At 39.5% G+C, this 115,343-nt stretch carries 97 protein-coding genes (2 of these 97 cut by a window edge); 21 read left to right on the plus strand and 76 right to left on the minus strand.

The features are described from left to right. Positions 1 to 872: the 5' portion of an MFS transporter gene (locus BR73_RS0100310; RefSeq protein WP_033163930.1), read on the minus strand. The gene continues 343 nt to the left of window position 1, outside the view; the window shows 872 of its 1,215 coding nt (coding positions 1-872); the start codon lies at positions 870 to 872; its stop codon lies beyond the left edge, outside the window. A 497-nt stretch (positions 873 to 1,369) separates the two neighbouring features. Here BR73_RS0100310 and BR73_RS0100315 point away from each other — a divergent pair, with 497 nt between their 5' ends. Both BR73_RS0100315 and BR73_RS0100320 read left to right on the plus strand, forming a co-directional pair. After that, on the plus strand, positions 1,370 to 1,945 hold the full coding sequence (locus BR73_RS0100315) for a TetR/AcrR family transcriptional regulator (protein WP_033166923.1): 576 nt from the start codon (positions 1,370 to 1,372) through the stop codon (positions 1,943 to 1,945). A gap of 203 nt (positions 1,946 to 2,148) precedes the next feature. Beyond that, complete coding sequence (locus BR73_RS0100320) at positions 2,149 to 2,844, plus strand: YoaK family protein (protein WP_242860593.1); 696 nt, start codon at positions 2,149 to 2,151, stop codon at positions 2,842 to 2,844. A 651-nt stretch (positions 2,845 to 3,495) separates the two neighbouring features. On the opposite strand, the gene BR73_RS0100325 is transcribed toward BR73_RS0100320, so the two are convergent. The 9 genes from BR73_RS0100325 to BR73_RS0100365 all read right to left on the minus strand — a co-directional run bounded on the left by BR73_RS0100325 (position 3,496) and on the right by BR73_RS0100365 (position 17,334). Continuing rightward, positions 3,496 to 4,647, minus strand: a complete 1,152-nt coding sequence (locus BR73_RS0100325) for a glycoside hydrolase family 88 protein (protein ID WP_033163931.1) — start codon at positions 4,645 to 4,647, stop codon at positions 3,496 to 3,498. 452 nt (positions 4,648 to 5,099) lie between these two features. Then, positions 5,100 to 6,533: a glycosyl hydrolase family 28 protein gene (locus tag BR73_RS0100330; protein WP_033163932.1), complete on the minus strand. Its 1,434-nt coding sequence runs from the start codon at positions 6,531 to 6,533 to the stop codon at positions 5,100 to 5,102. Between the two features lie 247 nt (positions 6,534 to 6,780). Then, the gene (locus BR73_RS0100335) at positions 6,781 to 8,346 is read right to left on the minus strand and encodes a DUF3502 domain-containing protein (RefSeq protein WP_051684861.1); all 1,566 of its coding nucleotides are present in this window, start codon (positions 8,344 to 8,346) and stop codon (positions 6,781 to 6,783) included. A 75-nt stretch (positions 8,347 to 8,421) separates the two neighbouring features. Then, a complete protein-coding gene (locus tag BR73_RS0100340; RefSeq protein WP_081848480.1) occupies positions 8,422 to 9,342 on the minus strand; it encodes a carbohydrate ABC transporter permease in 921 nt (306 codons plus the stop codon). Positions 9,343 to 9,468: 126 nt separating this feature from the next. Then, positions 9,469 to 10,431: an ABC transporter permease subunit gene (locus BR73_RS0100345; protein ID WP_242860594.1), complete on the minus strand. Its 963-nt coding sequence runs from the start codon at positions 10,429 to 10,431 to the stop codon at positions 9,469 to 9,471. 227 nt (positions 10,432 to 10,658) lie between these two features. Next, complete coding sequence (locus tag BR73_RS0100350) at positions 10,659 to 11,624, minus strand: Na/Pi symporter (RefSeq protein ID WP_033163933.1); 966 nt, start codon at positions 11,622 to 11,624, stop codon at positions 10,659 to 10,661. 107 nt (positions 11,625 to 11,731) lie between these two features. Beyond that, positions 11,732 to 13,486 (minus strand): sensor histidine kinase, encoded by a 1,755-nt coding sequence (locus tag BR73_RS0100355; protein WP_033163934.1) that lies wholly within the window; start codon positions 13,484 to 13,486, stop codon positions 11,732 to 11,734. Next, positions 13,483 to 14,997: a response regulator gene (locus BR73_RS0100360; protein WP_033163935.1), complete on the minus strand. Its 1,515-nt coding sequence runs from the start codon at positions 14,995 to 14,997 to the stop codon at positions 13,483 to 13,485. The genes BR73_RS0100355 and BR73_RS0100360 overlap by 4 nt, the downstream gene beginning before the upstream one ends. 327 nt (positions 14,998 to 15,324) lie before the next feature. Beyond that, positions 15,325 to 17,334: a beta-galactosidase gene (locus BR73_RS0100365; RefSeq protein WP_033163936.1), complete on the minus strand. Its 2,010-nt coding sequence runs from the start codon at positions 17,332 to 17,334 to the stop codon at positions 15,325 to 15,327. A 371-nt stretch (positions 17,335 to 17,705) separates the two neighbouring features. On the opposite strand from BR73_RS0100365, the gene BR73_RS0100370 reads away from it, so the two are divergent. Both BR73_RS0100370 and BR73_RS0100375 read left to right on the plus strand, forming a co-directional pair. Continuing rightward, entirely contained in the window at positions 17,706 to 18,626 is a 921-nt protein-coding gene (locus BR73_RS0100370) for an AraC family transcriptional regulator (RefSeq protein WP_033163937.1), read from the plus strand. Positions 18,627 to 18,778: 152 nt separating this feature from the next. After that, entirely contained in the window at positions 18,779 to 18,970 is a 192-nt protein-coding gene (locus tag BR73_RS0100375) for an H-type small acid-soluble spore protein (RefSeq protein ID WP_033163938.1), read from the plus strand. 87 nt (positions 18,971 to 19,057) lie between these two features. On the opposite strand, the gene BR73_RS0100380 is transcribed toward BR73_RS0100375, so the two are convergent. After that, the gene (locus BR73_RS0100380) at positions 19,058 to 19,273 is read right to left on the minus strand and encodes a hypothetical protein (RefSeq protein WP_156034556.1); all 216 of its coding nucleotides are present in this window, start codon (positions 19,271 to 19,273) and stop codon (positions 19,058 to 19,060) included. A gap of 249 nt (positions 19,274 to 19,522) precedes the next feature. Between BR73_RS0100380 and BR73_RS0100385 the strand changes: the two genes are divergently transcribed. Beyond that, complete coding sequence (locus BR73_RS0100385) at positions 19,523 to 21,325, plus strand: ABC transporter ATP-binding protein (RefSeq protein ID WP_051684862.1); 1,803 nt, start codon at positions 19,523 to 19,525, stop codon at positions 21,323 to 21,325. A gap of 54 nt (positions 21,326 to 21,379) precedes the next feature. Here BR73_RS0100385 and BR73_RS0100390 read toward each other — a convergent pair whose 3' ends face one another. The 21 genes from BR73_RS0100390 to ytvI all read right to left on the minus strand — a co-directional run bounded on the left by BR73_RS0100390 (position 21,380) and on the right by ytvI (position 43,621). Further along, positions 21,380 to 22,537 carry an ABC transporter permease gene (locus tag BR73_RS0100390; protein WP_033163940.1) on the minus strand — a complete coding sequence of 386 codons (1,158 nt, stop codon included), beginning with the start codon at positions 22,535 to 22,537 and terminating at the stop codon, positions 21,380 to 21,382. Then, entirely contained in the window at positions 22,524 to 23,693 is a 1,170-nt protein-coding gene (locus tag BR73_RS0100395; RefSeq protein ID WP_033163941.1) for an ABC transporter permease, read from the minus strand. Before BR73_RS0100395 ends, BR73_RS0100390 begins: the two co-directional genes overlap by 14 nt. Before the next feature lie 76 nt (positions 23,694 to 23,769). Beyond that, entirely contained in the window at positions 23,770 to 24,711 is a 942-nt protein-coding gene (locus BR73_RS0100400; protein ID WP_033163942.1) for an ABC transporter ATP-binding protein, read from the minus strand. 200 nt (positions 24,712 to 24,911) lie between these two features. After that, a complete protein-coding gene (locus BR73_RS0100405) occupies positions 24,912 to 26,339 on the minus strand; it encodes a S41 family peptidase (RefSeq protein WP_033163943.1) in 1,428 nt (475 codons plus the stop codon). Positions 26,340 to 26,542: 203 nt separating this feature from the next. Next, a complete protein-coding gene (locus BR73_RS0100410; protein ID WP_051684863.1) occupies positions 26,543 to 27,721 on the minus strand; it encodes an ABC transporter permease in 1,179 nt (392 codons plus the stop codon). Continuing rightward, the gene (locus tag BR73_RS0100415) at positions 27,699 to 28,448 is read right to left on the minus strand and encodes an ABC transporter ATP-binding protein (protein ID WP_033163944.1); all 750 of its coding nucleotides are present in this window, start codon (positions 28,446 to 28,448) and stop codon (positions 27,699 to 27,701) included. The genes BR73_RS0100410 and BR73_RS0100415 overlap by 23 nt, the downstream gene beginning before the upstream one ends. A gap of 8 nt (positions 28,449 to 28,456) precedes the next feature. Next, positions 28,457 to 30,127: an HlyD family efflux transporter periplasmic adaptor subunit gene (locus BR73_RS0100420; RefSeq protein WP_051684864.1), complete on the minus strand. Its 1,671-nt coding sequence runs from the start codon at positions 30,125 to 30,127 to the stop codon at positions 28,457 to 28,459. 30 nt (positions 30,128 to 30,157) lie between these two features. Beyond that, positions 30,158 to 32,503 (minus strand): S-layer homology domain-containing protein, encoded by a 2,346-nt coding sequence (locus BR73_RS0100425; RefSeq protein ID WP_033163945.1) that lies wholly within the window; start codon positions 32,501 to 32,503, stop codon positions 30,158 to 30,160. A gap of 197 nt (positions 32,504 to 32,700) precedes the next feature. Further along, positions 32,701 to 32,976, minus strand: coding sequence for a YciI family protein (locus BR73_RS0100430; RefSeq protein ID WP_033163946.1), 276 nt, complete (start codon positions 32,974 to 32,976; stop codon positions 32,701 to 32,703). A 116-nt stretch (positions 32,977 to 33,092) separates the two neighbouring features. Next, on the minus strand, positions 33,093 to 33,836 hold the full coding sequence (locus BR73_RS0100435) for a hypothetical protein (protein ID WP_033163947.1): 744 nt from the start codon (positions 33,834 to 33,836) through the stop codon (positions 33,093 to 33,095). A 35-nt stretch (positions 33,837 to 33,871) separates the two neighbouring features. Continuing rightward, positions 33,872 to 34,753 carry an ABC transporter ATP-binding protein gene (locus BR73_RS0100440; protein WP_033163948.1) on the minus strand — a complete coding sequence of 294 codons (882 nt, stop codon included), beginning with the start codon at positions 34,751 to 34,753 and terminating at the stop codon, positions 33,872 to 33,874. Further along, a complete protein-coding gene (locus tag BR73_RS0100445) occupies positions 34,750 to 35,124 on the minus strand; it encodes a GntR family transcriptional regulator (RefSeq protein ID WP_033163949.1) in 375 nt (124 codons plus the stop codon). Before BR73_RS0100445 ends, BR73_RS0100440 begins: the two co-directional genes overlap by 4 nt. A 180-nt stretch (positions 35,125 to 35,304) precedes the next feature. Beyond that, positions 35,305 to 35,832 (minus strand): dihydrofolate reductase family protein, encoded by a 528-nt coding sequence (locus BR73_RS0100450; protein ID WP_033163950.1) that lies wholly within the window; start codon positions 35,830 to 35,832, stop codon positions 35,305 to 35,307. Positions 35,833 to 36,082: 250 nt separating this feature from the next. Further along, on the minus strand, positions 36,083 to 37,114 hold the full coding sequence (locus BR73_RS26960) for a helix-turn-helix transcriptional regulator (protein WP_051684865.1): 1,032 nt from the start codon (positions 37,112 to 37,114) through the stop codon (positions 36,083 to 36,085). Positions 37,115 to 37,204: 90 nt separating this feature from the next. Beyond that, the gene (locus tag BR73_RS0100460; protein ID WP_033163951.1) at positions 37,205 to 37,741 is read right to left on the minus strand and encodes a GNAT family N-acetyltransferase; all 537 of its coding nucleotides are present in this window, start codon (positions 37,739 to 37,741) and stop codon (positions 37,205 to 37,207) included. A gap of 143 nt (positions 37,742 to 37,884) precedes the next feature. After that, a complete protein-coding gene (locus tag BR73_RS0100465) occupies positions 37,885 to 38,688 on the minus strand; it encodes an ABC-2 family transporter protein (RefSeq protein WP_033163952.1) in 804 nt (267 codons plus the stop codon). A 166-nt stretch (positions 38,689 to 38,854) separates the two neighbouring features. Then, positions 38,855 to 39,646, minus strand: a complete 792-nt coding sequence (locus BR73_RS0100470; RefSeq protein ID WP_033163953.1) for an ABC-2 family transporter protein — start codon at positions 39,644 to 39,646, stop codon at positions 38,855 to 38,857. Between the two features lie 93 nt (positions 39,647 to 39,739). Beyond that, the gene (locus tag BR73_RS0100475; RefSeq protein ID WP_051684866.1) at positions 39,740 to 40,729 is read right to left on the minus strand and encodes an ATP-binding cassette domain-containing protein; all 990 of its coding nucleotides are present in this window, start codon (positions 40,727 to 40,729) and stop codon (positions 39,740 to 39,742) included. Between the two features lie 76 nt (positions 40,730 to 40,805). Next, on the minus strand, positions 40,806 to 41,555 hold the full coding sequence (locus BR73_RS0100480) for a MerR family transcriptional regulator (protein WP_033163954.1): 750 nt from the start codon (positions 41,553 to 41,555) through the stop codon (positions 40,806 to 40,808). Positions 41,556 to 41,700: 145 nt separating this feature from the next. After that, the gene (locus BR73_RS0100485) at positions 41,701 to 42,276 is read right to left on the minus strand and encodes a histidine phosphatase family protein (RefSeq protein WP_033163955.1); all 576 of its coding nucleotides are present in this window, start codon (positions 42,274 to 42,276) and stop codon (positions 41,701 to 41,703) included. Positions 42,277 to 42,556: 280 nt separating this feature from the next. Continuing rightward, positions 42,557 to 43,621, minus strand: a complete 1,065-nt coding sequence (gene ytvI / locus BR73_RS0100490) for a sporulation integral membrane protein YtvI (RefSeq protein ID WP_033163956.1) — start codon at positions 43,619 to 43,621, stop codon at positions 42,557 to 42,559. 340 nt (positions 43,622 to 43,961) lie between these two features. Here ytvI and BR73_RS0100495 point away from each other — a divergent pair, with 340 nt between their 5' ends. Together BR73_RS0100495 and BR73_RS0100500 are read left to right on the plus strand one after the other, a co-directional pair. After that, positions 43,962 to 44,468 (plus strand): hypothetical protein, encoded by a 507-nt coding sequence (locus BR73_RS0100495; protein ID WP_033163957.1) that lies wholly within the window; start codon positions 43,962 to 43,964, stop codon positions 44,466 to 44,468. After that, positions 44,410 to 44,784, plus strand: coding sequence for a hypothetical protein (locus tag BR73_RS0100500; protein ID WP_156034557.1), 375 nt, complete (start codon positions 44,410 to 44,412; stop codon positions 44,782 to 44,784). The genes BR73_RS0100495 and BR73_RS0100500 overlap by 59 nt, the downstream gene beginning before the upstream one ends. 138 nt (positions 44,785 to 44,922) lie before the next feature. Here BR73_RS0100500 and BR73_RS0100505 read toward each other — a convergent pair whose 3' ends face one another. Beyond that, positions 44,923 to 47,934 carry a glycoside hydrolase family 2 gene (locus BR73_RS0100505; protein ID WP_033163959.1) on the minus strand — a complete coding sequence of 1,004 codons (3,012 nt, stop codon included), beginning with the start codon at positions 47,932 to 47,934 and terminating at the stop codon, positions 44,923 to 44,925. A gap of 482 nt (positions 47,935 to 48,416) precedes the next feature. Here BR73_RS0100505 and BR73_RS0100510 point away from each other — a divergent pair, with 482 nt between their 5' ends. After that, the gene (locus BR73_RS0100510; protein ID WP_033163960.1) at positions 48,417 to 49,268 is read left to right on the plus strand and encodes a helix-turn-helix domain-containing protein; all 852 of its coding nucleotides are present in this window, start codon (positions 48,417 to 48,419) and stop codon (positions 49,266 to 49,268) included. Between the two features lie 2 nt (positions 49,269 to 49,270). Here BR73_RS0100510 and BR73_RS0100515 read toward each other — a convergent pair whose 3' ends face one another. Continuing rightward, the gene (locus BR73_RS0100515) at positions 49,271 to 50,200 is read right to left on the minus strand and encodes an AraC family transcriptional regulator (protein ID WP_033163961.1); all 930 of its coding nucleotides are present in this window, start codon (positions 50,198 to 50,200) and stop codon (positions 49,271 to 49,273) included. An 897-nt stretch (positions 50,201 to 51,097) separates the two neighbouring features. Here BR73_RS0100515 and BR73_RS0100520 point away from each other — a divergent pair. Further along, entirely contained in the window at positions 51,098 to 52,597 is a 1,500-nt protein-coding gene (locus BR73_RS0100520) for an alpha-glucosidase/alpha-galactosidase (RefSeq protein ID WP_033163962.1), read from the plus strand. Positions 52,598 to 52,948: 351 nt separating this feature from the next. On the opposite strand, the gene BR73_RS0100525 is transcribed toward BR73_RS0100520, so the two are convergent. Next, positions 52,949 to 53,500, minus strand: a complete 552-nt coding sequence (locus tag BR73_RS0100525) for a GNAT family protein (RefSeq protein WP_242860595.1) — start codon at positions 53,498 to 53,500, stop codon at positions 52,949 to 52,951. A 171-nt stretch (positions 53,501 to 53,671) separates the two neighbouring features. Here BR73_RS0100525 and BR73_RS0100530 point away from each other — a divergent pair, with 171 nt between their 5' ends. Beyond that, positions 53,672 to 54,334, plus strand: coding sequence for a DNA-3-methyladenine glycosylase (locus BR73_RS0100530; RefSeq protein WP_033163963.1), 663 nt, complete (start codon positions 53,672 to 53,674; stop codon positions 54,332 to 54,334). An 84-nt stretch (positions 54,335 to 54,418) separates the two neighbouring features. On the opposite strand, the gene BR73_RS0100535 is transcribed toward BR73_RS0100530, so the two are convergent. The 3 genes from BR73_RS0100535 to BR73_RS0100545 form a co-directional block, all read right to left on the minus strand. Continuing rightward, complete coding sequence (locus BR73_RS0100535) at positions 54,419 to 54,607, minus strand: ferredoxin (protein WP_033163964.1); 189 nt, start codon at positions 54,605 to 54,607, stop codon at positions 54,419 to 54,421. A 45-nt stretch (positions 54,608 to 54,652) separates the two neighbouring features. Further along, positions 54,653 to 55,180, minus strand: coding sequence for a flavin reductase family protein (locus BR73_RS0100540; RefSeq protein ID WP_033163965.1), 528 nt, complete (start codon positions 55,178 to 55,180; stop codon positions 54,653 to 54,655). Between the two features lie 194 nt (positions 55,181 to 55,374). Continuing rightward, on the minus strand, positions 55,375 to 56,082 hold the full coding sequence (locus BR73_RS0100545; RefSeq protein WP_081848726.1) for a Crp/Fnr family transcriptional regulator: 708 nt from the start codon (positions 56,080 to 56,082) through the stop codon (positions 55,375 to 55,377). A 367-nt stretch (positions 56,083 to 56,449) separates the two neighbouring features. On the opposite strand from BR73_RS0100545, the gene BR73_RS0100550 reads away from it, so the two are divergent. From BR73_RS0100550 to BR73_RS0100560, 3 genes are all read left to right on the plus strand, one after another. After that, on the plus strand, positions 56,450 to 56,989 hold the full coding sequence (locus tag BR73_RS0100550; protein WP_033163966.1) for a PadR family transcriptional regulator: 540 nt from the start codon (positions 56,450 to 56,452) through the stop codon (positions 56,987 to 56,989). A gap of 86 nt (positions 56,990 to 57,075) precedes the next feature. Next, positions 57,076 to 57,789, plus strand: coding sequence for an ABC transporter ATP-binding protein (locus BR73_RS0100555; protein ID WP_033163967.1), 714 nt, complete (start codon positions 57,076 to 57,078; stop codon positions 57,787 to 57,789). 2 nt (positions 57,790 to 57,791) lie between these two features. After that, a complete protein-coding gene (locus BR73_RS0100560) occupies positions 57,792 to 58,511 on the plus strand; it encodes an ABC transporter permease (RefSeq protein ID WP_033163968.1) in 720 nt (239 codons plus the stop codon). A 117-nt stretch (positions 58,512 to 58,628) separates the two neighbouring features. Here BR73_RS0100560 and BR73_RS0100565 read toward each other — a convergent pair whose 3' ends face one another. The 3 genes from BR73_RS0100565 to BR73_RS0100575 all read right to left on the minus strand — a co-directional run bounded on the left by BR73_RS0100565 (position 58,629) and on the right by BR73_RS0100575 (position 62,124). Then, a complete protein-coding gene (locus BR73_RS0100565; RefSeq protein ID WP_033163969.1) occupies positions 58,629 to 59,471 on the minus strand; it encodes a carbohydrate ABC transporter permease in 843 nt (280 codons plus the stop codon). A gap of 23 nt (positions 59,472 to 59,494) precedes the next feature. Next, complete coding sequence (locus tag BR73_RS0100570) at positions 59,495 to 60,544, minus strand: sugar ABC transporter permease (protein WP_242860596.1); 1,050 nt, start codon at positions 60,542 to 60,544, stop codon at positions 59,495 to 59,497. A gap of 224 nt (positions 60,545 to 60,768) precedes the next feature. Beyond that, entirely contained in the window at positions 60,769 to 62,124 is a 1,356-nt protein-coding gene (locus tag BR73_RS0100575; RefSeq protein WP_033163970.1) for a sugar ABC transporter substrate-binding protein, read from the minus strand. A gap of 341 nt (positions 62,125 to 62,465) precedes the next feature. On the opposite strand from BR73_RS0100575, the gene BR73_RS26965 reads away from it, so the two are divergent. From BR73_RS26965 to BR73_RS0100590, 3 genes are all read left to right on the plus strand, one after another. Further along, positions 62,466 to 64,301, plus strand: a complete 1,836-nt coding sequence (locus BR73_RS26965) for a sensor histidine kinase (RefSeq protein ID WP_051684867.1) — start codon at positions 62,466 to 62,468, stop codon at positions 64,299 to 64,301. Positions 64,302 to 64,349: 48 nt separating this feature from the next. Further along, on the plus strand, positions 64,350 to 65,960 hold the full coding sequence (locus tag BR73_RS0100585) for a response regulator (RefSeq protein ID WP_033163971.1): 1,611 nt from the start codon (positions 64,350 to 64,352) through the stop codon (positions 65,958 to 65,960). A gap of 141 nt (positions 65,961 to 66,101) precedes the next feature. After that, positions 66,102 to 67,247: a PPC domain-containing protein gene (locus tag BR73_RS0100590; RefSeq protein WP_033163972.1), complete on the plus strand. Its 1,146-nt coding sequence runs from the start codon at positions 66,102 to 66,104 to the stop codon at positions 67,245 to 67,247. Positions 67,248 to 67,724: 477 nt separating this feature from the next. Here the strand turns inward: BR73_RS0100590 and ltrA are convergent, their stop codons facing one another. Both ltrA and BR73_RS0100600 read right to left on the minus strand, forming a co-directional pair. Further along, positions 67,725 to 69,005 carry a group II intron reverse transcriptase/maturase gene (gene ltrA, locus BR73_RS0100595; protein WP_035297454.1) on the minus strand — a complete coding sequence of 427 codons (1,281 nt, stop codon included), beginning with the start codon at positions 69,003 to 69,005 and terminating at the stop codon, positions 67,725 to 67,727. Positions 69,006 to 69,521: 516 nt separating this feature from the next. Beyond that, positions 69,522 to 69,770: a hypothetical protein gene (locus BR73_RS0100600; RefSeq protein WP_033163973.1), complete on the minus strand. Its 249-nt coding sequence runs from the start codon at positions 69,768 to 69,770 to the stop codon at positions 69,522 to 69,524. A 481-nt stretch (positions 69,771 to 70,251) separates the two neighbouring features. On the opposite strand from BR73_RS0100600, the gene BR73_RS0100605 reads away from it, so the two are divergent. Continuing rightward, positions 70,252 to 71,139 (plus strand): SDR family oxidoreductase, encoded by an 888-nt coding sequence (locus BR73_RS0100605; protein WP_242860712.1) that lies wholly within the window; start codon positions 70,252 to 70,254, stop codon positions 71,137 to 71,139. 217 nt (positions 71,140 to 71,356) lie between these two features. On the opposite strand, the gene BR73_RS0100610 is transcribed toward BR73_RS0100605, so the two are convergent. From BR73_RS0100610 to BR73_RS0100730, 24 genes are all read right to left on the minus strand, one after another. Continuing rightward, entirely contained in the window at positions 71,357 to 71,932 is a 576-nt protein-coding gene (locus BR73_RS0100610) for a hypothetical protein (RefSeq protein WP_033163974.1), read from the minus strand. A 67-nt stretch (positions 71,933 to 71,999) separates the two neighbouring features. Next, the gene (locus tag BR73_RS0100615) at positions 72,000 to 72,464 is read right to left on the minus strand and encodes a hypothetical protein (protein ID WP_033166939.1); all 465 of its coding nucleotides are present in this window, start codon (positions 72,462 to 72,464) and stop codon (positions 72,000 to 72,002) included. Between the two features lie 596 nt (positions 72,465 to 73,060). Beyond that, positions 73,061 to 74,275, minus strand: a complete 1,215-nt coding sequence (locus BR73_RS0100625) for a hypothetical protein (RefSeq protein WP_033163976.1) — start codon at positions 74,273 to 74,275, stop codon at positions 73,061 to 73,063. Then, positions 74,265 to 74,762, minus strand: a complete 498-nt coding sequence (locus tag BR73_RS0100630) for an RNA polymerase sigma factor (protein ID WP_242860597.1) — start codon at positions 74,760 to 74,762, stop codon at positions 74,265 to 74,267. The genes BR73_RS0100625 and BR73_RS0100630 overlap by 11 nt, the downstream gene beginning before the upstream one ends. A 201-nt stretch (positions 74,763 to 74,963) precedes the next feature. Next, positions 74,964 to 75,539 (minus strand): GNAT family acetyltransferase, encoded by a 576-nt coding sequence (locus BR73_RS0100635; protein ID WP_033163977.1) that lies wholly within the window; start codon positions 75,537 to 75,539, stop codon positions 74,964 to 74,966. Positions 75,540 to 75,672: 133 nt separating this feature from the next. Then, positions 75,673 to 77,046 carry a transposase gene (locus BR73_RS0100640; RefSeq protein WP_033163978.1) on the minus strand — a complete coding sequence of 458 codons (1,374 nt, stop codon included), beginning with the start codon at positions 77,044 to 77,046 and terminating at the stop codon, positions 75,673 to 75,675. A 134-nt stretch (positions 77,047 to 77,180) separates the two neighbouring features. Continuing rightward, on the minus strand, positions 77,181 to 77,399 hold the full coding sequence (locus BR73_RS0100645) for a YdbC family protein (protein ID WP_033163979.1): 219 nt from the start codon (positions 77,397 to 77,399) through the stop codon (positions 77,181 to 77,183). 16 nt (positions 77,400 to 77,415) lie between these two features. Next, the gene (locus BR73_RS0100650) at positions 77,416 to 78,582 is read right to left on the minus strand and encodes a hypothetical protein (RefSeq protein ID WP_033163980.1); all 1,167 of its coding nucleotides are present in this window, start codon (positions 78,580 to 78,582) and stop codon (positions 77,416 to 77,418) included. Positions 78,583 to 78,622: 40 nt separating this feature from the next. Beyond that, a complete protein-coding gene (locus BR73_RS0100655) occupies positions 78,623 to 80,095 on the minus strand; it encodes a restriction endonuclease subunit S (RefSeq protein WP_033163981.1) in 1,473 nt (490 codons plus the stop codon). A gap of 1 nt (position 80,096) precedes the next feature. Continuing rightward, positions 80,097 to 81,566 carry a class I SAM-dependent DNA methyltransferase gene (locus BR73_RS0100660; protein ID WP_033163982.1) on the minus strand — a complete coding sequence of 490 codons (1,470 nt, stop codon included), beginning with the start codon at positions 81,564 to 81,566 and terminating at the stop codon, positions 80,097 to 80,099. Between the two features lie 39 nt (positions 81,567 to 81,605). After that, on the minus strand, positions 81,606 to 83,957 hold the full coding sequence (locus tag BR73_RS0100665; RefSeq protein ID WP_033163983.1) for a DEAD/DEAH box helicase family protein: 2,352 nt from the start codon (positions 83,955 to 83,957) through the stop codon (positions 81,606 to 81,608). A 93-nt stretch (positions 83,958 to 84,050) separates the two neighbouring features. Next, positions 84,051 to 84,290 carry a helix-turn-helix transcriptional regulator gene (locus BR73_RS0100670; protein WP_081848483.1) on the minus strand — a complete coding sequence of 80 codons (240 nt, stop codon included), beginning with the start codon at positions 84,288 to 84,290 and terminating at the stop codon, positions 84,051 to 84,053. Positions 84,291 to 84,663: 373 nt separating this feature from the next. After that, positions 84,664 to 86,478: a relaxase/mobilization nuclease domain-containing protein gene (locus tag BR73_RS26970; protein WP_051684868.1), complete on the minus strand. Its 1,815-nt coding sequence runs from the start codon at positions 86,476 to 86,478 to the stop codon at positions 84,664 to 84,666. Beyond that, complete coding sequence (mobC, locus tag BR73_RS0100680; protein ID WP_051684869.1) at positions 86,469 to 86,804, minus strand: plasmid mobilization relaxosome protein MobC; 336 nt, start codon at positions 86,802 to 86,804, stop codon at positions 86,469 to 86,471. Before mobC ends, BR73_RS26970 begins: the two co-directional genes overlap by 10 nt. A 394-nt stretch (positions 86,805 to 87,198) precedes the next feature. Further along, positions 87,199 to 87,681: a hypothetical protein gene (locus BR73_RS29025; protein WP_197032607.1), complete on the minus strand. Its 483-nt coding sequence runs from the start codon at positions 87,679 to 87,681 to the stop codon at positions 87,199 to 87,201. A 57-nt stretch (positions 87,682 to 87,738) separates the two neighbouring features. Continuing rightward, a complete protein-coding gene (locus BR73_RS0100690; RefSeq protein WP_242860598.1) occupies positions 87,739 to 88,773 on the minus strand; it encodes a ParM/StbA family protein in 1,035 nt (344 codons plus the stop codon). Between the two features lie 14 nt (positions 88,774 to 88,787). Further along, positions 88,788 to 89,168, minus strand: coding sequence for a TnpV protein (locus BR73_RS0100695; RefSeq protein ID WP_033163984.1), 381 nt, complete (start codon positions 89,166 to 89,168; stop codon positions 88,788 to 88,790). Positions 89,169 to 89,173: 5 nt separating this feature from the next. Then, a complete protein-coding gene (locus BR73_RS0100700; RefSeq protein WP_051684870.1) occupies positions 89,174 to 90,196 on the minus strand; it encodes a ParB/RepB/Spo0J family partition protein in 1,023 nt (340 codons plus the stop codon). A 297-nt stretch (positions 90,197 to 90,493) separates the two neighbouring features. Beyond that, positions 90,494 to 91,921 carry a 23S rRNA (uracil(1939)-C(5))-methyltransferase RlmD gene (gene rlmD / locus BR73_RS0100705; RefSeq protein WP_033163985.1) on the minus strand — a complete coding sequence of 476 codons (1,428 nt, stop codon included), beginning with the start codon at positions 91,919 to 91,921 and terminating at the stop codon, positions 90,494 to 90,496. 22 nt (positions 91,922 to 91,943) lie between these two features. Next, a complete protein-coding gene (locus BR73_RS0100710) occupies positions 91,944 to 92,885 on the minus strand; it encodes an HD domain-containing protein (RefSeq protein ID WP_033163986.1) in 942 nt (313 codons plus the stop codon). A gap of 588 nt (positions 92,886 to 93,473) precedes the next feature. Continuing rightward, positions 93,474 to 95,234, minus strand: coding sequence for a glycoside hydrolase family 13 protein (locus BR73_RS0100715; protein ID WP_033163987.1), 1,761 nt, complete (start codon positions 95,232 to 95,234; stop codon positions 93,474 to 93,476). A gap of 230 nt (positions 95,235 to 95,464) precedes the next feature. Beyond that, positions 95,465 to 96,310, minus strand: a complete 846-nt coding sequence (locus BR73_RS0100720) for an ABC transporter permease subunit (RefSeq protein WP_033163988.1) — start codon at positions 96,308 to 96,310, stop codon at positions 95,465 to 95,467. Beyond that, positions 96,307 to 97,227: a sugar ABC transporter permease gene (locus BR73_RS0100725; protein ID WP_051684871.1), complete on the minus strand. Its 921-nt coding sequence runs from the start codon at positions 97,225 to 97,227 to the stop codon at positions 96,307 to 96,309. The genes BR73_RS0100720 and BR73_RS0100725 overlap by 4 nt, the downstream gene beginning before the upstream one ends. A 48-nt stretch (positions 97,228 to 97,275) precedes the next feature. Continuing rightward, positions 97,276 to 98,562 (minus strand): extracellular solute-binding protein, encoded by a 1,287-nt coding sequence (locus BR73_RS0100730; RefSeq protein WP_242860599.1) that lies wholly within the window; start codon positions 98,560 to 98,562, stop codon positions 97,276 to 97,278. A 396-nt stretch (positions 98,563 to 98,958) separates the two neighbouring features. On the opposite strand from BR73_RS0100730, the gene BR73_RS0100735 reads away from it, so the two are divergent. Then, positions 98,959 to 99,954, plus strand: coding sequence for a LacI family DNA-binding transcriptional regulator (locus BR73_RS0100735; protein ID WP_033163990.1), 996 nt, complete (start codon positions 98,959 to 98,961; stop codon positions 99,952 to 99,954). 241 nt (positions 99,955 to 100,195) lie between these two features. On the opposite strand, the gene BR73_RS0100740 is transcribed toward BR73_RS0100735, so the two are convergent. Continuing rightward, positions 100,196 to 101,536 carry a PDZ domain-containing protein gene (locus BR73_RS0100740; protein ID WP_033163991.1) on the minus strand — a complete coding sequence of 447 codons (1,341 nt, stop codon included), beginning with the start codon at positions 101,534 to 101,536 and terminating at the stop codon, positions 100,196 to 100,198. A gap of 457 nt (positions 101,537 to 101,993) precedes the next feature. Here BR73_RS0100740 and BR73_RS0100745 point away from each other — a divergent pair, with 457 nt between their 5' ends. Together BR73_RS0100745 and BR73_RS0100750 are read left to right on the plus strand one after the other, a co-directional pair. Further along, positions 101,994 to 104,390, plus strand: coding sequence for an endonuclease MutS2 (locus BR73_RS0100745; RefSeq protein ID WP_033163992.1), 2,397 nt, complete (start codon positions 101,994 to 101,996; stop codon positions 104,388 to 104,390). A gap of 15 nt (positions 104,391 to 104,405) precedes the next feature. Beyond that, the gene (locus BR73_RS0100750; RefSeq protein WP_033163993.1) at positions 104,406 to 105,122 is read left to right on the plus strand and encodes a response regulator transcription factor; all 717 of its coding nucleotides are present in this window, start codon (positions 104,406 to 104,408) and stop codon (positions 105,120 to 105,122) included. A gap of 75 nt (positions 105,123 to 105,197) precedes the next feature. On the opposite strand, the gene BR73_RS29560 is transcribed toward BR73_RS0100750, so the two are convergent. Beyond that, a complete protein-coding gene (locus BR73_RS29560; protein ID WP_278248517.1) occupies positions 105,198 to 105,323 on the minus strand; it encodes a hypothetical protein in 126 nt (41 codons plus the stop codon). A gap of 171 nt (positions 105,324 to 105,494) precedes the next feature. On the opposite strand from BR73_RS29560, the gene BR73_RS0100760 reads away from it, so the two are divergent. Beyond that, entirely contained in the window at positions 105,495 to 106,913 is a 1,419-nt protein-coding gene (locus BR73_RS0100760) for a HAMP domain-containing sensor histidine kinase (RefSeq protein WP_033163995.1), read from the plus strand. A gap of 294 nt (positions 106,914 to 107,207) precedes the next feature. Here BR73_RS0100760 and BR73_RS0100765 read toward each other — a convergent pair whose 3' ends face one another. From BR73_RS0100765 to BR73_RS0100795, 7 genes are all read right to left on the minus strand, one after another. Then, the gene (locus BR73_RS0100765; RefSeq protein ID WP_051684872.1) at positions 107,208 to 108,893 is read right to left on the minus strand and encodes an ABC transporter ATP-binding protein; all 1,686 of its coding nucleotides are present in this window, start codon (positions 108,891 to 108,893) and stop codon (positions 107,208 to 107,210) included. After that, positions 108,883 to 110,673 (minus strand): ABC transporter ATP-binding protein, encoded by a 1,791-nt coding sequence (locus BR73_RS0100770; protein WP_051684873.1) that lies wholly within the window; start codon positions 110,671 to 110,673, stop codon positions 108,883 to 108,885. The genes BR73_RS0100765 and BR73_RS0100770 overlap by 11 nt, the downstream gene beginning before the upstream one ends. Before the next feature lie 537 nt (positions 110,674 to 111,210). Then, positions 111,211 to 111,708 carry a tRNA (cytidine(34)-2'-O)-methyltransferase gene (locus tag BR73_RS0100775; RefSeq protein WP_033163996.1) on the minus strand — a complete coding sequence of 166 codons (498 nt, stop codon included), beginning with the start codon at positions 111,706 to 111,708 and terminating at the stop codon, positions 111,211 to 111,213. Between the two features lie 18 nt (positions 111,709 to 111,726). Next, the gene (locus tag BR73_RS0100780) at positions 111,727 to 112,890 is read right to left on the minus strand and encodes an aminotransferase class I/II-fold pyridoxal phosphate-dependent enzyme (protein ID WP_033163997.1); all 1,164 of its coding nucleotides are present in this window, start codon (positions 112,888 to 112,890) and stop codon (positions 111,727 to 111,729) included. Further along, positions 112,887 to 113,372, minus strand: coding sequence for an Lrp/AsnC family transcriptional regulator (locus BR73_RS0100785; protein ID WP_242860600.1), 486 nt, complete (start codon positions 113,370 to 113,372; stop codon positions 112,887 to 112,889). The genes BR73_RS0100780 and BR73_RS0100785 overlap by 4 nt, the downstream gene beginning before the upstream one ends. Positions 113,373 to 113,633: 261 nt before the next feature. Continuing rightward, positions 113,634 to 114,626 (minus strand): AIR synthase family protein, encoded by a 993-nt coding sequence (locus BR73_RS0100790; RefSeq protein WP_051684874.1) that lies wholly within the window; start codon positions 114,624 to 114,626, stop codon positions 113,634 to 113,636. A gap of 383 nt (positions 114,627 to 115,009) precedes the next feature. Further along, positions 115,010 to 115,343, minus strand: partial view of a VanW family protein gene (locus tag BR73_RS0100795; RefSeq protein WP_051684875.1) — the 3' end only. The gene runs 1,247 nt beyond the window's last position; only the last 334 of its 1,581 coding nucleotides appear in the window; its start codon lies off the right edge, out of view — the gene reads right to left on this strand; its stop codon occupies positions 115,010 to 115,012.

Consider the following 115,343-nt stretch of genomic DNA (forward strand, 5'->3'; position numbering starts at 1 on the left):
AAAGCTGCAATTAGAAAAGCTGCACCCGTAAGTTTCCGGCTTAATCCCCTGTCTGCCAGTCTTCCGGCTATTGGTGCCGCGATAGCTCCCGCTACTCCTACAAAACCAAATACGGCGATTTCTCTTTGCGATAATCCATAATTTTTGGAAAGCCATAAGGGTACTACTGTCCAGAATAAGCTGAAGCTGCCAAAAAGTGCTGCCTGGTAAAAGGCTCTTCTCCGAAGTACAGGTTTGCTCTTGAACAATACAAAGAGGGATTTCAGTATTTCTGTGTATTTTTCATTTGCTACCGGTACTCTTTTCGGGAGAAATAACCGAAGCAGCAAAACAAGAAGTGTTATGATAACAGCGGATATTATAAATACTGCTCTCCAGTTTATTAGATCTGTTATCAGGCTGGAAGCGGGTCTTGCAAGCATAATGCCAAGCAAAAGTCCGCTCATGACATTTCCCACGATACTTCCTCTTTGCTCCGGGGGTGCCATATGAGCAGCCAAAGGCACCAATATCTGCGCTGCAGCAGAGCCAAGACCAATCAATACGGCTGCTGCAAAAAATATCGCAGAATTTGCAGCAGTTCCCGCTCCCAGCAAGCCAAGGAGAGCTACTGCAAGTATGGTGACAACCAGCTTCCGGTTCTCCAGCAGATCGCTTAAAGGTACCAGCAGTAACAAACCGGCTGCATAGCCTAATTGTGTCATAGTGACAATAAAACCTGCCATATCAGAGGATATCCCTGTTGAACTGCTGATTGGCCCTACCAGGGGTTGTGCGTAATAAAGATTTGCTACGATCAGTCCGCATGCTGCTGCAAGAAACAAAACAAGCCAGCCAGGGATTCTTTTTTCCATATTATTTTCTGTTTTCATAGTAATCTGCCTTTCTTAACGAATCTTTTTGATTCACCTTTTATATTATTTCAGTTTAATGCTAAAAACATTTACTAAACGTTCCGTTTACAAATTATATATTAAACGCATCGTTTAGTTTTGTCAATACTTTTTTTTAAAGAAATTTTATAGTATAATAAACGTATCGTTTTTTAATAGAAAGACCTGACTAAATAGCACTCTTCTCTGTAACCAATCTTGGAATGTTTATTCCATACTAGATAGATTTACAGGTGAACCCATTAAAAAGGTAACTTGCAGATAAGTGTAAGACCTGACAGCTTCACGCAGAAGCTAAAACGATTACAGAGGTTGCTCAATATGAACTCCTTCAAGAATTGATGGAGCTGCTAACAAGCGGAATTATGCAGGGTGTAGTGAATGAAAATATATAAGAAAGGCTGCCACAGCAAGCTTCCTTCATCGCTTATCACGTGGCACCCAGGTGCGCCTGGGATATGAAAATTGGTATTGATATGGATAAGAAATTAGGTCGTCCCCGTAGTGAAGAAACAAAAAAAGCTATTCTGACAGCGGCTTATGAACTGTTGTCGGAAAATGGCTTTGATGCCGTTACCATTGAAGGCATCGCTGAAAGAGCAGGTGTAAGCAAAGCTACCATATACAAGTGGTGGCCTGGCAAAGCCGCTGTAGTACTGGATGGTTATTTTGCTGCTACCGAGTTACTTCTGCCGGTGCCTGATACTGGTTCTGTTAAGGAAGATTTATTCCAGCAGTTTAACAATCTCTCTTCCTTTATTACCAGTCCAAAAGGAAAAATGATTACAGAGCTTATTGCAGCCGGGCAATTCAACCCTGGAATTGCAGAAGAATACCGGGTACGCTTCTTTAACCCTCGCAGGCACATCTCAAGGGGAATTTTAGAACGTGGAATAGCAAGAGGAGAATTAAGAAAAGATCTGGACCTGGAACGCAGCATTGATCTTATCTTTGCACCATTGTTTTATCGTCTGCTGATAACAGGTGATTCTTTGGATTCTGCTTTCATCAGAGAACTCATAAACGATATTATTAAAGGTCTTGGACAATAAATTTAATATATTATTGCTCCTAATGTATCAGTACAACAAACAATTAATACCGGTTAGCCGGTATTAATATTCAGATGTACCAGCGCATGTTTGAAATGGGAGGCCACAAACATTTTCAAACACACTCTGGTAACTATACCTCTTGGAATGGAGTGAATAACACAAATATTATGTTGACATATATACAAAGAAACGCTAAATTTATGCAGTCAATGTTCTTCGGAATGATACTTACCATGGCCGGCGGTTTTATGGATGTCTACTCCTATATGGTTCATGGAGGCGTATTTGCCACCGGGCAGACCGGTAACTTTGTACTTGTGGGAGTTTATCTTATCCAAAAAGACTACAAGCAGATGATTCATGCCCTGATTCCAATCCTATCCTTCTGGTTAGGTGTATTCATAGCTCTCCATATGTATTATTTTCTAAAGGAGAAAGTTCCCTTATGGAATAAGGGAATACTGGTACTGGAAGTTCTAGTGCTCTTTACAGCAGGTCTGCTCCCCGCCTCTTTTCCTGATATGGCGGCTAACATACTGGTTTCCTTTGCTGCTTCCTTGCAATTCTGCACTTTTCGTACCTTTGGAAAAGGCGATAACTATTCCAGCGTATTTTGTACCGGAAATATGCGCTCCTGTGCAGAAAACTACTATAAATGGCTGGTAAGAAAAGAGTCCAAATTCAAAAGAAGTGCTATCGGCTATTCCTTTATCCTGATATCCTTCTTCACAGGAGTTGCCATGGGGGGTCTAAGCTCAAAATTCTTACAGGAAAAAGCCATCTGGATAATAGCCCTGCTGCTTCTTGGTGTTTTGATTCCTCCCTTTGTTTCAGAAAGAATTGCAGCAAAGAATGCCTCTGCTCTAGCAAAAAAGGGTGAAAATCAAATTCCTTAATAATGAGAAGCTACTTTCTTCTAGTGAATAAAGAAGCTGCAGACCCCTTCTCTCAAAGCTGTCTAAATATCGACAGATATTTGATGAAGAAAGTCCTGCAGCTTCTTTTTATTTATCAAAATATTATTCATTCATAAATTTCTAGCCTAAACTATAACATTGATTTTGATGTTAATATAACACCAGTTTTATAATGCAGTTATATAATGCTGTTATATAATGAAGTTTTATAATGCAGTTTAATAATGCAGTTTAATAATGCAGTTTTATATTTTTAATAATGAAGGCTATATTTCAGTTTTTAATTACTAGAGAGTCAAAAGTTCCAGTTGATTAAACATGCTAAAGTTAATTTCTCTTTTTCTCTTATACGATTTCAGGAAAAATGCACAAAACAGAAAGAGCGAATGCGCCTATGGAAAGGGATTAGAAGTCCTTTTCTCTGAATGTTTTGTGCTATATTTTAAAACAGATTGTTTGAGCGTAGCGAGTTATCTGTTTTAGAATATGCCCAGCACAAAATATTCAGAGAATTAGGACTTCTTAACCCTTGGAATGAAGCGTGAGTCTTTCTGTTTTGTGCATTTTTCCGTCCGTATGACAACATAAAAGAACCGACTCAACTCAATATAAATATCTTCTAATTATTAACTACCACAAAAAGATATCCTCACCCTTAAGCTTAAATATAGCCTCCATAAAATAATAATCAGCATAGATAATATTCATATGCTTGTTGGTGTGGTAAGCTTCTGAACAGTTCTCAACGATACCATCACTGTCCTCTGTCCAATTACATCTCTTTTCTTCCAGAGCCTTTAACATCTTTAGGGCTGCTCCCAGATACAGATCTTTCTCATGTTCTCCCACTGCCCTGGAGATCTCAATTAATCCGCAGGCTGCTATTGCTGCTGCGCAGGAATCCTCCCAGATATCTTCCTTCGGTTGTCTGAAATCAATGGGGATAAGTCCACTCTCAGGGATATTTGCTATAAAATAATGAGCAACCCTTTTCGCAGTATCCAGATAGGCAGGATTTTTGGTATGCATATAACTTAAAATAAAACCATAAAGTGCCCAGGACTGGCCTCTGGTCCAGGAGGAACCTTTTTCATATCCCTGCCCTCCATGGGTGTCGATCTTTCCGCCCACTTCGGCATCAAACTCTACGATATGTTCACTGGAACCATCAGGTCTTATGAAATTCTCCATCGCCGTATTCGCATGCATTACAGCGATGTGGCGGAATCTGGGATCTCCGGTTTCTTCAGAAGCCCAGTGCAACAAAGGAATATTCATCATACAATCAATGATTGCCCAGCCTTTATTATTATCACTACCCCACTCATTCCAGGCACGTATATACTTTCCTACCGGATTAAAACGCCCTGCCAACAGGTTTGCTACATGCAGCCCTCTTTTTTTAGATTCCTTGTTTCCTGTGAGCCTGTAATTAGCCACTGCTGTCAGCAGCCACATAAAACCAACATCATGATGAAGCCCGTAATAATCCTCTATACACTGATCCAGCTTCTCCTCGTTGAATCTTGCGATATCAGCATACTTTTCTTCTTTCGTTTCATGATACATAAGCCACATCATTCCGCCCCAGAAACCATTGGTCCACCAGTTTAAGCCTTCTGATATACGATAGGGTTTATCACTGGAATCATAACTGTCATATGTGCCGTTAACTGTTGTATAAGGAATTTTCTCCTTTGATTTTTCACTGACCCAGGCCATTTTATGATTGATTTTTTCTGCTGTGGCTTCAACCCACTTTTTATCCTTCTCCGTTAACATAACGAACCTCCATAAACTTGCTATAAGTATCCGGTTACTGTCATAATATACTACCTTTACCACTCTGAGAAATATCGCTGTCTGAAAAATATAAAAAAATAATTTATTAGGATATACAGAATTCCCTGCAAGGATAAGTTCTTCTATTGTTGTAAGATAGGCAATTATCTGCAGGCATCATAGCAGTAACGATAAAAATGACCGGACATACCATATTTATTGTTATCATATATAGACTACCCTTTTTCCGGTATCCGGACAATGCCTTATCATGCTATACACTGATTAATCCTGCTTTTTTATCTGTTAAAGTTTCCTGTTCCATTTTGTACGTCTAATAATCAGTCTGATAAACCATTCAATTTAGTATACTTGCTTTATGTCGTCCAGCATCCATTGGCCGCTTTTCTTTCAGAAAATCTGAAGTACTTGCTCACCATCTTTTCAGACAGCTATAGCAACCTGATATCATAAGCATAATTACCGGTCTCAATATTTGCTTCTTCAAGGGCACTAACTCTCTGACCATTTATGACTAGATTATCAAATGCTACATCCTTTACATGGAACTCCTCGCTGTAGCCCTTAATCTGGGAGGTAACTTCCCCCTTCCCGTTATAATAAATATCCTGAAAAGAAATATGTTCTATCCTCCTGCCCGGTGCAGGATTATAATCCGGATTGTATTTCACCTGAACGTCCAGTAGTTTCCCATGCTTAAAAGGCTCTATCCTTATGTTTTTATAACAGATATTCCTTACAGTATTTTTATCTCCCGGATTAATTGTCATACAGCCAAGGTAGCCGGCCTGGTATTCATTGTGCTCCAGAATATCGATATCTTCAAAGCTGATACCTTCAATCACATCTCCCTCATCTTCATGATTTCCATGAGTACCGATATTTAGAGGATGCGCTACATCTGCCCAGACTGTGAGCCCTTTCACTGATATATTTTTGGAATCTCCCCTATACTCCCAACGGCTTCCATAGATTGCAACACAATCATCGGAATTTCTAAGAAAACCACCCTGTATCCTGATGTTCTCACTGCTCATAATATCAATGCCGTCACTCCAGCCTTCACAGCTGAAGGCTTTAATATTATTTATCTCAACCTCTTTACAGCCGCCAATGTAGACCGTATAATGAGGTGGATTGATAAATATGATATCCTCAAGACATATATTTTTAGCAAAGCTTAACCGCAGCCCGTTGATGCCGCTATAACGGTGAAAATCCCTCTGGCAGATAACGCCTCTTCCATAAATATGAATATTCTCTGTATGTGAGCAAATAAAGGCTCCGGCGATAACAGCTCCTCCGGCCAGATATATATTAGTATCAGAAGGCAGTCTGAGGGCAGTTTCTCTGAGGTAGTAGTGTCCTGGCTCAATATAGAGAGTTCTTCCCTTTGGCATTTCCGCCAGCCTTTTCATGACTTCGCTTCCAAACCCGTTAAGCCGGTTTAAGCTGCCGGAGATCACCAGTGTATTTTCGCTCTTTTTATCCGGTATCTTTGTTTCTATCGCTCCGGCAAACAGGTGTAAATTATGTCTTCTGTCCTCATTAAATTCAATGGAAAGATTGACCGGCTTATCAATTGTAAAACGGAGAATCTTCGTATCACAACTGTAAGGAATACGAAGAGAAAGGGGGCGGATATCAACCTGATAAATATACCAGGGGCCTGAGATCTCCACTTCTGCCTCTCCCTCAAAATCAAAATAAGCCATAGAGGCATTCTGCACGTCATGCATATCTACTTTAACCTGATAAGTCGAAAGTTCAACGAAGTCCTCCTCTCCCATCGCTCTCACTCTGACCTTATAAGCTTTCTCCAATATGACATCATCCGGTACCGGATGGGTTATTATCCTATTCATTTGCCATTTCTCCTTTCTGGTCCTCTGTTTAAACACTTAGTTTATAAATCAGCTCTGGGCTTCTAATTTCATGCTTCTAATCCTGATTCAAGTCAAAAGCCCTGTTTCCATATATTTCAGGCGAATTGCACCAAAAGGAAGGAACGAATATGCTTGATTCTCTGTTCCCAAATTGGAATTTTTAAAGGCAACAAGTAAGGGTTGCTGCAACCAATTAGAAATTGCATCAACCCTTTATTCCTACAATTTATTTAGCTGCATTAAATGCATCCCATTGTTTCTTTAATTCTGTGAAATAAGTCTGGAATCCTGCTTTTTCATACTGCGCTTTTACGTTGGCAATATCTCCGTCAATATCCTTTGTGATACCGTTTACCAAAGGCAGCATATACTGTGCCTTCACAGTCTCCATTGCAGCAATTTCAGTGGAAAGCTCAGAGACATTAAAGGTAAACCCTGCTTTGGGACTGGGTATGTAGCCGTTTGCTTCCAGGAGTTTATTACCTTTTTCTATATATTTATCAGTAAGTGCCTGCCAGTCAGGATTAACACTCTTAATCTGGTAATCCATGTAACCGTCTACTAATCCAGTCCAGCTGGGTTTAATATTTTCCTGGGCGATATCTGCTACACTGGGAATACCGTCCACCATCTTATAATTTTCACCCTCTACACCGTAGCGAAGCAGGTCATAATAGGTTCTGTCCGTATGAGCTTTTTCAATAAATTTAACAGCTATTTCCGGATACTTGCACTGAGCAGCCACTGATATTGCGGTTGCACTGGAGTAATCAGGAATATAAGCCACATGAGTCTCCGGGTTATCCAGTCCATAATCAAAAAATCCAAGCTTCCAGTCCGGATGTTCGCTGTAAAGACCGGGAATCCAGTTACCACTGGCACTCCAGAAAGGAGTATTGGTCTCTGCCGGTTTCTTATCTGCCTTGAAGAGCTCATACCCTTTTGTTCCTTCATTTCCGGAGGCTGCCAGAATATCATGATCAATAATGCCGTCATTGTACCATTTCTGTGCGTACTCTATAATCTGCTTAAATTCCGGTGTATCGAAAATGCTCACTATATTAGAAGGATTATTATATTCAAACCATACATACTGACTGTCATCCAGTTGTCCGTATTTTGCGCCTGCAAGCATAAGCCAGAGGCTGGTCCAGATTCGGTTATCGGTTATCAGAGAGGTATCCTTATATCTTTCATCTGCTTTTGCGGCATAAAGGTACTGCTCCATGGTCTCAAGGCTGTTGATTTCAGGAAGTCCCCACTCAACCCTCAAATCATCACGGTAGATAAAACCCTCACCGGCACCGCCTTCTGCTTTACCGAATTGTGGTATTCCATATAAATGACCGTCAATCTCGCACATTTTCAGAGCATTGTCAGATGCTTGTTTATAATGTGCCACCAGGTCTGGTACCAGTTCAAGATAGGGATTTAAATCCAGGAAAGCATTCTTTGCTGCCGTAGCTTTATAGTCCGAGAAATTACCGCCTACATAGAGGTCATATTCACCGGAGGCAATATTTAAATTGATCTTGTTTTTCTCATCACCCCAGGGTATAAAATCAAATCTTACCTTGCAGCCTAAATCTTTTACCGTAAGGGCGTCCAGCTCTTTATAGAACTTATCCATGCCTCCTGCCGGTTCATTTCCCATGGTAAAGCCTTTTAAAGTAACAATCTTCTCCTCATCTTTTGTTGCTGTTTCCTTGTCTTCGGACTTGCAGGCACCTAAGGATATCATCATTACAGCTGCCAGCCCGAATGCCACTAACTTTTTGCCGAATTTCTTCATAAAAACCTCCTATACATTTTTATAGATTTATTTTTACAGCAGCCTATCGGTAGATAGGCTGCTGTGAAAAGCTTACTAACCTTTGACACCACCAACAATCAGACCGCCGGTAAAATATTTCTGTACAAAAGGATAGAAAATCAATACCGGACCGGTTGCAAGCATTGCCGTTGCTAACTTCATGGTTTCACTGGGCATCTGCAGCCCCGGTGTTGCCAGTCCCTGCTCGCTGAACATCTTCTCCACGTTCTGCAGCATATTGTAAAGCAGGTATTGCAGGGTATACATATCCGCATCCTTGATATAAAGATTACAGCGATACCATTCATTCCAATAACCCAAGGCCAGAAAGAGTCCAATGGTTGCGATTGCTGGTTTTGCCAGGGGCATCATAACCCTGTGGTAGATGGTGAAATCTCCTGCACCGTCTATTCTTGCCGATTCCATTAAGGCATCGGGAACACTTTTTAAGAAATTTCGGAATAAAAAAATGTTAAAAGGATTCATAATAGAGGGCAGAATCAGTACCAAAATATTATTGTTCAAATGCAGTATATTAACATTTACTAAATAAGCAGGTATCATACCGGCACTGAACAGGGTGGTAAAGTAGATAAAAAACGCTGCTACATTACGGTATTTAAAGTCCTGTCTGGATAACACAAAGCCGCTCATGGAGGTGGTCAGCAGACCAAGGCTTGTACCAACCAAAGTGATAAAAATGGTCACAAGATAGGCTTTTGGTATCTTATTGCCTAACCGAAGTACGGTCTTATAGGCATTCAGGGTGAAATCCTGGGGCAGAATCGAATAGCCGTTAACAGCAATTGCAGACTCGGAACTAAAGGAGCCTGAGAGAATCAATAGAAAAGGAACCACACAGGCAATGGTTATCAGTGTAATAAGTGTCATGGCCACTATTTGAAACAGCTTATCCGTAAAGCTGTGTTTGATGTGTACTGTATGATTTGTTGTAAAACTGTTTTTATGTTTCATAATTTATACCCATTGCATACCGCAGGCTGTCCTGCAATGCTGCCACAAATAATAAGGAGTGAACGAATCTCAATGTGACATCCTTTCAATTTATAATTTTCTTTCACTCTTACCTCTCATTTTCTGCTAGAACAATGCATTATCAGGACTTAACTTCTTGACCACCGTATTCACCACCAGAATCAGCACAAAACCAAAGATAGACTGATACATACCGGCGGCACTTCCAAGTCCCATATTAAAATTTACCGCCAGGGAACGGTAAACATAGGTATCAATAATGTCAGTTGCATTTAACAGAAGCCCGTTATTTCCGATAATCTGATAAAACAGATCAAAGGAACCTTTTAAGATACCGCCAAGAGATAATAAGACTAACATAATTACAGTCGGTTTCAAAAGTGGCAGGGTAATGTATTTGATACGTTTCCAGTTAGAGGCTCCGTCAACGTAAGCCGCCTCATAAATGCTCTCATCAATACCAAGAATAGCCGCCAGGTACACCACGACACCATACCCAAGTCCCTTCCAAACATTTATAATGACAATAATAACCGGCCACACACCCGGATTCTGATAAAAATCATATTTCTCAAGTCCCATGGAGACAAGGAAATTGTTAACAGTACCATAGTTGTAATTAAAGAGATTATATGTAATAACACCAACAATAACCATGGATACGAAATAAGGCATTAACATCAGGGTCTGAGAAACCTTCACAAAATATTTACGCTGGATCTCCTTTAACAATACTGCCACGGCTATCTGACACAGATTGCCCAGAGCAATAAAAGCCACGTTGTAGAGAATGGTATTTCTGGTGAGCCGCCAGATAATAGAATCCGCTCCTCCCCGAAACAGGAATTCAAAGTTCTTAAACCCAACAAAAGGACTTCGTAAGCCCTGCATAAAATCGTAATTCACAAAGGCATAATACAAGCCCGGCATAGGAAGATAGGCAAATAAGAGAAAGAACACCACCATGGGAATGAGCATAAAATAATAGGTTTTATGCCTGCGAAAGTCCAAGAACCACTTTTTCTTAATAGGCCTCTGGCTGCTGTATGTAATAGTCTTTCCTTTCATTTCAATATCCTTTCTTTTTAGTCTGAAACTATCATACCACCTGAAAGGATACCATTATAGGATACTTTTTCAAGAATAAGGGTAATTTTCAAAGAACCAAGGGTGTATTTGAAAACTGCCTGTACCCCTTTTAAAGGCATTCTGCTTTGCAGAAAACAAGGTGCTATTTTAAATACAAGGTGTCACGAAGTTGCAAGGCGATGCATAAGAAAAGGTACAAGGAGTTTTTAATTACACCCTCTATGAGACTTATCTGGTAAGAGAAAATAAAGAAAACGTACATAATATTTTGATATTGGCAGAAATAACAGAGCACTGACCAGGTTAAAAATTGTATGCGTATTTGCTATAAGCCTGGTGTTGTCCTGTCCTAAAGCCTTCGTACTCGCCAGTACCAAATCACAGAACTGGGGCAGGATAAGAAATACCAGCACGACGCCAAAGACATTGTACAGGGTATGCGCCAGGGCTACCCGCTTACCGGCTGTTCCGGACTTTAAGCTGGCAACCTGAGCCGTAATGCAGCTTCCGATATTATCCCCCAGTGTTAGCGCCACCGCGGAAGCAAAGGGCAGCAAGCCATTGTTAAACAGCAGAATGGTCATTCCAACAGTAGCACTGCTGCTTTGGGCCAGCATGGTAAAGAATACACCTGCAAGAAGGCATAATATAACATTCTCCGAGTGTTCCATAAGCCACTGGGAAAGCAGCGGATTTCCTTTCAGGATCATGACACTTTTACCCATAAGGCTCAGTCCCGAGAAAAGGAGCCCTACACCTACCAGTACATGCCCTGCAGTTTTTAGTTTATGTAGTGTGCCAAAGCTTAAGATACAACCGGCTATCAGAATATGCCAGGCATAGCGGTTAATCTGAAAACTCATGAATTGCGCAGTAAAGGTTGTGCCGATATTGGCTCCATAAATAATTGCAACCGCACTTTCCAGTCTCATAATGCCGGAATCCACAAAGCTGACCGTTAATATGGTAACTGCTGTACTGCTTTGCACCAGTGCCGTAAGGGAAATACCGGTAAGAAAAGAGGTCCATTTGTTTCTGGAAAACAGACTCATGGTCTTATGCAGTAGCTTTGAGTTCGCTTGTTCCAGTGTTCTCCCCATAGTACCGACACCGGTTATGATTAACAGAGAACCGGTAATAAGGTTCATTATAATAGTTGCAATTTCCAGCATGCTGATCTCCTATAAACTTATATACTCTAACATATTATCAGCTTGCCGGTATTAATATTACTTTCTGCAACAGCTTTAGAATTATCTGGAGGTTAGCTGCCTTTCATTCAACCCGGGTATCCTGAATCTTCACCGCTTACCAATGGAATATGGATCGACACACAGGTACCGATTCCAAGTGAACTTTCCACTTCCACAGATATTTCCTGCCCATAAAAGAGGGACAGCCGCTTCTCTATATTCTCCAGCCCATACTGGCTGCCTTTGGAATTGCCCTTATCCTCCTGGCTCATCCCCTTCCCATCGTCGGTGACGCTAAGATGGATATAATCATCCTCCATCCACCCCGTTAACATTACAACACCTCTGCCATCCTCTTTCTCACAGATTCCGTGTACAATGGCATTTTCAATAAAAGGCTGCAACGTTATCTTCGGAATCAGATAGCCGTATATATCCTCCTGAACTTCCTCTTCAAATCGTATCCTCCCTTTAAAACGTCTCTTCTGAATATCCATATAAGCTTCGCACATCCTGATTTCCTCTCGGATGGTAATAATATCCTTCCCTTTGCTTAAGGACAAACGGTAAAATTTAGACATTGCCTGTATGACCTCACTGATATTTTCTGTTTCATTCTTTTGTGCCATCCAGTTGATCATATCAAGGGTATTATATAAGAAATGGGGATTGATCTGAGACTGAAGTGCCTTTAACTCCGCACCTGTCTTTTCCTGACCCAGTACGAACTGACGGGCCATAAGCTCCTCCATCCTTTTAACCATATAATTATAGCTGGTTATCAACCGGCCGATTTCATCGGTATGAGGCTCAATAACCAGTTCTTTCATTTCACCGGTCTTAATCTGCCCAATCTGATGATGCAGTAATTTTATACGGTAGGTGATGGATTTCGTCAGAGGATAAATCAGTATGATAAGTAAAAAGGATACCAGTGCATACATCATACCCATTTGATAGGTCATATTGTTAAGAGCTTTGGAGATGGCATCGGCAGGTATTAAGGAGATGAGCCTGACATCAGAGCTTCCCACCTGACTGCTCCTTAAGTAGTAATCTTCCTCAAGGAGTTTGACTTTTCTAAAGCTTTTACTGCTTTCTACCTGAATTGAAGGAATCTGGTTTTCTGACTCCTCCTTCAGATTGGATACCAGAAAAGTACCGTCTTCTTTTTCAAGATAAAAATACTGATTTTTCTCAGAGTTTATGAGCATTTTCTTTATTTCTTTCTTATCAATCAGGACTGCAATGATTCCAACAGCCTTGCTGTAATCATTTTCATCCCACAGGGTTCTGGTCACTGCAATATACTTTTCCTTCTCCCCTTTGGCAGCACCGGAAAAAGACACCCAGGTAGGCCTGCCATTATTCTCAGCTAACTGGCGGTACCAGTCAGTTTTCTGGATAGCGCTGATGGGGCGGTAACGCCCCGTCTGATTCCTGGCAATGACAAAATCATCATCAATATAATAAATGATATCGTCCAGGTCAAAGGTTAGTTCAAGGGCATAAGAATAAGAGGATATATTCTCAAAATAAGCCAGCTGTCCGATAAGATCCATATCCTTTTCCGTCAGTTTAAAGGTCTTCTTAATGGTATCGTTCACTGCAAGAAGAGTAGAGAGGTTATGTACTCTGTTCATACGGTCCTCCAGGGACTGATACACCTGCTCATACCCCTGGTTGACCGCATACATCTGCCGTTCCAGGGAATTGCTTCTAAGTTCCTTCAGCGATAACCAGAAAGTAACCGCCAATGGTATAATTCCTGCTGCAAAAATCAATATCAGCAGCTTTCTTGTCAAAGTAATATTCTGAAACCAGTTAGATAATCTCTTCATTCTGTTCTCTGCTTTCTGTATTCCAGAGGAGTTAGATCCGTTACCTCTTTAAATACCTTGGCAAAATAATTACCGTTGGCATATCCGCATAACTCTGAGATTTCTGAAATCTTGTAATACTCATTTGCCAGCAGGGTCTTCGCCTTCTCTATCCGGTAATCGCTTAAATACTGTTTTAGGGTTACCTGGGTCTCCTGCTTAAATAATACATTCAGATAAGTGGGAGAAAAGTGGAAATACTCTGCTATCCGGGTTATACTAAGGTCCGATTCCTTATAATGGTTAGCTATATAGTCCATGACTCCTCTTATGATTCGGCTGTATTTAGACTGATTTTGCTGTATACTTTCTATCTTCTCGATCAAAGCCTTCATAAACTCTTCTATTTCTGTCAGGGTCAGGAAACGGTTCATCCGCTGTTCCATGTCTTCTTTGGAATGAACACCGCTTATATAGTCCATCAGATCAGGATACTGACCTGCCATGGAAGCTGCAAAGGAAACCAGGAGGGTCTGTATCTTTTCTTTCCTGTAATACTTTTGCTTCCTTAAATCAGTAAAGAAAGCAGCGCACCAGTTTTTCAGCTGAAAAGGCTCCTCTGTCAAGACCTTCATGAATTCACCGTAAATCCCTGGTTCTACCCCTTGTTTTCGAAGGATTTCCTCATCAATCATAAATACTCGTTCTTCTTCCTCATAAAAAGCACAGTTAATAGCCAGCTGAGCGGTCTGATAACTGTTGTAGATATTCATGATATCGGCAGCATCAAAACCGATTCCCAGTGTTATATCCGGAATGCTTTCCGTCATTTTCCGGTAGAGGGCCTGGAGCTTAGAACTTTCTTTTCTTCCAAAAGCTATAATTACCAGGTACTTTCCTTCTCCCAGATAATTGCATAAGACCTGTAGCTTGAACTTTCTCCAGAAGTTCAGTATATGACTTTGAAATTCTTCCGAATTGATACCACTTTTTTTATTCCAGATAATCAGACAGATGTAGTGCTTATCTGTTGGAAAGGCTACTTCATTACAAAGTTTGTACAGCATTTCCTTGTCGTTATCCTTACACACCAGGGTGTTGGCAAGTTTTTGCTGCTGCAGTTCCTTTCTGTCTGCTTTTAACATGCTTGTCTGCTGTTTTGCTTTGATATCCTTAGCAGCTTTCTCGATTGCACTCCTTAGAACTGCCAGGTCAATAGGCTTTTCAAGGTAATCAACAGCTGCTAATTGAATGGCACTTTTGAGATAATCGATTTCCATATATCCGCTCATAAATATGATTTTACTCTGAGGATTCAGCTGTACAAGTTCTGCGGCAAACTGAATACCGTTAAGCTTCGGCATCCTGATATCCGTCAGTACGATATCAGGCTTGAACCATTTTGCTACTGCAAGTGCCTCCATACCATTTCTGGCCTGCATCACTTCTCGTATCCCCATACTGTTCCAATTGATGCTGTCGATTAACCCTTCTCTTGTATAATCTTCATCATCAGCAATCAGAATCTTCATAAAAACCTCCTATCTGCGCGTATCAGCACACTTTTAAAACCAAATGCCGCCTCTCTAAACCCCCCGTCAATAATTCTGTCAAATGAGCTGCAGAACTAAAATGTATATCGTTGTACACCAAATAAGCTTTTATACAGACAAAGGATAAAAGCTTTTAGTTTATATTATAGCTCATTAATGGCAACAGATACTATGGTAAAAAATCCAGAATTCCAGCAAAAAAAGAAACTGACCTTTTGACAATCAAATTCCATTACCTGAAAAATCCTCCGGCTGTATAGGTTCCGGAGGATTTTGAATAAATACTATGATATTAAAAGAAAACCTTTAATACCCTATCATAGGTATGGCTACAGGGCTTCTGTCATAGGCCTCTGCCTCATTATTCCTTACCTTATAAAGTACCTTCGCAGTTTCATACGCTGCCTCCATTAACTCCTTATGGGGCTGCATACAGATATCTACCATTCCGATCTGATAGTTCTCACCATCGTATCTGCCAAGACAGAACTGGTCATTGAACTGGAACCAATGAGCGCCTACACCGTAAGGATGGGCAGCCACTTTTTCTACGAAATGTCTCAGCATAATACCTCTTTCCTCCTGATTCTTAACCCCCTTCAGCCCGGTTGCGGTAAGTCCTCTGTCCAGTGCTCCGCAGTGGAATTCGCCAAGCAGGATGGGCAGATCAACCCCTGCATTTTTCACAAAATCCATATCCCTTGTAGGGTCAAAGTCATAGCAGTTGATGGAAAATACATCGAAATACTCCCAGCCGGCCATCATATCAATATTATAAGCTTTGGACCAGCGAAGCCCCAGGTTTAGGTGATTCTTATCTATAGCACGGCAGGCAAGGGCGGGTACTCTTATATATTCCCTGATAAGGTGTACGGAGAAGCTTCTGATATCCTCCGCTGATTTCGGATAGACCTCAGAGCACTTCTTAATGGGACTTTCGAAAGCCTTAAAATCAGCAAAGCTGGTTTCCCAGGCTTGGTTCAGGGCTTCTATGGTTTTGTAGGTATCCTGCAGGTACTTTATCAATCCTTTCTTGCAATAGGTAGATGCCGGATTGTAGAGCACCTCATCGGCTATTGCCAGCCCTTCTACAAAGTTGAATTCAGGTTCATTCCTAAGAAAATACCCAATAAGCCAGGGATCCTCTTTCCATTCCAAGAGCTTCTTTGCATAAATCTCTGATTTCTCCTGATATTCTGGTGAAAGTACGTCCGGAAAATCTCTGAAGATCAGTGTATCTGTACCAGGAAAACCTGGCAGCTCCCTGACATAGGGAAGCTTGCTTCTTCCATTGTTGACACATAATCCCGGGAAATTCCCCTGAGAATTCAATCCATTTTTCATAAGGATATGATGAGCGATTTCCTCCCACTTTTCCTTCCAGTTCTCTCCGTATGCTCTTTTCAGATTAAGAGCAGTAAAACTGGTCATCTTATAACTGTCTAAGGGCATATAGGCAGTTCTTCTCCTGGCTCCCTTTCTATAAAAAGCCTTGTATTCTGCATCTTCTTCCTCCGGCAGCCAGTCACAAACCTGTTCGAAATTATCAATACGGCACTGGTCTCCGGCACCGGTCAGGCAGGGTCCGAAAGAGAAATAATCACAACCTTCCGGATCTGTAAGGTGCCACCTTCCGTCAGCGGTCTTATGGGTACTAAAATAACCGGTACCCTCCTTTAATTTGCGGCTGCGGTCACCGCCCCAGCTGTTCCACTCTGTGAAAGGATACTCTGCCTTTCCTTCATTTTCCTTTAAACGGGACTTTAATTCTTCCAGTGAATGAATTTTCCCAGGCCATTCTTTTTCTTTCCATTGACCGAATTCATCTACGACTTTCTTATCCGGTATCGGAAACTCCTCCGGCTTTTCATCGGTTAAAATGAAATTTTCCAATCGAACCTTCACATTGTGATAGGTTTTTTCAACACCCAGCTCGATTCTTTCCACTTCTCTTAACTCTGTGCGCTGTCCGTGAATAACAAGCTTTAATAATCCCGGTGTCCTGTTCGTATAGATTGTACTGTTATCCAGCCAGTTAAGATCCAGGCATACTCTTGTCTTAAAACCAGGCAGCAATCCAAACCGCATCAGAATCTGTTCCTTCTCAGAACCGGGTACAAAGAAACGCAGCATCATGGCCGCAGAATGCTCTTCTAAGACTTCTATATCACCTACAATGTATCTTTTTCCTGCTTCCTTTACCTCAGATAGCGTTATGCCACCCCCTGCTGCCGCATATTCAACTGTACATGAGTTCTGTTCCTGCGTAAGAAAGACAGCATCTCTGCCCGATGACTTCATAAAATTAATTTTCATTTCCTTCTCTCCTATTCCTTTTGTTTTTATCTGTCAATTCTCTTATTTTTGTGCATTTCATTTAAATTAGTTTTTCCCTTTCAGGAATAACAATGCTTGCTGCTTCACACTATTATGCCAACACTCTTTCCCGCCTTGGCACGCTCCACTCATAAGTAGAAATTGCTTTCTGATTTCCACACTATATACTTTAATAATAAACCGAATGCCCAGGAAGACAATGTAAAATTCCAGTATCTTTTTGTAAACAGGCGACTTATGATTACCATAAGACCGTTAACTTCCTTGAAAAATTAAAAATTATCGACTATACTATCCTTAAGGACCAGATTTAAATATTTTGCAGACTATTAGAAAGGCATGGTTAAAACATGGATAATATGCTCTATTACCGAATGGACAGCGGTTATCTGCCACGAGTAAGATATATCGATCAGGTAACAGTAAAACCTCCCCATGTCCATATGCGAAGAAAAACAGAAGAATTTATTCTGTATTATATAATTTCCGGAGAAATGTATATTAATGAAGGGAACAGAAGTTATATTTTACGAACGGATGATATGCTGATACTTGACCCTGCCCTGGAACATTACGGCACGAAAACCGCTGAATGCACCTACTTCTATATTCATTTTTATCACGATGAGATGAAAGAGCACCAGGAGGAGAAGGAAGTTATTAAAAAATTACTGAAGGATCACAGGCTTACCTCTTTAAAAACCCATGAATGCGAGATAAACGAGCGCAGGATTCATGATATTATCCTGCCAAAATATTATCATATCAATCAGCCTGCTGCCTCCTCAGCACTTATTGAGCTGCTCTATCAATTAAGAGAATCACATCACAATCACCTGGAGTATTTTCAATTAAAGACCAGCAGCCTTTTTCTGGAGTTTATGATAGCCTTGTCAAGGGAGCTGACCTCTGGTTTTCTATACAGTGATAACAGCCTTTCAGCCACCAGATCCACCCGAATGATCTATGATTTGCTTGCTTTTTTCCAGGATAATTATGCTTCTGAAATATCCAGTAAAAGCATTGAGGAGAAGTTAGGCTGTAATTTCGATCACATCAACCGGATGTTTAAGAAAGCCACGGGAACAACTATTTTTGCTTACCTGAACGAGCTGCGAATCTCCAAATCTAAGCATTTGCTCTCAGACGGTTCCGGTAAGATTTCCGAAGTAGCGGAAAAGACCGGTTTCCGTGATGTTTATTATTTTTCAAAGGTTTTTAAAAAATATACCGGAATTACTCCCGGCGCTTACTCAAGAAAAATCAACTGACATAATATTTCACAGTCAGGTAATTTATTCTCCTTTTCACACAGAATATTTCAATTGCGTTAAACAAACAATACTACCGGAGAATGAAATAACAACATAGGTTTCATTCTTCTGAGTTTTTAACCTATTACCATTATCAAAGGAGACTGACTATGGATAAGAAGCGTGCTTCGGAAATTGCCCATTTACCAGAAATGGTTCATGTAACCTGTAACGGAGAGGCTGTTTATATTGAAAATGTAAATCCCAATAAAGATATGTGCAGCATCCATACCTTAAGCAACCCAGGAAACAGCCGGGAAGTCCATGTTACCCAGTTAGTTGAATCAGAAAGCTCCAGATAATAACAAGGACTTGTACCGGCAGCCAATATGTCATAGCCTGCTGATGCAAGTCCTTTTTCGCAAATCTTTTTTACTGTTTGAAGCTCTTTAATGTGCGATATCAACTACTTTATAGCCGTTATTTTGTAAATGGTTGTTAATTTCCTGGGCAGAGGTCTGTTCATCATAGTTAACCTCCAGATAATCCTGACCTTCGCTTAAGAACACATTCCGGACACCAACGATGCCTTCCAGCTGACTTTTGACTCTATCCTGTGTTTCATTGAACTGAAGTCCTTCAATGGTAAGCCTTACATTTTCCATCTGACGTTCCTTTCCTGCTCTATACATGTGCTGGCTTGATAAATACTATTGGCTGCTTATCTTTTATTGTATTGTGCAGTACTAGTATCTGCGTCAGACGGTCTTTTATTCTCTGGTGATTTTTGTATAACGGTTGATGTATTTTTTTATAATATCCTTTTTTACTAAATGAAAGATAATACATTTTCATCCCCTGTCAACAGTGCTATGATAACCAATATATTACTAAACGGAAGGATGAAATTACATATGTCAGAGGGAGCAGAGTGTCCTAATTCAGACAATACCAAGAAACCAGGGCCTTTTATAAGATTTCTGCATTACGTTAAGCCTTACACCTGGCTGATTGTCATCGGTGCTATCGGAGGTATTATTAAATTTACCGTCCCGCTTATATTCCCACGAATAATGCAGCATTTTATTGATGATGTATTCAGTTCTGCCAGTGTGCTGACCTCTGCAGAGAAGATGCACCAATTAAACTACTGGACCTTAATCATTATCGGAATCTATACTTTTATCTGGATTCCCGGAACTTATGTCAGACACTTCTTTACTTCTAAAGCAGGCAATCAGGTTACCTTTGCCTTACGGTATGATCTGTATAAACATATGCAGAGAATGTCCGCTTCTTATTACAGCAAACACCATTCAGGCGGAATCGTATCCGTATTAATGAATGATATTGCCTTGGTATCAAATCTTGTGGGAAATGCCCTGACCAATATCTGGATGGATGGTATACTGGTTATTGCCTTATTATTCATAATGCTTCGCATGGACTGGGTGCTTACCCTGGCCTCACTCTCTATCTTTCCCTTTTATCTCTTTATCAGTAAGAAAATTGGCCGAAGGGTTAAGCGTAACAGCCATATGGTTCAGGATGAGACCGAAGAAATGTCAGCTCATGTACAGGAAAAAGTAGGCGGTTATTCCGTCGTGCAGGCCTTTACCCAGGAAGCCTACGAAAGAAAGCGTTTCCGCAAAGAAGCCACCAAGTTGCTGAACTTTCAGTTACAGAGCGGAATGTTAGCTTCGTTAAATACAACCATTACCGGTTATCTGACAGCTCTTGCTCCTATTGTGGTAATATGGGTAGGCTGCCAGAGAGTTAACAGCGGTGTCCTTACAATCGGTGAGTTAATTACCTTTTATGCCTATCTGGGTAATTTCTACCTGCCTATTAACCGCTTTGCCGAATTAAACGTAGTATTTTCTACCTCAATGGCAGCTCTTGAACGTGTACTTCATGTTATGGATCAGACTCCGGATATTGTTGACAGCCCGGACGCAGTAGAATGCGCGGATATAAACGGTGAAATTGAACTTAAGAACATTTGCTTTTGCTATGAAGAAAACGAGCAGATTATCAAGAATATGAGCCTTATCATTCACGCCGGTGAACGTATTGCCTTAGTGGGTGCCAGCGGCTCCGGTAAGTCTACTTTGGTTTCTTTGATTCCCAGATTTTACGATGTACACTGTGGAAGTGTATGCTTAGACGGAAAAAATTTAAAAGACTATAAAACGAACTCCCTAAGGCAACAGGTGGGTATTGTACCCCAGGAAACCATTCTGTTCAGTGGCTCTATCAGAGAAAATATTCTCTACGGTAATCCCAAGGCTTCCGATGAAGATATTATTGCTGCTGCCAAAGCTGCCAATGCCTATGATTTTATACAGGCAATGCCGGAAGGCTTTAACACCGTTCTCGGTGAGAGAGGTGCCAAGCTATCCGGCGGGCAGAAACAGCGTATTGCAATTGCCAGGGTATTTATTAAGAATCCCAAGATTCTCATACTGGATGAAGCCACCTCTGCTCTGGATTCCCAGTCGGAGAAATTAATACAGGAGGCTCTCGACCGTCTTATGGTCGGCCGCACCACCATCCTTATTGCTCACCGTTTATCCACTGTAGTAAATGCAGATGAAATTGTTGTCATGAATAAGGGAAAAATCATAGAGAAAGGCAGCCATATTCAGCTCCTTGCTCAAAACGGAGCTTATGCAAGACTCTACCACACCCAGTTTGATGAGGCTATTGGTGAATAACCGTAAAATCGGTGAATAACCGCAAGATGGTGAATAACTGTAAAGTATAAGGAGCTACTGTGCAAGCTTTCTGGAATGGGATACCCCAATGGCTGCTGCGAATATAACAACAGCAATAACAGCCTGAATACCGAAATTTCGAAATATCAGGTTGTACTGTTCCCCTGAACTGTTAAAAGAATCAATGGTCTGATTTGTCACTACATACCAGTAAGTAGGCAGTAGCTTTGAGAACCTTAATACACTCTTACTCATATATTCTAACGGAACAAATATTCCGCCGAGGAAGCTGAGTCCCAAACCGATAATATTGGAGGCCATATTAAGGGCACTGGAGGTTTTAACAAAAAAGCTGACAAGGTAGGTCAGACTCATTGCCACCATTAAAAATACCAGACTGTTTGCTAAATATAATACTCCTCTTATGCCAGTCAGCTCCTCTCTATAGATAAACAGGGACAGGAGTACAAAAGCAGCCCAGCAGGCAAAACCAAAAAGCAGACCGGCAGATATCAAAGCGGCATTCCTGCTTCTCTCTGACAAGGCGGAACACTTGATTCTCCAATCCAGGTCTTTCTTTCGGAAATTCATAAGGATTCCGCCAAGTCCATTTATCAGCATGCAGATAAGTACATAGGGAATATAGGTATAAAAATAATAGGCCTTGCTCTTTTCTGCCTCTTTTCCTTCCACCTTTAGGAGGGTTACCTCTGCAGAAATAGAAACAGTATCCAGTGCTTTTGCCGCCGCCTCTTCTATACTGAAGCCTCCGGCGGTATAGGCACTTAGTACGGACAGATATTGATTAATCTTGTCATCCAGTAACTTTCCGCTTACACTGTCCGGAACTTTTACATTCTCCACAACACCTTCAAAGCTGCCGGATTTTATCTTCTCCTCAAAACCTTCTTTTATAATCAGAACATATTCTATATTCCGGTAAAAAAGCTCATCTGTTATGGAATCTTTATCGTTTTTAATTGTTCTCAGCTCTTGGGTCTTATCAAGATATTCATACAGGCTTTTGCTCAATACGGTATTATCTTCATCAAATACTGCCATCTTTACCTTTGAATCATTATACACTACCTCCGTTTGTTTCTTGCCATTACCGGAGAGTAACAGCGATAATGCCAGGAAGATAATGAAATATATTATGATGCTTGGCATCTCTTTTCTCAAGTTTATAAAAAAGGCCTTAAATACTTGCATATCGGTTCCTCCTTAATTGCATATAACTTCCAAAGATAAAGAACACGGCAATAACTCCCATTAAAACAAGGTTCGTGTAAAATCTTTCAAAGTTATCGTACATATTGAGAGAATACAGGCAATCGGTAATCAACGCCGCAGGGTTTATCCGGTTTACAAAAGGAACTGTATGTTCCACAATATCCTTCATATTATTTATCATAAGTCCGCTTAGGAAAGACAGTACAAGACTGATGACTGAAACCAAAGCATCCTTTATTGTTACAGAAATGCCTCCGATGGAACCAATGAACGTCCCCATAGCCACGCCAATTACAGAACCGGCAAAAGCAGTCACAATAATCTGTGGTACTCTGTCTCCAAAATCAATTTTTAGTACCATGGTGAGATAACCAATCAGCAGCAGAACGGAAGAGAAATCTACCAGGACGGAGCCACAGAAGTCAGCAACGATTACCGTAAGCTTATGGGCAGGTGATACCTCTCTTCTTGCACCAAGTGCCGACAGGTTTCCCTGGATATCCTCTACGCACCGTCTGCCGATAACAGATCCGTACATGCAGGTCATGGCTATCAATGCAAAGAAATACTGAGAAAGATTATCCATTTTAGCATTGGAATAGGATATTTCCTTGTTAAAGTCCATACTTTCTGAGAGTATGTTTATGGCAGCTTCCATTTTATCCGGATGAGTGCTTCCAATCTGTTCAATAACACTTTTATGTTTTAAGTACGTTTCCAGGAAAGATTTTATGATTGTCTGATTCAGGCCTTTGCCGCTTACGACTACCGAAATATTCTGTGAAGCTGCACCTTGTAAGGCTTTATCCTGTACTGACACAATAATTCCATCGACCTCTCCCCCTTTAAGCAGTGCTTCCCCCTTGGTCATATCTGTTTTTGTTATTTGAAACAGCTGGTCATCTGACTCTGTCCCCAGCTCCTCCAGTATTCCATCAAAGGTCTTATCTGCTCCGCTCTCCGTTACATATGCAATAGGTACAGGAGAAAAATCATAATCGTCAGACTGCATGATCGTACCAAAAGACAGATAAAAGAAGGTCCCCAGCACAATTGGGAAAGCAAAGATCCACCCCAGCAGATCCTTTTCACGGAACAGGGCTTTCAGTTTATATTTTAGCAAGTGAAAAAACATACATTTATTCCTTTCTAAGCTCAGAATTCTCCCTATACATCATTCTTAAGCAATTAAATTCCTTCAGCTGTTAATATTAATCCCTAAGCTCTTTACCGGTAATCTCAAGAAATACGTCATTTAAGGTGGGCAGTTCTGAATGTACCCTGCCAAAGGTGATCCCCTTTTCCTGGAGGTAATTCATAATATGAATCAGATTATGTTTACCGCCGTTGCATTTTACTGTGAGCTGTTCCTTCGCATACTCTGCAGAGTATACATGATTTATCTGTCTGATATTTTCAAGATCTTCATAAGGCAATGCCCTCATATCGATATAAATAGTTTCATTATTCTGAATCATCAGCTTCAGTTCGTTTGCTGTTCCATTTGCAATATTTTTTCCTTTATCCATTATAACAATTCTGGTACAGATTGCTTCCACCTCTTCCATATAGTGAGAGGTATAGATAATGGTAGTTCCCTGGCGGTTCAATTCAACAATTCCCTCCAGAATCTTATTACGGCTCTGGGGGTCTACGGCAACTGTTGGCTCATCCAGAATAATCAGTTTGGGTTTATGAGCTATTCCGCAGGCAATATTTAAGCGCCGGAGCAATCCGCCAGAAAGCTTCTTTGGATAAAACTTCTGAAATTCCGTAAGCTCTACGAACTGTATAGCTTCTTCTACATATTTTTTTCTTGTGGCTTTCTCCTTCACATAAAGCCCGCAGAAAAAGTCAATATTCTCATAAACCGTGAGGGTATCAAAAACAGCGACATTCTGTAGTATAACTCCAATATCACGTTTCAAAGAATAACTGTCCGGATTCATCTTCTGTCCAAATACTTCAATATTTCCTTCTTCAAATTTCAGCAGTGACAGAAGGCAGCTTATGGTTGTTGTCTTTCCCGAACCGTTAGGTCCTAAAAGACCAAGAATCTCACCTTCCTTTATTTCAAGGTTAAAATGATCAACCGCTGTCAGCTCTTTATATCGCTTGACCAGGTTATCAATTTTTACAACTGTCTGACTCATCCAATAATCCTCCTTAGGTTTATTCACAATGATATATTACTAATATTTAGTAATAATGGATAGTGTAGATTGTAAAAAGATAATGTGACAATTGTCATGAAAAATAGGACTGTTCAGGTAAGTATCAATATTAATTAACTGCCTGAATGACAAAAATAGCTGCAGAACCTATACAGTTCCGCAGCTACTTGCCTTTAAGTTCAGTTATTATTATTCTTAATCAGCCTTAGACAGGTATCCAGCGCTGTTTCATCTTTCCGGCGGTAATAATCCGGCTCTGTGCCGTATTCTTCGCTATTCCTGCCATCACCGGTTATTCCATATATGGGACTGTATTGAACTACCAGTCCAGTGTTAGGCAGGATAATATAAGCAGGATCAACACCGATTCCGTCACCTCCTGTTTGTTCCCCTACCAGAGCCGCAAACCCGGATTCTTTTGAAAACATGGCGGCGTATTCTGCGGAGGAATAATTCTGTGCGCTTACTAACAGCCATATCTTCCCTTTAAAAGCTGACTTGTGATTTGGTTTGATCAGATAAGTCTCTTTCATAAAATAATCCAGCTGGGATATATCCTCTTTATTTATACCCTCAAGGTCCGGAAGTTCTGACAGAGGCAGCCATAGTCCTTCTGCAAGACCTTCTTTCAGATTGAGAAAATACTGATTGTTCAATCCTGCCTTCGCCAGTAAGTAGGTTGATACTGAATATGTTTTATCAGCCAGAGGCGCTACTACCAATTGATTATAATAATCCATCCCGCCGCCGGTATTCTTAGTAATATCGATGATAAGGTGGTCATAGCTTTGAACTTTCTCATAAAAGGGCAGCAATATCTGCTTATCTTCCTCATAAGTGCTCATATCAAAGGCTTCAATATCTACATAGGCAATTTTACCCTTCTCCAGTACCTTTGTTGTTACATTTGGTATGAATTCCGTCTCTTCCCAGCCGGTCCCACTGTCCTCTGAAAAACCCATTTCTTTGTTTCGTTCAATGACCTCTGCCTCCAACTCTTCATAGAAATCCCTCATAAGCTGATAGTTCTTCTCAGAAACAGGATTTTCCAGCTTGTCAATGTATCTTTGTAAGGTCTCCTTATATTGCGGAAAGGCTTCCACTGTGTCCTTCAGACTTTTCAGTTCATTGGCATATCGGTAGCCCCAGGCCTGAATATGACCCGTATATTGTAGTTCATTAATGAAGGCTCTGAGTAAAGTCCAGAAATCATCATCATTTCTGCAATCTTTTATCTGTTTTCGGTACTGTTCATAGCTTTCTTCCATATCCACGTTATGCTTGCGGTTCACCACCCCAAAATAGGGGTAGTTAGCCTGAAGCTCTTTATAAAGGGTATCAAAGTCATTCAGATATTTTTTGGGAGACAGACCCATCCAGCATTTTTCCCGGTCTGTCATCTCTGCTAACAAATCTTCCATAGTAACCGGTTGCCCTGTTACCGGCACCTGCTTACCGTTCTCCTCAACCACGGCCTCAGAAGGTACTGCCTCTTGTGTTACAGTGGTTTGATCGGCTGACTCTCGCCCCTTCTCTTCCTGTTCTTTTAGTTCAGCCGAGCTCTCCTCTACTGTGTCTAACTTCGTATTTTCGAAACTATTTTTCAATTTAGGGGAACAACCTTCCAGGGCAAATACCAATATAATTAATAGGATTATTCTTTTTTTGATTTATTCCACCTCCCTTCCTATACATAGTTATTGAGTCTGTTTATCTATATATCTTCTGCGTAAGCTTTGCTTCCATGGGATTTAGCTTTTCGGATATATTCACTTCTTAATGCTTCTATGAAACTTTAACTTTTCCACCTTTATTCACTTCTTAAGGCTTCTATGGGATTTAGTTTTGCTGCCTTATTTGCCGGCAGATATCCGAATATGATTCCTATACCTGCTGAGATACCAAAGGAAATCAACACTACTGACAAGGTAGGCGTCGCATTAAAGCCTATGGCCTTACCGATTTCAATACTTGCAAATGCACCTAAAAGGATACCTATTGTTCCGCCTATTCCGCTTGTAGTCCCGGCTTCCATTACAAACTGGCGCATAATATCTCTTTTTTTGGCCCCCAGAGATTTTCTGATACCAATCTCTCTGGTTCTTTCGGTTACGGATACCAACATGATGTTCATGATACCGATACCCGCTACCAGCAGGGAAATTCCTGCAATACCTGCAAGAAGTGCCGTCATCATACCAAGCTGAAGGTTTATCTCGTTTAACATATTTATCAGGTTGGTGGCAGAATAAAACTTCTTATCATGATAAATATTATACAGATAATCATTAATGTCTGAGGTTACTTTCTCCACCACATTGGTATCCTTTGCCACCAGGGAATAGCTGCTGATGCTTCCTATCCCCGCCTGTCTTGCACCGGTGGTGTAAGGTATGTAAATACAATTGTCATCGGACCACTCCACGTTATTTGCAGTTTCTTTTAAGATTCCTTTAATGGTATAGGCTTCTCCGCCAATTTTAATGGTATCTCCAACTTTTGCTTTCTGACCAAAAACCTTTAAATCCACATAGCTGCCGATTACACAGGTTTTTTCCATGTTGGTTATATCCATGTAATTAATAAAACTGCCCTTTTCTACCGTCTTATCATTGAGGCTCGCATACTTTTCATCAACTCCCGTAATCTGAGCTCCTTCCATCTTGTCTGTTGCACCTTTTACAGTAGTCTGAAAGGCAACGTTAGGTATCACTGCCTTAACCGTGTCCTTATGCTCCTTAGCATATTGGTACATGTCTTCTTCGGTCAGTATTACATCTCCATTCCTTCCGATGAGGGAGACCGTAACGTTATTCACTCCCATTGATCCAAAGGAGTCTTTCATTTCCCTTGTCATTCCCTCCATCAGGCTGACCATGATAATGACCGAGGCAACACCGATAATCATACCAAGCATGGTGAGGAAGGACCGCATTTTATTGCTTACGATGCTGCTCCAAGATAACTTAAATACCTGTATCAGACCCATGCTCTTCCTCACTTTCCTTTAGAACATTTTTATATTTCTCAACCTTACCATCAAAGGATACCTTACCGTCTATAATCCTGATGACCCTTTGGGCCTCTGCTGCTATGGAATTATCATGGGTTATCAGAACAATGGTATTTCCTTCACGGTTCAAGTCTTTTAACAAATCAAGAACTTCTCTGCTGGTGCGTGAATCCAGGGCACCGGTGGGTTCATCTGCAAGAATCAGGGACGGATTGCCTGCCAGGGCTCTGGCTATGGATACCCTTTGCTGCTGTCCGCCGGATAATTGATTGGGCAGGTTTCTCCATTTATCGCCGATTCCCACCTTCTCAAGTACCTCCAATGCTCTTTTCTTTCGTTTTCCTTCACTTAAACCGGCATATAAAAGGGGAAGTGAAACGTTCTCCAGCAGGTTCTGCTTCGGCAGCAGATTATACTGCTGAAATACAAACCCAATCATTTTATTTCGTATTTCTGCCAGATAGTCCCCTTTCATTTTGCTAACATCCTGCCCTTTAAGAATATACTTTCCACTGGTGGGGGTATCCAGGGCACCAATGATATTCATCAAAGTGGATTTACCGCTTCCGGACTTTCCGACAATTGCAACGAACTCTCCCTGATATATCTTAATACTGATGCCATCATTGGCCCTGACCTGGGTATCGCCCATGTTATATACTTTCTGTATATCTATCATTTCAATTAAAGGCTCAGCGCTCATGTCTCCTCCTATTCCGTCACAGTAACTTCTTCGTAATAGCCCATATCGCCGCCACCGATTCCACTGGTATCCACAAAGGGAATATATACTTCGTCTCCCTCCTTCAGACCGGATTTTATTTCTACATAGGTACCATCGCTGATTCCAACCTCTACCTTAACCTCCTTAAAACCGTCAGGTACACCCTCCGAATCCACAGACCCGTTGTCCTTATGACCTTTACCCTCTGCTTTGGTATCCTTATCTGCTGTTTTTACATATACAATATTGTCACGCATTACTGCACCTGTGGGTACCATGAGCACATTATCTGACTTGGCAGTTATGATTTTTCCGGTTACATTCATTCCAGGAAGTAAATTCCCGGTTTTATCAATGCGGATGGTGACCGGGTAAGTGGTAACACCGTTATTGGTGGTACTGTTCAGTCCGATTTTCTCTACTCTGCCTTCTATCTCTTCTCCGGGCAGGGCATCTGCGGTTATTCTGACTAACTGACCTACTGAGATATTTCTGATCTGCAACTCATCAATATTCATACGAAAGGTCATGGCAGACAGATCATAGACAATTGCCAGCGCCCCTTTGCTGCTGTCGGTTCCCGGATCTATGGTATCTCCCTTCTTCTTATTTTTAAGGATTACCTGACCGGATATAGGGGATTGAATGCTGTAATTCTCTAACTGATTTTTCTGGTTCTTAAGGGCCAGCTCCGCTTCCTTTAACGAAAGTTTACTGTCCTCAATTGCGTTGTTCATATCCTTTGAGGCCAGGGTATAGATTGTGCTTCCGCTTTCCATATACCTGCCTTCCGCAAGCTTTAGCGTACTTATCTTTCCGGAACCCTCTGCCGTTATGGTCTGCTCAACACCTGCTCTGAAGGTACCGTTTGCAGCGCACTGCTCTGTGCCAATGCTTGCAAGGGCCAGTGCTCCGGCTGCAATTCCTCCCGGATTCTTTACTTTTATGGTTACTTTCCTGGTAGCTATATTACCGGCTATGGTCTCTTCCATGTCACTGACTGCGGTTACTTTTCCCTTTAGCTGTTCCAGTGTTGTGTCCATGGTTATGACCGCCTGCTTTCCAATCAGGCTGTCTTTTACCAGTGCCGAGAGAAAAGGTACCTCAAGATACATATAGTCACTGTTATAGATATCCGCAATATTGGCTCCGGCCTGAATATTGTCACCGGCTTTCACATAGAGCTTCTTAACATAACCTGAGATTTTGGCAGTCTGCTCCAGATCACCTAACTTTATCATGGAGTCATCATAGTTCCTTTTTGCTTTCTCAACGGATAAGTTTGCGGATTCTATACTGTTTTCCACATCTTTTGTGCTTATCTGGTATAAGAGATCTCCTTTTGACACCCTGTCGCCTTCCTCAAAAGGTGCCTCCAGCACTTCTCCTTTTACAAGAGCATTGACCTCGTATTTATCCAGGGGTTCAATGGTTCCTTTCCCGCTTAGCATGCTCTCTACATTACCTTTGGTAACTGTTGCTGTCTGTACTGACATTTGAGCCTGATTGCCGGCAGGCTTTAATAACTCCATGACCTTTCCCGCAATTACTGCAATTATAAGCAGGATAACTGTATATTTAATAACCTTTTTCCACTTTATATTCTTAAGATTTATTTTGCGCTTCGGCTTCACACTGCTTACTTCCTGTTGTGTCATTTAGTCTCCTATCTGCCTGTTCCGGCAATGTTATTTCTTTGTTGCAACAATAACCCTGATAACACCGTCTTCCTGGTTAATCTTATCTGTATAGGCCTCAACATTGTATTTCTTCAGATTTGAGATGTCGGAAAGTTTGGCAGGGTAATAATTATTATCGCTGTAAACATATACTGCTGCTTTGTCAGAGATAGGATATACAGACTCGCCTCCCCTTACCTGATTTCTTTCGATAGAAGTAACCCCAACCTTATAAAGGGTCTTCAGGAACTTGATCTCACCATTATTAATCAGAAATCCTTTAGGTCCTGCTGTTTCGTTAAAGCTTATTTCCTGGGCTTCTGTGGTATATTTATTTCCACTAAGATCATAGGTATAGGTGCCGGATAACTGTAAATTTCCATTACCTGCGTTCATCTGATCGATTATTGTAAAAGAAAGCAATATTCCATACTGAAAGAGGTCTCCCGTGGCATTTAACAGTATCATATCCGTGATCTCACCGGATTTATTTACTCCGTAATATAACACATTCTGGCTGGTTAACTGGGTTCCGCTGAGTTTGTTAGGGCTTACCTTTGTATAACTTCCCTTTGCTACATCAAGAATATTGGCATTGGCCGTAATTACCCTGCCGGAAACACTGGTACCGTTACTGCTTACGGTACCTTCCAGTCTGCCGGATACAGCCTTCGATACTACTGGTTCACCGTTTACATAGTTTATCTCTACAATATCTCCCACCACGAAATTTGCCAGTTTTGTATCATATTCCTGTTCCGTTCCGCTGGTATCTACAATTCGGATATAATTGATTAGATCAGCGTTTCCTTTACTGTCCTTCGACATATGTATACCGGTCTTAATAACATAACCCGCTATTACAGACTGAATATCTGTTGCAGGGGTAATTCCCGCTACGGTTCCGTCATCTCCAAGAAGCAGTACTACCCTCATTCCCTCTCTGATACTTCCCTGGGCAGATAGCTCATAACCTAAAGCCTGACTGCCAATCTTATAGGTAACTCCGCCAACTACTATTTCAGCAGGGGCTACCTGATTGGGTTTTGCTTCCTCATAGGTTCCGTAGACCTTATTATTATAGGCCCAGATGGTTTTTAATTCTTCAGAATAATAAACTACATCATATGCCTCCAGCCTGCCTTTTTCACTTAACTTACCATTTTTATAAATTCTTGCATTCTGAACACTCTGAGGTAGGTTGGACAGTGAACTGTCTTTTAGGATATAGGGTCCCTTTTTATATTGATTCAGTATGCTTAGATAATCTACCTCTCCCTTTTCGTCATAGGCCCAGATTATCTTTGCTTCTTTGGAATAATACAATATATCATAATTGGTTATATCTGATATAGCTGCCTTTTTATCATTTTTATAAATACTGGCTGAGCTTGCACTGAAGGGAATTTTCTCTTTCCAGCTGCTGCCATATAGGTAGGGTCCCTTTCTGGTGCTATCAAGAAGAGCCTTATATCCGATGTTACTATCCGCGTCAAATGCCCATACTGTCTTTAAGGTGATAGAATAATATATCAGGTCACCTGCCTTAATGCCAGATTTTCCACTTTTATTGTTATTCTTATATAGTCGCTTTGCGCTTACCTGAAAAGGAATGGATTTCTCCCATTTCGCATTTACAAAAAAGGGGCCTTTTAAAGATTCATTCACTTTTTTATCGTAATCAATTTCTCCCCTGACATCCAAAGAATAACCAAAGAGTTCCCCGTAAAGGCTGCCCTCTTTATTTTTTGCCTTTAACAGATTATAGAATAAGTTTATACAGTCCTTCCGCTTCATGGAGCTGCTTCGTTTGAGGCTTATATTGCTGTTTAAATCCTTATCCAGGTAAAGTCCGTATTTGGCATCGGAAATGTTCCCTTCAAAGTCCTCATTACTGTAACCCAGCAGCATAACTGCTCCATTTATAGCTTCCTCAAGGGTCACCAGTTTCCCAGGCTTAAACTTACCCCCAAGATAACCGCTCATCCAGCCCTTGCTGACAGCTAATTTGATATAACCGGAATATTGGTTCTTTGGTGATACATCTACAAATATTCTTGCATTGGTATTACTGCTTACCTTTCCGGCATAGCTTGAAAGGCTTACCAGCATTTTCGCATATTCTCCACGGGTCACTCCTTTTGTCGCTCCCCAGCTTCCCGATGTATTTACATTTATCACTCCCAGCATTTCCATTACTTTAACAGAAATATCAGTATCCCCTGACTCATATTGAAAACCTGCTGTATCCTCTTTTTTGCCTGCCTCTGCTGCATAGGCCTCCCCTATCGGCACGGTTGATACTGTCATAATCACTAAAATTATAGCCATGATACCGGAAAGTACTTTCTTCATCACTTTAATATCTCCTTTCGATACAGCTAATAACTGTATCCCTAATGTCAAAAACATGAATATTTTACCATATAAAATCCATATAGTTCTTTCAATTACCTTACGTATTTATAATAATTATCTAAAGAAACTCAAAAGATTATAAAAATAGAGCTGTTGCTATATTTTTATTGCAACAGCTCACATAAATTCCGCTTCTACAGCAGATAGTTATTAGTCTCATCCGCTATTTCCATTGTTCTCAGCTCATAGGTCTTACAGCCGGAGGAAATAAAGGGATCTGACTGCGCTATACGGTCAGCCTCTTCCTTATCCTGTGCGGAAAATACTACCATTCCTCCGGGATAATCTCCAAATGGCCCACAAAGTATGAGTCTATCCTCTTTTTTTAGTTGCTTCAGATGTTCCACATGCTGTTCCACCAGTTCTTTATTAAGCTGGTTCTGGTTCTTCATCAGGTATACAAATGTCATAGTGCTTCCTCCTAAATTCTATTTTCATAAATTTCATCCTGTAAAAGCTGTGTTTCAAATTATTAAGCTATCAGCTACCTCTTTTTTTAAAAATATCTTATCTTTACTTAATATCCTTAAATCTTTATAGGCACCTTCCTGGTAAGCGTTCGGATTAAGCCTAATAAAACCGCTATTACGCCTACCGTTCCGATAACTGAAAAATAAATGGAGTTGTCTGCAAATATATCTTTAAAATCATCACTAAATATAGAAAACCATCCGTTTATCCACACCATTCCGTGAAGAGCTAATGCTGCTAAAGCAACAACTATAAACCCTATTCCAATCAATGCATGATAGCGGTAAAAACCAATATTAATCAGCCAGCCCATTAAGAAGTAGGCAAATATATTTAAGGCATATAAAAAGAACAACAGCAGCCAATTGTTGCTCAAACCGGGTATCAGAACCTCCTCCTTAAATGAATATCCAAACTGCCCAAAAATCAGCTTTCCTAACTCCGAACCTGCACTGAAAATAAAAGCCAGGGTGAAGGCGAGGGCTAAGGACGCAAGCACATTACCACGAAAGTAAGCCTTTCTTGTCACTCCATGTGTCACGTAAAAAGGCAATTGTATAAATCCTGTTACAATTCCTATAACTATCATAAAAATTCCAGAAGCACTATAAGAAGTAATATACAAATTTTCTCTTTCCATTCCGTCCCTTAACGCATTTGCTGCAGATGCATCTCTAAAGGATAGTACAGACATTCCCAAATGCATTATTATAATAGCAATAATAAACCATATGGTGTATTTAAAATATGATTCATAAATATCCTTGAATACACTCAGGGTTTTTGATTTTGATTTCATAAAACACCTATACCTTTCAATTTTAGTTTATATTATTATACCTTCTCAGCCTCATCCTCAGTTAAGTAGATAAATAAATCCTGAAGAGAAATCGGTCCGACATCTAATCCCTTTTCATGTGCCTTTGCCACTAACTGCTCCAGCTCTTCTTCATAAAGCCTTACAGCCTTAGTGCCTCCCAACTGCTCTGAGCCCAATATCCGTCTTCCCTGAATAAATTCATCCACCTCTTTAATTCCACCGGTAATGGTAACTCCCTTCGAGATTAAAGTTTCATATTCTTCCTGAAGAAGCAAGGAACCATTCTTAAGTATCAGTACTTCATCAAAGAGATAATCCATTTCTGATACCAGATGAGTGGATAAGATTATAATCCTTGGGCTTCTGGCCTGCTCCTCCAGTAATTCTTTATAGAAGGTTACTCTCGTAGGTGCATCCATACCAAGATAGGCTTCATCAAAGATGGTTATGGGTGCACGGCTTGCCAATCCGATAATTACATCCAGTACGGACTGCATACCTTTGGATAGCTTATTAGCAGCTCTATTCTTAGGCAGTTTAAAGCGCTTGATTAAAGTCTCCGCGTATTCTCTGTCAAAGTTCGGGCTGAATCTTGCGGACGCCTTGATTAACTGTCCAGTCTTGCTATACTCATCCTTGTAATCTTTCTGGTATATCAGCCGAATCTGCTCTACAACCTTCGCATTTTCAAAAAGAGGTTCTCCCGAAACGGTTACTACTCCTTCTGTGGCTTCTCTTAAAGCTGAAAGAATTGACAGGAGGGAAGTCTTACCAGCACCGTTTCTACCGATAAGTCCATATATTTTCTGATCCTCAAGTTTAAAGGAAATATTCTTTAAGGCTTCGAATTTCTTATATTTTAAGGATACATTTTTCACTTCTACTTGATATGTCATTTGACCATCCTCCCTATCCTATTAATCATCTCTGTTATTTCGGCCTCGGATATTCCAAGCTTTACAGCTTCTTGCACCAAAGGCACTATATAGTCATCTACGAATACTTCTTTTCTCTTGTTCATGAGTTTTTCTTTCGCTCCAGCTGCAACAAACATGCCAATCCCCCTTTTTTTATAGAGTATCCCTTCCTCTACCAGTTGATTTACTCCTTTTGCTACCGTGGCATGGTTAATTTTATAAAAGCTCACTAACTGATTGGTGGAGGGAGCCTGTTCTTCCTCCTTTAATTGGTCATTTACGATCTGATCTTCAATTTTTTCACGAATTTGTATAAATATTGGTTTATTGTTATCAAAGGTCGTATTCAAGCAAAAACCTCCTTTCTTGTTATACAGTAATACGGTTATATACTTATGTGTATAACCATACTACCACTGAGATATATTGTCAATACTTATTAAAAAAACCGGCTATTCTTTTTTGAATAACCGGTTTTAATAGTATACAGGCTTAAAGTAACAGAAGCTCTTCCAAAAGAGCTACTACTATTAATGCACTGTTTCATAATGAAGTTCAGTAAACTGATTAAAGGTTCTGGCACCTTTTAAGCGAAGCCTTGTTTCAAAATCATGTTTCTTGAATAACGGGATACCATCTCCAAGAATAGTGGGAGTAACTGTGATAATCCACTCATCCACAAGTCTTTTCTCAATAAATTCATGGAGCATACTGCCGCCGCCTACTATCCAGATATCCTTGCCTTCTTCCTGCTTCAATTTCTGCATGAATTCTGTGATATCACCATTTACATATTCAACATTTTCATCTATTCCCTGTCTGGAGCCTGACAGTACATAACATTGCTTTCCTTCATAGGGAAAGTTATCGCCTTCATGACTTACAATCCAGTCATAGGTTCTTCTGCCCATAATAATTGTATCAATGGTATCATAGAATTCTGAATAACCATTATCCCCTTCACCTTCCGTGTTAATCAGCCATTCAAGATCATCCTCTTTGGTGGCTATATATCCGTCCAGGCTTTCTGCTATGAATAGAACAACTTTTCTTGGCATCTCATCTACCTCCGTTTAATCTTTTTAAATATATCCATCTTATCTAAGCTGTTTTTATCATCCTCTTTGCAAGTGCATATATTATAAATTAAATTCATAAGTTTTCATAGTAATATAATGTATATTCCAAAATTAGAACTTTTCAATATTGGTAAGAAAAAAGGGCTGCTGTATGATGTGACCTCACATAAATTAGATTCTTTTGTCTAACTTATAGATGTCAGTTCAATGGACAGCTGCCCCTTTTATTCTATATTTCGACTAATTCCTTTAATCTTGCAATTTCTCTTTTGGGTCTGTCAACAGATTCACCTTCAACGCAATTCCATTCTGTATGAAGTACCCTTATATATTCTTCCCAGGCTCTTACAGCCTCCGGGTAATTACCAAGAATTTCGTAGATATGAGCCATGCATTCCGCTGCATCTACATATTTAGGCGACGGCTGCAGTTCAAAAGCCTTTTTATTATACTCAATCGCTTCTTCATAACGAGCGATTCCTGCATAGCGGTCTGCCAGGTAAGCATATACCAACCAGTTCCCGGCATCCTTATCTGCCATGCCCTGCCAGACCCCAAAAGCTTCCTCCTGCTTTCCTTCCGCCCAAAGAAGTTCACCTTCATACATAGCAACTCTGGAATCATCCCTGACCTTCTGCATATCTTTTAAGACTGTTTTAGCTTCCTTAAGCCTTCCGTCGGCTATCAGTTCATCCAGCAGATACATATACCCTCTGGGATAACCCGGGTTTGTTTTAACAAACTGCTGGTAATAGGTAATTCTATTATGATGATTGATATAGTTCCAATCTTTTGCCGTTCCCTGCTGGGCTTTCATTAATGAGACGTGATTATCCTTTGAGTCAGGATTTTCTTCCAGTGCCGCTTTGGCATAATACTCTGCCTGGCTTCTGTATACATCTGCCTCGTGGTTATACAATTCTGCCAGCAGCTGAAGACACTTAGCTTTATGCTTATTATCCTCCAGGGTATCTTTTAAGTAACGTTCGGCATAATCGTAATCCACCTTAGTAAGGACTCTTTCCGCCATTATCATATTCTCAATTCGCTCCAGGTGGGTTTCTGCCTCTACCTCAAAGAGTTCATCGATAGTGACGCCAAAAAAGGCTGATACGGCAGGAAGTATCTGGATATCCGGAGTAGTTACATCATTCTCCCATTTGCTGATAGCCTGGGCGGAAATATGCAGATGCTCTGCTAATTCCTCCTGGGTGACAGATTTACGTAGTCTTAAGTTTTTAATCTTTTTTCCTAAATTCATTTTCTTTTCTCCTTGACCGGTCAGATTTATTATAGCTCCCGGTCAAAGAAGCTTCAATAACCGGTCAGGCGGATTCTTTTCAACCACTGGTTAAGTTAACCCTTTGTCCTCTCCTTTGTCACGAAGGATTTTCTCCATCAGGTAAAACTTACCCTTTCTCCAGTTAGCCTCGCCAACTACTGAATAGCCCAGGGAATTATACATTCTTAACGCATAGGGATTCAGTGTGTAGGCATCCAGACGGATGGACTTTATTCCTTCTGACTTCAGGATTTCTTCAATATGCAGCAAAGTCTTCTTACCAAAACCGCGGTTCTGGAATTTAGGATGAACACATAAACGGTGGATAACCATAAAATTCTCTGTTTCAAGGACCCATTTCCCATTTTTGTACTGTTCATCAAAGTCTTGATTCAGTACAAACACAACTCCAATGTCTCCTTCAGATTTACCGACATACAGTTCTTCGTTCTCAAGGTCATTCTCAAGATCCCCGACACTTGGATATACCTCATCCCATTGATAGATACCATTTGCAATCATTTCCTTAATACCTTCAGAAAAGACTTCGAATATTTCCGGAATATCGTCCTTACTGCCTTTTTGAAATACCAATTCTCCTTCCATCTGCTAACCTCCCATGCTGACAATAACTTTATTTCTATGTAGTAAATTATGCTTTTCAATTACAATATACTCTCAGGCTGCCTCTGTCAAGTTATTCTGTCAATATAAGTCAGTTTTCAGACTATTGGGTTTTCAGAAACTCTCTAACTGGATGCACTGGAATATCTTTTCAGGCTTGCCTTAAAAAACATCACAGCAACAGCATATAAAATAAGTCCAAGCACCACTCCTCCTGCAATTTCAATTGCCGATGCCCTTCCAAGCAGTATTTCCACAGGCAGGGTTATAATGACTCCCACCGGTATGATCCAGGTTAACAGATTCCGAAACAGTACAGGATATATTTTTACCGGGTATCGTCCTAATGCCATAAGACTGTTTAATATCCAAAGTAAGGGTGTTCCCAGATACCAGAAAGCTGCAGACGCCAGAAGGAGCATAAGTGAGTATAGTATCAGCAGGGCTACCAAAAGATAAGCCAGAAAAGCTGCTGTGCTTCCTATTGTTTTAGGCGATTCACTTTCAAACAGGGAAATAAGAAGGAGGATTATGCTGATTATAATGTCAAATACAGCCATAGGAGACCAGTGTCTGATGCTGATATAAAATCTGGTAGAGACAGGTTTTAATAAGGTATAATCGAAACCTCCGGTCCAAAGCTCCCCATCCATGCCGGATATAGAGGAAAGACTTGGGGAGATAAAAAGCTCTTTCAAGCTCTGAATCAGCATAAAGGTGCCTGTTACAGCCAGCATATCATAGAAACCCCACCCGTTAAAACTCTTATGTACCGAAAACATTATAAGAATACCGCCGATACTGCCTGAAAGCATAATCACCGTATTGAAAAGCTTTGCTGCAAAGTCAGCCCGGAAAGCGATATCACCTTGCAAAGACGTCATAAAGAATACTTTTATCAGTTTCCTATAAAATTTTACTGTTTTCATATGGCTCCTATCTGCGTACTTCAGCACGCGTATAAAATTTGAGGTAGTGAAATTACCTTATTTCACCCTTACTGGATATTGCAATCGTCGAAAGCCAGCGAACTGGAGTGAAGTTACCTCATTTCACTCTACCTCCGGGTATTTCCCAAATCAGCTAACGGTATTTTTATCCGCCTACAGAAGAGTAGTGCTTAATTCCTCTCTTCCATATTACCCTGTTAAGCCCGATAATTATAAACAGCCATATAAGCTGAAATACAATCCCCCCTATGGTTTGGCCCATGCTCAGCTTGCCCAGTAATACCTCAACAGGAAATCCAAGCATATACCGATAAGGCAAAATACCAGAGATTGTTCCGACTATACCGGGCATCAACAGAGTAGGTATAACCTGCCCGGAAAACAGGAACAAAAGTGTATCATTGATACCAAGTAAAGAATTCACTTTACTGGTAAAAAGGGCAACCAGAGATATGCTGTAAGCAACCATAAACCGAAGCAATTGTGCCAGCAGCAGACATATAACAAATAATACGATATTTACAGCCTCAGCACTAAAAGACACTCCAAGCACCATAACTATCCCTAAGATAAACACTATCGTAAACGGCATACATACTACCTTTGCTGCAATATCTGCAGCTATTGCCTCATAAATCGGAGGCAGGGGCCGCAGGAGCCAGTAAGAAAAAGTTCCGTTAAAAATATTATCCCCCACCGTCCAGTGGGATACCGGATAAGTAAGCTGATTCACTAAGATCAAAACCATATAGTATACAACAAAATCATTTCCCGTGAACCCCATAACCGGGCCATCTCCCGCTGCAATCACCCATACAAACATATTAATCAAGGGCATCATCAGCCAGCCAAAGGCCAGGGTCCAGAAAAAACCTCTGGAAGCTGTGTAACTTAGGAAGGTCTTTCTAATTAATGCAATGCCACCTCTTAAATTCATAGGAACCTCCTTTCTGCACTGCCGTTTGCTTTATGTCATTTGAATACACAGGAATTATATCTTTAACCAGAAGTAAACGCCTTTCTTTCATTTCTATACGCCCTCCTGATACGCCTTGTCTATTACTGCTTCAATGGAGGGGTTTTCTATGGTAAGATCAATAATAAGGTTGCTGCGAAGAAGTACACCTGCAGTTTCTGAAATCTCCTCCTTATTCACACGAAAGATATAGGTCAGACCATTTTTCTCCGTAAGGGTGCTGTCTTTCGGTAAAAGTGCAGAAACCTCCTGTAGCTCTTCTTTAAAGGTGGCCTTAATCAGTTTGTAAGGAGACAATTTCCTGCTGAGTTCTTCAAGGGATCCATCATACATTAGTTTTCCTTTATTAATAAATATTGTCCTGCTGCATAAGGAGGTAATGTCCTCCATGTAATGGCTGGTAAGTATTATTGTGGTGCCGTACTTCTTATTATAATCTTTAATAAATTTTCGTAACCTTATTTGTATTGATACGTCCATCCCAAGGGTTGGTTCATCCAGAAACAAAATATCCGGCCGGTACAAAAGTGCTGCAGCAAATTCACATTTCGCTCTCTCGCCAAGTGATAGGTTTCTCGGCAGCTTGTTAAGCAAATCTTCTATCTCCAGCAAATCAGACAGTTCTTCAAGCCTTGGTTTAAAGTCTTCAGAAGATATCTGATATATTTCTTTTGTGATATAGAAGGAATCCATTACTGTAATGCTTGGAATAAGCTGTGATTTATTCCCCATGACCATACTTATGGTTTTTAAATAATCACGTTGTCTTTCATAAGGTATATACCCTGCCACACGGGTATTCCCTTCCGTAGGATATAATAACCCGGAGAGCATTTTAAGCGTTGTTGTTTTACCTGCCCCATTCGGTCCAATAAACCCTACAATTTCGCCACGGTTAATCTGAAAATTTATATTATCCACCGCTGTCACATTGTTGTAAACCGGATGAATCAAGGCTTTCACTGATGGCAGCAAACCCTTCTCCCTGACCGGCACCCGGTAAACCTTTCTAAGTCTTTCTACTGCAATAATTGGTTCCTGCATAAAAAAACACCATCCTTCCGCTGAATATATCCATATGATATCATCAGTGGTCAGGGTGGTGTACAAGTGGAAGGTTCTAATTTATAATTTTTCGAAGTTTAGTTATATATTCCGGAATCTGACTGGCGTCACGCTCCAGTGAGGTCAAGGCCTCCAGCCAGTTATCTCCTACGGATAACAACTCCAGTTCCGGCTTATTTAGTGAGGTTACTATCCGGTCCTTGAATCCGGCATCGTACATGGAAAGGCTGCTATGTATGGCAGTCATACTGTAGCCAGCCTGCCTTAACATATAGATAACGCGGAGTCTTTTGATATCCTTTTCATCAAACAGCCTCTCCTTTAATTCACCGGTCTTTTCTGAATAAATCAAACCGTTACGTTCCCAGTTACGAACTGCTTCTATAGTGGTTCCAAGGACATGAGCTGCCTCCTTTCGGCTGTATAACCCACTGCTTTCTTCCCCACCAATATCCTCTGCTTCAGCCCAGTCCTTTAGCAGCTGCACTGTTAACTCCGCATTTTCAATCTCCTTATGTATAACAGCTATATACTGTCCGGCATAAATGCTGCAAGCCTTAAGGTCTTTGTTTGCTGCAGCTTTGATTATCAGATTACCCGCAGCTCTGATCTTGCGATTGGTAAAAGGCTGGTTAAAAATACATCTGCATATCTTAAGCTGGTACAGCTGAACCTTCGTAAAGCTTCTATAACCATTTGCTTCCCGTTCCGCTTTCGAAAGAAAACCTATTTTTTCATACATCCTTATGGTATTGGGATGCAGTCCAAACATTTCGGCCAGTTCAGAAGGTTTGTATTTTGTCATCTTAACCCCTTTCATGAATATAAAACTTTGACTTTCCATTCGTGAATCTATATTTAAAAAGCAGTTGGTTTTCAACCTTCCTCCTTACAATTGCTATAAGTTGCATGTGTAACTCTAAAAGAATGTGAGGGTTATTTTAACCTCCTTAATTTTCCGCCTGCAATATGTTTATCTTCGTGATTTCCAGGCATCTGGTGCCATGAAACTGCATTCTTACAACCCAGGGCATCAGGGTTCTCATACTGTTAAAATCCTCATATCCATAAGTGTTGTCGTAATAATTTATTATGGTGCTTAAGGCTGTTCCATGAGTTCCGATTGCTATATTTTTTCCATCATATTCAAGTAAGACACCTTCAAGTGCCCTAATGTTTCTCTCCTGCACTTCCCGCAGACTTTCCCCATTGGTTAATTTATAATCAAAATCAGACCACTGCTTCTTTGTAAAGGCTGTAAAGTCCTCAATCCATTGACTGTCCACTTTTCGTTCCCTAAAATCATATACCGTTTTAACAGACAGGCCAATTCCCGCTGCAAAGTCTTTCACCGTATCAACAGCTCTAATAAAGGGACTGGATAACACTTCCTGAATATCCTTATCCTTTAAGTACTCCGTTACCAGAACAGTAGCTGCCCTTCCCTTATCCGTCAGCGGTCTGCCGGCATCGTCCTGTACCGTAAAATCAGGCTGAGCATGCCGTACAAAATAAATAGTTGTCATCCAGTACTTCTCCCTTCACATCGCTCCAACTGTAATGAATGCATTATAGATAATGTTTTAAATTCCTTCCAGATTACTGATTATTATGTGGTTATAAATTAAAAAAGGCAATAGTAATTTCATCACTTATATATAAATTCTGGCAATGCTAACGCATTGCCAGAATTATTAAAACCAATTATTAACTTAGTTCAACTTAGAGTTCATTTTAGAAGTAGTTATAATCACTTTCAAAATCATTACTTATGGCAAGGAAACTTGCCTGTCCTTTTAAAAACATTTATATCTTAAACAGATGAATACTGCCTTCCTTATTCAGTTTGATAAGAATAGTGGCCATTATTGGAAGAATCAGGAGTCCTAACACTCCCATCAACTGGGCACCGACATACATAAGAATCAGGGTTACTATGGGATATAATCCTATCTGCTGACCTACTATCTTTGGCTCAAGTATTTGCCTTACTACTGTAATTACAACATATAATATCAGCATTCCCATACCAATCTTAGTATTACCGATTATAAAGGCAATAACTGACCAGGGCAGGAGCACCGCACCAGTACCAAGGATAGGCATGATGTCTATGATTGCTACCAGCAAACCAAAAAGAAAAGGACTAGGTATACCAAGAATCCAGAAACCAATCGATAACTCGGCAAAAGTAATGGAGATGATGGCTGTATAAGCTTTAATAAAATTGCCAAGAGAGCCGATAACATTATCCTTTAAGTTCAGTATCACCTTCTGATGCTCAGGCTTGAACTGGCGAACAATAAAACGGGTTATCTTATAATAGTCTATTGTAAAAAAGAAAGAGGATACTATTGTGAATATAAATTTTATCAAAAGGGTGGGTAACATTCCGGCAAACCCGGTTGCCATTGATACAACCTTCGTGGATATCTGGGAGAGATACGTAAATACCGATTGATCGATATTACTCATAAAATTATCCAGATAGGTTCTTGTACTCGGATACTTCTCTATCATATTGTCTGTTACCGTATTTAAAGCCGGAAGCAGTGTTTCTTTGTAGAGTGTGGGCAGATTATAAAACAGAGAGCTTACAAAATTGACCATCTTTACACCAATAAGGCTAATAATAAAGCCCAGCAGGCTGTAAAAAACCAGCAGTGTCAGAATAGAAATAAATACCCGCTTAATATGAGTCTTTTTCTCAATCAGGTCAATCAGGTTCCGAAATGACATGGCTATTACAATACCAATAACAAAAGGCATCAACAGCGGAAAAACATATTTAATTCCAACATACAGCAGTAGTGTTAGAATTAAGAAAAAAATAAAATGTATTATAAATGCTCTTTGCTTATTCAAGTTCATGAACTTTTATACCCTTCCTGGTTTTGGCATTCTATATAATTGAATTATATTATTATATTCTTTTCTCAAATTTGAAACAAATCAATAGCCTTACATATAAGCAGTAAAAATCTGGTTTTATTGGTGTCGTAACCATTCCTTCTATATTCTTTGACTATTTATTATTTTATATGACTCATATTGCGCTGTCAAGTGTTGAACAGGTTGGAAAAACGTATATAACTTTAATATTTTAATAATGATAGATTATAGTATGCTTTTCCAGTGACAAAATTTATTAAAATTTGACATTTATCTTCCAATGTTTTATACTAATGGAAAATTTTATAAGGAGTCTTCAATGGATACTATCAACATGAATAATGAAAATAAGAAATCCCAAGCTGTAAACAAACCAGCAGAGATTCTTAAAGTCACCCTTATACTTGCTCTTTGTGCAATTGCCCTTCTGGGATTGTATTTTATAAGCACCAGCCCCCTGATAGCCGGTAAACCCTATGAGTTGGAAATAAGCGGTTACACTGTTCAACCAGGCAAAACAACCGTAGCTGAACTTTCAGAAGCAGGTTTTAGCTTTTCCGACTTTAGTTCAAACTACAAGGAAATCTATGATGTAAATACGATGGTTGCATCCAAAACCAAGTACCAATTAGTTTCCTTGCTAAAAGAAGGAAAATTATTGGCGGATATTACAATTATCAACGAAAGTTCGTCCTCAAAACCATTGCTCAACTGTCTTATCAGTGAGGTTACATTTAATCTTGAAAAACCATATGATAAAAAAAGAAATGCATTCTCAACTTACAACACCGGGGGAAGAAGCTGCTTTCGCTGCTCAGATGGTTGATTCCTCCGTTATAAAAATAAAACATATAAGAGACAAGAGATATGAAGAATGGGTCTATATTACCAAGGATTATCTTTTTAAAAACTATTCCTTTGAAAATACCTGTTTGGTCAGATTAAAAGATGTTGACCATATTGAACTCAGTAACGAGCATTACCAATTACAGTTTAGATCGAAGGGTGTTAAAACTATATTTGACCTTTCACCAGTATATTTTTACTATCGCGGTTCGGAAAAGAAAAAGCCAGATCAGGCACTGGTATTCTCTTCACCAGAAGACAGAGATGACGTAATGAAAATCATAGCACAATCCTGATCTTATAAAAGAAGCGGAAACCTCCTGTAACTTTCGGAGGTTTCCGCTTCTTTGCAGTTCTGCCAGAAGGTATCTGAAACTGCTTATGTCGGTCTGGATGTTCTACTTTATGGGAGGAAAAGCTGATTTTATAAAAGCTTACTCAAAATACAATGTGGCTTTAAAGGAGATTTCCTCTTCATTCAGCTGATATTTCTCTGCAAGTGCCGGCCCGCAGGAATTAGAACCTACACCACTCATCTTATAATCCAAGCAGAGTATGGTACTGTCTGCTGCTTCAAGCTCGTAATTATGTGCTTTTTCTGCTAATTCTTCCTGTGTATAACGTCCTGCCTGGAAGGAAAAAGGAGTTTGCGCAGTAATATGAAGGCTTTTTCCATAAGAAGATACTACCGTTAACTCTTCACAGCCATAATGACTTCCATTCTCCTGGGGTTTGATATAATCTATATGCATATCAGCGATTTCCTGATCAAATCTGCCAAACCAGGAGGAGCGGCGTTTATCAATATAACTTTCACCAGGTCCATAACCCAAATAATTTACTTTATCATATTCCTTCGGCAGGAAGAAACGCAGGCCAAAGCGTGGAAGGAAAGGAAGCTCCTTGTTCCTCTTACCGTCTATCTCTACGGTTACTGTACCCTCTGCTCCAATGTACCAGGTTACCTGAAGATCCAGTATATGCTGAATCTGAATTGCTGTAATTGCCAGCTTGCAGTAAATCGCAGTTACTCCGTTTTCCTGGGATACGCGGGTTTCATATACACGGGGGAAGGCTTTATCATAGCGGGCTCTCTCCCAGGAATTACGAATATTGCGGTCATTATCGGCAGGTGCACGCCAAATGTTATATTCCAGAGGTTTCTCCAATACTGAGTGGTTATTTACAACCATGGAATCGAAGCTTCCATACAGCTTATTAAAACGATAGCTGAAGTTTTCTCCGTTTACTACTATTTTCGTACCATTCTCTTCTACCTGAACTGTATTTCCTTTACTTTCACTCTTGCCAGTAGTCTTGCTCAGAGGAAGTATGCTTTCCTGTAAGAATAGCTGGTCAAAGCCCAGCTTATGGCCTATTGCAGTCAGGGGAAGTTCTATTGTCTGAAGGTAGTTGAGCTTGACTGTAACACTCTCATTTCCAAAAAGGTTTTTATCTACAGGAAGCTTAAGGGTAATCTTTCCATGAGGAGGCACATCCAATGCTCCAAGCTGGTATACCTCTTTTGTCACCCCATTTACCAGAAGTTCTGCTTCTACCTTTAAATAATCCTTCAGATTGGTAAAATCCAACTTGTTTTCAAGTTCAATTGTAGCGTCTTCTTTGTTTAACAGCACTCCGCGTACCGGACGGATTACATTTTTGTATTCTGCCAGCGCCGGGTGGGGGATACGATCAGGAGATACCATACCGTCCACACAGAAATTACCGTCATGAGGGTATTCACCGGAATCTCCGCCATAATGGAATACCTTGCGTCCGTCTTTTGTAATACCACGATAGATTGCATGGTCACACCATTCCCATACGAATCCGCCCACAAAACGGTCATGTGCGTAAATGCATTCAAAATAGTCTTCCATATCTCCGGGGCCGTTACCCATTGCATGAACAAATTCACAGAGCATATACGGCTTGGGATTGGATTTAAGGTATTCCTCAATGCCAGGCACGGAAGCATACATGGTACTGTATACATCCAGCATGGAGGTATCATTTATATGTCCGCCGGTCTGGTGAATGCTGCCTTCATAATGTACAAGTCTGGTAGGATCGTACTCTCTTATCCAACGACCGGTGTCTTCAAAGGCCTTGCTGTAGCCAGCTTCATTTCCCATGGACCATATAACCACACTGGCATTGTTCTTATCGCGGATAACATTTCTCTGGTTACGGTCTAAGATTCCTGCTGCAAATATCTCACGCTGTACCAGATCGCCATAGGTATCTGACCAGCTGGCGCCATAGTAGCTGGTAGCGCCGTGGGCCTCCAAATCGCTTTCTCCCACTACATAGAAACCATATACGCTGCATAATTCGTTAAACCAGGGTGCATTGGGATAATGACTGGTACGGATAGCGTTGATATTGGCTTCCTTCATTAATCTCAAGTCTTTTATGGCCTGTTCTTTGCTGATGGTATAGCCTGTTACAGGATCACTGTCATGACGGTTAACGCCTTTGAATTTAACCTTAACACCGTTAATAAGGATTATATCTTCCACAACCTCTACTGAGCGGATGCCTACTTTCTGATAGATCACCTCCTCCGGTGTGCTGATGGTCAAGGTGTATAGGTAAGGGGATTCCGCACTCCAAAGAGACGGAGCTGCCATTTCAATTACAAGTTTTGAGTCTTTTACCGTTTCAGTTGCAATTACCTTGCCGGAAGCATCGGTTAAGGTGCCTGTTACCGGTACTGCCTCACCACTGAACTCAAAGTCCACATTAATCTCTGCTTTTGTGTAATTATCCGTTAACAGCGTCTTTACAAAATAATCACGAATGTGGTTAACTGGACGGCTGATAAGATAAACGTCACGGAAGATTCCTGTCATACGGAATTTATCCTGATCCTCCAGATAACTTCCGTCACACCACTTTAATACCACAACGGTTATATCATTCTCACCTATTTTTAGATAGGAGGTTATATTAAATTCACTGGTAGAATGAGATACCTGACTGTATCCTGCCAGATTGCCGTTGATATATACATAAAAGCAGGAGTCAACACCCTCAAAGTTCAGATAATACTTATTCTCACCAGGCGTCTGCTCTATGTCAAAGCAGCGATGGTATACGCAGGTGGGATTTTCCAGGGGAACAAAGGGGGGATCATAGGGAAAGGGGAAATTAACATTGGTATACTGGTGACGGTCATAACCATGCATCTGTATACAGCTTGGGACAGGAATGGAGGCATAATTCTTATATTCATAACCAGCCTGTGTAAAATCCTCCAGTTCGAAGGGATTATCATAATAACGGAAATCCCAATCACCGTTTAAGGAGTTTATTCGTGAGCTTTTAATAGCTTCACCTGGAGCAAAGGGAAGATAATAACTGCGGTTGTCCTCACAGCCAACGTGAAGAACAGAAGGGTCTTCATAATACTTTGGTAATTTTAATTCTGACTGTAACATAAGTAATCCTTTCATCAGCATAAAATTTATTTTTTATAAGTTGAATATACCAAAATAATTGTTATTATTCCATACATAAAGTTGATATCTATATGCACAAAGTTTTCAAATTGAATTTGACAGTTTCGGATAAATATTATAAAATCATTTCAATAGCCAGACAATATTATGGCATAAAATTAACAGAGGGTGTTTGTAAAATACATGGGGTGCATCCACTTTGGAAAAACATTTTTGTGAGACATGGGCTGCATCCGCTTTGGAGAGACATTTTTTTGTAAGACATGGGCTGCATCCACTTTGGAGAGACATTTTTTTGTAAGACATGGGCTGCATCCACTTTGAGGAGACATTTTTGTGAGACATAGGCTGCTCCACTTTGGAGAGGCATTTATGTGAGACAGCAAGGTGTGATTTATGATGATACAGTGATCAAGCATTTCTAAATAGCACTAGTGCACTACTCCAGGAAAGAGGTTAAGATGCTTACAGTAGTAGGATATTATGATTGGCAGTCAGATGAAAAATCCGTATCCGAGGAGGATTTCTTCGTACATTGCAGCGGCAGATACCGGCTGGTCAAGAAAGACCGGTTCTACACTGAACGCCCACAAGGAGCTGCAAATTATCAGCTTATCTATATCGCTGACGGGAAAGCACGTTTTCGAATCAATGGGAAAGTACAGACGTTGGAAAAAGGCAGTTGTGTGCTCTTTCATCCAGGTGAACCCCAGTATTATTACTATTACCTGGAGGAACATCCGGACATTTACTGGGTACATTTCTCCTGCAAGGACAGTAACCCCTTCCTGAACCAGATGGGCTGGGGAGAAGAGACAATCTATCAGGTAGGTGTACACAACAGCTATATCCATCTCTTTGACGGCATCATACAGGAGCTGCAGCTGAAACAGCCTTTTTTTGAAACACAGCTGAAGTTTCTGATGCAGCAGCTTTTGCTCAAAATGGGAAGAAACCGGATAAGGGAAAGAAAAATATTTGAGAACTATAATAAGGAAGTGGAAGAAGTTCTTAGAATCTTTCATTTATCCCCTGAAAAGGATTTTACCATAAAGCAATTTACGAAAGAACGGGGATTAAATTATTACCGCTTTATCGATACTTTTACAAAGCATGTCGGTATCTCACCAAGGCAATATATAATAAATATTCGTATGACTACCGCAAAAGAGCTGCTGACCAATTCACTTTTTCATATTTCAGAGGTGGCACAGCTGGTTGGCTATGATAACCCTCTTTATTTCAGCCGATTGTTCAAGAAAATGTGGGGCATCTCTCCTACGGAATTCCGCAAACAGAACGAAGGCGGATAAGCTTATTTAAAAGCCCAGACCTGATAATCTCCCTTATGCTTGCTATAGACAGAAGGAGAACAGCCTGTGAGTTTCCTGAAGGTATAGGTAAAATGCTGCCGGTTATTAAAACCCACACTGATTGCAATGTCGGTTACCGGAAGACTGCTGGTTTCAAGAAGAACCTTTGCTTTCTCTATACGAAGTTCATTTATTTTGTCTACGAGAGTCTTACCCGTCTGCTCCTTAAACAATCTCTGGAGATAGGCTGCTGAGACTCCGATTTTAGCTGCAATATCCTCTACTTTAATATCCTTATCATAGTTGCTGTTTAGATATGAAAGGGTTCTGCTGACATATTTGCTGCCGCCATCGCTGCGGTATTTCTTAGACCTTTGTCTGCCTAACTCCACCAAAAGCTGTGCCAGGCAAAGATTCTGCATAACTCTGTGTTCTCCTGTATCCGTGGGATTTTGCAGCTGTTTATGAATCTCTGTTATAATCGTATGCAAGGTACCTTCTCCGTCATAGCATTTATATATAGAGGCAGGTAACTTAAAAAAGTCTCTTAAGGATTTAGACTGCTCACAAAATTGCTCTATTGTATTTCCTCCATTTCCCCCGGACTGAGGCAATAGGGCTATCTCCAGATTCAATATACGGCAGCGCACTCCCTTTACAACTTCCAGCTTATGCCTGGTGCCACCATCAATAATTACGTACTCACCCTCTTTCATCTTCCAAACTTCTTCTGTGCCCTCAGCAGTCCAGCTATAGATAGAGCAGCTGCCGCTGGCAATATACATAATCTCAAATTCTCCATGACTATGGGGTTCCATATCAAAGAAGTCAAAATTCATGGCATAATAACGTTTAACCAGAAACCAGCAGTACCTGTTTTCCCTGGCATAAAGGCTATCAGAGTTTTTATCCTGGTTCTTCTCCACATTCATGGTTGTCCTCCCTTATTCAAGCTTTCGTAAAATGTACTTATGTTATGTTCTCAATTATTTTGAATTTTGTTCTTGAAATATATATGATTCATTTTTTGAATTAATTTCTGTTTATTTCTTGTATTATTTCCTTTATTAATTTTGTATATTTGTTGTATTATTTCCCGTATTAATTTTCTCGTATAAATACTTATATTTCTCCCGTATTAATTCTTAAATTTTTCCCGTATAATTCTTGTATTAAACCCTGTTGATTCCTATATTATTTCTTGTATTTTTCTTGTACTAGTCTATTGTTTCTTGTATTGTCTCTTGTACTTTTTCCTGTTTATTTCCTTTATAATTTCTTATATGTTTCAATACTGTTTTAATACTTTTTCTGTACTGTTTCTTATACTATTTCTTGCAGTCATTATCATCTTATGACTTTTAGAATCTAATACTATTAAATAAAAAACATCAAAGCCCTTATAACCAAATGATTTCAGGCCAAATGCATAAAATAGAAGTATGCATGCGCCTATGAAAAGATATTAGAAGTTCTTTTCTCTGGATAATTTATGCTATGTTATAAAACAGATTGTCTGAGCGTCAGCGAGTTATCTGTTTTATAACATGCCCAGCATAAAATATTCAGAGAATTAGGACTTCTTATATCTTGGAATCGAAGCATGCGTACTTCTATTTTATGCATTTGGCCGTCCCCTTGTCAGTAACCCGCTCCTTGTCAGTAACCCCCCACTTTAGCCACTCAAACATTATTATATCATAATATCTTACATTCCGTAACAGAGTACAGAATTCTTTCCACCTAATTTTTCATTATTGAATATAATACTCCTATCAACACATCCACAAACTATCTCTCAAAAACAATTATCAGGAGGTTTATTATTTATGTCATTTAAAATTGCCTTTATAGGTGCCGGAAGTGTAGGTTTCACCAGAACTTTGTTTTCTGATCTCATGACAGTTCCTGAATTCCACAACATTGAAGTTGCTTTTACCGACATCAACCAGCACAATCTTGATATGGTAACTGCTTTATGCCAGAGAGATCTGGAGGAAAATGGCCTTTCCATTAAGATCCATGCAACTACAGACCGCAGAGAAGCCTTTAAAGATGCCCGTTACATTATCAACTGTGTAAGAATCGGTATGCTGGAAGGCTTTGAGACCGACGTGGAGATTCCTTTGAAATACGGAATTGACCAATGTGTAGGCGATACCTTATGTGCAGGAGGAATCATGTATGGACAGCGCGGTATTGCAGCCATACTGGACTTCTGTAAGGATATCAGGGAAGTAGCTGCTCCCGGTGCCATTATGCTTAATTACTCCAATCCAAATGCTATGCTTACCTGGGCAGCTAATAAATACGGAAAGGTGAAAACCCTGGGCCTTTGCCATGGTGTGCAAGGCGGACACGATCAAATCGCCAAAGCACTTGGTCTTAAAAAAGAAGAAGTTGACATCATTTGTGCCGGTATTAATCACCAGACCTGGTATATCTCTGTTAAACATAAAGGTGAGGACATGCTCCCTAAAATTCTTCCTGCTTATTTGGAGAATGAGGAATTATCTAAAACGGAGAAGGTAAGAATTGACGTTTTAAAGAACTTTGGGTATTATTCCACGGAATCCAACGGTCACTTATCCGAGTACGTGTCCTGGTACCGCAAGCGTCCTGAGGAGCTTGAAAATTGGATTGATTTAGGCGTGTGGATCAATGGTGAGACCGGGGGATATCTCAGAGTATGCCGTGAAGGCCGTAACTGGTTTGAAGACGATTTTCCAAACTGGATGAAGGAACCTGCCAAAAAATATATTGCCGAGAACCGCAGTCATGAACATGGCTCCTATATTATCGAGGGACTTGAAACCGGCAGAGTCTACCGCGGTCATTTCAACGTAATGAATGAAGGCTGTATAACCAACCTCCCTGAGGAAAGCGTCGTAGAAGTTCCCGGATATATTGATGCCAATGGTATCAACATTCCTAAAGTAGGTGATCTGCCACTTGGCTGCGCAGCAGTTTGCTCACAGAGCATCTGGGTTCAACGTCTCGCAGTGGAAGCTGCTGTAGCAGGAGATATCACTCTGCTCCGTCAGGCCATGTTAATGGATCCTCTTACAGGAGCAGTCTGCACTCCTGCAGAAATCTACCAGATGGTGGATGAGATGCTGATAGCGGGCGAAACCTGGCTGCCCCAGTATAAAGAAGAAATCAAACTGGCAAAGATAAGACAGGCACAAGATAAGCTGATTCCTGCCAGAGAATACAAGGGAATACGAGTACCCGAAAAATCTATAGAAGAAATGAGAAGGAACAAGGAAGAGGCCAGAAAGAATGCCGCAGAGACAGATAAGGCGAAAGACAGACCTTCTGCCAAATAATCTTTAGATAAATTCATAATAAGTAACGAAAATATATTTTTTACGCAAGTACAATCGAATAGTAAGAAGAAGCAGCAGAGCATACTATAAAATACCAAATATAAATAATAATATTAGTTTGTTTGAACGTTATTTTTTCCTCTTGCAGATATAAAAGGACTTGAATATATGGTGCATTTTATATCCGGAGAACTAAAACTAAAGTTTAAACTTATTAATATTGGTTATTGGCTTAGTATTCTCAGCTGCTTCATTTTTAATCGTATTTCCTCAACAACCTTGTTTACAGTCGTCAACACTATCTCTCACTACCTCAGGAGCATCAGGCACAAAACCAAGCATTCTGTAATTTTAGGAGAAGAACTCATCCTCTAAAATAGAGTACTCATAGGCATCATGCCATATTGGCTTCCCTTCCGGAGTGCTTTTAAAAAATGCGATTTTTCTAAAATATCCTTCTCTTCTCATGGATAACCTTTCCATCAGCCTCCAGGAAGCCGAATTCTCTGGATTACATCTTGCCATAATCCGGTGAGCCCCTTCTTCCTCAAAGGCATATTTCATAATCACTCTGCAAGCCTCAGTTGCGTACCCTTTTCCATAATATAAAGGGTTAAAAACATATCCAATTTCCCAGGTCATAAAAGCTTTCGGCTCCCGCCTGTTAAAATAAAGATTTCCGATTAATTTATTATTTTCTTTCAGACACACAGCCCAAAAGGCTTCGTTCTCTGAACGATTTACAGCTTCTTTCATGCATGCTTCTTCTGTGAATACTCCATAGGGTTCATACTTCACAACAGCTTCTACCGAAAGATACTCATAAAGATCCTTCCAATCCTCCTTGCAAAAACGTCTGATAATCAATCTTTCACTCTCAAAAATAAACATATTTATTTCCATACCTTTCTTATTTCCTGCTAACTTGAACAACTTTATATACAACTGTATTAAAATAATATTCCACTGTCAAACTACAGTTTATTTTAACCCATTCTTTCCAAATTACCTGTTCATTTTTCAGATGAAATTACAAACCGTCTATGCTATAGTTAATATATTGGAGGTGATTTTGTGTATTTTGAATACGGTGAAAAGGAAATTGAGTATCTAAAATCCCGTGATAAACTGCTTGGTGCAGCCATTGATCGTATTGGCCCCATTACGCGGTCTACAGACAGTGATCTGTTCTCCTCCGTAATCCATCACATAATAGGACAACAGATATCAACCAGCGCCCAGGCTACCATCTGGCAGCGATTATGTGACAGACTGACTACTATAAATGCAGAAACTGTCTGCGCATTAGAGCTCAACGAACTGCAGAAGCTGGGAATGTCTTTTCGAAAAGCTGAATATATAAAAGATTTCTCTGAGAAAGTCAAAACAAAAGAGTTTGATATAGAGGCGCTTAACCATCTGTCCGATGCAGAGGTTATTAAAGCACTATCCGCCTTAAAAGGTATTGGTGTTTGGACAGCTGAAATGATTATGATATTTTGTATGCAGCGCCCGGATATTGTAAGCTTTGGAGACCTTGCAATTCTAAGAGGTATGCGTATGCTGTACCGGCACAGAGAAATCGATCCGGTTAAATTCAAGAAGTATGCCAAACGCTATTCACCCTATGGAACTGTTGCAAGTATGTACTTATGGTCAATTGCAGGCGGTGCTGTTCCTGAACTGGCAGACCCGGCACCCAAAAAGAAAAAAGGAAAAAAACTTTCTGGAAAATAAATAAGACCGATTATTCTCATCTGTTCTGAAAATAATCGGTCATATTGCAATTTTAAATATAAGCCTTGGCATCCCAATAATCAATTATCCAGCACTGATTACTGAAACAGGACATCCATCCACTGCCTCTGAAACCTCGCCTTCTAATTCTGACGGTACTGTCTCCACATATACTTCTGCAGGGCCATCTTCCCCCATACGAAATACGTCCGGACAGACTGATACACATAAACCACAGGAAATACATCCCTCTCTGTCAATTGAAGCTTTCATACAAATACCTCCTTCCCAATTAAATCATATATAATAAAAGGGGCATTATTTAAATCCCCTGTTTACTCCGTCGTTAAAATAAGATATATTCTTAAACTCTTCGATTTTAATATTTCCGTTTTCATCCAGATGAGTTTCAGAAACAAATCTGCCTTTTATGGTTGCAAGAATATTAGTTATTCCCTTGTAATGAGGGCTATCAATTACATCGGTTAAAGTGCATTCTATAGAAACCGGGCATTCTGCAATATGAGGAGCATTAATGCTTTCAGAGGGTACCGGGGTTAGATTTACTCTGTCAAATTTCTTACAGTCTGCTCCTGTATTTTTGCCGCAGAATTCAATTTCTTCTATTAGCTTACTGTCTACTATGTTAATTATAAAATCTGACATCTCTTTAATCTGACTGATTGCATATCCTTTGCTGCTAAAACCCAACATAACCATATCTTTTAAAGTATAAGTAGAAGATAAAGTCGTTACATTTGCTATACCTTCTTTATCGTAATAGCTTATAAGCACTACCGGGAATCCGTAATACATTTTCTCATAATTTACTTTCACTTTTTTCATCTTTACCTCTCATTCTGCTGCTTAAGTTACTATAAAATATACAAAACTATTCTGTTAAAAGAAGTATTTTGCTATTTACTTTGGTTGATAGTTTTTGTATTGCTTCTTCATTTTATAATAACATTTTCCATTTTGTTTTTATGTTGCAATTGCAACATATTTGAAATTTTATAAGCATTTCACCTCAGAATAATTTAAAAGCTGCCACAACCCTTGCAACAGCTTAGATGATTTGATAAGTCATTCATAAAATGACTCCAATAGGGTAAAGGTGTTTTTTTCATATTGTTTAGTTCTCTGGTCAAGGCACTTCTGTCCGTACATAAATAATCTGCCAGCTCAAGCCTGCCCATAGTTATGGTAAAGCTTGTACTCTTATTCTTCTGTGCTTGAATCGTCAGGTAGGCAGAGATTTTTTCCCTTATGGTCCTTTTGGAGGTGATATCCAGCTTTTCCACCAGAAGAGCATTTTTCCTTGCGATCAGAGACACCATATTTTCAATTAATCTATGATGAAATATACAGGATCTGGAGCAGGCATGCATAACCTTATCAAAATGTACGAACAGTACTTTAACAGGCGTTGTTGCTACAAAAGCTACTGTTGAAGTCAAGTCAGCACCACACGCAAAAGTCTCCCCAAATAATTCCCGCTCTCCGATAGGTGCCAATATGGATTTATTTCCTCTAAGATCTTCTTTAATCATATGAACGGTACCTTCCAGTAATACTCCTACACATTCTACGGAATCATTATACAAAACAATATACTCATCTTTTTCATATGTTTTGATAAAAGCTCTGAGGCATTCAAAAAGTGAGAGCAGATCATCTCCTTTAATTCCCGCAAATAAAGGAATATCCTCACAGGTCTTTCTATAATCTTTTAGTAAGTCTTTCATATTTATACCCTTGCAAAATATTACAGGTTGCCTGAAATCTGCTATAAATGGAAATGTGGCAGATTGTCCGGTGGCAACCTTTAATAATAAATTCACATTCTCTCTTAATTAATTCTTCCACTTATGCCACCCGCTGTTGCAGCATACTTTATATATGCATTATCTTAAAATTAAAACTTTGTGTTACTACAGCTTCACTATTCAGTTCATCTCTATGATAATATACTAAAACAATTTAAGCAATTCCACTATATTAATATATTTTCTACTCTCTGAAGTAGAAACTCATTTAATTTATCTCCTAAGTCTTGACAATAAATATACTCAATGCTATAATACTCAACGTTGAGTAAGTGAGGTGAAATGATTGACAAGATTACTTGTACTTGGAATGTTAGATGTTCAGCCAATGTCCGGTTATGATATTCAGCAAGGGTTACAGTTGACTGATGCAGAACGTTGGGGCGGTGTGTTAATAGGTTCTATCTATCACGCTCTTAAAAAAATGGAGCAAGAGGGCTATGTAGCAGTTATAAGTATAGAACAAACAGGCCATCGGCAAAAGGCAGTTTACTCTATAACAGAAGCCGGAAGGATTTATCTTAAGGCACTTATTCAAGATGCGTTAAGGGCTTCGTCTGTATCCTACCCCTCAACACTATACTCCGGATTATCCTTTTACCAGAAACTATCTCCGGAGGAGTGCCGTAAAGCCCTTGAACAACAGCGAAGTGTCCTGGCAGAGGAATATACTGCTGTAAAACTTGGTCTGGAAGCAAAAGATGCAGCTATGCAGCATATGATTCCGCCTATGGTTCTTCTGATAATGGAAAACATGTTTTCTATTATCAAACAGCAACAGGATTTTGTTGATAAGGCTTTGTTGCTCTTAGAGACTGAACAATAAATTCTCTCCCTCGTAGTAGAGGGAGAAAAAAATTCAATAACACTCAACATTGAATAATCAACATTTAGTATATGGAGGTATAAAAGATGATTTTAATGGAAGCAAAAGACATACGTAAGCAATACCATAACCGAGAAGTAGTAAAAGGAATTGATCTAGAAATTAATCAAGGTGAAATTCTGGCTCTGATTGGAACAAATGGAGCGGGAAAATCAACTACACTGGCAATGCTCTTAGGAATATTACAGCCGGATGGCGGAACCATCACACGCTGGCGAGACGATTTCAGAGCGCATATGGGGGTTCAATTACAAGCTACCCCATTTTTTGAAGGATATACTGCTGAAGAAAATCTGCGGCTGTTTGCAGCTCTGTATAAGATAAAGCTTACCAAGGAGCAGCTTCAGGAAAAACTGATAGAATGCAATTTATTGGAGGCAAGAAAAACCCTGGCCTCACGCCTGTCCGGCGGACAGCAAAAAAGACTTGCAATTGCTGTTACTACCCTGCACAATCCGGATTTTATAGTTCTTGACGAACCGGCAGCCGGGCTTGACCCCAAGGCTCGCCAGGAAATTAGAAAGATGATTCAAAGATTGGCTGATAAAAAAGTAACTATTCTTTTTTCTTCCCATGATATGGAGGAAGTGTCCCGTTTAGCTGACCGTATTCTTCTCATGCATGAGGGGCAAATCATTGCACAAGGTCAAGAGGCGAGTCTCCTTCAGCAATATCACTCTGAAAACCTGGAAAGTTTATATTTAGAATTAACCGACAACACACAAACAGGGAGGGAATAAAAATGAAAACAATCTTCAGTCTTACATTCAAAACAGCAAGCCGCGACCCCTTTTTACTGCTATGGTCTATTATACTGCCAATCGGAGGCGCAATTGGGTTAGGGATATTTATACAATCTCCGGAATACCCCCAACATATATTAACCGGTATGATGGCTGTCAGTATCTTGTTTTACGCCTTTACCACCACCTCCTTTGCTATACTGACACAACGCCGGAGAGGTGTATATAATCTGCTTCGAGTAACGCCTCTGCCTCTCTGGAAATACATATGCAGTATTTCCGGTGCCTGGACGTTAACTTCCTTTCTATGTGCAATGCTGGTATTGCTGTCAGGAATATTAGTACTTGATCTAAAAGTTTCCCCACTAACGTTTCTCACATTGATTCCTACTCTTATACTTGCAACACTTAGCTATGTCTTCTTTAGTTTTTTTATAGCAAGTATGAGCCGGACAGAGAACAATGTAAGTATATTGACAAATATTATTACTCTGCCTCTTTTGCTCAGCAGCAGTGCTTTTTACTCCTTGAACAGCACCCCTAAATTGATTAGAATCATTAACTGGTTCAATCCTTTTCAATGGTTTGTAAATAGTTTACGCAGTGCCTTTGACTTTACCTGGAACAGTTACCTATTCTATATGGGGTTACTACTTTTAACTGTACTTATTACACTGCTGCTGGCACTGAAAACCTTCCGCTATACGGATGTTTCATAATTTATACCCATTGCATATCGCAGGCTCGCCTGAGATACTGCCACAAATAATAAGGAGTGAAAGAATCCTGGCGTGACATCCTTTCAATTTATAATTTTCTTTCACTCTTAACCTCACTTAGCCTTTTAAGCCGGTAGAGGCAACACCTTCCACAAAATATTTCTGCAGGCATAAGAATACGAGAATAACCGGTATCAGGGATACCACAGAACCCGCCATAATAAGACCGTATTCAGCAGAATACTGCCCGATGAACATCCTAAGGCCCAGCTGAATTGTTTTCTTGGTCTCTGTTTTTAGATAAATCAAAGGCCCCAGGTAATCATTCCAGGTATTTACAAAGGTGAAAATAATCAGGGTTGATAAGGCAGGTTTAGACAGGGGCAGCATTATCCTGGCGTATATCCTGTACTCATTCATTCCATCAATCCTTGCTGCTTCACAAAGATCATCGGGTATTCCTGCATAAAACTGTTTCATCATAAATACACCGAAGGCGGAGAAGGCCTGCAGGCAGATCATTGCCAACAGCTTGTCATTTAACCCCATGGAACGCATCATAATAAACTGGGGTACCATGTATACCTGCCAAGGCATCGCAATGGTGGCAATATAGGCAAAGAACAGTACATTTTTATTCTTAAATTCCAATTTTGCAAAGGAATAGGCTGCGAAACTGGAAGTAAATAGTTGCAAAAAGGTAACAACAATGGTTAACAGAACCGTATTCTGTACAAATTTAAGCAGTGGTATTTTGGTCCAGATTCTTATGTAATTATCCCACTTGGGGATTTCAGGTATCCATACAAAGGGATCCATTACAAAGACTTCCCGGTTGGTCTTTATGGAGGCAGACAACATCCATAAAAACGGTACGATCATGATTGCGGTAATAATGAATAAAATGATATAGACCATGGTTTTCTTGAATATATCATGTTTTCTTTTTGACTTATACATAGCAGCTCCTCCTTCTCCTGTCTTTACGCATTCAACTTCTTCTCATATCTGAACTGAATGACTGTAATAAGCAGTACCAATGCAAATAATACCATTGCTACAGCACTTGAATATCCCAGTTTCCAATAGTTGAAAGCATTTTGATAAATGTAGTAGACAAGAACCGTTGCTGATGTACTTAACTTACCATCTCCGCCGCCGGCCAGCATAACTGCTATGTCGTATACCTTAAAGCAGTTAATCGTAAGCATAACTACAACGAAAAAGGTAGTAGCCCGAAGCTGGGGCCAGGTAATAAAACGGAACTTCTGCCAGGTGTTGGCACCGTCCAGACCGCCTGCCTCATATAACTCCGCAGAAATTCCCTGAAGTCCTGCCAGATAGATGACCATATAATAACCCATGTACTTCCATACACTAAATAATATCAGGGTAAACAGTACCAGGCTTCCGCTGAACCATTTAGGAAGCTCCTGCTGTGCTACTCCAAAAACAGTTAAGAGCAGATAGTTAACCGGCCCTTTTGAGGGGTGAAAAATCATTCCCCATACGGCAGTGATTGCAACCAGAGAGGCTACATAGGGAAAGAAAGCCACCGTCCTGAACAGACCTCTTGCCCGGATCTTCTGATTCAATACCACTGCAAGTGCCAGAGAAGCCACCATGGTTAAAGGAACGGTTCCGATAACATAAATCAGAGTATTCTTAAGGGCTGCCAGAAAAAAGGTATCCGTAGCCAATGCCTTGAAATTATCCAAACCTGCAAAGCTGATGGGATTACTGCCGTCCCAGTTGGTAAAAGCTAATATAAATGCCATTACAACGGGTATCAGAGTAAAGACCGCAAACCCGATAAAGTTCGGAGCAATAAAGGAGTAGGCAATCAGCTGTCTCTTGGTTTCCCTGCTTATTAACCGGTTGTTTTTAATTGTCGTAGCCTTTCTCTGAACACTGTCTCTTCTGGCAATCAGCTTCTGCTTCTGTCTGATATCCGTTTCTCCTTGAAGCTTCTGCATCAATTCTGCCGCTTCCGTTTCCAGCTTCTTTACCCTAGCCGCTTTTTTCTCATTCATCGTTCTGTTTAAAAGCCTAAGAAGGCTTAACTCCTTTCCCTGAGAGTGTGTTTGAAAAATGCTTGTGCCATTTCATTTCCTGCTCTGAATGCCATTAGAAAAAAAGCCTGAACTTCGGTACAATTATTTTTCAAACACGCTCTAACTTAAATAACTGCTTTATCCTATGGATAGTTCAGGGCTGGTAGATGCCAGCCCTGACTAGGTTTTCTATTAGAGAATGCTTATTTTCCCAAAACCTTACCAACTTCTTCATTCATTTTCGCAATACCTTCGTCTACAGTGATTTCGCGATTCATAATAGATTTATGGTAAGTATCAAGTATGTCATTGATCTGAGAAACATTTTCTGCATAAGGTGCTTCCAGATACAGGTTGGATACACTAAGGGCTTCCTTGCTGGCTTCATCTGCCGGGAATCCTTCAAGGCCAGCAATGATATCTGAAATCTCACTATTCATAAGTGCAGGGAAGTTACCGGTCTCAGCCATAACCTTAGCACCTTCCTCACCGGATACCCATTTTACAAAGTCAAAAGCTGCCCGTTTCTGATCGGATACGCTGGTTACTGCAAGGCCTGTGATAGTTCCAAGAGTAGAACCGGGTTCTACACCTTCTGCATGAGGGTATTTAACGAGACCCCAGTTGCCGCAGAGAGATGCATCATACTCACCGCTCTTGATATTCGCTATTAAGGTGGATATGAACCAGGAACCCATATTCATCATGGCAACATCACCACCGGAAAAAGCTGCGGAATAATGAAGACCCTCCGCACTAAGATCAGCATAGTTTCTGGTTATCTGGTCATCCTCTTCTTTTAAGATCATTTCATAATAAGGTTTAAAGAAATCGTAATTACCGTCTAAGATAGAGTGTTTCCCGTCAAGTACGCCAAATAACTGAACCGCACTTCTCCAGGTATGGTAATGAGTTCCGTATATCTGTGAACCAAAGGTAGGATCAGCTACCTGTCTGGCAAGAGCATCATATTCTTCGAAGGTCATATCGTTGGTGGGATAGGAAATACCTGCTGCATCAAAGATATCTTTGTTATAATAAATTAACCAGAAATCATTTCTGAATGGAAGTTCATAAAGGCTGTCATTTACTCTTACCTGGCTGTCAACACCGCCGTACTGGCTCAGATCAATACCTGCCTCGGAGATATAGCTGTCAAGAGGTTCCAGGGTATTCTTAGATACCAGAGTTGCATAGCCGGGCACATCTTTGATGGTAACTATATCGAAATCAGAGCCGCTTCCGGATAACTCGGTAGCCAGAACCGTCATATAGTCGGTAGAGCCTAAGTCTGTCAGCTCAATGGTTACATTACTGTTGGCTGCTTCATAGGCATCCTTTAAAGCAGTCCAATAAGGTGTGATATCCTTATCCCAGATTGCCCATTTTAAGGTTATCGCTTCCCCTTCTGTTGTCGGTTCAGCAGTCGGAGTCTCTTCTGCGGGGGTGGTTGCAGCGGGACTGTTTGCCTCGGTCCCTGCATTTTTGGAGCTGCAGCCGGTAAAAAGTGCTGCAAGCATTGCCGTTGCCAGCAAAACAGATAATAGCTTTTTCTTCATAAAATCATATCCTCCCTATACATTATAAATTTTCTATGTACTGTTCAAATAATCCCGGTACTGCCTTTGGTTGATTTTCCTTTATGTCCACAGTACTTTCGGATTACCATATTTTTAGTATAAAGATATTTGTGATGGTTTTACATAGACAATTTCTATATTTCATTCATTATCCCTTTCTATCCTATAAATTGATTCTTCAAAAGATATACTTTCTTTGACTGTCATATATTATTTTCTTCACTTTTGCTTTTGCAGGGTTTCCTGAACTTTTTTAGCTTTTAAAGAAACTTTCCTTGTGCTAAAATACTTTCATAGTTACGGTTTTTGAGGGGGTTTTTATGAAAAATACACTAACCAGGTCTTTTCATACCATTCGTGCTCGTATATTATTAAGTACGATTTCACTGATTGTTATAATAAGTACTGTTATAACCTCCATCAGTTATTTTGTGGTATCCTCAAACCTTCAGCAGAACCTGGTCCAGACCTCTGAAACCAAATTATCCTTTCTCTGCTCTTCCATCGATTCTAATATAAACGGTATTAAGGGATTTATAAGATCCTGTCAGATCAGCAGTAAAATCAAGAATTTTGCGCTGGAAGCTCAGACTGAAAATAACAGCAGGAAGCGGGAAGCCCGTGACTTCGTAATGGAAACTTATACCTCAAACGCCTCTCTTCCTTCCCAGTTAATCCGTTTAGTTGTAATCGGCAAGTCCAGAAGTGATATTATTCAGGTAGTGGAATCACCTTATTCCACCATAACCGTGTCCGCAGACGCAATACTATCCCTGCCCTATTTTGAAACACTTCATGACAACCAGGGGGAAGTGTCAACAGGAATTATAATGGATCCCTTCTTTACCACCAAGCAGGTACCTATGATTCCATTTGTAAGCTCCATCGGTCATCCATACAAAGCAGGTGAAATCGGTTATATTTTTACGGAAATGTCTCCTTCCGTTATTACGGCTCCCATTAAAAATTATCTGTCTGAAACAGACAGTTATTTCTATTTTCGCATCGGCGACTACCGTTACCAGTACATAGATAATACTCTTGTTCCTTATGAGCACACCTTTGAAATTATAGAAGACCTGTCCTCCCTTGCGTTAAGCGGAGACACCAGCATTCAGAAGGTCCGGAATACAGACGGAACAGGTACTTCCATTCTTATCACCCGCCCACTGGACACAAAGGGCTGGTATGTAACAGAATGCCTGGATGAGACCCTGTTATCAAAGACCATCTTTCAGACCTTTTTTCTGATTGCCCTTATTGTAATTGCCGCTTCCAGCTTTATTGGCATCATGCTTTCTTTATTTCTCTCCAAAACCGTTAATGTACCGGTTAAGAAGCTGAAAGCACGTATGAAGCAAATCGTAAACGGTAACTTTGAGAGAGATTCCTCCACAGAATGGGATCATGAGCTTGGAGATATCGGTAAAAATATCAATGACTTATCCGAGAATGTCCTGTCCTTAATGAATCAGAGAATTGAAGATGAAAGACAGAAAAAGGACTATGAATATAAAATGCTGCAAAGCCAGATTAACCCGCACTTCATATATAACACCCTTAATTCAATCAAATGGATGGCAACAATACAGAATGCTCCGGGTATTGCAGAAATGACCACTTCCTTATCCCGTTTATTAAAAGATATCTCCAAAGGAACTACCAACCTGGTAGACTTAAAGCATGAGCTCTCCCTGCTAGATGACTATTTTACCATACAGCAGTATCGGTACGGCGGTACCATAACCCTTCATTACACCATAGAGGAGGAAGAGCTGACCTCCTGCCGGATATTAAACTTTACACTTCAGCCAATTGTTGAGAATGCAATTTTTCACGGTATAGGACCAAAGGGAAGTGCCGGAACCATTGAAATACATATTTACAAGGATGAAGATAGGGATATCCATATTGATGTAACCGATGACGGAGTGGGTATGGACCCTGAAGTGGCAGCCAGGCTCTTAGAAAATGAAATGCCTACAGAGTCTTCTTTCTTCAAGGAGATTGGTATCAGTAATGTCCATAAAAGGCTGCAGTATCAGTTTGGTAATAAATATGGCTTGTCCGTATCCAGCAAACCCGGTGAATTTACTACGGTGTCCATACTGCTGCCCTTTCAGAAGAATGTTTCAGAAGCTGATGGGAGTTTATGATTTATGACTATCCATTCCTTGAATGGATAGTCAGGAAAAGAGGTTACCATGTTTAATTTATTAATAGCAGATGATGAACCTTTAGTGCAGGCAGGCATCAAATCCATGCTTAACTGGGGGAATTATGACATTAATATTATAGGGACTGCCATGAACGGCGGAGTGGCCTATGAGATGATTAAGGAGTATTCTCCGGAAATCGTTATTACTGATATCAAGATGCCGGTTATGAGCGGACTGGAACTTGCCAAAAAATGCTGTGACGAGGGGTTGCAACTGCCGGTTTTTATAATACTTACTACTTATGAAGATTTTCATTATGTAAAAGAAGCCATTACTTACCAGGTAATAGATTATCTGGTTAAGTTGGAGCTTACAGCTGAGGTACTGGGAGAGTCTGTTAAAAGGGCAATCTCCAAAGTATCCGGCCTGAAAAATACAGCCCCCAGTACCGATACCTCCTTAAGCAGCCTTTATTTACTAAAGGAACAGTTCTTTACAAGGCTTATCCTAAACCTGTTTGAATCAGAACATCATGTAAAAACACAGGCTCAAAACCTTAACATTAACTTTGGTTACGAAGCTTTTACTGCCTGTTATGTTGAAATCTACAGCGATAAGTTAAATGAGATGTCTGCAGAAATGTGCCTTAACCTGTACACCAGCAGTCTGCAGATAGCACGTGAACTCATTGCCAAATATATTCCCTGCCATGTCCTTTCACTGGATACCAAGCACTTCTCCATCCTTTTCTTCCTGGATAAAGAGAGGTTACAGGATTACAAGGCAGTTATCCGTAATGCAATAGAGCAGGTATCTGCTATGCTATATAATTACTATAGCGTGACAATATATACAAGCGTGGGTGCAGCTGTTAATACACCTGCGCAGATTGCCACTTCCTTTCAGGATGCCAAACAGATATTTTTTCAGGTTAATGCAGAGCGTCCCCTACTATTTGTAGAAGATACCGCTTCTGATAAACCACTGAAAAATGTCTTTAATATGTCTTTGTTCAAAGAGGATATTAGAAAAGCTTATGCAGAGTTTGACGAGAAAGCGCTTTATGACATCTTCACCTCCATTATGGAACTGTTTAAGAATCATTCAACCCATTATGTACAGGCTCTGGACGCAGCGGGAAATATCCTCTACCTGTCTCTTTCACTGCTTAATAACGGTGAAAAAATTGTATCAGAAATTTTCGAGTCAAGAAATAATGGTTATCGGTCACTTTACGAATTATCGAATGTTGATCAGATCTTAGAATGGTTATCAGTCTTTCGTGATGGGCTCTGTGAAAGCTTCAGCAAGCACAATAAAGATTATAAGAATCATGTGGTTAGGGATGTTAAGAAATACATAAACGATCATGTAGAAGAAAAACTTACCCTTAATAAAGTCGCAGAACTCTATAATATCAGCCCTAATTACCTTAGTGTGCTTTTTTCAAAATACAATGATACAGGTTTTACCGATTATATCAATCAAAGCAAGATAGAAACAGCCAAACGGTTAATGACCGACAGTGATCTAAAGATATATGAAATATCCGACACCCTTGGATTTGAAAGTGCCTTTTATTTTAGCCGGGTGTTTAAGAAAGTAACCGGTACATCACCAAGAGATTTTATGAATCAAATAAGATTCCGTTTATAGATAATAGTATCACAATAATTTTTATTAAGTTATATATTCTCTTTTATCTTTTATGATACGAAATGACTATAAATATTTAATTGTTTCCATACAAAATATGACATATAATTACTTGTGTATAAAAGAAAGAGGAGAAAAAATATGAAGAAAAAAATTAGCTTGATTTTTGGTATCCTATTAATGGCATTCCTTCTGATACCAAACACAAAAGTAATGGCAGAAGGAACCGCTCAGGATTATACTACAGGTGAAGATGTAACTAAACTATCCACTTTTGCTTTAACAACCGGAGATGATAAAGATTTAAATAACTATGTAACCTACTCAGTTAATGTAGCCAGCGATGCTGCCAGCAGTAATGCTGAGGTAGTATTTCCCATGACCTTAAGCCAGAAGGGTATTTTAAATTGTGCATTTGTTTTTTTAGATAGTAATCCAACAACCTCCTATGGTGATTTTGGTATCTATTCTGACGCAGCTTGTACGAAACCTATTGATTACAATACATACAACTATTATGCCATAATTCCCAAAAAGGGAACCTATTATTTTAAATTTTCTGTATCCGATTACAGTGACGAGAAACCGGAAGATGGTTATTATTTTGGGTTTTCCTCTAACTTCTTTAGCGGTGCAGACAGAAACCTTAAGGACAAGACCTGGTCTATTGCAGGCTCAGAAGTCCAGAAACCTATTTACTACAAAGTAACTACTACAAAAGCAGGCTCCCTGACAATTAATTTAGAATCTGAATATTCCAGTACAATCACCCTGTTAAACAGCAGCAAGAAGGCGATTTCAGAAGAAACAACCTATTATTCCACTGATACCAAAGCAGTATATGCGGTTGGTAAAGGAACTTATTATATTAAAGTAGCAAGCAATTCTGAGCTTTACCGTATAAAGTCTACCTTTAAAGCAGTAACAGACACCAGTGGAACCACCAAAGCAAAGGCCAAAAAGCTTCCTGCCGGAAAAGCCTCTAAAGGGTTGGTTCTTGCTTCTGATAAAGCTGGCAAAGTTGACTGGTACAAATTCACTGTAACCAAAGCACAGACTGTTGATATTACCTTCTTAGGCGACGTTTCTTCCGGTGAAATTTCACTTGAATTATATGGAAATGGGTTCAGCGGTTCAGTAACAGATTATATCAATACCGTGAATTCTGATAAATCATTTTCAGTTTATACACTAGGTTCAACTAAATTATCAAAAGGAACTTATTACATTAAAATAACCAAAAAGACTAAAAACACTTCCGGTTCTTATACTTTACAGTTTAATTAATTAAAACATAAATGAATAACAGCCAGCTGATTATCAAAAAAGGGTTATTTGTTTAATAACGAGAGTTATGAGTCTAAAATTAAAGTTAAAGCAGTTAGATAAAGTACTATAATGATAGCCTGGATTCATATCCAGGCTATCAGACTGTAGACAAATCGGCTCTGGGATGCGAATCTTAGGGCCTTTTCTATGTTTATTTATCACTTTTCCAAATTCTAACAAAAATACACTTAACTGATGCACGAATATTATTCCTCTGGCTATTTATATATGATTTCGGATAAAAAAATGTAAAACTATATGTATGAATGCTTTCATCTGGGCAGGGAATCCCAGTGATCAGAAACTATATATTTTACACCCTACCTCTTTGACTCTTTATTTATAAAATCGAGTAGGAGAAATTTCTCTTAACAGAGAAATTTCGACCTCTCACACCACCGTGCGTACCGTTCGGTACACGGCGGTTCAATCAACTTAACAAGTAACACACCTTTCGATGTAATAGTCCAACATTGAGATTAGTCCAAACTGGGCTAATCTCTCATTATTTATTGCTTGGCTTATATCTGAACTTCGACATACTCTTGCAAATCCCTTTGCATAAGAGGTTCGTCTTGCCGCCCATTTAGGTATTCCCAGTTTTATTAGATTCTTTGCTCTATTCTTTGGTGTTTTCCAGTGTTTCCATATGCACATGCGAAGCCTATATCTAATAGTTCCATCAAAATTCTTGCATAGTTTCTTCATACTACCGATTTTGAAGTAATTTATCCAACCTCGAATCAACTGATTTAGCTTCTCTATTTTGTGCTTATTGTTAACTCCCCAACTTCGGCAAGTAAATTTCTTCATTTTTGCCTTGAACTTTGCAACTGAACTAGCGTGTGGTTTAGCTTTATACTGTTTGGCAAATGTGTCATAGTAAAATCCAAATCCCAGATACTTTATTCCTTTTGGTTTATCCACCTTGCTCTTGCTAACATTTACCTTCAATCCAAGCTTCTCTTCTATGAACTTTGAAATGCTTTTCATTACTCTGCTAGCTGCCAGTTCGCTTCCGACCATAATAATACAGTCGTCTGCATATCTGACAAAATCCAATCCTCTTGATTCCATTTCCTTATCCAGTTCATTTAACATGATGTTTGCTAAAAGTGGTGAAATATTTCCACCTTGAGGTGTTCCTACAATAGAATCCTCGTATTCATCATCTATAATCACTCCGCTAACTAAGAACTTTCGAACTATCGAGATAACATCTCCATCTTTGATTGTTCTTCCTATTATTGTCATCAGCTTGTCATGATTTACTGTGTCAAAGAACTTTTCCAGGTCAATGTCCACTATCCAACTGTGCCCATCGTTCATCATTTCCAGCGCTGTAAGCACCGCCTGCTGGGCACAACGACTCGGTCTGAATCCGTAGCTGTGGTCATGAAACTGTTCCTCGAATATCGGAGTGAGTACCTGTGCTACTGCTTGTTGAACAAATCTGTCCGTTACTGTTGGTACTCCCAGTTTCCTGACTCCTCCTTCTGGTTTTGGTATCTCTACACGCCTTACTGGTTGCGGTTTATACTTTCGTGTCCGCAATTGTTCTTTAATTGTTTCGCCATTCTTCAAAAGGTATTCACCAAGTTCTGTGTACTCCATTCCGTCCACACCCTCTGCTCCTTTGTTTCGTATGACTTGCAGATACGCCTTATTGAGATTATCTTTGGCTAATATCTGCTCCATTAGACTATTTGTGTCCATGCGTTGTTTCCTTTCTGTCCCGTTCGTTTCCACCATCTTTGACGTCATCGACAGATGTTGTGTTTACTACAAGTCGGAACCTACTTCAACTGATTGATTGTTCGTCCCTTTGCTCCGTTTCCATTACAGAAACTTCCTCGCTACTACGGACTATGCTGACTTCTCACAGTTCGTTGTTACTCGGCAAATGATACCGCTGTGAGACCTCCCCGATTAAGGTGCGAGCTCTTTCCTCTCATCTATCCGCCACATTTACTCCTACTTCCAGCAACTTTTGGACTTCATCTTCTTTTGCAAACTTATCCGTATTTCAGAGCCTTATATGTGATTTCTGTCCGTCGGACCAAGAGTTTGCCTACAACTTCCTTCAGATTCCACCTCACGGTGGACACCCTTGTTGTTCAGCTATGTGCTTCCACGTTGCCTAGGCGCACTTGGGACTTTCACCCATTAGAGCCCGCCCATGGCGGGCAAACAAAAAGACTATCCTGTTGAAGCCAGATAGTCTCTCAACAATTATTCCTGGTAGGAATTGTTAGAACTATTTTTTGAAGAGTTATTTGTTGAATCCTTTGTGGAATTCTTAGATGAATCTTTTGTTGAATTTTTACTATTTGAGTTTGTTGAGTTATTTCCAGAATAATCTTTTGCGTTATTGCTTCCGCTTACATTACTGGAATTTTGAGAACTGTTATTACTTGTTGTATTCTTGGAAGAATTGTTTCCAGAATAGTTATTGTAGCTGTTTGAACTATTGTTTTCCATGTTAATCTCCTTTTTTTGTGTTAGTATACGCAAGATTAATATGTGTTTTTTAAAGAAAATTATTCAGAAACATAAATAAATATTTATCAATGTGGTTTAAGAAAAAACTTTGAGAATATATTAATACTAATTAGTTTATAAACAAGGGTGATTATATGAATGTTCAAATCAACCAGCTTGCAGATTTACTCCTTATAAACCATTCAAACGAAACTGTAAATATCAAATACCTGTATTATATCTTTAAACTGCCTCTGATTGGTCCAAGACCCCCATATTATACGAATCCAAAGTATGTTCTGAATTACCCCATTTTATAAGAATCCAATAATGAATGGAAAGGGTATAGATGGTAAGCCAGATGGATAATCAAAATGATTCTAATGCTAATAGGGCACAGAGAGATTCTAACAATACTCAACAGACTATTCGAGAAATGCAGAAATTTTTTGAAGAAAATTTAATTCTTGATCCATATCCTATGTATCCTAATTATGGTACCATAACGCAGTATAAAGATATCCCTATCAGTGTTCCTGAGCAACGTCAATTACGTCAGCCCGGAACGGAAGATTTAATGGTTCCAAAACCTATTATTGAGAATCCCCATTACAAAGGAACTGATAAGCTTTTAGATAAAGTCGCTCTCATAACTGGTGGTGACAGTGGTATCGGCGCGGCGGCAGCTATAGCATTTGCAAAAGAAGGCGCCGATATAGCTATTTCTTATCTTGATGAACATAAGGATGCAATGCGCACAAAAAATCGAATAGAGGAAATTGGACGTAAGTGCCTTCTATTGCCAGGGGATTTAAGAGAAAAACAGCAATGCATCAATATAGTAAATACAACCATATCTGCCTTTGGTCATTTGGATATCCTATGTAATAATGTTGGTATACAATTCCAGCAATTAAGTTTAACTGATATTAGTGACGATCAGTTTGACGAGACCTTTAAGGTGAATATCTATTCGCATTTCTATATAACGAAAGCTGCACTCCCTTTTATGTGTGCAGGTAGCTCAATTATCGGCACTACCTCTGTTGTAACCTATGTAGGTTCCGACCAGCTAATTGATTATACTGCAACCAAAGGAGCTATTGTAGGTTTTACAAGAGCTTTAGCAAGAAATGTAGCCAAAAATGGCATCCGGGTAAATGCTGTAGCCCCGGGTAAAATATGGACACCTTTAATTCCTTCCAGCTTTTCAGCCGATGAAACAGCAATTCCTGAAGAAAATATGATGATGCGTATAGGGCAGCCTTTTGAGTTAGCCCCAACCTACGTATATCTGGCTTCTGACGATTCCAGGTTTGTAACCGGCCAAGTACTTCATGTAGATGGCGGACAGTCTACTAATTCTTAAATCATCATAGCCTATTGCATGTATATTTTTTATTTATTGGTACATAATACTGTATACCACTGAACCAAAATTTATCAGCACTATACCCTTACTTTATCAGCTACTAATTTTTTCATAAAACTTTCTTTCTTTTTTCATCTATATTAAAAGAAGCATTTTTCTGTTTTACGCAGTTCAAATGCTTCTTTTAACGTATTTCATCAATCCTGCCCATCGGCTATATAACCGGATCATAACCAACTACCGTCCAGATACCTGTATCATCCTGGCGAACAAGACGCTTCAGATACACATATTTTGCAATTGAATTGGTGCTCTTAATCTCTGCTGTTGCATCTATTCCGTTGTTTGCGGTAATTTCTATCTCCTCATAGGGTATTGGATACTCTCCTGTAATCCCTTCCGGTGACAGCAGTAAGCTGGCAAATACCTGGGCTACAAAAGCTGGATCCAGTTTCCACGGTGAATGACCGGCATCAACACTTTTCTGTTCCTGTTTTTCCGCTGCCAGGTCCACATCAACTTTAATGGTTGGTTCTTTGCCGGCTGCTTCTTCTCCAATATCAGATAATATAAGCTTATTAGCTCTATTTTCACTGCTGGTATCCAGTTCTATAAATTTATCCTTCTGTTCTTTGGTTAAATTTTTCACCTGAATTTTCTTAATTAAATGCTCTCCGCCTAATAAGTTGTTCTTATCTCTGTCTGATAAGGGCTCATATGCTGGTAATAAGAGGACTATAACAATAGCTGCTCCGATAAGGATACTCGGAAGCTTTTTAATTCTCTTCACTGCTTCTCCTCCTTTACTTGAATGGATGGACATGAGTAACCATTAACAGTATCAGTCGTTCAGAGGTTTAATATTCGCCTTTAATAACGAAAAAGGAGCCCCTGATTGTTCCTGCCAGCTTAGATTTCTGTCTGGCAAATTTAAATTTTCCTTCTAATTCCTTTGGTACTTCCATTCCCTCGGACAGCTTAAGTCCCACTGCACGCTTCTTCGGGTCGTCTACCGTATACATAACATTTATAGCTAATCCATCTTCATAAAACACATAGGTCATTTTGATATTCTCCACCTGGAAGCTTGAAGTTTCCAAAGGTCTTGCCGAAAATTCGATACCGCGTTCTTCCTTTAGTATATGATTAACATATTCAAGGGTCTCCTGGCTTTCCTCCGCAGAGACCACCGTAAATTCATGCTTGTATTTCGTCATATAATATCTGGCTTCATTGGCACGTAACCCGGCAAGGGCTTCTGCAACAGGTGAAGATTCAAGGCCTACTGCAGATACATTTTTAAAATCAACTATATAGGACATATTTATCGCTCCTTTCTCTATTTCCTGATTGTAAATATTACCAAATAACAAATCATCCCTGTTTCCCATCTCAATGGATGAATTGGGGTCGCCTATATAAGCAAATAGCAGGTTGTCCTACTCTTCCAAAATATAAGCTGCCATACAAAACCTATCTTATTTTTATTTTATCAAATTACTTGTCTCACTTGATAGGTATATTATAGCCTTAAATCAAGCCAAAAATTGATACTTTTAGGAGTCTTATGAAAAAAAGTTGAACTTATAAATGTTATTATGCTGTACATTAACCATCAGATCCATTTTACTATTAGTGGAATTAAGAAAAAATTCAATAATTCTCCCTCGGCAGCCTTTAGGGTTATCAGGGAGATAAAGATTATGGGCATCCCCCTTTTTATGCTATTAGACCCATCCATACCAAAGCAAGCACTCATTTTGCGAACCTTTATCCAGGTGGATAAGCCGTATAAACTGAATGAGCTGATAAATTGGTTTATTTTCCAGGTGAAAATCCTAAACTTTCAGAGCTGCCGTGCATTCTTTATAAAGTAACAGGAGAGATTTTAAATGTACTATAAATATTCAAATCGCACTTACTGGAGGGTGCTAAGAAACTCTGTCACCTTAAGGGCAAGCTTTGATATCTCTTCTACCTTATAACCGTTATATTCTTCAAAGGTGCTGCCCTCCCCTCCAAGATTCTTTATGGTACCGTCAGCTTCTACTGCTGCTGACATATCTGAATTAATATAATGCTTTCCTTCATAATTATCTACAAACAGCAGATACCGTTCACCCTTTTTCAGCAGTGCATCTCCCTTCCCGCTATACCGAAGGTCAATCTCCCGCTCCGGTTCCTCACCGCTTAAAGTACTTTCCACACGGGTTGAGTAAACTGCTTCACTATAACCATATTCATCTTTTTCCTGTACGGAATCCGCAAGGACCGTTACCTCCAGCAGCTGCCAATCCCTCAGAGCCCTTCCAAAACTTGATGTAGCAAGCATCAAAGCCTCATCCTGTGAGATACGTATAATCTCTTTGGTAACTTCCTGATAATCCTCACCGTCATAACGATTGAAATCGGCATAGTCAGAATGTGACCAGATTTTTCCCTGGTCGTCGATTTCGAAGAGTACATCCAAATCTCCGTTCAGATAATACTCTCCATTATATTTTTCCAGGGGGAGAAGGTATACTCCTCCAATACGCAACAGATTCGTAGCTTCATCACCAACACAGCCCCCGTACAGGTATTGTGTCAGATTAATTACTTCGGGGACAACCTCTCCCCATACATTCTCAAGAATCTTCACCGTGGAGGACTGTTTGCCACTCATATCTGAGGGTGATGCAGGAACAGCCTTCGTAGTTGCAACTTTAACAATAACAAAACTGTCGGTATTATACTCAAAGAAGTTAAGGAATTGAATAAAAGCTATTCTGTCCATAATCATATTCTGAGATATTTCAGAGAGTTTGAAATCTTTTACAGAAAGTCCTTTAACTTCATCGGATAAATCAGCTGCTGCCACTTGTTTGTTTTCTGTTTCTTTCGTTTGATCCGCCAAAGTTGAGTTCTTGCCTGCAGAATCAGAATCTGACAACCGGTCAGGCAAAAATGGATTTAAGATAAATACTCCTGCCAGCAGAATAACGCAGGCAGCTGTTACTGTTGCATAAGCTTTCCAATGAATAAGCATACCTTTTTTATCGGACTTGTTCTTAATATTTTGTAACATACGCTCCTGTGCGGTCTTATCCGGTTCAACCTTATTCCAGGAATCTATTATATTCTTATTCTTCATCAAAATCACTCCCTAATTGTTGTCGGAGGACATTACGTGCCTCATGTAAATAGTTACGGATTGTGGATTGCGGTTTATGAAGAAGTTCTGCTATCTCAACACTTGTATACCCCTCATAGTAATACAGATATACAACTGTTTTATACTTATCCGGCAAGCTCATGACCACCTTTAGTGTATCGTCAATTACAATACCGCCGGTACCATGCAAGTGTTCATAATCCTCCAGATTTTCTCTCTTACGCCACCAGGCCTTAAGAATATCCTTACATACATTGGATGCCGTTCTGATTAGCCAGGCCTTCTCATGCTCTTCACTCTCAAAGACAGTACTGTATCTGATAAGTTTCACAAAAGTATCCTGAACCGCATCTTCGGTATCGGTAGAATTCTTCATGTAAGCAAAACAGACACGGTAAACGGTCTTTATATGGCGTGCGTAGATTTCCGCAATCTCTTTGTCCGTACGCGACAAAGGTTTCATCATGGCTATGCCTCCTTTCAATAATAATACGACTGATGGGCAGGAAGTGTCGGGGGAATTCAAATGGAATATAAAAAGACATGAAAATTTACCCTTTCATGTCCAAAATTCTAGTTTACTTTACTATTTATAATTTTCATAATAAAACACCTTATACAATGCAATTTTATTTTATATTATTTTTATCCAATTAAAATCAATTTTTTATTTTTCGATTTGCGAACTTAATTTTTTTGAGGTCTTACAGCCTAATTCATAATAAGTGTTATTATTAAACTCGAAGCTTTTAATCACATCAAGCCCTAGCTTTTTCGTATGGGCATAATATGATCTGGGGTTGATATGGTTGATAAAAGTTACTAATATGGGGTATCTCTTGTTCATTTGCATTCTAGAGAAATCAAATATCCCTTTTAGCACCTCTGTGCCCCTGTAAGCCTTATCGATACAGATTGGTCCATACTGATAAGAATTCTTCGCAGTAAGTCTCTGTCCTAAATATTCTGTATTTGGCAAGTCCTTAACCATGTGCTGAAACAGCGGCCATTTAATCCAATACTCCCAGGAGGCAGCCATAACATATGCCACAACCTTCTCACCATCACAGGCTATTGTAATACCATTTTCAGTTTCTATAAGTTCCTTCAATTGTTCCTCTGTAAAAAAAGTGGTTACAAAACCTTCTGCTTTGTCTTCTTCACTTATGGTTGAAATATGATATTTCTTCTGTAAGTCAGCTATAGCAGATATATCTTCAATCCCAGCATTTCTATAATACATATGTACTCTCCTCTTTAATCTTTCCCCAATTTACTTTTTCTCTTATTTACTTAAACTTCGCACATGGATTTTAGCTATGCACCTTGAAAATTCAATACCTGGCAGTAATTAAGTTGTCAATGTTCAGCTCGTTTTACGCTGCTAGTAAGCGTTCCTTTAGTACCGATGGAATCGCACTCATGAATGCATCCGTGAGTTCACAGATTTTTTCGTCTGATAGCTCACAATCATTTACAAGCAGTGCTCTGAACATTTGAAGCATCACTTGAAAGGCCTGAATCCATGTGATATCAGACAATTCGTCAGAAAAGTATAAGAATAACTCACCTAGAGAACGTTCATCCTTTGTTTCCCGATTCTCAACGGATAACATCATATATCTGGTGAAAACAACCGCTACATGGGCAGTCATTGCGTCATAAGAAAGTGAATGACATTCTTTGCTGAGTCTAAGATAACTTTTACAAATTTTAAAGAATACTTCGATATCCCATCGTTTTCCGTAAATGCGGATGATTTCATCCTCATCAATCGTTATGTCGGTGGAGATTATGCAGAGATATTCCTTACGATTGTTTATATTCCGGACATAAATTACTTTAGCAGGTACGGTTTCTCCGTCTTTGATAACATCTACCATAACAGACAATAGGAATCGCGATTTACCACGACGCTTCTTATTCTGATTATAGATTTTCGGCAAGGATATATCTGTACCATTATAGCGGAAGAACATTTTTGGTGTCCTCTTAACCATCGCCACAACATCATAACCGATTTCCTTCACGGCATGTATTGTGCTAGGGGATGTAAACCAACTATCAAACAGGACATATTTTGCTGGAATGGATGCTATTTTGGCAAATTCCAACAGCTTCAACATGGCTTTCGTACCCTTGGTCATAGAAAGTTTACGACGTTTATATCCCGCTGTTCTTTTATCCAGTATTGCTGCTTCATTGATACGTTTTTTCTGTTTCTCGGAAGTCAGAAGAATGCTGTTAATTGGCAGAAATGTGCTTCCATCTGACCACCCGAGTGTCAGCATACGAAATCCGTAACGGTACGCATGTTTCGCATGGTCATATACTTTAGCAAGAAGTTCTACCTTCTTTGAACGGCTTCGCTCAAACATCGAGTCATCAATAATCAGGACATTTACCCTGTTCTCATCATTCAGAGGAAGAATGGCATCCCTGATGATTCTGGAACAGAGCACCGATGTGAAGCGAATCCAGTTGATATGAATCATCTTCATAAAACGATAGACAGTATCCTTGGCAAAGGTCGGAGTATTTCGTCCTGTCAACATGTTCATATACATGCTTCTATTTGAAAAAATCAAAAGAAATAGATACTGATAAATCTCGGTTACAGGAAATCCTTTCGTTTTATATGCGTTAGCAGCCTTGAGAGCCGATGAAAGATGAAATCTTGTAAAAAACTTTCTGATTGATGCAGAAATCTGGTTATCATTCTGGTTGTTTTGTGTTATACTTTTTGTCATAGCATGAACCTCCGATTGTTTGATTTTGTGTGGTAACTTAATTATAACAAAACCAGCGGTTTCATGCTATTTTTATGCCAGTTATTATTGAATTTTCAAGGTGCATAGGCACTTATTCAAGTGCGAAGTTTGAGTTAATTAATTGTATTTAAAATCTCCTTCAACTTCAAAACTTCCTCTTTTGTCAAAGTTGTACCTTTTCCCATCTTTTCATGTTCTGGAGCCCAGTCACGAATATCGTACTTAGGAGATCCATCATTCCAGCTAATCAGATTGAGCTCTTTTCTCCACCCTTTTGCATTTTCAGATAGTACGCCGATTTCTTCTACAATCTCATATTTTATGTCTGCCATACTAGTTTCCTCATTTCTACATATCAATAATACTTGCTTCATTTCTATTTTCTTCAATAGATTCCAGGTAACAGGCTATTCTAACCAACAATTTTATCTCTGTACTAGACATGTTGTATGGTTCAATTTTCACCCACTTTTTTGCAAATCCTTCTGAAAAATTCTTTGCTTGTTCTAATCCCCAGTTATAATTATCACCATAACCACCTTCCTCTAAATACGAAAATATTTTTTCCAGCTCATAATGCGCCATCTTATGCATTCTGGAAGGTCTCTTATGCATAATTTGTTCCAAAATATTATACATTGCTTCATAATCCAGTTCTTCTATAGAATTACAAATTTCGGGCAATAAACTAACTATTGTTTTTTTATAAAACTCAACCACAGAATTGTTTTCTGCAATCGAACTTTCACATTCCAAATACAAAATTATCTCCTCTATCTGATATGTTTCTTCATATCGAGACTTTAGCATTTCTACTATTTCTCTAAATACTTCAATCGAAGGATTATTTCTATTTATTTTTTGTTTCTTCCATTTATTCTTTTCTATATCTATTGAATTTCTCGCCCACCCAGTTGCTAAAGCCAATGGTTCGTAGCGAGATTTTAGATAATCCTTCAAAACACTAAACGACAGCTTTAAGTCCATTATCTCATCATGCTTATTTGAATAAATACGTACGCCAATCGGATCCGGAATTTTAGAAATCACATGTGGATTTACAATAACCCAAGGTGAAAATTGTACTTCTCCCTTTTCTAAAAATTTAGGTCTACTTGTTTCAAATGGATGTGCAAATGTTAGTGCTCTGAAGTATTCAAAGAATTTATCATCACTTGGGCAATTTTCTTCATTCAAATTCAATGGATATTTCATGCAGGTCTCTTTAAAATATTGATTTCCATTATTCTTTGTATAAACACCAATATCTTTCAAAATATTATTAACCGCATCTACAAGCATACAAGAAAACATTAAAAACGTAAGAAAATCCTCTTCACTTTTTGGGTAAGCGTCATGCCCATTTAAGTATCTTACACATGTATCTAATCGATCCATTACTGCACAGGCTAGGTTAAAATGCTCTTTATATGAATCGTCTTCCGAAAAAATAGGAGAATCATTTATTGCATCTCTAAATTCTTTACTTATTTTAAGATTCAAAAAGTCAGCCATATTTTAATTCTCCTTTCTTTCACTTTTTTTACTTCAATTACTACTTTCTTAATTGTTGGCAAAATGGAAAATATTTTTCTATGACATACACAATTCGTTTTTGCTCTTCTAATGGTGGTAATGGAAGTAATACATTCTTCACTATGTCTGTTCCAACACGTTGTTGTCCTGCCGTTCCCGACATATTCGCTTCACAAAATGACATAAAGTAGGGACTTTTTACAAACCATAGAAAATATTCTAAACTGAGCATCTTATAGCACCTTAACACATGTAACTCCGTAGTTCCTGCCCCATAACCATTTTTCAAGTTCTCCATAATTGCCGATTTTAAATTTTGAAAGCACGGTGTGATTTTCGCAAAAATAATGTCATTATCTTTAAAATGCGTAAATCCTTTTTTAACGTCTCCCCATTTCTTTATTTCAAAGGTAAATTTACTTACATATCCTTCTTGAAGTAACGTCATTGGAATAAATGATACTTCAATTTTGTCCTCTATACTATTTCTAGGATTTATTTGAAAAACATCTCCTAATTTTACCCACTTCCAACTATCGGGAATCTCATACGGTATCTCTTCCTCAGTAAATTCACTCAAAGGTTTTTCTTTCTTAATTTTTCCTTCCTTGATGAGTCTTTCCTTTTCCGCTTGAATCTGCTCATATAATTCTTCCGCAGTTCCTTCTTCTTGTCGTTGCTCTACTAATTTTCCTTGGATTGCATATTGCAGTATGGATTTCTGCATATCTTCTGGGAACTTCTTATTAAATACTTCTAACTTGCTATATGCTTTATCATATTGTTCTATATAAGGCAGAATATCTTCTATCTTCGCTATAATACGTTGTTGTTCTTCAAGTGGTGGAACTGGTATTAACAAATACTTAAGTTTCTCTGCTTTAATACCTTTTGCAGTAGTTCCAGTCGCCTTAACTAATAATTCATTTTGAAAAAATGGTGATTGTATAAAATAGCACATTAACTCATTACAAAACACATTCACACCATATTGTTGAAATGTAATCACACGCTGTCCGCAACTAGCAATTTCTATTGTATTTACAGCAACATATCCTAATGGTGCTTCTGTTGTGAATAGTAAATCTCCCTTACGTGTTATTCCCCTAGTCATTCTTTCTTTATATTCATTTTCTGATATAAAATCAGATTTTGAAAAATCCAGATATCCCTTCCTAACATTTGAAGCTGTTATAAGTACTACTCCTTCATCAATTTTGTTTGGCGTTTTACCTCTATAATCAATGAAATTGTAAATTTCATTAAGTCTTACCCATTCCCAACTCTCCGGAATCTCAAAAGGAATCTCATCCTCTGTTATCTCTGATAATGGCTTTTCTTTCTTTATTTTCTTTTCGTTTATCAGGCGTTCCTTCTCAGTCTTTATCTGCTCTAATAATTCCTTTGCAGTGCCCTCTTCTGCTCTCTGTTCTACCAACTTCCCCTGAATCGCCAACTGTAAAATACTATTTTTCAAATCTTGTGCTGTCATCCTAATTACCTCCAAGCATAGAAGTAATCTTCTCTAACACATGGTCAATTTCAGCATTCAAAGAAGCTCTTTTTTCCTGATATTCACGAATCAAGTCCATTGGGTCTAAGATTTCCTCTTCCTCATGTGGAAACCCACATAAATCTAAGTTATATCCCAAATTTTCAATATCTTCTACAGTGTACTTCTTTGCTTTTGGGAATCCATCCACTTCAATTTCTTCACGATTATCCCACCATTCAATCGCAGAACCAAAATGCTCCAACTTCATTGGCTTTGTTTTCGAGAAGTTCTTATACCCATCTGGCATGTCCAAACGATAGAACCATGTTTCTTCTGTTGGGTGTGTATTATCGAAGAATAATATGTTCGTTGTAATAGACGTATAAGGCGCAAACACACTATGAGGCAAGCGAACGATCGTATGCAGATTGAATTCACCCAATAACTTTTTCTTAATATTCACTTTTGCATTATCCGTTCCAAATAAAAATCCATCAGGAAGAATAATGGCACATCTACCATTCTTCTTTAAACGGAACATAATAATATCAATAAACAGATCCGCAGTTTCAGAACTTCTCAAATCACTTGGAAAATTTGCTTTTACACTTTCTTTTTCATTTCCACCATATGGAGGATTCATAAGAACAATATCAAACTGCTCCATACGTCTATATTCTTTATAATCTGTTTCCAGTGTATTTCCATGTATGATATCTGGATTGTCAATGTCATGTAATAACATATTCGTAACACAAAGGATATGTGGCAACCCTTTTTTCTCTACGCCATAGATGGAGTTATTATAGATTTCTCTGTTTTCAAGCGAATTCCCCACCTGCTTTTCTAAAGCATTTAATGCAGATACAAGAAATCCACCTGTCCCACAGGCAAAGTCAGCTACTTTTTCGCCTAGCTTTGGTTTGATTACTTCTACCATAAAATCCGTGACTGCTCTTGGTGTATAGAATTCACCTGCATTTCCTGCACTCTGCAAATCTTTTAAAAAGGATTCATAAATTGTTCCAAATGCATGTCTTTCTTCATATTCCGTAAAATCTATTTCATCAATGATATTTACAACCTGACGGAGTAACACTCCATCTTTCATATAGTTATTAGCATCTTCAAAAGCATATTTTACAATGACCTGATTCATAGGAGTTTCATCATCAATCTCAAGATTTTTAAGGATTGGGAATAGGGTGTTATTCACAAAGTTCAGAATAGCATCACCAGTCAAGGCTTCTCCATCTTTTTCATCCACTGCCCAGTTTCTCCACTTGCATTCTTCTGGAATAATCGAGGAATATTTCTCATTTACCAGTTCCCATTCTTCCTCTTTTGCATCATATATTTTAAGGAAAAGAATCCATACAATCTGCTCAATTCTCTGTGCATCTCCATTTACACCTGCATCGTTTCTCATTACATCCTGTATTCTTTTCACAAAATTAGTTATAGCCATTTTTATCCTACTTTCTTAACAAGCCGATCTTGCTGATTTTTATGCTGTATAAATTTCGTCTTCTAATTCTTTTATTGCTTTTTGGTAGGCTTCTTTTCCACCAAATTCTTTAACAATCTTCATTGGACTTCCATACTTGGAAAATTCCTGAAGCTGTAACACTTTGGTTTCTTCGATTTCCTTAATCCCCTCATTGGCATACTTATCAAGCAGGGTACCTAATATCTGCTGTGCTAACTCAGAGTATTTATACAAATAATGACGTTTCTTCACATTATTTGCTCTTTCAATTTTCGTTAATGGTGCTTTGTCATAGGCGAGATGACATATCAAATCAAAGTCATCCAGTTCTGCTTTACCAGTTTCTTCTCTTACTGCATCTAACAGCACACCTTCATCCTTTAATTCATCAATAATTGCCTGTTTCTTTTGAGCCTCTGTCCATCGTTTCAAGAAATCATCTAACCTTGCATACTGTTGTAAGATATTCTTTTTTGTGTAATCAATCAGGCTTTCTGTTATCAGCTTCCCATCTCTATCCACATATTGAACTCTCTCCGACAATACTTTTACGCACACATCCCCTACATAATATTTCTTAGGTCTATCATCATCGTCAAAACCTCCATCGCTACCAGAACCACTTCCGCCTGAATTACTATCTGTACCTTCTGTATTATCTGGTTTTTCACCATCTTCATTCCCAGTTGGAATTTCTACGTCACCTGGTATATCAATTACAACTTCTGGGTCTCCATCAAAAGCTGGATCTGCAAATAATCTGCTGGCATTTCTAAAATCCATAATTGTAAAATACGTTTTTCCATAGTCTTCAAGAAGTCTGGTTCCACGACCAATAATTTGCTTAAATTCCGTCATACTGTTGATGTTATTATCCAGCACAATCAGTTTACACATTTTTGCATCAACACCTGTTGTCATAAGCTTACTTGTTACTGCAATAACAGGATACGTACTTTCTTCATCAATGAAGTATTCTAGTTGGGATTTTCCCTCATCATTATCACCAGTAATACGCATGATATATTTATCATTCTGTTTATACAAATCCTTATTCTCATTAATAAGTGCCTGCCTCATACGTTCTGCATGCTCAATGTCTACGCAGAAAACAATAGTCTTACTAAAACGATCTGTCTTCTTTAAAAACTCTGTAATCTTAGCAGCAATCACTTTCGTACGTCGTTCGATAACTAAGGTTCTGTCATAATCTTTGACATTATACTCTCTGTCTTCTATTTCATAACCATTATCATCGAGTTTCCCACCCTCAGGACGATATCCTTCTAAGTCTTTATCAAGCCCTACACGAATCACTTTATAAGGGGCTAAAAATCCATCGTCAATTCCCTGCTTAAGTGAATACTCATAAATAGCTTCTCCAAAGTAAGTCTGGCTGGATGCCTCTTTTGTTTCAATCGGTGTTGCAGTACAACCAACCTGTGTAGCCGAAGAAAAATAATCTAAAATCTTTCTCCATGCAGACTCTTCCTTAGCACTTCCACGATGACATTCGTCAATAACAATTAAATCAAAGAAATTAGGCTGAAATTGAAGATATGTTTCTTCTCCATCCTCTCCTGATAACTGCTGATACAATGCCAGATATATTTCATAGGAGCTATCCAGTTTTTTATTTGTTACCTTTGTCATCTTTCCGCCAAAAGGTTTAAAATCTCCTGATATGGTCTGATCTACCAACACATTGCGGTCTGCAAGGAATAGAATTTTCTTTTTAATGCCAGCTTTCCATAATCGATAAATAATCTGAAATGCCATAAAAGTCTTTCCTGTTCCAGTAGCACAGACTAGGAGTGCTCTGTCTTTCCCACTTGCAACAGCATCCACTGTTCGATTAATTGCAATTCTCTGATAATATCTTGGCGTCTTATATCCTGGAACATAGTAGTATGGCTCCAACAATGCCTTTTCTTCATTTGCGTCAACATTTTTATCTTTGCAATATCTTTGATATAATTCTTCCGGTGAAGGAAGATCCTCTAATGAAAGGGTTTTCACTTCTCCTGTAATCAGATTTTGTTCTACAAATCCATCTCCATTAGAAGCATAGACATAATAAATATCTAAAGCTTTTGCATATTCAATCGCTTGTTGTAATCCTGCTCCAACTGGATGATTATTGTCTTTTGCTTCGATAATTGCCAACGGAAAATTCGCCTTATAAAACAGAACATAATCAGCCCTTTTCTTCGAACCTCTGGCGGTAACATTTCCTCTTAATATAATTCTACCCGCGGTAAATGCGTATTCTAAACGAACTTGTTTCTTTATATCCCATCCAGCGTCTGTAATTGCTGGCGTTATGTATCTTGCCTTTATATCTTCTTCCGATAAGTCTCTCTTTCCCATAAGCTTTTCCTTTCTGCTGATTATCTATGTTTTTCTAACTTTTTTATCTCATTTATTAAGATATATTTCGAACAATTTTACATTACTAATCAATTATACGGTTTTACCTGTCCCATTTTCAGAACTTATCTCAACAATATCATCAAATCCACATTTAAGTTCCAAACATATCCTTGCCAGAATATCCAAAGATACCTGCTCATTATTTGACATTTTAGTAAATGTACTCGGAGCAATTTGAGTTTTTTTCCTTAAATCCACCTTTGTCATGTCTCTTTCAAGCAATAATCTCCACAACGGTTTGTAACTGATTTTTATTTGTTTTTCAGACATTTATTTTCCTCCATGTTTTACAAAAAACATTAAAATCCACTAAATAATATTGTATCAAACTTATTTCGTAATTACAAATGCAATTTTGATTTCTCGAAACTATATTCTTACAATTTTCCATAGTCCTACTCTATGAATCTGTGATAAACTGTATTTATACATCTGCTTACGGGAGGGGCAAAGACTCTCTTGGGGAAAGTCCGATTAGCCGTCAGAAAATTTCTTGCAACTTTATTAATTTGCACTTGCGTTGTTTCAGTCAGCGCAGAGAGAAAGGTTATTATGACAAAAACAAGTGATGTGACAACCCAATCAACTGTTACTAAGATTAGCGCGGCGGCTAATCTTACTTTCCCGTAAGCAGATGCGCTCCTTATCTTCTTTTATCTTGATTTCGATAATACCAGCTTGGTTCACTGTTTTTCTTAATTGCTTCTTCCAGTCTACAATACTCTTCTGTTTCATCAGAAATATACTGATACGTAATTCCAATTGACTTAAGTTTTTCATGGAATTGTTTAATAGAAACAAGCATATCATTACTATCAATTCCAATCCATTCAGCCTTTTCTTTATCTGTCATGGATTCATAGATTTCTCTTGTGACAGCCTTTGTGTAATCTTCTGCCTCAACTGATTCGTCCACGTTCCCTAGCATTTCAGACTTATTATCTGGTATCTCATAAGAATCCTCAAGAACTAAAACGACTTCCTCAGTAATTGCCACTTCTTCAACATTATCTACAATATATGTCTGTTCCTTATTATCTGTAATAGGCTCACAACTATCATCCACGCTCCAATTTGCAAACTCAGAACAATCCTTACTTTCCGCAACATTGACCTTACCATTTCGCTTCTCATCAAGAACCTTCTTTTCCTCTTTCCTCAAATACCAAGGCTTTTTAGGCACCTTCACATCATACACATTTCCAATCTCAACACTCTCTGGAACAAAAAGCCCAACATAAAGTACTTCTTTCAGGCAACGATTTCCAATTTTGATTTCTTTCTGTAGTCTCTTCTTTTCCAGTTTGATGTCATCCAGTTTCTTCCGATATTCTGGTTCTGTAGATATAATAGAATCCCAACCATGATTACGTGTTAACTTTCTCTTAAACTCTGCTCGATCCAGATACAAAGATTTCTGTTTCTCTGTCAGCCTTTCCAAATCATACTTAGCTAATCCTATAATCCCTGCTATATCCATAATATTCTTCACATCTTTTCGACAAAGAAATAAATATTCCTCCTGTAGCATATGCATCCGCTCCAAGTCTTCCTTATACTGAGCAGAATTATATTGAAATCGGCATTTCTCCACCACACGCATTCGATAAATCTTTCCATAGAATTTCTGTTGATAAGAATTCTTTGGCTTTGGCAGATATTTAACATCTGGTGTTAATACTCCTGGTGATTCATATTGATATCTTCCTTTTTCAAAAAACTCTTGCAGATTTTCGTTGGAAAATTCTTCACTAATAGTATCTAATCTCCGAAATCGTCTCATTTTATCTGCTTTAATAGCCAGATGAGCACCTTGTTTTAAGACGTATCCTAATTCCTCTAACAAATAAAGAAAATGCTCATAATCACCTGCTACACCACGACAATATTTCACATCATCTTCAATAAATTCACCCCAAGACCGTTCCTTTTCCCACTGCTTTCGATTCATATTCACTGGATGTTTGCTGTACTCCGCAGGCATTATAGAAAGACCATATTTCTCACATAAGCGATTGGTAATCGGCTGGATCTGATGTTTCCAGTCTCCCTTCTTATATTCGTATTTCTTACCCGTATCCATATTCACACTGTTAAAGACCAAATGCCCATGACAATGCTCCTTATCAGAGTGAATGCTATACACTGCTTCAAAGTCATCGCCCAAAAACTTCTGTGCAAACTCCCTCATGAGTTCTAATAACTGCTCCGGTGTTCCTTCGCCCGGAGGACAGGATATCACAAAATGATATCCCTGCCTTCCTCCCATCTTTCCATATAATTCTTTGGTTCCAACCATCTGTTCAAAAGCAAACTTTGGAACACAATTCCATCCACCAACTAGAACGCCACTTTCTGTCTTGGATTCATTCATAATATAATCCAAAGCATGTTTCAGATGATTTGTGATTTTCCCCTTCTTTCCAGCTCCTATATTCATAATTTTGGTTATCGCCATAACTGAATCAACTCCTTTAACAAACCTAAAATCACGCCTAATTGCATACACATCTGATCAATTCTGCTCTGTGGAATATATTTACTTTCATTCGCCCACTTTGCAGTCTGATTTACATTCGTAGCAACTCCTGTTATCTGTCTAATAATATTCTGTCTGTTATGAATATAATCTGCGTCAACACCACCATGCATAATTAAGTGTCTGACATATTCACTTTCTGACATGCCAGCCGACTTTGCCCCATCTACTAATTTCTGTAGTTCCGATTCCGATAATCGAATTGTCCTATTCTGTCTTGCCATACCTACTTTTATCTTTCCCATAATTGTATTCTCCTTCTTGAAATAATTGTTTACGTGCTTTACAACCTGAACACTTTTCTCAACCTAAAGATAAGTGCTGAGATTTTTTGCAAGATACGGATTTCGCATTGCGAAATCCTGTCGGGCACTGACGCACCCTTATCTTGTTAGGGATTCCATCCCTAAGACCCTGGTATATTTACAGCCATCCTCTATAAAAAAGGCGCAAAAAAAGACAGATCAGCATGAAATTTGCCTTCTGTCTCTTTTGCACCCAATATATGAAATATGGCTACAAATCTATATCCATTTGTAACCATATCCGCTCTATTATCTTTCCTTAAAATATCTGCTACCAAAATGAACACCTAATGTAGCCATTCTTCCATTTCTGGTAACACTTTTGTAACCAAACCTATTCCATCATTCCAAAATCAAGGAATTCGTTTTCCTCAATTTCAAAATCTGATTCTTTACTCAAATCATCAGAATCACTTCCTACTTTTTCTCCCGATGGATTTATTACACCAGTAGCAATTGTTGTAGGAAATATTGCTGTAGAATTTACTACCGCTGGCTGTCCTACAGTAACACCATTCTGAAAGGGAATCTGTTGTATACACATCACATAATTCCCGATCAGAGCTGGAAGATTACTAAGCACCCTCTCTTCCACTGACTTTACGATTCTGTTAGAAAAAGCATCTTCTTTTTCCCTTGTCTCAAAGTATGGATCTTGCTCCTGTCTTATGCATTTCTCATAATAATCTAGTATAGCAAGCACAACGAATTTACTCTGAGACTTGAATTCCTTCTTATCAAGAGCATGTAAGATTTCCCATGCCCTTTTATCTTCCTCTTCTTCCTCATAGAATCGGATATTCGTATTTCTAATCATTGAAAACTCCTTTCTCACAAGATATTAACCATATCAATCTATCAGAAACCTTTCTGATTAACGATTCTGGTTTTGTCTGCGAAGTCCCATATAACAGTAATACTCGTACCCTTTTGCCGTTGCACAGATATCTGTGATAAAGAATGTTTTATCTGGATTATACTCTCCAACGGTTTCCACCAACTTATAACCACCACCCATAATATGCAGATTCATAAGCTTGTCGTTATATTCAAAATCTTTTAGCTTAGCAAATATTTCAGCCACATACTCTGCTGCTGCATTTATGATCAAAGAATTATAAGGTTCATCTACTTTTGTTACTCCCGTTCTTAGAAAACGCTCAATCACATCATCCATAAGATTGGTGCCTGTTTCATCCAGAACTTTGTTGCGAATTCGAATCGCACACTGATTAACTCCAAATTTCTCCGTCCAAGATTTATTCTCCATTGCTCTTCTGTCATTGAGATACATGATGTTCATGGTTCCATTTCCAATATCCACAAGCATATTAATTCCAGTAAATTCTTTTAACGTCTCTGCCACCGCAGAATAGCACTGTGGCATTACCGTACAATCTACAAGCTCTACCAGATATTTCTTATCCAGATATTCAAAATCCACGTAGCGATTGCGAAGTAGATAAGACTTAAACGATTCTCTTTGTGCTTTCACCCATTTCAGAGGCAGTCCTACCGCTAGATGAATCTTTGCCTCATGCAATCCTCGAAGTTCCAGTTCCTTTGCAATTGCCGCCAACGTCAGAATATAATAATCATCATCTGCAATCTTGTCTGCCAGAAAACTCTTGTGCCCTTCTGATATTACATAATATTTGTCTTCATATTTCACATAATCCTTGCTAAAAATTGGCGCTGTTTCACTTGCTTCAGCGGATGCCTTGAAGCAAAAGTGCGCCGTCTTAATGTTGCCATAACCGTGGTCACAGCCAATAATTAAAGCTCCATTCATATTATAATCTCTCATTCGTTCTTCTCCTTTACCATTTGGTGTTGTTGTAGTTTCTGTTTGCTTTGGTATTCCCATAAAATAATTCTGATTTCCCGCTATTCTTGCGTTGCCACTCAAAAAAATCCCTCCCATTAGTGAAACTGATTTACAATGTCTTGAAATATAACTTCTTCCGCTATTTGTTTGGCTTCTTCCTGAAGTCTCCACATTTCCATGGTTGAACTGGAATATTTTAACGGATGACTCTTTAAATATTGCTCAGTCATAGAATCCAGCATCTGATAAGCTTCCTCATCAACCTCTGTTGCTTTCGCCATTAATTTTCCAAATCGAAATAAATGACGATACCGATCTGGATGATTCTCTTTCATAAAATTCATCCAAAGATGTCCATACTTTCCTACATGGATTGGCTCTTGTATTTCCGTCTCCGCAATTACTGGATAAAATAATCCTTCTCGTTCTTCATAAAGAACTCCCATGGAATCAAATAATGTTTTCTCTTCATTCATAATAATTACCTGCCCTTCTTCTCCATTGTTTTTGTCTTGGTTTGATTTAGGCTCCATTCTTTCACCAGCCTTTCAATCAGTTCGACTTTCTGTTTTGGTGTAAAATCAGATGGAAAATACCCTTCTAATGAATCTGCATAAATCTTTAGCTTTTCCCTCTGATTTGGTTTTTCTTCCCCAAGAATTTCATAGAGCATATCCATATCTAATTTTCCTGACTGGCTCATCCGCTTCATTCGATTTGCTTGAGATAAAGACGGAATCACCTGCTCCAATTCCATAACTGCATGAAGCTCATACTGTTCTTCTTCTGACAGATAAGAAAGTTCTACTGCGGAACGAAATGCCAGTTTATCTTCATCTACCATATCCAAAATCTTAGGTATTAGATTGGTGAGGCGAATATATCTTGCAATCTGGTTTCTGCTTTCTCCAATCTGTCTCGCCAACAATTCATCCGTCCGAACTCTTGGTTGTTCTTTTTCTAATGGCTGACTGTCTAATTGCCATTTACCAGAATCATCATAAGAACAAACCAATTGATTCAGCTCCAAAGTAGGATTATCTAACTTCGTCCCCACTGGAGACAAAGTTCCATCTTGAAACAAATCATTTCGCTTCCCCTGTTGCTTCATTGCCTCCAATTTCATCTTATAAGCAAATGCCTTTTCACTTGGTCTTATATGCTCTCGTTGGAGATTACTGTCGATCATGGATATTGTGGCTTCTGCATCATCCATCTGCATGACCATGACAGGAACTGTATCAACACCAGCCCATTCACAGGCAGCTTTTCTTCTATGACCTGCATTAATTTCATACCCTTCTCCATCAGGATTAGGTCTAACACTCAGCGGAACCAATATTCCCTTTTCATCAATGCTTTTGGATAATTCAAACAACTGCATATCATATTCCACCCGAAATGGATGCCCTTTAAACTCATGCAATTCACTGATTTTAACGTTTCCCGTCTGTAATTCCTGTTCGTTGTTCCATAATGAACACAATTCCTTTGATTTCTTCATCTTCGCTTTCCTCCTATTATCGTAGGTGTCATGTGAAAACCGGCAAAAAAAGAAGACCGCCTGCTTTCACATCAAAGATGTTGAAAACAAGCGGTCTTTCGACTTTTTCCTATGAAGTTGTTGATGGTTTATTTTACTGAAACAATCAAATTTATGAACAATATATTTTTGTGTCCACTCATACCAGTTCTATAACTACCGAGACTTTAATCTCATTGGAAATCTCTTTTTTTCTTCCAAAATTCGATTTCCCAGTGAACTTAAAAACCCTCGCAAAGTGCGTAAATTCAAGAATTTCTACATATTCACCCTTTGTAGACAACAGACGGTCTCCACATGCACCGTATGTTGGAACTGGTCTACCGGCTGAACCTTCTTAAGTTCATACCCCCTGCTGCTAAGATACTTAATATCTCTTCCAAGGGTGGCAGGATCACAGGAAACATAAACAACTTTCTCGGGTGCCATCGCAACAATGGTATCCAGAAGGCTTTCTTCGCATCCCTTTCTGGGAGGATCCACCACGATAACTTCTGCATAAATCTGCTCCTTGCGGTATTTCTCCGGAAGCACCTCTTCCGCTGCACCAACAAAAAATTCAGCATTCTCTATCCCGTTAAGCTTTGCATTCTCCCTGGCATCTTCAATTGCCTGAGGTGTTATCTCAACACCATATACCTGCTTTGCTTTCTCTGCCAGAAATAAAGAAATGGTTCCGATTCCGCAATACAAATCCCAAACCGTTTCATTGCCTTTTAACTCAGCGAATTCCAGAGCCTTCTCATATAACACTTTAGTCTGGACAGGGTTAACCTGATAAAAAGAGAGGGGAGATATGCGAAATTTAACTTCCCCTATATAATCAGTAATATAAGGGATCATAGCAGAATTATCTTCTTCCATCCCTTCTGCCTCAAGAGACTTGTCCCAAAGCCCAATTACCTTATCCCCTAGTATGACATTGGTCTTCTCCTTGTTGACATTCAGGGAAATACTCTTCATACCCGGTATTTCCTTAAGTTTCTCTATCAACTTCTCCTTAACAGGCAGATCTTTACCATTAATCACAAGGCAGACCATAATCTCATGGGTAACAAAACCTACACGGGTAAGAATATGCCTTACCAATCCTTTATGAGTCTCTTCGTCGTATATGCTGATATTCTCTTCCTCCAGAAATTTTCGGATAACTCTTATAATATCCTCATTTTCCTTTGCCTGAATACAGCAATGCTCTGTATCTATAATTGAATGGGTGCCACCGGCATAGAAACCAATGGCTACCTTTCCGTCTTTATTTTTTCTTACCGGGAACTGCGCCTTATTGCGGTAATAATAGGGGGTTTCCATTCCAATGATGGGGTAAAGGGTATACCCCTCTGTAATTCCTCCCAGCCTTTCAATACAGTCAGTTACTTTCTTTTGTTTTCTGTGAAGCTGCTCTTTATAATCCAGGTGCTGCAAAGTACAGCCGCCGCACTGATAAGCAATGCTGCACTTAGGTTCCACCCGGTAGGGTGAGGGTTCTATTATTTCCATAAGCCTGGCATAACCGTAATTCTTCTTGCACTTCATTGCTCTGACACGAACGGTATCACCGACTAAAGCATTCTTAACAAATAAGGTATATCCCTGATATTTGCCAATACCCTCTCCGTCATTTCCCATATCTTCTATGGTTATGGTGCACTCTTCATTTTTCTTTAAGACAGTATCTTCTTTCACAGTTTATTCCTTCCGTTACATCTTAAAAGACTGTCCTTCTGATATTGGATTCGAACAGCCTGTTCATACCAAGCCAGGTAGCTTTCTCATCTCCACCGTTTAAGAATTCCGTCATAGTCTGAAGCTTGGCATCCGTATTGTCTGCAAAGTTAAGTGCCAGTGCTTCAATAATAGCAGGTTTTTTAGGAGAACCGTATTCCAGTTCACCATGGTGTGCAAGGATGCAGTGCTTTAACTGAGAAGCTAAAGCAGACGGAAAGCCCGGTATTGTCTTAATTCTGGCACTGATAACTTCCGTGCCGATATAAATATGTCCCAACAGCTGACCATCATCGGTATAATCATTCTCCGGAAAGCGTGACAGCTCTTCCATCTTTCCGATATCATGGAACATAGCTGCGGCAACCAGTAAATCCCTGTTTAATAGTGGATAATGGTCTGCATAATAATCACACAGCCTCACCACACCTAAAGTATGCTCCAAAAGACCGCCAACAAAACTATGGTGTACACTTTTAGCCGCAGAATGTTTCTTAAACCTGTCCGCAAAGTCATTATCCTCTACAAAAAAGCTCTCTAAGAGTTTTCTTAAGTGGTTATCTTTTATTTTACTAATATATTTTAACAGCTCACTGTACATCTCATTAATATTTTTCCCTGAAGTAGGTACAAAATCCGCCGGATCATATTCTCCTTCATGACTTCTGCGGACTCTCTTTACGTTAAGCTGAATTGCCCCCTGAAAATTCACGACCTGCCCCTCGACGTGAATGTATTCCATGCTTTCAAAATGGTCGATACCTTGGGATAACTCCCACACTTTACCGTCCAATGTTCCGGATTTATCCTGTAACAGCAGGGAATAATAGCTCTTACCAGCCTTCGTCTTGAGTGATTGCTTTGTTTTGCACAGATAGGTTTCAGAAATCATTTCCCCATCTCTTAAATCATTAATGTATCTCATCCTAACCTCTTTCTAAATAACCATTTTACTCCGCTCTTTATATCATATTACGTTTTATGTCAGAGTAACACAACTCCTTTTGAGTTTTCTGTATGACTCATTATAACCTATGGTTTACCTCATTTCAACCGCTTTAGCAACATTGAAAAAGGACTGTCCTAAAATACAGCTTTACGGATTGGACTTTTCCCACGCACAATTTGCCTGAACACCGACAGGTTTTATCTGTTGAAATTGCGCATTAATTGTCCGCTCTCAACATAAAATCCTATCGTCTGTCAGCCAAAGAGTACCCAAAAGAAAATCATATCCTAAGTCTGTATTCCTGCAACAGTCCTGCTTATCTACTTTATATCATACAGTATTTATAACATAAACTTTATAGCATGCAACTTTATAAACATACATTTAAACATACAACATTTTAAACATACAACTTTTTAAACATATCCATTTTAAATTATATCCACTCTATAACCTACACACTAACCTATCCGCTCTTAACATTTCTACTTAAGAATATCCACTCTATAACCACACACTAACCTATCCACTCTTAACATTTCTACTTAATAAAATACTCTAACTCTACTCTATAAAATAGATACCAAATCCATAAGCCGAAATAATTGCCTGGTTCCTGCTTCTGTCCATAACATTATGTTCCAATAATATCACGGCATTTTCCGGAATATTTGCTGCTTCCTCCTGTTCCCCGGCATTTAAGCACACAAGAATCCTTGAACTTAAACCCCTCCGAACAAAAGAGTACAGTCTGCTCCCCTTAGCCGCCTGAACAGCCTCATATCCAGAGGCAGCGGTAATATACTTCTTTCTTAAGGAAAGAACCTCCTTAATAAATGCTTCAAAGTCCTCATCCTTGCTCTGCCACTCCATAGGCCTTCTGTATTCTGCCTCAGTTATCCCGGCAATTTTCTTCTCATCTCCGTAGAACAGGCTTGGCACTCCGGGAAACAGCATCAGAAAGATATAGGCAAGCTTCCACCTTCTGATATCCTGTCTGCAAAGAGATAAAAATCTTGGCACATCATGAGTATCCAGTAAATTCAACTGCCCCAGTGCGATATTAGTGGGATACCGAAGCAGCATTGCACCAATATCTCCGGCAAACTGAAAGGCATCCCTGCTGCCAAAGGCAAAAAACTCCCTGCAATGTTTCCTAAAGTCATAATTCATAGTAGAATCAAAGGCATCTCCCCTAAGCCAGCTTTCTGCATTTTCCCATACCTCACCGATTAGTACTGCCTCGGGATTCTCCTCCCTGGCAGCCTTTCGGAAAGCTCTCCAGAAATCCCTTGCCACCTCATTGGCTACATCCAGCCGCCAGCCATCTACTGTATATTCCTTAAGCCAATGTCTGCACACTCCGGTAAAGTACTCCTGCACTTTAGGGTTAGAGGTATTAAGCTTTGGCATTTTCTTTTCATAGGCAAAGCAGGCATATCCCGGTACCTCCCCGTTCTCCGGCCTTATTACCGGAAAGGTAAGGTCATAAAACCAGTCTTTATATATCGATTTCTCTCCGTTCCTTACTACGTCATCAAAGGCAAAGAAATACCAGCTGCAATGATTAAAGACACCGTCAATAACAATGCGCATGCCCTTACTATGAACTACCTCCACCAACTCTTTAAACTCTTCATCACTGCCAAGACATGGATCGATATGGTAATAGTCCAGCAGGTCATATTTATGATATTCTCCTGCCGTAAAGATGGGATTCAGATAGATGCAGTTAAATCCCAGTTCTTTAATATAATCAACATTTTCCTTTATTCCCAGTATGGTCCCGCCCAGGAAAGCCTTTGACAGGTTTCCATCTTCTAAGTGAAGCTGTTTCTCCTTTTTATTCAAGGTTTCTTTTCCAGTGGCAAAGCTGTCAGGAAAAATGTTATAGACCACTGCTTCCTTAAACCACTCAGGAACCTCCGGTATTTCATCTCTTAGGATAACAGGGTACTGATAATATTCACTGCGGCCTTCAATGAGCCTGCCTTCCAGAGTAATATCCGGTAAATCTCTGGTAAACCTGTCTGCATAATAATATACCCAGTCCTCTCCTTCCTCCAGTTTGAAATAATAGCATACCCTGTTAAAAGGTGTATCAAATACCGCCTCATAATAAGCAAAAACCTCGTCTTTTACAACAGCCTTCATAGGCAGAGGGGTAAATTCCACCGGGCTTTTACTGCATGCCCTGTCCCCTATATATAAACTGCAGGTGATTGTGTCTTCCGCTGCTGTCCTTAAACGAATGGTCATATTAAACTCACTGTTTGGAAAAGCATACTGAGACTGAGGAATATGTAAGATTGCACTTTTGTTCATATCAGTATCCATCTATCGCAGGCGCACCTGGGATATAGCCATAATAAATTGAAAGAATTACGATGGCTTCCTTTCTATGTTTAGTTTCTTTCAATCTGGGTGCCACGGCAGCCCCATGGAGAATTAAATATCTGTAACCAGATGAAATGCTTTACCTCCTGGAGCTCTGCACAGCAATATTGCAGCAGGCTAAATTTACTTCAACCTCTACTTATCCATAATACATTTGCCTACCCCTTAACTCCTCCGGAGGTCAGACCGGATACCATATATTTCTGAATAAAGAAGAAAATGATAAGAATCGGAATGGATACCAGTATGGCAGCTGCTGAAAACATGGACCAGCTCCTGCCGTAATCCCCGGTCTGTAACTGATATAAGCCGCCTGCCAGAGAGTAGCTTCCTTCACTTAACATAAAGGTGGTTGCAAACAGATACTCATTCCATACAAAAATCAGGATCATAACAGAGGTTACAATAATTGCAGGTCTTGCCAACGGAAGTATTACAGCTGCCAACAGCTTTAAATTACCAGCTCCGTCTATTTTTGAGGCTTCTTCAATTTCAAGGGGTATCGTATCAAAATACCCCTTCATGTTCCATATTCCAAAGATACACATGGAACCCGCATAGATAAGAATCAAACCTAAATGCCTGTTTAAAAGTCCCATTTCCTTAAATAACCGAAATAAAGCAAACATAGATAGAATCTGAGGAAAAGCATTTAGAAGCAATAATAGCTTTAACACACCTCCCCTCCCCGGAAATCGGAATCTGGAAAAAGCATAGGCTGCTTCAACAGAAACACCCATGGCAATGACCATTGTACCCACACTTAAGATCACTGAGTTCTTAAGCCAGATAAGAAAAGGCTCCTCTGTTATTATGGCTTTAAAATTATCCAGGGTAGGATTACCCGGAAGAAAAGTAATTTCTGAGGATAAGGCTCCGCCTCCTGAACTTAAGGAAAGAGAGAGGGCATAGAGTATTGGAATCAGTCCCAAAAAACATAAACATATAAAAACCAGGTTAAGCACAGTATAACCTACTGCTTTTCGTACTTTATGCTTTGTCATACGCTCCCTCCTTTCTTCCTTAATGCCTTCTCATCGGTCTCCTTCACTCCCCTGTTGGTAAAAAGGGAAAGCGCAATAATAATTACAAATATAATAATGGATACTGCAGAAGACAGTCCGTAATTGTTCGAAACAAATGCATTCTGATGTGCATATGTAATAATTGTCTGTATCGTCGCTCCTGTATAGGCACCTTTTTGCATGGTAAGCAGATAGAAGATATCGAACTGCTTAAAGGTAGTAAAGGTCGTCATTATGACGGCCGGAGCCATAATTGGCTTAATAAAGGGAATCGTAATATGCAGATTCTGCTTCCAGAACCCTGCACCATCCAGTTTTGCACTCTCGTAATAGCACTTATCTATGCTTTGCAGGGCTCCGTCAATCATCATAATCATAAAGGGAAGAGCCATCCACAGATTTAAGATCATACAGGATAGAAAAGCAGGTATATTCTCAGAGAGAAAATTCACCTTTGACAGTCCAAGAACTGACAGGAATTTGTTGAATAACCCGAATTCCGTATTGAACATACCAACCCGCCACAGAAGAATGGATACGTAAGCAGGCATCGCCCAGGGAAACATAAGTAAAGTCTTATAGAGCCGCCTTAACTTAAGTCCCGGTGCATTTAGCCCCAAGGCGATAAAGTAAGACAGTACCAGCTGTATTACCATATTAACTGCCGTCCAGAGAAGAGTAGTTAACAGTGCCTTTAGAAAGCCGGAATCCACCTTAAACAATGCCCTCTTAAAATTCTCCAGTCCAATAACCCGGTAATCCAGCCAGTGAAACAGATTCATATTAGTCAGTGATATAAACCCGGTATAAAGGATGGGGAATACGATTATGATCCCAATGAGAATCATTGCCGGAGATGAATACAGCCATGGCTGATACTTCTTTTTTCCTTTCATTCTATAACTTCCTTCCTGCACAGTGATGTCTTAACCTTCTATTGCTGTTTACTGCATATCAGCAATGGCAGTCAAGGCTTCCTGCTGATATTTATCTGCTGCTTTATCCAGATCTTCGCCGGACTTATTAACCGCTGCCAGAAGAGATTCCGTAGGTGCCCACATTACTGTCAGCTGTGGTATATTAGGCATGGGCTGGGCTGTTTCAGCAGTTTTTTTCATAGTTACCACCATTTCATTGGCAGCAACTTCTGTATCCTCATAGGCCTTTACGTTGGCCGGTGCACAGTTAGATTGCTTCGCAAGTTCCGCTCCCAGCTCTTTGCCGGCAAGTGTTTTCAATACTTCGCCAATGGCATCCTTTTTGGCCTCAGCTGCATATTTCATAACACATACTCCCTGCACTCCTGCAAAAGGAGCAAGATTCCTGCCATTAGGCAACGTAAAGTCTGCCAGAGACTTATAGCCAAGATTAATACCGGCTTCTTTGATACCGGATATCAGCCAGGGACCACCGATAATTGCTGCTGCCTTTCCTTCATTGAACAAGGTAGTTACTGTATTGTAATCCCCATCAGCCTGAAGCTCTGCGAATTTCTTATTATAATCAATAGCCTCCTTGGTTGCCGCGTTATTAAGACCAGGTTCCCCGTCTGCGTTAAGGATAAATCCTCCGAAGCCGTTTATAAAGGGAGAGACATTATATGCTGTGGAATGCTGATTTACTACTGCATAAGTGCCTGCTGCCGTATCGGTATTCTCTTTCATGTACTGGTATAACTCTTCTGTAGTATTTGGCACCTCGCCCTTCCATAAGTCTTTGTTATAGAGGAACAATAAGGTTTCAAAATATACCGGCAGCTGATACTTCTTCTCTTTGTAGGTACCTGCCTGTACTGTCATAGGTAACAGCTCTGTGAGGCTTTCATCCCCAATAACATCTGTTATGGGAGCAAGTATCCCCATTTCTGCAAACATTCCCACGGAATCATGTGCATAGAGGTACATATCCGGGCCGTTTGCTGCATCTGTTCCATACAATTTGATCTGATCTGTCAGTCCGGCTTTTTTCTCAAAGGCAACTGTAATCTTTTTGTCTTTTAAGCTTTCATTCAGGCTCGTCTGGATAATCCCCATAATGGCTTCATCACCGTCATGCCAGATCTTAAGCTCCACAGGTTTTGTCTCTGTCTCTTCCTGGGAGGCCTGATTCTCACCTGCTTCACTTCCCGTTACTTCCGGTTCCTTTACGGAACTTACCGTGTTGTTCTTACTACACCCCGCCAGGCTTATAACAAGCAATACGCAAAGCATGGCCTTAACAATTTTCTTCATAATTACCTCTCCTTCTGCCGTTACAGCGGCGCTGAAATTTTCTTACACAGCCTGACATGATGCCTCATTCCCGGTATCCTCCCATTATGTGCTGCATCTCCTTATAGATGTGCACTACCACAGATCAGGGTGTGAATCATGTTTTTAATAATTCACACTAATACCTCCTATGCAGCATCTGCTTGCAGATGTGTCACTGCCAGAAATCATAGCCCTTAATTTTAGGAAATTGCTTTCCTTCACCCTTTCTAAAAACAAGCTCGGCTCACGTTTGTTTGTGTTATTTTTACCATATAAAAGTATCTCAGTCAATTATGTTTTAGTAAAATTAGTTGACTTTGTTAGGAAACCGCTATACTATAATAGAAAAACTGTATGTATTTAAGGAGGGATACTATGCCTATAACTATTGGTGATGTTGCAAGAGAAGCCGGTGTATCTATTTCTACGGTTTCCAAGGTACTGAATAACTGGACCACCATATCTCCGGCTACTGCTGAACGGGTACAGGAGGCTATCCGTAAATTAGATTATACCCCTAATTCCAGAGCTGTCAGCTTTGCGCGTCAGGCCACCAGGAATATTGTGTATCTGACCTCATTAAATAAAGATGAGGCTTACCATAACCCACATATGTTCGACATCATGTGCGGAGTTAACAGAGTACTTTCCGGGAACAATTACTCCCTGACTCTGGTGGATACCTCAGCAGACACAGAAAAAGGAGAATCCGTAGCGAATGTTATGTCCAAGAAATGTGCTGACGGCATGATCATTCATGGTTCTGCTATAAATAAAGAAATCGCTGATCTGATAACCAGGCAGCAATTTCCCCATATCTTAATCGGCCATCCGGGGTTTGACTCCCAGCTATGCTGGGTTGATACCAACCACGCTCTGGCAGGACAGACTGCCGCTGAATATCTGATATCCTGCGGCTATGGTGATGTCGCATTTATCGGCGGCAAGAAAACCGATTATATTTCCACCCAGCGCCTGAAGGGTTTTCTTGGCGCTATGCATCAATACGGCTATCTGGTTGGAGCAGATAAAATCTGTTATACAGATTCCGGCAGAGAGGAAAGTTACCAGTCTGCTCTTACTCTGTTAAAAGCAGCGAAACCACCAAGAGCTATTGTATGCGAGAATAACACCCTTGCCCTTGGTACTGCCAAAGCCATAGAGCAGCTTAAATTAAGAGTACCTGAGGACATTGCCTTTGTTATATTTGACGTATACCCTTATTCCAAAATTCTTGACCCCAAGCCGGTTGTAATTGATATCAATGTATACGATATGGGCATCCAGGCAGGTGATATGCTGCTGCGCAAACTAAAGAACCCCTCTCTGCAGATTCAGACCTATACCACCCTTCCAACAATAAACGCCTAAAGGTAAATTATTTTCCTTTGTAAAATTACAATTAAACAATAATTAATTAACCCGGTATTCAATAATTAAGTACCCCGGTTCTGGGTGCCTTGGTTGGAATCAAAAGTAACCTGCCGCAATACCTTCCGGCAAATAATAGCGCAAAACTTATCTTAAACCGCAAAAATGCCAGACAGAAATATAACCACTCTGTCTGGCACTTATTATATCACCAATCCTACTAAAAATAGTTTGGATTCAGTTATTTATTATTCACTTTTCCAAGTACCACTGACAATTTCATTTCCTTGGGTTCATCTTTTATTTTTCGCTGTATGGTTACTTCAACGGTATCCTTTGGCTTCAGGGAAGTTATGGTATTGTTAAAGACAGCTACACTGCTGATTGCCACGTCGTTAATAGCGATTATCATATCTCCGCTCTGCAGACCGCCTTCCAGTGCCGGTGAATTACCCTCTACCTCTGTTACGCAGATTCCATATTCAAGATTTTCTTTCTTTAGCTCTTTTTCACTCATATCACCGCACTTAATGCCAAAATAACTGCGTTCCGTCTGATTTACCATGCTCTGTATGCTCTTCTTGATTTTTGAGATTCCGATTACCGTATTTACATTCTGATTCTGCTCATCCTTTAACTTACTGGTTATGATACCAATAACCTCACCGGACATATTTACAATTACACCATCACTTTTCTCGTTGTAATTAATATCGGTATTGAACAGATCAATCTTATTATCAGTTATGTAAATACTGGAGTCCTTACTGGATATAATACCAAGTTCCATGGAACCCACATAGCCGTTTGGACTGCCAAGAGCTATCACTGGCGTACCCACCGTCAGAGAGTATGATTCTCCAAGCTTAGCCACTTCCAGGTTCTCTTTCATTGTATCCGGTATATCTTCAAGACTTACAGCAATTACAGCCAGATTAAGATCTTCATCATAATCCTGCAGACGAGCCTTTACCGACAAGTCATTGTTAAGCTGCAGTCTAAGTTTATCCTGTAATTTATCGTAAGTGGCCAATATAAGGATATCCACCTCATTATTGGCTATAATTAATCCTGTAGTTGCCCTTGATACATCATAATTCTCATTCTCATTTAACTCATCCACCTTGCTGCTGACATTGATGATGTTTACAATAGATTTATTAACTCCTGATGCTATTCCTCTTATTTCACCATATATGCTGGCTAAATCCTTAATATCTGCCGCCACATGGGTGGTAACATATACTGTTTCCTTCTTATCATCCTCCTTATCCGAAGGGGTAGGTGTGGGTGTTACAGAAGGTGTAGGAGTACCGGAAGCTGTTGCTTTTCCTTCATCATCCGGTGTAAGTGTCGGGAATTCCACTGTCTTTTTATCTGTACCGTCTCCAAGCAGTTTAACAATAAAAGGATTCGCCAAATAAAATACTACTGCAGCTACTAACGCAAATACACAAGCTAAAATAATCGTCCACAGAAGCGACAGCAGCATACGAACCTTTCTGCTCCTTCTTTTGGACGATATCTGTTCTTGTATAAATAAATACTCGCTGGATTCCTTATTGTATTTATCCTCTGACATTTTTGATTCTCTCCGGCTTTTAGTCTAATATTTTGTACATGATGGGACAATCCGTATGTTTATTTTATCACGGACATATGAACATTGTATGAATGAATTGTAAACAAACGACAGATAGCAGGTTATTTTCAATTTAATAGTTTTATTTTTACCGTAAATAAGGTAAAATAGGGGACGTGGGAGCTGACAAATACTGCAACTTTTAAGAGTTAAATTGAAACTGTCCAAAACCAATGTTTCGATCAGCACATTGGTATACGGAAAATCACAAGGATTTTTCTTCACAGTTTCCTCAGATGATCCGGCATCTGAGAACAAAAGAGGCAAACTTGAGGTAAAGAGTGTAAGAACAGCAATTTCACTCTTAAAAAGAACCTCTGAATGAGCGCAGCTGTGCTCATTTTAAACTTCCTTCCTCGGATTTTGTGCCGCCATGAGCGGCAGAACGGAGTAATGTATGAACGAAAAAGCATTAAAAACACTGGAATATTATAAAATCATAGAAAAATTATCAACCTATGCAGGTTCAGGTCTGGGTAAAACCATGTGCAATAACCTCCTGCCCGTAAACGATATAGACGAAATCAGAAAATCCCAAAAAGAAACCTCCGACGCTCTCTCAAGAATCTTAAGAAAGGGCAGTCTTGGTTTCTACGGAGTCCATGACATCAGAGGTTCTCTTAAGAGATTGGAGGTCGGCTCAGCCTTAAGCGCTGCAGAGCTTCTCTCCATCTGTTCTGTTCTTGATGCCACCTTAAGAATTCGTTCTTATGGCGTAAAGGATACAGGAGACTCAGAAACAGGTGAGAAGGAAATCGATTCCCTGGAGGAGATGTTTCGTTCCCTGGAACCCATAACCCAGTTAAACAACGAAATTAAGCGCTGCATCTTAAGCGAAGAGGAAATAGCTGATGATGCCAGTCCTGCCCTAAAAAGCATCCGCAAATCCTTAAAAATTACCAATGACAAAATACGGGACCAGCTAAATTCCATCGTGAATTCCTCCGGCTCCAAAAATATCCTTCAGGAGAATATCGTTACCATGCGTAACGGCAGATACTGTATTCCCATTAAACAGGAATACAGAGGCCAGTTCCCCGGTATGATTCACGACCAGTCCTCCTCGGGCTCAACCCTCTTTGTAGAACCTATGGCCGTTGTGAAGCTGAACAACGACCTGAGGGAACTGGAAATCAAAGAGCTACAGGAAATCGAGCGGATCCTGGCGGACTTAAGCGAGCAGGCAGGCCAGCATACGGATAAGCTGTACAACAATATTAAAATACTGCCTTTACTGGACTTTATCTTTGCAAAAGCTACCTTATCCAAACAGATGAAGGGTACAGAACCTGTGTTTAATGACAAAGGTATCGTTAATATCAAGAAAGGCCGTCATCCACTGATCGATGGCAAGAAAGTAGTACCTATCGATATCAACCTTGGAAAAGATTTTAACCTTTTAGTAATTACCGGACCTAACACCGGTGGTAAGACCGTATCCTTAAAGACTGTGGGGCTTTTTACCCTCTTAGGTCAGGCAGGACTCCATATCCCCGCCTTTGACGGCTCTGAGCTGGCTGTATTTGAAGAAGTATATGCAGATATCGGAGATGAACAGAGCATTGAGCAGAGTCTTAGTACCTTCTCCTCCCACATGACCAATAATGTAACTATTCTTGAGAAAGCCAATTACAAGTCCCTGGTGCTCTTTGACGAATTAGGTGCCGGAACGGATCCCACAGAAGGTGCCGCACTTGCTATGGCTATACTTAACTATCTTCATAAAAAGGGTGTACGTACAATGGCTACCACCCATTACAGCGAGCTTAAAGTCTATGCTTTGACCACAGAAGGTGTAAGCAATGCCAGCTGCGAATTCGATGTAGAAACCCTGCGTCCTACTTACAGGCTCCTTATCGGTATTCCCGGCAAGAGTAACGCTTTTGCCATCTCCTCCAAGCTTGGGCTTCCAAATCATATTATAGAGGATGCCAAAGGCCTCATCGGCATGCAGGAGAAGAGCTTTGAAGATGTAATATCTGACCTTGAGAAGAACCGTATGGAAATCGAACGGGAAAAAGAAGAAATCAATTCCTTAAAACAACAGGCCAAGGAGCTGCAGACGAAATTAGAGCAGCAAAATGACAAACTGGCAGCAGCCAAAGAACGTATCCTTGCAGAAGCCAATGAAGAAGCAAGAAAGCTCCTTCAGGAAGCAAAAGACGTAGCCGACCGTACCATTAAGAATTTTAACAAATGGGGTCTGGAAGGCGGTCTGGGAAAAGATATGGAAAACGAGCGCGGCAGGGTCAGAGATCTTCTGTCTAATACAGAAAGCAAACTAGCCATTAAAGGCAAACGCAAATCACAAAAGACTGCGAAACCCAGTGAATTCAAGATTGGAGAGGCAGTTTACGTAATCAGTCTTGGCTTAAAGGGCACCGTAAGTACTCTTCCCAATGCAAAGGGTGATTTATATGTACAGATGGGAATCCTAAGATCCCAGGTTAACATAAGCGACCTGGAGTTAATCGATGAACCGGATGTCACAGGACCTAACATCACAAAATCCGGCAGCGGTAAGATAAAGATGGCAAAAACCCTCCACATCAGTACAGAGATTAACTTAATCGGTAAGACCGTAGATGAAGCCCTGTCCATGCTGGACAAATACCTGGACGATGCCTATCTGTCCCACCTTCCTCAGGTAACCGTTATACACGGCCGGGGAACCGGTGCCCTGCGAAACGCTGTACATTCCTTCTTAAAGAAGACCAAGTATGTAAAGACCTACAGAGAAGGTGCTTTCGGAGAAGGTGGTCAAGGCGTTACCATCGTAGAATTCAAGCAGTAAAGAAAGGAGTCATTTATGGCTGCCAAGCAGAAAATTCTCATTGTAGATGATGATGTAAATATTGCAGAGCTAATCTCTCTCTATCTGACGAAAGAATGCTTCGATACCTTAATGGTACACGACGGAGAAGAAGCCATTACCAAGTTCGCGGAATATCAGCCCAATCTGATACTGCTGGATCTAATGCTTCCGGGTATTGACGGTTATGAAGTATGCCGTGAGATCAGAAAGAACTCTTCCGTCCCTATTATCATGCTGTCTGCCAAAGGTGAAATATTTGATAAAGTATTAGGTCTGGAGCTGGGAGCCGATGATTATGTCATAAAACCTTTTGACTCAAAAGAACTGGTAGCAAGGGTAAAGGCAGTTCTAAGACGTTTTCACCCCGCTCCCAATCAGCCTTCTGCTCCCGCTGCACCGGAACAGAACGGTGATTATGTTTCTTACCCGGACCTTATTATAAATCAGAGCAACTATTCCGTTTTATACTTTGGAAGTACTATCGAAATGCCTCCCAAGGAGCTGGAACTCTTCTATTTCCTGGCTTCCCATCCCAATCAGGTATTTACAAGGGAACAGCTCTTAGACCATATATGGGGTTATGAATATATTGGTGATACCAGAACAGTAGATGTGCATATCAAAAGGCTTCGTGAGAAGATTAAAGACCACACCTCCTGGAGTTTATCCACGGTGTGGGGAATAGGTTATAAATTTGATGTAAAAAAATAAGATAGACACCCTTGGGTGTGTTTATAAACTGCTTGTGCCAGTCCGGATGTTCTTCTGCAAAATACAAGATGCAGTTTAATGGGCATGGGCATCTATAGGAAGCCATGCCCAGAACTGCATTTCGGTGCTGCCTGCTTCGGTGCTGCCTGCTTCGGTGCTGCAGGGAACATGCGGCCATAGCAGCAACGTTACTGTTCCCAAAGCCACCGCAGCCAAGGATATGGCAAAGTGGAGTGTTCAAAACGGTACAATAAATTTTCAGACACGCCTTAGCAGTCTTACATACACTAGCTTGTTATTGTTATCAGTAACAGCACTCTGTAAGTCTGTAGTTTCCTGCAAAATATCTTTTGCAAAAGAATGGAGTAACACATGAAACGCACCCTTTTTATGAAACTTATCCTGCTTTATTTTGCCTCGGCAGTATTTATGTTCCTGCTGTTAAATACCTATGGTTTAAACCATTATGCAGAAAAGCTGGCGGAAGAAAAGAAGATGCAGCTCTACACCCAGGCGCTGTCCATCTCCAACGATTATATGACGGATTTCTATAATCAGAAGCTTTCCCTGTCGGATTTATCCTCAAAGGTCAAGGCAATGTCCACCATGCTGGATGCAAGAATATGGATTGTCAACAAAAATGGGACTGTACTTTATGACACCACTCCCTCTGACACCGGAACCGAGTCTATAAACATCTTTGAGCTGGACTCTGATTTCTTATATCAGCCCTTTCCTGCCACCGGCAGTTTAAAAAGTGTCTTAAAAACACCTATGGTAAGTGTTGTATATAAGGTATTATATAAATATCAGATACGAGGTTATGTAGTAATTCATTATTCTTATGATAAGATACATAAATCAAGTCTGGGCTTTACCGATACTCTAAATATCTGTCTGCTGATATTCTGTGCTTTTCAGGGCGTAGTATTTGCTTATATCTATTATGCAACGGTTCGCCCGCTGAACAAAATAAACAAAGCTGCCCTGGAATACACCAAAGGCAACTATTCCTATCCAAAGCCCATTCACACCACGGATGAGTTCGGAACACTATCCAATTCCCTGGCTTATATGGCAGGTGAAATTAGAAATCTGGATAATTACCAGAAGAAATTCGTGGCAAATATCTCACACGATTTCCGCTCCCCCTTAACCTCTATCAAAGGGTATGCTGAAGCTCTTTTAGATGGTACCATTCCTTATGAGATGAAAGATAAATACCTTGGTATCATTTCTTTTGAAACGGAGCGTCTAACCAAGCTGACAAGCGGTCTGCTGACTTTAAACGGTTTTGAGAACAGAGGTACCCTGCTAGAGCTTACCTCCTTTGATATCAATCATATCATTAAGAAAACTGCCGAGAGCTTTGAAGGCTCCTGTAAGGATAAGAAAATCACTTTGAACCTGATCTTCTCCAATAAAGTAACACTGGTAGATGCAGATATGGGGAAGATTCAGCAGGTATTATATAATCTGCTGGATAATGCCATAAAGTTCAGCCACCATAGTTCCACCATCAAGATTTCCACTCAGGAAAAAGGTGATAAGGTATTCATTTCTGTGAAAGATTACGGTATCGGTATACCAAAAGAGAGTATTAATAAGGTTTGGGAACGATTCTATAAGACCGATTCCTCCAGAGGTAAGGATAAGAAAGGTACAGGTCTTGGTCTGTCCATAACAAAGGAGATTATCAGTGCTCATAATGAGAATATAAATGTTATCAGTACCCAGGGTGTGGGAACAGAGTTTGTGTTTACCCTGCCACGTACCGATGGGTTTATCTAATGTTTTATCTTACCGAAATTATTACAGAAGCCTTTTTCCCTGTAATAAAAGGACTGTTGCAAATTGAAGGTAAAATGTCAAGAAGCCTCCTGGCTTTCCTGTAATACACTTCCTGAAAAATATGTTACCGTTTTGTGTGCTGGAAGCCAGCAATTTTTTACGATTATATAGTACACAAAATTGATAATATGTTTTCAGCGGGTATGTGTAGGAAAGTCAAGAGGCTTCTGACTGCAACATTGCTTAAAATGCATTAGCACCAAAACGAGAAAAATTCTATAATACCTTGTCAGCTTAGGCTTTTTGCGCAGCCGTTATTTTACCATTCTCTAATACATAAACTTCATTTGCTTTTTCAATCGTTGAAAGGCGATGCGCTATTACAAGTGCGGTTTTATTCTTAATTACATCCTCCAGTCCCTTCTGAACCAATTGTTCTGAATTAGAATCCAATGCAGAGGTAGCTTCATCCAGCAACAGGATAGGTGCATCTTTTAATATAGCCCTTGCTATAGAAATACACTGTCTTTGGCCTCCTGAAAGTTTCTTCCCGCCCTCGCCAACATTTGTATTATAAGCTTCCGGCAGCCTCATTATAAAATGATGGGCATTTGCCTTTTTTGCTGCTTCCATAATTTCTTCCCTGCTGGCATTTATATTACCGTATCTTATATTCTCTTCGATTGTACCGTTAAACAAATGTGCATCTTGAGGCACATAGGCAATCTGATTTCTCAAAGCTTTCAAGTCAAGATTACCAATGGATTTGTTGTTTATATAGATATTACCCGAACTTACCGGATAAAAACCCATTAATAACTTAATAATCGTACTCTTTCCAGAACCACTGGCTCCGGTCAATGCAACCATATTCCCTTTATTTATATTCATAGAGAGATTTTGAATAAAAGTATTCAGACTATTATACCGAAAACTTACATTCTCTAACTGAATTTCACCACACTCTCTCTTGATTTCCACGTCTGCATTCTCATTCATCCTATTGGGCTCTGGAATTTCGTCCAGTATATCTGATATACGGCATGCACTGGCAAAGGTGCCTTGTAACAGAGTTCTAAATTTCCCTATATTTAAGAACATGTAATTTACACCTTTTTGCAATCCTACAATCACAACTACCGTATCTAAGTCAATTTGTCCGCTCACTACCATAAGCACTCCTATTACATAAACTCCCGTCATACTTAATACACCGAACATATAATTCAAACCATTTAATTGCGAAGCCTTACAGACACGTTTGTAATTCAGTGAAGCATTTTCCTGACTTTCCCTGATGTATCTTCCCGTAATTATACTTCCTATGTTAAATATCATCGTAGTCCGATAACCTGTAGTTATATCAATCAGATATTGATTCAATATCCCATATGATTCCTGAATCTTATTTCCCAGTATCCGCAACGATCCGGAAAAAGCTATATTAGCCCTTGCAGACAGGAAACCTATTATCATAGTTATTAGTGCTAACCTTAAGTCCAGTTGAAGCATAATAATAGCTGAACATATTCCACCAATTAATGATACACCTGCCATTTGCATATCATCATTTAATGAACTCTCTATTGAATTTACATCATTCATCATTCTGGAGGTCAGATCTCCGCTATGTTTACTGTCATGATAAGACATAGGCAACTCAATTATCTGTGTGAACACATTTAATTTTAACTCAGCCATCGCTTTTTTTATAACATTAACTTTAAGATAAATGCAAAATGGAAATATTATTATGCCTATCAGAAATGCTATTAATGCCAGGACAAAGCCACTGAATAGAAATTGCAGATCTCCTGTTTCTACTGTCTTAATCATATTTTTATTAACAAAGGCACTTAACACATTGCTGGTTACATTAATCGTACAGCTTAGAAGCAGTGTAAAGAGATAAATCCATTTCATCTCCTTTAATAAAGAAACCATTTTATATAATTCATTTAAGAAATACTTAATTTTCATTCATCGTTACCTGCCCTGTTCTGATTGGATATACTATCTGTATATTTTGCTGGTTATACAGTTTTTTATAAATACCATCTTTTAGAATAAGCTCGTCGTGGGTACCCCATTCTTTGATAGTTCCCTTGTCCATCACTAATATCCTGTCAGCCTGTTTTATAGTAGATAGTCTATGGGCAATTGTAATTATTGTCTTATCCCTGGAGACTTCCTCCAATACCTGCTGTATAAGAAGCTCCGATTCATAATCTAAGGCTGACGTAGGTTCATCCAATAATAAGATAGGCGCTCCCTTTAAGATTGCTCTGGCTATTCCCAGCCTTTGTCTTTGTCCGCCTGATAACTTGACTCCTCTTTCTCCAACCTGTGTATCATATCCGTTGCATAACTCCATTATAAAACTATGGGCATCTGCTGCTTTTGCTGCTCTTATAACCTCTTCGCGGGTAGAAAAAGGCTTGCCAAATTTAATATTCTCCTCAATAGAAGCCGGATACAGATAAGTATCCTGAGATACCAATGCAATTTCCTCCCGTAAACTGCTTAGCTTCCAATGCTTTATATTTTTTCCGTAAATTTCTATTTCTCCATCATTCAGTTTATAGAAACCGCAGATTAAATTCATAATTGTACTTTTACCGCAACCGCTTGCTCCTACAATAGCTGTATTACTACCTCTTTTCACTTTAAAACTCAGGTCTTTTATCGCTTCATTACCGGATGCATAATGAAAGGAAACCTTATGAAAATCAATGGCTGTATCACTGTCCTTTTGCTTATATTCTTCACCGGAGGTTTCTTCTGTTTGCAGTGTATACAACTGCAACAGCCTTTTTCCGGCTCCCAGTGAACTTCTGATACTCATTATCAGATTAGGTAATTGTGAAGTGGGATTAACAATAAATCTCTGTAATAACATAAATGCTATGAGACTGCCTGCTGATATTCTTCCATTATACGCCAGATACCCTCCGTAAGTCGCACAAACCACATAAGGGAATTCATATACCATGAACATTATTGGCATCATAAAACAGCCTCTCATATTTATTTTTCTTTGATATATCTCCAGTGATTTATCTATTTTTTCTGTACATCGCTTATAAAATACTTCCTGCAGATTATAAGCCTTTAAGATGGAAATTCCTGTGATTGCATCTTGGATAATACTGTTTGTTTCACCCATATATCCATAATAATCCTCATAATATTTACTCATTGGCCGGCTCAATATATTGGATAGAAATAGTGCTAGAGGAATTGATATAAAGCTTAGAATAACCAACTTCCATTGTATGGTTAATAAGTATGCAGTAGTAGCAATAACGATTAAAGGGGAATAAATATAATTTGATAAGTTCCCAAATAGAGCTTCTAACTTTGAGATATCATTATTTAATCTGGATGCAATATCACCGGAATGCATTTCATCCTTAGCAGAGACCTCGACTGCATCATAATGTATTACTATTTTATCTCTTATATCCTTGATTGCATAACTTCCAGCCCGGCCAGAAGAATAAGGCATCAAAAAACTTGCAATAACGCCCATAAGCAATGTACTTAAAAGTAATATTACAATCCTTGTTATAGCTTCTCTGCTGCTGTCGTTTATAATATTAATCAATCTTGTTATTAAGGAAACAGAAACTATATCACAGAAACCAATAACAGCTGCGCAGATCAGACTTAATAATACCCATTTTTTATATGGTTTGACGAATCTTAATAATTCTTTAAAAATCACCCAATCACTTAAATCCATAACATTTTTACCCATACTACCCATCCCCTTTTCTAAAATATAATATGTACTTTTAACAAGTAATCCTTAAAACGATTTACTATAAACATATTATAATTTTGTTTGCTATATATTTCACATCACAAAAATCTGTTTACTAATTTCGTAAACATGATACATCATTTATTAAAGCAAACTTATTTTATAATTGTTTATTCAAATTGTCAACATTTTTTATATTTATTACTATAAATTTTGATCATAAAAAAAGACCCAAACAAGCCGTCAAACCTATTCAGCCCTTTCAGGTATTATATAGCATACCAAAAATATTAATTATGGGGACAAACATTAAAACGGCTCTTTGTCAAACTAATGCTTAACAAAGAGCCAAATTTTTTTAAAGCTATAATTTATTTACTAAGTACTAACTGTACAGAAAGACCTGAAATTTCAAATGTAAAAACAATACATAAAAAAGCAAGTTGCAAAGCATATAACACTACTTTGCAACTTGCCCGGTAAAACTAATTAGATATAAGTATTTGCCTCAAGAATTTCTATAAAGTATTCCTAAGCTTCATCCCAGGAATGGCGGTGCAGCTTTCCTGCCATTCGCATCCCAGAGAAATCATTATGCCTTAACGCCTCATAGAGTACAATAGCAACAGAATTGGCAAGATTTAAAGAACGAATCTCTCCCATCATAGGAATGCGGATTGCATTTTCCTTGTTATCAAGTAGTATCTCCTCCGGAATTCCAGCACTCTCCTTACCAAACATGATATAAGCATCCGGCTCATAATCAGCTTCTGTATATACCTTTAACGCTTTGGTGGTTGCCATATAAATTTTGGCTCCCGGATTCTTCTCTAGGAAATCGGCATAGTTTTCATAGATTGTAACATCAAGGTCCTTCCAGTAATCAAGACCTGCCCGCTTAATCTCTTTTTCCTCCAGAGAAAAACCAAGGGGCTTTATTAAATGGAGCCTGGCTCCTGCCGCAACACAGGTACGTCCTATGTTCCCGGTATTAGCAGGTATCTCCGGTTCCAGTAATACGATATTCATAACGTAAATCCTCTTTTCTTATCCACGGTGTTTCTTAACAAACCGCTCAATTCTTTCTACGGCAATCTTTAAATTCTCCATGGAAGAAGCGTAGGAAATACGAAGGAATCCTTCTCCTCCACTGCCAAAAGCAGTTCCTGGAACAGCAGCTACCTTTTCTTCCATCAAGAGTTTCGTAGCAAACTCATCTGAAGTCATGCCCATGCTTTGAATGCTGGGGAAGATGTAGAAAGCTCCAAAAGGCTCGAAACAGGTCAATCCCATATCATTAAAGGCTTTTACCAGATAATTTCTCCTCTGGTCATAAGATTCCCTCATCATAGCAACATCAGCATCACCGTTTCTTAAAGCCTCTACAGCAGCATACTGGCTGGCTGTTGGTGCACACATAATGGCAAACTGGTGAATCTTTGTCATCTGCTCAATGATAACAGCGGGACCTGTAGCATAACCCAGCCTCCAGCCTGTCATGGCATAGGACTTGGAAAAGCCGTTAATAACAATGGTTCTCTCTCTCATACCAGGAAATGAAGCTATGGATATATGCTGACCACCATAAGTAAGTTCAGAATAGATTTCATCGGAGATAACAATCAAATCCTTTTCAAGTATTATAGGGACAATTTCTGCCAGATCCTCTTTTGTCATTACGGAACCTGTAGGGTTATTGGGGAAAGGAAGCACCAATACTTTCGTCTTATCTGTGATGGACTTTAGAAGGCTTTCTTTTGTAAGCTTAAACTCATCCTTTTCCTTTAATTCAATAATAACAGGTTTGCCGCCTGCTAACACAACACAAGGCACATAGGATACATAACTTGGCTGAGGCACCAGTACTTCATCACCGGGGTCCAGCATAGCTCTGAGTGCAATATCGATTGCTTCACTGCCACCAACGGTAACAATGGTTTCATGATCATAGTTATAGCTTAATCCGAAACGTCGGCTTAAATAACTGCATATTTCAATCTTTAATTCTTTTAAACCTGAATTGGAGGTATAAAAAGTCTTTCCCTTCTCCAGGGAATAGATGCCTTCTTCTCTGATATGCCAGGGGGTATCAAAATCCGGCTCTCCCACACCCAGAGAAATTGCATCCTTCATTTCACTTACTATGTCAAAAAATTTACGTATACCGGAAGGCTCAATGCTTACGACGGTCTTTGATAATGGGTCTCTCACGGTGTAATCAGCATCCTTTCATCTTTGGTTTCATGAACCAGGGGGAGTCCATGCTCTTTGTATTTCTTCAGAACAAAATGGGTCGCAGTGCTGAGTACCGCTTCCATAGGTGCTAATTTACTGGACACAAAGTTAGCCACTTCTCTCATGCTCTTGCCTTCAATAATTACCGTAAGGTCAAATCCACCGGACATCAGATAAACTGATTCCACCTCATCAAATTTATAGATTCTTTCTGCAATCTTATCAAATCCCTGGCCTCTCTGAGGAGTTACCTTTACTTCAATAAGGGCTGTAACCTTTTCACTCTCTGCATTGTCCCAATTGATCAAAGTTGGGTAACCGCAAATAATAGATGCTTCCTCTAACTCCTTGATGGCAACTGCCACTTCTTCTTCCGTAGCATTAAGCATAGCAGCCAGATCCTTTGGTGTAAGCTTACTATTCTTATCAATGGCCTGCAAAATCTTTTCCTTTAACATTTTTATACCCATGTATATCGCAGGAAAACCTGCAATACTGCCACATACAATCGGATGAGGATAAAACCTCCTGCATTCAACTGTAGATCCTTAAAGTGAAAGAAGCTCATGTGGCATCCTTTCGATTTTATATTTTCTTTCACTCATTCCAGCATATTGCCGCGAAAGCGGCAATAAAAAGCAATTCTTAAAAGACTTCATTATCTGACCATGCATTTGATCTAACTTGTGTTATGTATACATGGTGTTCATATACTTCCGTTATTTCACAGCGTTAACCTGATAAAGTTCATCAGTTTTCGGGGGTTCCAGGAATCTCTCTTCCTCCTGATTGCGTATGGTTCTTGCGTTACCGTCAGTAAATCTTCCGATTACAACTGCCGGAATACCGCTGTCATTTAACTTTTCTGCAAGTTCATTTCCTTTCCCGGTAACCAGTAAAAGAGAGCCTGCCGCATAAAGCTGATAAGGGTTTAGGTCAAAAAACTCACAGATTTCAATGGTTTCCTGTTTAATTGGAATTTTCCTTAAATCTGCTGTGAGACCCAATCCTGTGCGAACTCCGATTTCCCATAAGGCTGCAAAAATACCGCCTCTTGACGGATTATGCATAAGTTTCACTCCCGCTTCCTCTCCTATATCCGCTTCTGCAGCTATGGAAAGTAATGCGGTAAAATCCTCTGCATTCTGTATAAAGTCTCGGTTATATCTGGTTAGAAGCTCCTCGGTATGCTCTTTGGCAAGGATAGCAGTCCCTAGAAGTCCTGCCCATTTTGTCATTACAATCTCATCTCCGGGCAGGACGCCCGCGGATGCGGTAACCCGGCTGCGGCGTATCTTACCCACACCGGTCACTGTTATAACCGGTCTGTTGACATAAGAAGTTATCTCTGTATGACCACCTATAATCTCAAGGTTATATGCCCTGGCTGTATTTTCCGCTTCCTTCATAATATTCTGAAGCTGGGATTCCTGTGAATCCTCCGGCAGCAGTATGGTAAGCATAACACCGATAATATCGCCGCCGGCTGCCCTGATATCTGCAACAGCACTATGTATAGCAGCAGAGGGAAGCAGGTCTTTTGAAACCGTTATGGGATTGGAGGTCAGAAGCATTCCTTCATCTTCTCCAATACCCACAGCTGTGCAATCCACACCAACTCCAGGCCTCTGAAGTACTTCATCCCTTCTCTGCTTTATCTGTCTTAGGACGGAACGCTTTAAAATCGGTTCCGATACTTTCCCCATCTGCATGGTAACTCCCATCTGTGCCCAAGGCACATTTATATATTAGGATATATATTTCATAAAATAGCAGATAGTTTGAAATTAAAAAAGCATTTCAAACTTCTTATCTAAGCAGTACCACAAGCAGGCTTGTGATATGCCCTTGTATAGTTTGAAATAAAAAAACATTTCAAACTTCTTATTTAAGCAGTACCACAAGCAGGCTTGTGATATGCCCTTGTATAGTTTGAAATAAAAAAACATTTCAAACTTCTTATTTAAGCAGTACCACAAGCAGGCTTGTGATATTGCCTTTCTTCGTGTGTTAGATTGTGAAAAGGGGTTGTTGCATAACGAAAACTGTTATGCAGCAACCCACACAGACCATGCTTTTAGCCTGCATCTGCTTCTTAAATATCATCATCCTGGGGTTCAACAACACCCTGGCTGCCATCATCGCCACTTTCTGTTTCACCGGTACCGTTTGTCTGTCCTTTATTGCCATTAGGCTTCCCTTTGTTACCCTCTGTCTGTCCCTTGTTTCCGTTTGTACCAGAGGCAGGTACATCAGTTGCACCTTCTGATGAAGTATCGGTTCCATCGTCTGGTTCTTCCGCATTCTCTTCCGGCTCAGGTTTCTTCGTTCCAATTGTTACATATCTGGGCGAAGGGTTATATACGCTCTTATTAATTTTTGTACGGCTTACTTCAACACCGTTTTCATATACAACTTTATAGAGCTCT

Source organism: Clostridium sp. KNHs205, assembly GCF_000702945.1.
In the GTDB taxonomy this organism is placed as follows: Bacteria; Bacillota; Clostridia; order Lachnospirales; family Lachnospiraceae; genus Anaerocolumna.

Coding starts and splice junctions, on each gene's coding strand:
- BR73_RS0100380 (WP_156034556.1), bottom strand. CDS start 19,273: ATGGAAAATGTAAGGCTTACCATTGAAGGACTTCAGTTCAATGAAACA.
- BR73_RS0100350 (WP_033163933.1), bottom strand. CDS start 11,624: ATGCTGGAAATTGCAACTATTATAATGAACCTTATTACCGGTTCTCTG.
- BR73_RS0100485 (WP_033163955.1), bottom strand. CDS start 42,276: ATGACAACTATTTATTTTGTACGGCATGCTCAGCCTGATTTTACGGTA.
- BR73_RS26960 (WP_051684865.1), bottom strand. CDS start 37,114: ATGAATTTAGGAAAAAAGATTAAAAACTTAAGACTACGTAAATCTGTC.
- BR73_RS0100655 (WP_033163981.1), bottom strand. CDS start 80,095: ATGACAGCACAAGATTTGAAAAATAGTATTTTACAGTTGGCGATTCAG.
- BR73_RS0100600 (WP_033163973.1), bottom strand. CDS start 69,770: ATGGAAAACAATAGTTCAAACAGCTACAATAACTATTCTGGAAACAAT.
- BR73_RS0100645 (WP_033163979.1), bottom strand. CDS start 77,399: ATGGCAGACATAAAATATGAGATTGTAGAAGAAATCGGCGTACTATCT.
- BR73_RS0100695 (WP_033163984.1), bottom strand. CDS start 89,168: ATGAATGAAGAGAAAACATTATTTGATTCCATGGGAGTTCTTTATGAA.
- BR73_RS0100665 (WP_033163983.1), bottom strand. CDS start 83,957: ATGGGAAAGAGAGACTTATCGGAAGAAGATATAAAGGCAAGATACATA.
- BR73_RS0100575 (WP_033163970.1), bottom strand. CDS start 62,124: ATGAAGAAAAAGCTATTATCTGTTTTGCTGGCAACGGCAATGCTTGCA.
- BR73_RS0100535 (WP_033163964.1), bottom strand. CDS start 54,607: ATGAAAGCTTCAATTGACAGAGAGGGATGTATTTCCTGTGGTTTATGT.
- BR73_RS0100500 (WP_156034557.1), top strand. CDS start 44,410: ATGCATTCTCAACTTACAACACCGGGGGAAGAAGCTGCTTTCGCTGCT.
- BR73_RS0100395 (WP_033163941.1), bottom strand. CDS start 23,693: ATGTTTTTTCACTTGCTAAAATATAAACTGAAAGCCCTGTTCCGTGAA.
- BR73_RS0100730 (WP_242860599.1), bottom strand. CDS start 98,562: ATGAAGAAAATTGTTAAGGCCATGCTTTGCGTATTGCTTGTTATAAGC.
- BR73_RS0100440 (WP_033163948.1), bottom strand. CDS start 34,753: ATGACATATCAAGTAGAAGTGAAAAATGTATCCTTAAAATATAAGAAA.
- BR73_RS0100505 (WP_033163959.1), bottom strand. CDS start 47,934: ATGTTACAGTCAGAATTAAAATTACCAAAGTATTATGAAGACCCTTCT.
- BR73_RS0100450 (WP_033163950.1), bottom strand. CDS start 35,832: ATGCCAAGAAAAGTTGTTCTATTCATAGCAGAAAGCCTGGACGGATAT.
- BR73_RS0100430 (WP_033163946.1), bottom strand. CDS start 32,976: ATGACATTTGTATACCTGATGAAGAACCAGAACCAGCTTAATAAAGAA.
- BR73_RS0100360 (WP_033163935.1), bottom strand. CDS start 14,997: ATGAAGATTCTGATTGCTGATGATGAAGATTATACAAGAGAAGGGTTA.
- BR73_RS0100740 (WP_033163991.1), bottom strand. CDS start 101,536: ATGTCAGAGGATAAATACAATAAGGAATCCAGCGAGTATTTATTTATA.
- BR73_RS0100735 (WP_033163990.1), top strand. CDS start 98,959: ATGCCTATAACTATTGGTGATGTTGCAAGAGAAGCCGGTGTATCTATT.
- BR73_RS0100355 (WP_033163934.1), bottom strand. CDS start 13,486: ATGAAGAGATTATCTAACTGGTTTCAGAATATTACTTTGACAAGAAAG.
- BR73_RS0100515 (WP_033163961.1), bottom strand. CDS start 50,200: ATGAATGTGGAGAAGAACCAGGATAAAAACTCTGATAGCCTTTATGCC.
- BR73_RS0100750 (WP_033163993.1), top strand. CDS start 104,406: ATGGCTGCCAAGCAGAAAATTCTCATTGTAGATGATGATGTAAATATT.
- BR73_RS0100375 (WP_033163938.1), top strand. CDS start 18,779: ATGGATAAGAAGCGTGCTTCGGAAATTGCCCATTTACCAGAAATGGTT.
- BR73_RS26965 (WP_051684867.1), top strand. CDS start 62,466: ATGAAAAATACACTAACCAGGTCTTTTCATACCATTCGTGCTCGTATA.
- BR73_RS0100660 (WP_033163982.1), bottom strand. CDS start 81,566: ATGGCTATAACTAATTTTGTGAAAAGAATACAGGATGTAATGAGAAAC.
- BR73_RS0100745 (WP_033163992.1), top strand. CDS start 101,994: ATGAACGAAAAAGCATTAAAAACACTGGAATATTATAAAATCATAGAA.
- BR73_RS26970 (WP_051684868.1), bottom strand. CDS start 86,478: ATGGCGATAACCAAAATTATGAATATAGGAGCTGGAAAGAAGGGGAAA.
- BR73_RS0100480 (WP_033163954.1), bottom strand. CDS start 41,555: ATGACAAAATACAAACCTTCTGAACTGGCCGAAATGTTTGGACTGCAT.
- BR73_RS0100590 (WP_033163972.1), top strand. CDS start 66,102: ATGAAGAAAAAAATTAGCTTGATTTTTGGTATCCTATTAATGGCATTC.
- BR73_RS0100605 (WP_242860712.1), top strand. CDS start 70,252: ATGTATCCTAATTATGGTACCATAACGCAGTATAAAGATATCCCTATC.
- BR73_RS0100315 (WP_033166923.1), top strand. CDS start 1,370: ATGGATAAGAAATTAGGTCGTCCCCGTAGTGAAGAAACAAAAAAAGCT.
- BR73_RS0100385 (WP_051684862.1), top strand. CDS start 19,523: ATGTCAGAGGGAGCAGAGTGTCCTAATTCAGACAATACCAAGAAACCA.
- BR73_RS0100425 (WP_033163945.1), bottom strand. CDS start 32,503: ATGAAGAAAGTACTTTCCGGTATCATGGCTATAATTTTAGTGATTATG.
- BR73_RS0100370 (WP_033163937.1), top strand. CDS start 17,706: ATGGATAATATGCTCTATTACCGAATGGACAGCGGTTATCTGCCACGA.
- BR73_RS0100365 (WP_033163936.1), bottom strand. CDS start 17,334: ATGAAAATTAATTTTATGAAGTCATCGGGCAGAGATGCTGTCTTTCTT.
- BR73_RS0100635 (WP_033163977.1), bottom strand. CDS start 75,539: ATGTATTATAGAAATGCTGGGATTGAAGATATATCTGCTATAGCTGAC.
- BR73_RS0100335 (WP_051684861.1), bottom strand. CDS start 8,346: ATGAAGAAATTCGGCAAAAAGTTAGTGGCATTCGGGCTGGCAGCTGTA.
- BR73_RS29025 (WP_197032607.1), bottom strand. CDS start 87,681: ATGATTAGAAATACGAATATCCGATTCTATGAGGAAGAAGAGGAAGAT.
- BR73_RS0100510 (WP_033163960.1), top strand. CDS start 48,417: ATGCTTACAGTAGTAGGATATTATGATTGGCAGTCAGATGAAAAATCC.
- BR73_RS0100470 (WP_033163953.1), bottom strand. CDS start 39,646: ATGAATTTAAGAGGTGGCATTGCATTAATTAGAAAGACCTTCCTAAGT.
- ltrA (WP_035297454.1), bottom strand. CDS start 69,005: ATGGACACAAATAGTCTAATGGAGCAGATATTAGCCAAAGATAATCTC.
- BR73_RS0100465 (WP_033163952.1), bottom strand. CDS start 38,688: ATGAAAACAGTAAAATTTTATAGGAAACTGATAAAAGTATTCTTTATG.
- BR73_RS0100720 (WP_033163988.1), bottom strand. CDS start 96,310: ATGACAAAGCATAAAGTACGAAAAGCAGTAGGTTATACTGTGCTTAAC.
- BR73_RS0100525 (WP_242860595.1), bottom strand. CDS start 53,500: ATGGAAATAAATATGTTTATTTTTGAGAGTGAAAGATTGATTATCAGA.
- BR73_RS0100775 (WP_033163996.1), bottom strand. CDS start 111,708: ATGAATATCGTATTACTGGAACCGGAGATACCTGCTAATACCGGGAAC.
- BR73_RS0100670 (WP_081848483.1), bottom strand. CDS start 84,290: ATGTCTGAAAAACAAATAAAAATCAGTTACAAACCGTTGTGGAGATTA.
- BR73_RS0100630 (WP_242860597.1), bottom strand. CDS start 74,762: ATGATGAAACCTTTGTCGCGTACGGACAAAGAGATTGCGGAAATCTAC.
- BR73_RS0100545 (WP_081848726.1), bottom strand. CDS start 56,082: ATGAAAGACTTACTAAAAGATTATAGAAAGACCTGTGAGGATATTCCT.
- BR73_RS0100400 (WP_033163942.1), bottom strand. CDS start 24,711: ATGAGTCAGACAGTTGTAAAAATTGATAACCTGGTCAAGCGATATAAA.
- BR73_RS0100565 (WP_033163969.1), bottom strand. CDS start 59,471: ATGTATAAGTCAAAAAGAAAACATGATATATTCAAGAAAACCATGGTC.
- BR73_RS0100615 (WP_033166939.1), bottom strand. CDS start 72,464: ATGTCCTATATAGTTGATTTTAAAAATGTATCTGCAGTAGGCCTTGAA.
- BR73_RS0100345 (WP_242860594.1), bottom strand. CDS start 10,431: ATGAAAGGAAAGACTATTACATACAGCAGCCAGAGGCCTATTAAGAAA.
- BR73_RS0100725 (WP_051684871.1), bottom strand. CDS start 97,227: ATGAAAGGAAAAAAGAAGTATCAGCCATGGCTGTATTCATCTCCGGCA.
- BR73_RS0100410 (WP_051684863.1), bottom strand. CDS start 27,721: ATGGGTCTGATACAGGTATTTAAGTTATCTTGGAGCAGCATCGTAAGC.
- BR73_RS0100340 (WP_081848480.1), bottom strand. CDS start 9,342: ATGAAACATAAAAACAGTTTTACAACAAATCATACAGTACACATCAAA.
- BR73_RS0100330 (WP_033163932.1), bottom strand. CDS start 6,533: ATGAATAGGATAATAACCCATCCGGTACCGGATGATGTCATATTGGAG.
- BR73_RS0100700 (WP_051684870.1), bottom strand. CDS start 90,196: ATGAAGAAATCAAAGGAATTGTGTTCATTATGGAACAACGAACAGGAA.
- mobC (WP_051684869.1), bottom strand. CDS start 86,804: ATGGGAAAGATAAAAGTAGGTATGGCAAGACAGAATAGGACAATTCGA.
- BR73_RS0100715 (WP_033163987.1), bottom strand. CDS start 95,234: ATGAACAAAAGTGCAATCTTACATATTCCTCAGTCTCAGTATGCTTTT.
- BR73_RS0100570 (WP_242860596.1), bottom strand. CDS start 60,544: ATGAATGAGAAAAAAGCGGCTAGGGTAAAGAAGCTGGAAACGGAAGCG.
- BR73_RS0100765 (WP_051684872.1), bottom strand. CDS start 108,893: ATGAAAATTAAGTATTTCTTAAATGAATTATATAAAATGGTTTCTTTA.
- BR73_RS0100560 (WP_033163968.1), top strand. CDS start 57,792: ATGAAAACAATCTTCAGTCTTACATTCAAAACAGCAAGCCGCGACCCC.
- BR73_RS0100790 (WP_051684874.1), bottom strand. CDS start 114,626: ATGCAGATGGGGAAAGTATCGGAACCGATTTTAAAGCGTTCCGTCCTA.
- BR73_RS0100475 (WP_051684866.1), bottom strand. CDS start 40,729: ATGCAGGAACCAATTATTGCAGTAGAAAGACTTAGAAAGGTTTACCGG.
- BR73_RS0100650 (WP_033163980.1), bottom strand. CDS start 78,582: ATGGCTGACTTTTTGAATCTTAAAATAAGTAAAGAATTTAGAGATGCA.
- BR73_RS0100710 (WP_033163986.1), bottom strand. CDS start 92,885: ATGAGATACATTAATGATTTAAGAGATGGGGAAATGATTTCTGAAACC.
- BR73_RS0100460 (WP_033163951.1), bottom strand. CDS start 37,741: ATGGAAGGAGAATTGGTATTTCAAAAAGGCAGTAAGGACGATATTCCG.
- BR73_RS0100325 (WP_033163931.1), bottom strand. CDS start 4,647: ATGTTAACGGAGAAGGATAAAAAGTGGGTTGAAGCCACAGCAGAAAAA.
- BR73_RS0100770 (WP_051684873.1), bottom strand. CDS start 110,673: ATGGGTAAAAATGTTATGGATTTAAGTGATTGGGTGATTTTTAAAGAA.
- BR73_RS0100585 (WP_033163971.1), top strand. CDS start 64,350: ATGTTTAATTTATTAATAGCAGATGATGAACCTTTAGTGCAGGCAGGC.
- BR73_RS0100640 (WP_033163978.1), bottom strand. CDS start 77,046: ATGACAAAAAGTATAACACAAAACAACCAGAATGATAACCAGATTTCT.
- BR73_RS0100435 (WP_033163947.1), bottom strand. CDS start 33,836: ATGAAATCAAAATCAAAAACCCTGAGTGTATTCAAGGATATTTATGAA.
- BR73_RS0100320 (WP_242860593.1), top strand. CDS start 2,149: ATGCAGTCAATGTTCTTCGGAATGATACTTACCATGGCCGGCGGTTTT.
- BR73_RS0100520 (WP_033163962.1), top strand. CDS start 51,098: ATGTCATTTAAAATTGCCTTTATAGGTGCCGGAAGTGTAGGTTTCACC.
- BR73_RS0100540 (WP_033163965.1), bottom strand. CDS start 55,180: ATGAAAAAAGTGAAAGTAAATTATGAGAAAATGTATTACGGATTCCCG.
- ytvI (WP_033163956.1), bottom strand. CDS start 43,621: ATGAACTTGAATAAGCAAAGAGCATTTATAATACATTTTATTTTTTTC.
- BR73_RS0100785 (WP_242860600.1), bottom strand. CDS start 113,372: ATGTTAAAGGAAAAGATTTTGCAGGCCATTGATAAGAATAGTAAGCTT.
- BR73_RS0100495 (WP_033163957.1), top strand. CDS start 43,962: ATGGATACTATCAACATGAATAATGAAAATAAGAAATCCCAAGCTGTA.
- BR73_RS0100555 (WP_033163967.1), top strand. CDS start 57,076: ATGATTTTAATGGAAGCAAAAGACATACGTAAGCAATACCATAACCGA.
- BR73_RS0100625 (WP_033163976.1), bottom strand. CDS start 74,275: ATGAAGAATAAGAATATAATAGATTCCTGGAATAAGGTTGAACCGGAT.
- BR73_RS0100415 (WP_033163944.1), bottom strand. CDS start 28,448: ATGAGCGCTGAGCCTTTAATTGAAATGATAGATATACAGAAAGTATAT.
- BR73_RS0100760 (WP_033163995.1), top strand. CDS start 105,495: ATGAAACGCACCCTTTTTATGAAACTTATCCTGCTTTATTTTGCCTCG.
- BR73_RS0100390 (WP_033163940.1), bottom strand. CDS start 22,537: ATGCAAGTATTTAAGGCCTTTTTTATAAACTTGAGAAAAGAGATGCCA.
- BR73_RS0100420 (WP_051684864.1), bottom strand. CDS start 30,127: ATGACACAACAGGAAGTAAGCAGTGTGAAGCCGAAGCGCAAAATAAAT.